At 52.1% G+C, this 115,343-nt stretch carries 103 protein-coding genes (2 of these 103 only partly in view); 62 read left to right on the forward strand and 41 right to left on the reverse strand.

Features of this window, described 5'->3' with window-relative positions:
• Nucleotides 1-244: the 3' portion of a zinc-dependent alcohol dehydrogenase family protein gene (locus AC2FNE_RS00820; RefSeq protein WP_174823137.1), read on the forward strand. Its footprint begins 731 nt before the window's first position; only the last 244 of its 975 coding nucleotides appear in the window; its start codon lies beyond the left edge, outside the window; it ends in the stop codon at nt 242-244.
• A gap of 157 nt (nt 245-401) precedes the next feature.
• On the opposite strand, the gene AC2FNE_RS00825 is transcribed toward AC2FNE_RS00820, so the two are convergent.
• Nucleotides 402-3,545, reverse strand: a complete 3,144-nt coding sequence (locus tag AC2FNE_RS00825; RefSeq protein ID WP_496804592.1) for an efflux RND transporter permease subunit — start codon at nt 3,543-3,545, stop codon at nt 402-404.
• A gap of 12 nt (nt 3,546-3,557) precedes the next feature.
• Complete coding sequence (locus AC2FNE_RS00830; RefSeq protein WP_496804593.1) at nt 3,558-4,718, reverse strand: efflux RND transporter periplasmic adaptor subunit; 1,161 nt, start codon at nt 4,716-4,718, stop codon at nt 3,558-3,560.
• An 84-nt stretch (nt 4,719-4,802) separates the two neighbouring features.
• Here AC2FNE_RS00830 and AC2FNE_RS00835 point away from each other — a divergent pair, with 84 nt between their 5' ends.
• Nucleotides 4,803-5,444, forward strand: coding sequence for a TetR/AcrR family transcriptional regulator (locus tag AC2FNE_RS00835; RefSeq protein ID WP_254442447.1), 642 nt, complete (start codon nt 4,803-4,805; stop codon nt 5,442-5,444).
• Between the two features lie 189 nt (nt 5,445-5,633).
• On the opposite strand, the gene AC2FNE_RS00840 is transcribed toward AC2FNE_RS00835, so the two are convergent.
• From AC2FNE_RS00840 to AC2FNE_RS00855, 4 genes are all read right to left on the reverse strand, one after another.
• Complete coding sequence (locus AC2FNE_RS00840) at nt 5,634-6,521, reverse strand: sulfotransferase domain-containing protein (protein WP_496804656.1); 888 nt, start codon at nt 6,519-6,521, stop codon at nt 5,634-5,636.
• A 73-nt stretch (nt 6,522-6,594) separates the two neighbouring features.
• Nucleotides 6,595-7,014: a secondary thiamine-phosphate synthase enzyme YjbQ gene (locus AC2FNE_RS00845; RefSeq protein ID WP_170604036.1), complete on the reverse strand. Its 420-nt coding sequence runs from the start codon at nt 7,012-7,014 to the stop codon at nt 6,595-6,597.
• A 12-nt stretch (nt 7,015-7,026) separates the two neighbouring features.
• A complete protein-coding gene (locus AC2FNE_RS00850) occupies nt 7,027-7,338 on the reverse strand; it encodes a cupin domain-containing protein (RefSeq protein ID WP_170604034.1) in 312 nt (103 codons plus the stop codon).
• 37 nt (nt 7,339-7,375) lie between these two features.
• Entirely contained in the window at nt 7,376-8,056 is a 681-nt protein-coding gene (locus AC2FNE_RS00855) for a GntR family transcriptional regulator (RefSeq protein WP_170476247.1), read from the reverse strand.
• A 263-nt stretch (nt 8,057-8,319) separates the two neighbouring features.
• On the opposite strand from AC2FNE_RS00855, the gene AC2FNE_RS00860 reads away from it, so the two are divergent.
• The 4 genes from AC2FNE_RS00860 (at nt 8,320) to AC2FNE_RS00875 (ending at nt 12,033) form a co-directional block, all read left to right on the forward strand.
• On the forward strand, nt 8,320-9,105 hold the full coding sequence (locus tag AC2FNE_RS00860) for an SDR family NAD(P)-dependent oxidoreductase (RefSeq protein WP_170604032.1): 786 nt from the start codon (nt 8,320-8,322) through the stop codon (nt 9,103-9,105).
• A gap of 58 nt (nt 9,106-9,163) precedes the next feature.
• Nucleotides 9,164-10,141, forward strand: coding sequence for a TRAP transporter substrate-binding protein (locus AC2FNE_RS00865; protein WP_170604322.1), 978 nt, complete (start codon nt 9,164-9,166; stop codon nt 10,139-10,141).
• Nucleotides 10,142-10,215: 74 nt separating this feature from the next.
• A complete protein-coding gene (locus tag AC2FNE_RS00870) occupies nt 10,216-10,743 on the forward strand; it encodes a TRAP transporter small permease (RefSeq protein WP_496804594.1) in 528 nt (175 codons plus the stop codon).
• Nucleotides 10,744-10,752: 9 nt separating this feature from the next.
• Nucleotides 10,753-12,033, forward strand: coding sequence for a TRAP transporter large permease (locus AC2FNE_RS00875; RefSeq protein ID WP_496772345.1), 1,281 nt, complete (start codon nt 10,753-10,755; stop codon nt 12,031-12,033).
• 63 nt (nt 12,034-12,096) lie between these two features.
• Here AC2FNE_RS00875 and AC2FNE_RS00880 read toward each other — a convergent pair whose 3' ends face one another.
• The 6 genes from AC2FNE_RS00880 to AC2FNE_RS00905 form a co-directional block, all read right to left on the reverse strand.
• The gene (locus AC2FNE_RS00880) at nt 12,097-12,960 is read right to left on the reverse strand and encodes a sugar phosphate isomerase/epimerase family protein (RefSeq protein WP_170604026.1); all 864 of its coding nucleotides are present in this window, start codon (nt 12,958-12,960) and stop codon (nt 12,097-12,099) included.
• 17 nt (nt 12,961-12,977) lie between these two features.
• Nucleotides 12,978-13,868, reverse strand: a complete 891-nt coding sequence (locus AC2FNE_RS00885; protein ID WP_170604024.1) for an NAD(P)-dependent oxidoreductase — start codon at nt 13,866-13,868, stop codon at nt 12,978-12,980.
• A gap of 225 nt (nt 13,869-14,093) precedes the next feature.
• The gene (gene uxuA / locus AC2FNE_RS00890; protein WP_496804595.1) at nt 14,094-15,275 is read right to left on the reverse strand and encodes a mannonate dehydratase; all 1,182 of its coding nucleotides are present in this window, start codon (nt 15,273-15,275) and stop codon (nt 14,094-14,096) included.
• Complete coding sequence (locus AC2FNE_RS00895) at nt 15,272-16,324, reverse strand: Gfo/Idh/MocA family protein (protein WP_170604020.1); 1,053 nt, start codon at nt 16,322-16,324, stop codon at nt 15,272-15,274. The genes uxuA and AC2FNE_RS00895 overlap by 4 nt, the downstream gene beginning before the upstream one ends.
• Nucleotides 16,321-17,322 carry a Gfo/Idh/MocA family protein gene (locus AC2FNE_RS00900; RefSeq protein ID WP_170604018.1) on the reverse strand — a complete coding sequence of 334 codons (1,002 nt, stop codon included), beginning with the start codon at nt 17,320-17,322 and terminating at the stop codon, nt 16,321-16,323. Before AC2FNE_RS00900 ends, AC2FNE_RS00895 begins: the two co-directional genes overlap by 4 nt.
• A complete protein-coding gene (locus AC2FNE_RS00905; RefSeq protein WP_496804596.1) occupies nt 17,319-18,335 on the reverse strand; it encodes a Gfo/Idh/MocA family protein in 1,017 nt (338 codons plus the stop codon). The genes AC2FNE_RS00900 and AC2FNE_RS00905 overlap by 4 nt, the downstream gene beginning before the upstream one ends.
• Nucleotides 18,336-18,459: 124 nt before the next feature.
• On the opposite strand from AC2FNE_RS00905, the gene uxaC reads away from it, so the two are divergent.
• Both uxaC and AC2FNE_RS00915 read left to right on the forward strand, forming a co-directional pair.
• Nucleotides 18,460-19,803 (forward strand): glucuronate isomerase, encoded by a 1,344-nt coding sequence (gene uxaC, locus AC2FNE_RS00910; protein ID WP_496804657.1) that lies wholly within the window; start codon nt 18,460-18,462, stop codon nt 19,801-19,803.
• On the forward strand, nt 19,804-21,000 hold the full coding sequence (locus AC2FNE_RS00915; protein WP_496804597.1) for a mannitol dehydrogenase family protein: 1,197 nt from the start codon (nt 19,804-19,806) through the stop codon (nt 20,998-21,000).
• Here AC2FNE_RS00915 and AC2FNE_RS00920 read toward each other — a convergent pair.
• The 10 genes from AC2FNE_RS00920 to AC2FNE_RS00965 all read right to left on the reverse strand — a co-directional run bounded on the left by AC2FNE_RS00920 (nt 20,987) and on the right by AC2FNE_RS00965 (nt 32,199).
• The gene (locus AC2FNE_RS00920; protein ID WP_170604012.1) at nt 20,987-21,850 is read right to left on the reverse strand and encodes a sugar kinase; all 864 of its coding nucleotides are present in this window, start codon (nt 21,848-21,850) and stop codon (nt 20,987-20,989) included. The two genes, AC2FNE_RS00915 and AC2FNE_RS00920, sit on opposite strands and share 14 nt — an antisense overlap.
• The gene (locus AC2FNE_RS00925) at nt 21,847-22,728 is read right to left on the reverse strand and encodes a DMT family transporter (RefSeq protein WP_170604010.1); all 882 of its coding nucleotides are present in this window, start codon (nt 22,726-22,728) and stop codon (nt 21,847-21,849) included. Before AC2FNE_RS00925 ends, AC2FNE_RS00920 begins: the two co-directional genes overlap by 4 nt.
• A 3-nt stretch (nt 22,729-22,731) precedes the next feature.
• The gene (locus AC2FNE_RS00930) at nt 22,732-23,619 is read right to left on the reverse strand and encodes an NAD(P)-dependent oxidoreductase (RefSeq protein ID WP_170604008.1); all 888 of its coding nucleotides are present in this window, start codon (nt 23,617-23,619) and stop codon (nt 22,732-22,734) included.
• 152 nt (nt 23,620-23,771) lie between these two features.
• The gene (locus AC2FNE_RS00935; RefSeq protein ID WP_170604007.1) at nt 23,772-24,776 is read right to left on the reverse strand and encodes a Gfo/Idh/MocA family protein; all 1,005 of its coding nucleotides are present in this window, start codon (nt 24,774-24,776) and stop codon (nt 23,772-23,774) included.
• A complete protein-coding gene (locus AC2FNE_RS00940) occupies nt 24,773-26,284 on the reverse strand; it encodes a UxaA family hydrolase (protein WP_170476222.1) in 1,512 nt (503 codons plus the stop codon). The genes AC2FNE_RS00935 and AC2FNE_RS00940 overlap by 4 nt, the downstream gene beginning before the upstream one ends.
• A gap of 3 nt (nt 26,285-26,287) precedes the next feature.
• The gene (locus AC2FNE_RS00945) at nt 26,288-27,235 is read right to left on the reverse strand and encodes a phytanoyl-CoA dioxygenase family protein (protein ID WP_170604005.1); all 948 of its coding nucleotides are present in this window, start codon (nt 27,233-27,235) and stop codon (nt 26,288-26,290) included.
• Nucleotides 27,236-27,247: 12 nt separating this feature from the next.
• Nucleotides 27,248-29,077 (reverse strand): TRAP transporter large permease, encoded by a 1,830-nt coding sequence (locus AC2FNE_RS00950; RefSeq protein WP_170604003.1) that lies wholly within the window; start codon nt 29,075-29,077, stop codon nt 27,248-27,250.
• Nucleotides 29,077-29,931, reverse strand: a complete 855-nt coding sequence (locus AC2FNE_RS00955; protein ID WP_170604001.1) for a TRAP transporter small permease subunit — start codon at nt 29,929-29,931, stop codon at nt 29,077-29,079. The genes AC2FNE_RS00950 and AC2FNE_RS00955 overlap by 1 nt, the downstream gene beginning before the upstream one ends.
• A 12-nt stretch (nt 29,932-29,943) precedes the next feature.
• On the reverse strand, nt 29,944-31,110 hold the full coding sequence (locus tag AC2FNE_RS00960; protein ID WP_170603998.1) for a mandelate racemase/muconate lactonizing enzyme family protein: 1,167 nt from the start codon (nt 31,108-31,110) through the stop codon (nt 29,944-29,946).
• Nucleotides 31,111-31,185: 75 nt separating this feature from the next.
• Nucleotides 31,186-32,199: a TRAP transporter substrate-binding protein gene (locus AC2FNE_RS00965; protein WP_170476213.1), complete on the reverse strand. Its 1,014-nt coding sequence runs from the start codon at nt 32,197-32,199 to the stop codon at nt 31,186-31,188.
• A 197-nt stretch (nt 32,200-32,396) separates the two neighbouring features.
• On the opposite strand from AC2FNE_RS00965, the gene AC2FNE_RS00970 reads away from it, so the two are divergent.
• Nucleotides 32,397-33,047 carry a GntR family transcriptional regulator gene (locus AC2FNE_RS00970; protein ID WP_170603996.1) on the forward strand — a complete coding sequence of 217 codons (651 nt, stop codon included), beginning with the start codon at nt 32,397-32,399 and terminating at the stop codon, nt 33,045-33,047.
• On the opposite strand, the gene denD is transcribed toward AC2FNE_RS00970, so the two are convergent.
• Together denD and AC2FNE_RS00980 are read right to left on the reverse strand one after the other, a co-directional pair.
• Nucleotides 33,044-34,012, reverse strand: a complete 969-nt coding sequence (denD, locus tag AC2FNE_RS00975; RefSeq protein WP_170603994.1) for a D-erythronate dehydrogenase — start codon at nt 34,010-34,012, stop codon at nt 33,044-33,046. The genes AC2FNE_RS00970 and denD overlap by 4 nt on opposite strands.
• Nucleotides 34,009-34,893: an NAD(P)-dependent oxidoreductase gene (locus AC2FNE_RS00980; RefSeq protein ID WP_170603992.1), complete on the reverse strand. Its 885-nt coding sequence runs from the start codon at nt 34,891-34,893 to the stop codon at nt 34,009-34,011. The genes denD and AC2FNE_RS00980 overlap by 4 nt, the downstream gene beginning before the upstream one ends.
• 189 nt (nt 34,894-35,082) lie before the next feature.
• On the opposite strand from AC2FNE_RS00980, the gene AC2FNE_RS00985 reads away from it, so the two are divergent.
• From AC2FNE_RS00985 to AC2FNE_RS01005, 5 genes are read left to right on the forward strand one after another with little or no spacing between them, the layout of a single operon-like run.
• Nucleotides 35,083-35,841, forward strand: coding sequence for an SDR family oxidoreductase (locus AC2FNE_RS00985; RefSeq protein WP_170603990.1), 759 nt, complete (start codon nt 35,083-35,085; stop codon nt 35,839-35,841).
• Nucleotides 35,838-37,637, forward strand: a complete 1,800-nt coding sequence (locus AC2FNE_RS00990; RefSeq protein WP_170603988.1) for an IlvD/Edd family dehydratase — start codon at nt 35,838-35,840, stop codon at nt 37,635-37,637. The genes AC2FNE_RS00985 and AC2FNE_RS00990 overlap by 4 nt, the downstream gene beginning before the upstream one ends.
• Nucleotides 37,638-37,648: 11 nt before the next feature.
• Nucleotides 37,649-38,497, forward strand: coding sequence for a fumarylacetoacetate hydrolase family protein (locus AC2FNE_RS00995; RefSeq protein WP_170603986.1), 849 nt, complete (start codon nt 37,649-37,651; stop codon nt 38,495-38,497).
• Nucleotides 38,490-39,413, forward strand: a complete 924-nt coding sequence (locus tag AC2FNE_RS01000; RefSeq protein WP_170603984.1) for a 2-hydroxyacid dehydrogenase — start codon at nt 38,490-38,492, stop codon at nt 39,411-39,413. The genes AC2FNE_RS00995 and AC2FNE_RS01000 overlap by 8 nt, the downstream gene beginning before the upstream one ends.
• Before the next feature lie 16 nt (nt 39,414-39,429).
• Entirely contained in the window at nt 39,430-40,020 is a 591-nt protein-coding gene (locus AC2FNE_RS01005) for a LysE family translocator (protein WP_170476198.1), read from the forward strand.
• Nucleotides 40,021-40,072: 52 nt separating this feature from the next.
• Here AC2FNE_RS01005 and AC2FNE_RS01010 read toward each other — a convergent pair whose 3' ends face one another.
• Nucleotides 40,073-40,840, reverse strand: a complete 768-nt coding sequence (locus tag AC2FNE_RS01010; protein ID WP_170603982.1) for an SDR family oxidoreductase — start codon at nt 40,838-40,840, stop codon at nt 40,073-40,075.
• 80 nt (nt 40,841-40,920) lie between these two features.
• Between AC2FNE_RS01010 and AC2FNE_RS01015 the strand changes: the two genes are divergently transcribed.
• Nucleotides 40,921-41,820 (forward strand): phytanoyl-CoA dioxygenase family protein, encoded by a 900-nt coding sequence (locus tag AC2FNE_RS01015; RefSeq protein ID WP_496804598.1) that lies wholly within the window; start codon nt 40,921-40,923, stop codon nt 41,818-41,820.
• Nucleotides 41,821-41,906: 86 nt separating this feature from the next.
• A complete protein-coding gene (locus AC2FNE_RS01020; protein WP_170603980.1) occupies nt 41,907-42,416 on the forward strand; it encodes a redoxin domain-containing protein in 510 nt (169 codons plus the stop codon).
• A gap of 115 nt (nt 42,417-42,531) precedes the next feature.
• Here the strand turns inward: AC2FNE_RS01020 and AC2FNE_RS01025 are convergent, their stop codons facing one another.
• Nucleotides 42,532-43,311 (reverse strand): MOSC domain-containing protein, encoded by a 780-nt coding sequence (locus tag AC2FNE_RS01025; RefSeq protein WP_496804599.1) that lies wholly within the window; start codon nt 43,309-43,311, stop codon nt 42,532-42,534.
• A 256-nt stretch (nt 43,312-43,567) separates the two neighbouring features.
• Between AC2FNE_RS01025 and AC2FNE_RS01030 the strand changes: the two genes are divergently transcribed.
• The 5 genes from AC2FNE_RS01030 (at nt 43,568) to AC2FNE_RS01050 (ending at nt 52,037) form a co-directional block, all read left to right on the forward strand.
• Nucleotides 43,568-44,623, forward strand: a complete 1,056-nt coding sequence (locus tag AC2FNE_RS01030; protein WP_496804600.1) for a sugar phosphate isomerase/epimerase family protein — start codon at nt 43,568-43,570, stop codon at nt 44,621-44,623.
• A complete protein-coding gene (locus tag AC2FNE_RS01035; protein ID WP_496804601.1) occupies nt 44,623-45,777 on the forward strand; it encodes a Gfo/Idh/MocA family protein in 1,155 nt (384 codons plus the stop codon). Before AC2FNE_RS01030 ends, AC2FNE_RS01035 begins: the two co-directional genes overlap by 1 nt.
• An 851-nt stretch (nt 45,778-46,628) precedes the next feature.
• Nucleotides 46,629-50,216: an adenylate/guanylate cyclase domain-containing protein gene (locus AC2FNE_RS01040; protein ID WP_496804602.1), complete on the forward strand. Its 3,588-nt coding sequence runs from the start codon at nt 46,629-46,631 to the stop codon at nt 50,214-50,216.
• A 27-nt stretch (nt 50,217-50,243) separates the two neighbouring features.
• Nucleotides 50,244-50,501, forward strand: coding sequence for a DUF4242 domain-containing protein (locus tag AC2FNE_RS01045; RefSeq protein ID WP_170476190.1), 258 nt, complete (start codon nt 50,244-50,246; stop codon nt 50,499-50,501).
• Between the two features lie 120 nt (nt 50,502-50,621).
• The gene (locus AC2FNE_RS01050) at nt 50,622-52,037 is read left to right on the forward strand and encodes an FAD-binding oxidoreductase (protein WP_170603970.1); all 1,416 of its coding nucleotides are present in this window, start codon (nt 50,622-50,624) and stop codon (nt 52,035-52,037) included.
• Between the two features lie 151 nt (nt 52,038-52,188).
• On the opposite strand, the gene AC2FNE_RS01055 is transcribed toward AC2FNE_RS01050, so the two are convergent.
• From AC2FNE_RS01055 to AC2FNE_RS01070, 4 genes are all read right to left on the reverse strand, one after another.
• Complete coding sequence (locus tag AC2FNE_RS01055) at nt 52,189-53,199, reverse strand: DUF2955 domain-containing protein (protein WP_496804603.1); 1,011 nt, start codon at nt 53,197-53,199, stop codon at nt 52,189-52,191.
• Nucleotides 53,189-54,253 carry an HlyD family secretion protein gene (locus AC2FNE_RS01060; RefSeq protein WP_496804604.1) on the reverse strand — a complete coding sequence of 355 codons (1,065 nt, stop codon included), beginning with the start codon at nt 54,251-54,253 and terminating at the stop codon, nt 53,189-53,191. The genes AC2FNE_RS01055 and AC2FNE_RS01060 overlap by 11 nt, the downstream gene beginning before the upstream one ends.
• On the reverse strand, nt 54,250-55,329 hold the full coding sequence (locus AC2FNE_RS01065) for an AI-2E family transporter (protein WP_170476186.1): 1,080 nt from the start codon (nt 55,327-55,329) through the stop codon (nt 54,250-54,252). Before AC2FNE_RS01065 ends, AC2FNE_RS01060 begins: the two co-directional genes overlap by 4 nt.
• Nucleotides 55,330-55,509: 180 nt before the next feature.
• On the reverse strand, nt 55,510-55,998 hold the full coding sequence (locus AC2FNE_RS01070) for a potassium channel family protein (RefSeq protein WP_254442445.1): 489 nt from the start codon (nt 55,996-55,998) through the stop codon (nt 55,510-55,512).
• A 199-nt stretch (nt 55,999-56,197) separates the two neighbouring features.
• Here AC2FNE_RS01070 and AC2FNE_RS01075 point away from each other — a divergent pair, with 199 nt between their 5' ends.
• Together AC2FNE_RS01075 and AC2FNE_RS01080 are read left to right on the forward strand one after the other, a co-directional pair.
• Complete coding sequence (locus tag AC2FNE_RS01075; protein ID WP_496804605.1) at nt 56,198-57,520, forward strand: mechanosensitive ion channel family protein; 1,323 nt, start codon at nt 56,198-56,200, stop codon at nt 57,518-57,520.
• The gene (locus tag AC2FNE_RS01080) at nt 57,517-59,130 is read left to right on the forward strand and encodes a mechanosensitive ion channel family protein (RefSeq protein ID WP_496804606.1); all 1,614 of its coding nucleotides are present in this window, start codon (nt 57,517-57,519) and stop codon (nt 59,128-59,130) included. The genes AC2FNE_RS01075 and AC2FNE_RS01080 overlap by 4 nt, the downstream gene beginning before the upstream one ends.
• Nucleotides 59,131-59,520: 390 nt before the next feature.
• On the opposite strand, the gene AC2FNE_RS01085 is transcribed toward AC2FNE_RS01080, so the two are convergent.
• The gene (locus AC2FNE_RS01085; RefSeq protein ID WP_496804607.1) at nt 59,521-61,116 is read right to left on the reverse strand and encodes a GMC family oxidoreductase; all 1,596 of its coding nucleotides are present in this window, start codon (nt 61,114-61,116) and stop codon (nt 59,521-59,523) included.
• A gap of 108 nt (nt 61,117-61,224) precedes the next feature.
• Here AC2FNE_RS01085 and AC2FNE_RS01090 point away from each other — a divergent pair, with 108 nt between their 5' ends.
• From AC2FNE_RS01090 to AC2FNE_RS01105, 4 genes are all read left to right on the forward strand, one after another.
• Nucleotides 61,225-62,457, forward strand: a complete 1,233-nt coding sequence (locus AC2FNE_RS01090; protein WP_170476182.1) for a TRAP transporter substrate-binding protein — start codon at nt 61,225-61,227, stop codon at nt 62,455-62,457.
• Nucleotides 62,458-62,548: 91 nt separating this feature from the next.
• A complete protein-coding gene (locus tag AC2FNE_RS01095; protein ID WP_170476181.1) occupies nt 62,549-63,217 on the forward strand; it encodes a TRAP transporter small permease in 669 nt (222 codons plus the stop codon).
• The gene (locus AC2FNE_RS01100) at nt 63,217-64,575 is read left to right on the forward strand and encodes a TRAP transporter large permease (RefSeq protein ID WP_170476180.1); all 1,359 of its coding nucleotides are present in this window, start codon (nt 63,217-63,219) and stop codon (nt 64,573-64,575) included. The genes AC2FNE_RS01095 and AC2FNE_RS01100 overlap by 1 nt, the downstream gene beginning before the upstream one ends.
• Nucleotides 64,576-64,666: 91 nt before the next feature.
• Nucleotides 64,667-65,446: an IclR family transcriptional regulator gene (locus AC2FNE_RS01105; protein WP_170476179.1), complete on the forward strand. Its 780-nt coding sequence runs from the start codon at nt 64,667-64,669 to the stop codon at nt 65,444-65,446.
• Nucleotides 65,447-65,539: 93 nt separating this feature from the next.
• Here the strand turns inward: AC2FNE_RS01105 and AC2FNE_RS01110 are convergent, their stop codons facing one another.
• Entirely contained in the window at nt 65,540-66,814 is a 1,275-nt protein-coding gene (locus AC2FNE_RS01110) for a TAXI family TRAP transporter solute-binding subunit (RefSeq protein ID WP_170603960.1), read from the reverse strand.
• Nucleotides 66,815-67,080: 266 nt separating this feature from the next.
• On the opposite strand from AC2FNE_RS01110, the gene iolG reads away from it, so the two are divergent.
• From iolG to AC2FNE_RS01155, 9 genes are all read left to right on the forward strand, one after another.
• The gene (gene iolG / locus AC2FNE_RS01115; protein ID WP_496804608.1) at nt 67,081-68,094 is read left to right on the forward strand and encodes an inositol 2-dehydrogenase; all 1,014 of its coding nucleotides are present in this window, start codon (nt 67,081-67,083) and stop codon (nt 68,092-68,094) included.
• A 119-nt stretch (nt 68,095-68,213) separates the two neighbouring features.
• Nucleotides 68,214-69,134, forward strand: coding sequence for a sugar ABC transporter substrate-binding protein (locus AC2FNE_RS01120; protein WP_170476174.1), 921 nt, complete (start codon nt 68,214-68,216; stop codon nt 69,132-69,134).
• A gap of 64 nt (nt 69,135-69,198) precedes the next feature.
• On the forward strand, nt 69,199-70,305 hold the full coding sequence (locus tag AC2FNE_RS01125) for an ABC transporter permease (protein ID WP_170476172.1): 1,107 nt from the start codon (nt 69,199-69,201) through the stop codon (nt 70,303-70,305).
• Between the two features lies 1 nt (nt 70,306).
• Nucleotides 70,307-71,128 (forward strand): ATP-binding cassette domain-containing protein, encoded by an 822-nt coding sequence (locus AC2FNE_RS01130; protein ID WP_170476170.1) that lies wholly within the window; start codon nt 70,307-70,309, stop codon nt 71,126-71,128.
• A gap of 168 nt (nt 71,129-71,296) precedes the next feature.
• Nucleotides 71,297-73,129 (forward strand): 3D-(3,5/4)-trihydroxycyclohexane-1,2-dione acylhydrolase (decyclizing), encoded by a 1,833-nt coding sequence (gene iolD, locus AC2FNE_RS01135; RefSeq protein WP_170603954.1) that lies wholly within the window; start codon nt 71,297-71,299, stop codon nt 73,127-73,129.
• A complete protein-coding gene (gene iolE, locus AC2FNE_RS01140; protein WP_496804609.1) occupies nt 73,126-74,025 on the forward strand; it encodes a myo-inosose-2 dehydratase in 900 nt (299 codons plus the stop codon). The genes iolD and iolE overlap by 4 nt, the downstream gene beginning before the upstream one ends.
• Before the next feature lie 49 nt (nt 74,026-74,074).
• Nucleotides 74,075-75,256 carry a phytanoyl-CoA dioxygenase family protein gene (locus tag AC2FNE_RS01145; protein WP_170604317.1) on the forward strand — a complete coding sequence of 394 codons (1,182 nt, stop codon included), beginning with the start codon at nt 74,075-74,077 and terminating at the stop codon, nt 75,254-75,256.
• Nucleotides 75,257-75,306: 50 nt separating this feature from the next.
• A complete protein-coding gene (gene iolB / locus AC2FNE_RS01150) occupies nt 75,307-76,113 on the forward strand; it encodes a 5-deoxy-glucuronate isomerase (RefSeq protein ID WP_496804610.1) in 807 nt (268 codons plus the stop codon).
• Between the two features lie 127 nt (nt 76,114-76,240).
• A complete protein-coding gene (locus AC2FNE_RS01155; protein WP_496804611.1) occupies nt 76,241-77,020 on the forward strand; it encodes a TIM barrel protein in 780 nt (259 codons plus the stop codon).
• A 14-nt stretch (nt 77,021-77,034) separates the two neighbouring features.
• Here AC2FNE_RS01155 and AC2FNE_RS01160 read toward each other — a convergent pair whose 3' ends face one another.
• From AC2FNE_RS01160 to iolC, 3 genes are read right to left on the reverse strand one after another with little or no spacing between them, the layout of a single operon-like run.
• Nucleotides 77,035-77,874 (reverse strand): class II fructose-bisphosphate aldolase, encoded by an 840-nt coding sequence (locus AC2FNE_RS01160; protein ID WP_496804612.1) that lies wholly within the window; start codon nt 77,872-77,874, stop codon nt 77,035-77,037.
• On the reverse strand, nt 77,871-78,707 hold the full coding sequence (locus tag AC2FNE_RS01165) for a 5-deoxy-glucuronate isomerase (protein WP_170603945.1): 837 nt from the start codon (nt 78,705-78,707) through the stop codon (nt 77,871-77,873). Before AC2FNE_RS01165 ends, AC2FNE_RS01160 begins: the two co-directional genes overlap by 4 nt.
• 9 nt (nt 78,708-78,716) lie before the next feature.
• Nucleotides 78,717-79,697 (reverse strand): 5-dehydro-2-deoxygluconokinase, encoded by a 981-nt coding sequence (gene iolC, locus AC2FNE_RS01170; RefSeq protein ID WP_496804613.1) that lies wholly within the window; start codon nt 79,695-79,697, stop codon nt 78,717-78,719.
• A 114-nt stretch (nt 79,698-79,811) separates the two neighbouring features.
• Between iolC and AC2FNE_RS01175 the strand changes: the two genes are divergently transcribed.
• A complete protein-coding gene (locus AC2FNE_RS01175) occupies nt 79,812-80,915 on the forward strand; it encodes a Gfo/Idh/MocA family protein (RefSeq protein WP_170603942.1) in 1,104 nt (367 codons plus the stop codon).
• 41 nt (nt 80,916-80,956) lie between these two features.
• A complete protein-coding gene (locus AC2FNE_RS01180) occupies nt 80,957-82,090 on the forward strand; it encodes a Gfo/Idh/MocA family protein (protein WP_170603941.1) in 1,134 nt (377 codons plus the stop codon).
• On the opposite strand, the gene AC2FNE_RS01185 is transcribed toward AC2FNE_RS01180, so the two are convergent.
• Nucleotides 82,091-83,089 (reverse strand): LacI family DNA-binding transcriptional regulator, encoded by a 999-nt coding sequence (locus AC2FNE_RS01185; RefSeq protein WP_496804614.1) that lies wholly within the window; start codon nt 83,087-83,089, stop codon nt 82,091-82,093.
• A 377-nt stretch (nt 83,090-83,466) separates the two neighbouring features.
• Between AC2FNE_RS01185 and AC2FNE_RS01190 the strand changes: the two genes are divergently transcribed.
• From AC2FNE_RS01190 to AC2FNE_RS01255, 14 genes are all read left to right on the forward strand, one after another.
• Entirely contained in the window at nt 83,467-84,468 is a 1,002-nt protein-coding gene (locus tag AC2FNE_RS01190; RefSeq protein WP_496772198.1) for a Gfo/Idh/MocA family protein, read from the forward strand.
• The gene (locus AC2FNE_RS01195; protein WP_170603938.1) at nt 84,468-86,039 is read left to right on the forward strand and encodes an acyl CoA:acetate/3-ketoacid CoA transferase; all 1,572 of its coding nucleotides are present in this window, start codon (nt 84,468-84,470) and stop codon (nt 86,037-86,039) included. The genes AC2FNE_RS01190 and AC2FNE_RS01195 overlap by 1 nt, the downstream gene beginning before the upstream one ends.
• Entirely contained in the window at nt 86,036-86,803 is a 768-nt protein-coding gene (locus AC2FNE_RS01200) for an enoyl-CoA hydratase/isomerase family protein (protein ID WP_170603937.1), read from the forward strand. Before AC2FNE_RS01195 ends, AC2FNE_RS01200 begins: the two co-directional genes overlap by 4 nt.
• 4 nt (nt 86,804-86,807) lie before the next feature.
• Nucleotides 86,808-88,331, forward strand: coding sequence for an aldehyde dehydrogenase family protein (locus tag AC2FNE_RS01205; protein ID WP_170603936.1), 1,524 nt, complete (start codon nt 86,808-86,810; stop codon nt 88,329-88,331).
• A 58-nt stretch (nt 88,332-88,389) separates the two neighbouring features.
• Nucleotides 88,390-89,640 (forward strand): ABC transporter substrate-binding protein, encoded by a 1,251-nt coding sequence (locus AC2FNE_RS01210; RefSeq protein WP_496804615.1) that lies wholly within the window; start codon nt 88,390-88,392, stop codon nt 89,638-89,640.
• A 101-nt stretch (nt 89,641-89,741) separates the two neighbouring features.
• Nucleotides 89,742-90,635, forward strand: coding sequence for a carbohydrate ABC transporter permease (locus AC2FNE_RS01215; protein WP_170376146.1), 894 nt, complete (start codon nt 89,742-89,744; stop codon nt 90,633-90,635).
• Nucleotides 90,635-91,516: a carbohydrate ABC transporter permease gene (locus tag AC2FNE_RS01220; RefSeq protein ID WP_170422333.1), complete on the forward strand. Its 882-nt coding sequence runs from the start codon at nt 90,635-90,637 to the stop codon at nt 91,514-91,516. Before AC2FNE_RS01215 ends, AC2FNE_RS01220 begins: the two co-directional genes overlap by 1 nt.
• Nucleotides 91,517-91,522: 6 nt before the next feature.
• Nucleotides 91,523-92,635, forward strand: coding sequence for an ABC transporter ATP-binding protein (locus AC2FNE_RS01225; RefSeq protein WP_170476136.1), 1,113 nt, complete (start codon nt 91,523-91,525; stop codon nt 92,633-92,635).
• Entirely contained in the window at nt 92,632-94,122 is a 1,491-nt protein-coding gene (locus tag AC2FNE_RS01230; RefSeq protein WP_170603934.1) for a GMC oxidoreductase, read from the forward strand. Before AC2FNE_RS01225 ends, AC2FNE_RS01230 begins: the two co-directional genes overlap by 4 nt.
• Complete coding sequence (locus tag AC2FNE_RS01235) at nt 94,119-94,877, forward strand: 3-ketoacyl-ACP reductase (protein WP_496804616.1); 759 nt, start codon at nt 94,119-94,121, stop codon at nt 94,875-94,877. The genes AC2FNE_RS01230 and AC2FNE_RS01235 overlap by 4 nt, the downstream gene beginning before the upstream one ends.
• A 27-nt stretch (nt 94,878-94,904) precedes the next feature.
• Entirely contained in the window at nt 94,905-96,494 is a 1,590-nt protein-coding gene (locus AC2FNE_RS01240; RefSeq protein WP_496804617.1) for a GMC family oxidoreductase, read from the forward strand.
• Nucleotides 96,494-96,802, forward strand: coding sequence for a Dabb family protein (locus tag AC2FNE_RS01245; protein ID WP_496804618.1), 309 nt, complete (start codon nt 96,494-96,496; stop codon nt 96,800-96,802). Before AC2FNE_RS01240 ends, AC2FNE_RS01245 begins: the two co-directional genes overlap by 1 nt.
• 3 nt (nt 96,803-96,805) lie before the next feature.
• Nucleotides 96,806-97,975, forward strand: coding sequence for a dihydrodipicolinate synthase family protein (locus tag AC2FNE_RS01250; RefSeq protein ID WP_170603930.1), 1,170 nt, complete (start codon nt 96,806-96,808; stop codon nt 97,973-97,975).
• 5 nt (nt 97,976-97,980) lie between these two features.
• Nucleotides 97,981-98,988, forward strand: coding sequence for a LacI family DNA-binding transcriptional regulator (locus AC2FNE_RS01255; RefSeq protein WP_170603929.1), 1,008 nt, complete (start codon nt 97,981-97,983; stop codon nt 98,986-98,988).
• 105 nt (nt 98,989-99,093) lie between these two features.
• Here the strand turns inward: AC2FNE_RS01255 and AC2FNE_RS01260 are convergent, their stop codons facing one another.
• Both AC2FNE_RS01260 and AC2FNE_RS01265 read right to left on the reverse strand, forming a co-directional pair.
• Nucleotides 99,094-99,816, reverse strand: a complete 723-nt coding sequence (locus tag AC2FNE_RS01260; protein WP_170603928.1) for an aspartate/glutamate racemase family protein — start codon at nt 99,814-99,816, stop codon at nt 99,094-99,096.
• Nucleotides 99,817-99,819: 3 nt separating this feature from the next.
• Nucleotides 99,820-100,518, reverse strand: a complete 699-nt coding sequence (locus tag AC2FNE_RS01265) for a GntR family transcriptional regulator (protein WP_170603927.1) — start codon at nt 100,516-100,518, stop codon at nt 99,820-99,822.
• Nucleotides 100,519-100,629: 111 nt separating this feature from the next.
• Between AC2FNE_RS01265 and AC2FNE_RS01270 the strand changes: the two genes are divergently transcribed.
• Nucleotides 100,630-102,324: a thiamine pyrophosphate-binding protein gene (locus AC2FNE_RS01270; protein ID WP_496804619.1), complete on the forward strand. Its 1,695-nt coding sequence runs from the start codon at nt 100,630-100,632 to the stop codon at nt 102,322-102,324.
• Here the strand turns inward: AC2FNE_RS01270 and AC2FNE_RS01275 are convergent.
• On the reverse strand, nt 102,276-103,205 hold the full coding sequence (locus AC2FNE_RS01275) for a LysR family transcriptional regulator (protein WP_170603925.1): 930 nt from the start codon (nt 103,203-103,205) through the stop codon (nt 102,276-102,278). The two genes, AC2FNE_RS01270 and AC2FNE_RS01275, sit on opposite strands and share 49 nt — an antisense overlap.
• 97 nt (nt 103,206-103,302) lie before the next feature.
• On the opposite strand from AC2FNE_RS01275, the gene AC2FNE_RS01280 reads away from it, so the two are divergent.
• The 6 genes from AC2FNE_RS01280 to AC2FNE_RS01305 all read left to right on the forward strand — a co-directional run bounded on the left by AC2FNE_RS01280 (nt 103,303) and on the right by AC2FNE_RS01305 (nt 109,570).
• Nucleotides 103,303-104,436, forward strand: coding sequence for an enolase C-terminal domain-like protein (locus AC2FNE_RS01280; RefSeq protein WP_170603924.1), 1,134 nt, complete (start codon nt 103,303-103,305; stop codon nt 104,434-104,436).
• On the forward strand, nt 104,433-105,683 hold the full coding sequence (locus AC2FNE_RS01285) for an NAD(P)/FAD-dependent oxidoreductase (protein WP_170476113.1): 1,251 nt from the start codon (nt 104,433-104,435) through the stop codon (nt 105,681-105,683). Before AC2FNE_RS01280 ends, AC2FNE_RS01285 begins: the two co-directional genes overlap by 4 nt.
• 49 nt (nt 105,684-105,732) lie before the next feature.
• Nucleotides 105,733-106,710 carry a TRAP transporter substrate-binding protein gene (locus AC2FNE_RS01290; RefSeq protein ID WP_170603923.1) on the forward strand — a complete coding sequence of 326 codons (978 nt, stop codon included), beginning with the start codon at nt 105,733-105,735 and terminating at the stop codon, nt 106,708-106,710.
• A 69-nt stretch (nt 106,711-106,779) separates the two neighbouring features.
• Complete coding sequence (locus tag AC2FNE_RS01295) at nt 106,780-107,313, forward strand: TRAP transporter small permease (RefSeq protein ID WP_170476109.1); 534 nt, start codon at nt 106,780-106,782, stop codon at nt 107,311-107,313.
• 4 nt (nt 107,314-107,317) lie between these two features.
• The gene (locus AC2FNE_RS01300; protein WP_170476107.1) at nt 107,318-108,631 is read left to right on the forward strand and encodes a TRAP transporter large permease; all 1,314 of its coding nucleotides are present in this window, start codon (nt 107,318-107,320) and stop codon (nt 108,629-108,631) included.
• 6 nt (nt 108,632-108,637) lie between these two features.
• Nucleotides 108,638-109,570, forward strand: a complete 933-nt coding sequence (locus AC2FNE_RS01305) for a hypothetical protein (protein ID WP_496804620.1) — start codon at nt 108,638-108,640, stop codon at nt 109,568-109,570.
• A 16-nt stretch (nt 109,571-109,586) separates the two neighbouring features.
• Here the strand turns inward: AC2FNE_RS01305 and AC2FNE_RS01310 are convergent, their stop codons facing one another.
• Together AC2FNE_RS01310 and AC2FNE_RS01315 are read right to left on the reverse strand one after the other, a co-directional pair.
• A complete protein-coding gene (locus AC2FNE_RS01310) occupies nt 109,587-110,825 on the reverse strand; it encodes a Tm-1-like ATP-binding domain-containing protein (RefSeq protein ID WP_496804621.1) in 1,239 nt (412 codons plus the stop codon).
• Nucleotides 110,826-110,838: 13 nt separating this feature from the next.
• Nucleotides 110,839-112,323: an aldehyde dehydrogenase gene (locus AC2FNE_RS01315; RefSeq protein WP_496804622.1), complete on the reverse strand. Its 1,485-nt coding sequence runs from the start codon at nt 112,321-112,323 to the stop codon at nt 110,839-110,841.
• 173 nt (nt 112,324-112,496) lie between these two features.
• Between AC2FNE_RS01315 and AC2FNE_RS01320 the strand changes: the two genes are divergently transcribed.
• The 3 genes in view from AC2FNE_RS01320 to AC2FNE_RS01330 are tightly spaced (at most 58 nt apart) and all read left to right on the forward strand, a layout consistent with a single transcriptional unit that may run on beyond the window.
• The gene (locus AC2FNE_RS01320) at nt 112,497-113,435 is read left to right on the forward strand and encodes a tripartite tricarboxylate transporter substrate-binding protein (protein WP_496804623.1); all 939 of its coding nucleotides are present in this window, start codon (nt 112,497-112,499) and stop codon (nt 113,433-113,435) included.
• 58 nt (nt 113,436-113,493) lie between these two features.
• Nucleotides 113,494-114,027 (forward strand): tripartite tricarboxylate transporter TctB family protein, encoded by a 534-nt coding sequence (locus AC2FNE_RS01325; RefSeq protein WP_170603919.1) that lies wholly within the window; start codon nt 113,494-113,496, stop codon nt 114,025-114,027.
• Nucleotides 114,027-115,343, forward strand: partial view of a tripartite tricarboxylate transporter permease gene (locus AC2FNE_RS01330; RefSeq protein WP_496804624.1) — the 5' portion only. The gene runs 288 nt beyond the window's last position; only the first 1,317 of its 1,605 coding nucleotides appear in the window; the start codon lies at nt 114,027-114,029; the stop codon falls past the right edge of the window. Before AC2FNE_RS01325 ends, AC2FNE_RS01330 begins: the two co-directional genes overlap by 1 nt.

The raw sequence follows: 115,343 nt of genomic DNA on the forward strand, positions 1-115,343 counted from the left end.
TATTGTTTGCGGCGGTATTCACATGAGTGATATACCGTCGTTTCCATATTCAGACCTGTGGGAGGAACGCTCTATTTGTTCCGTCGCCAATCTGACAAGGAAAGACGGTGATGAGTTTTTTGAATTGGTTTCGGAAATACCTATAGAAACCCGTGTATTAACTTATCCGCTGGAATGCGCGAATGATGCCCTTGACGACTTGCGATCCGGACGATTGCAAGGCGCAGCGGTTCTCTGTGTTTAGTTCCGACCCGTCTGGCTGCGCATACTCTACGACTTGTTTGCCAATTCTGCAGCCTTTTTCTAAAACCACACTTTTTCTCCAGGTCTGACATCTGGAAATGAGGTTGAAACTGCGCTTTTGTTCTTACCAGAGTGTGCATCGTCGAGACAGGTGATCCTCACTCTGCCGCTAATGAGATAACCGCCTTGTCTGAAATGGATTGATGTTTCTCGGAAATACGTAATTTTCTGAAACGCCCTTGGTAAACCAATGCAAAAACAGGTGGTGTGAAGAAAAATGACACAACGGTCGACAGCAACACGCCGCCTGCTATTGCCACCGCAAACGGGGGCCAGAATGCACCGCCACCTACTATCAGGGGGAGAAACCCGCCAAACGTCGTAACTGTGGTCGAGATGATGTGCCGGCTGGAACCGGTGACAACGCGCGCCATTGCGTTTCGGTCACCGCGACTTGCCCGCGGATCTTGTTGCAAGCCGGTGAGTATTATTATGGCCGCGTTTATCGAAACGCCGATGGAGCCAATCACGCCAATGATCGCCTGAATGCCGAACGGATATTGCATGATTGCAAGTGACAGCATAGAAAGACCAGCCGACAGGACACAAACCGCCAACGTCACCAAGGTTAACCTGAAAGAGTTGAATGTCAGGACGATTGTCGCGATGGACAGTGTCACGATCAACCCCACCGAAGCCATCAGATTGCCGACTGTGCTGGAACGTGCATCACTGTCTCCGCCCAAGGTCATTGTATATCCCTGCGGTAGCTCAAATCCCGAAACATCCAAGGCTTCCAGCACATCCTGCAGAGCTTCTTCAGGTAGTACACCAGGCACGATGAATGCCTGAATTGTGTTTTCACGGACGCCATCGGTCCGAGTAATTACGCTTTCAGCGGGTTCGACTATGGGTTTGGCAAGCTCGGACAAAGGAACCGCAGGAAACACACCAGTAGCGGAGATTGCAGCAGCGTCCGGCAGAAGTATAGGCATGCTGACTATAGTGCTCAGATCAGAGCGAATTTCGTCACCAAAACGCACCCGAACGGGTAGTTGCTCGGTGCCTTCTATCAATGAACCTCCGGTCACTCCCACCAACGCGGCGTCCAGCTGACCTGCTATGTCCGCAACATCCAAGCCAAGCAGGCGGGCATTTATCTCGTCAATCTCGAACCGGATTTGGGGGTTGCCGCCATTAACGCTTGCTCGGGCTTGTGTCACCAAATCGAGGTTGGCCATGACCGATCGAATCTCGTCACCCAGCTCGCGAAGAATTGTAATGTCTTGTCCCTGTATTTTTACCTCTATAGGCGCGGCAACTGGGGGGCCTTGAACAAGGTTGCGCACAATTATTTGTGCTTCGGTGAAATCTGTGTCCAGGCGACCCTGCAAATCTCCGACCAGGCGGGCGGCATCTTCCGCAGTTTTCGTTGTGATCATTGCCTGCGCAAATCCGGGCTCACGCGAGCGATTGCCAACTATGTTGTAATAGAAGGCTGGACCTGACTCTCCCACCGTCCAGTAGACGCTTTGCACGCCGGCATCAGCCAAAAGCATTTCGTCGATCAGCCGTGCTGTTGCCGTTGTGCCGGAAATCGAAGTACCCCCTGGCATATCAATTTCGATGTAGAATTGGTTTCTATCTACGCCCGGAAAGAATTGAGCAGTCAGAGTGGGAAATGCTGCAAATCCAAGAACGGGTAATACCAACGCCAGCGCGATGGACCGCACTGGGTTTGCGACCGAAATACGTATTGATGCCTCAAACAGACGGGCAAGTGCTGGGATACTGATGCCTTGAGCAAGTATTCCAGCGTCTTTTCTGTCAGATAAAACCCAGCCTGCAATTGCAGGCGTGACCGTCAAAGCAACCAATAAAGACCACACCAACATAAGTACAACGGCGATGGCTATGGCGCCTACAAAGTCACCAGCAGGCCCGGGCAGAAGGATCATGGGCATGAAAGCTAGCGCGGTGGTGATGGTGGAAGCCAACAGCGGAGCCGCCAATCGGCGTACCGCGTCGCGCACTGCAGTGATACGATCCATCCCGTCTTGCAAACGTCGCCGGATTTCGTCTGTCATCACGATTGCGGCGTCTACCAGCAAGCCTAAGGCCACAATCAGTCCGGTGACGGACATCTGGTGAATTGGCAGTCCAATCATGTTCATTGTTGCGAGCGTGGCAAGCGAAACGACCGGCAGAACAAGTGCGACGATTGCAGCGGCTCGAACACCAAGCGTTATGAACAGAACCGCAACCACGAGCGCGACACCGATTGCCATGTTAATCCCGACTTCGGTCAGGCGGTCTGTTGTGTATTTACTTTGGTCAAAGAGTAGTAACTCCTGAATACCCACAGGGACTGACGCAGAACCTTCTTCAAGTTCCTTTCGCACAAATCCAGTCCACCGGTCGATCTGAACCCCGTCTTGAGCAAGAACGCCCACAAGAACGGCTGGCATGCCGTTGGCAAATGCGATCGCAGACTCAGGCATTCGGGGGCCGCGATCCACTGTGGCGATGTCACCCAGTAGTACAACTGCGCCCTCGGCATTTTCGCGCAGAACAATGCTTCTGATGCGGTCAATTGTTTCGATTTCCCCACTGATATTTATGGTTAAATCCACATCGGACTGTAAGCGGCCTGATTGGACTTTTCCATCAGCTTCGGTTATCCGCTGCGAAATTTCAGTGGCACTCAGGCCTAATGCTGCGGCTTTATCCATATCAACGCTGACAAGGACTTCCTCTTCCGGCTGCCCAAAGTAATCAACGGCACGAGTGGCCGGGATCGTCCGCAATCTGTCGCCCAAGGATTCCGCATGGCGCGATAGCAGCGTTATTGGGAAATTCGGGCTGTCAGCCGCCACTGCGATCACCGCAGAATAGGCGGAAATGCCTTCTGCGTCGAAATCTGGTGGCAGAACACCAGTGGGAAAATTCTGACTGGCGTCATCGATCGCATCCCTTGCTTCGGCCCAAACTTGTTCGATGGTGGCTTCATCCAGCGTTTCAAGCAATTCAACGGAAACTACTGAAATCCCAGATCTGGAAACCGAACTTATCTCGTCTACTTCAGAAATTTTCCGCAACTCTTCCTCGATCTCAGCGGTTACCAGCGCTTCGACCCGCTCCGGGTCCGCACCCGGAAACTGAGTCGTCACAGTTGCAAACAGATTGGTGATTGTTGGATCTTCCTGCCGCCCCAACGAAAGAAAAGATGACAGCCCAGCGGATACCAACACTAAGATTATTAGAGCGACAAGCCTGGGGTGACGAAATGTAAGGGTTTCCATTTGTATCCTCCGTCACTCGTTGCCGCCAAATGCGACTCGCTGACCAACCGTCACACGCTGTGGCCCCCGATCAATCAAGACAGTGCCGTTGGGAAACATACCTCTGACAAAAACGCGGTCATCTTCGGCATGGATTACCTCTACGGTCGCAATGCGAACCGTTTTCTCAGCGTCCGCAACCAAAAGCGTCCATTGACCACGCGCCGCTTCTTTTAGTGATGTTGTAGGAACCCAAGTGCCGGTACTTTCGACCGGGTCACTGATGTGAACACGTGCGGTCTGTCCAAACGCGACGTTGGGACCGTCTTTCAGGTCAAAAAGTGCTGTACGCGTCCGGGTTAGTGGATCGACATCTGGACGCAAAGTAGCCAGCTTCGCTTGATACTGGTTGTCGGCAATTTCGACTTCAACATCGGCCAAAAGTGAAGGCTCCACATCAAGTGGAATACCTATTCGCACCTGCGGTGACACGATTTCGACCATTCCCAAAACAAGCTCTCCAGATAGTAGCGTTTCACCGCCGTCGACATGCCGGGAGGTAATTTGACCTGCGAAGGGAGCTTTAATACTGGATTTGTCGATCCGAACGGTCACGTCGCGTAAAGCTGCGTCTAGCTCTCCCATTCTGGAAAGCAGTTCATCTTGCTGAGCTATTGCCTCGTCCAGACGAGCCTGACTGGTAAATCCTTGCTCGATAAGTTTTGTACTGCGTTCAACGGTTTTTTGGGCAAAGGAAAGCAGCGCCGCTATAGCTTTGCGAGATGCGGACAGGCGATCACGTTCAACTTCCAGCAACGCGATATCCAGCGTAGCAAGCAGTTGACCTTTCGAAACCTCATCTCCCTCGTCGACCAGTATTTTTGCGAGGGTTCCGTTCAACTCAAAGGAAATATCTGCAGACCGTTGTGGCTCGACCTGACCGATGAAAACCCGATCAACTAAGTAATGACTTTCTTGACTAATAGGCGTTACTGAAACGGGCGTCACCGAGGCGGCGTCAGGAGCGGGAACAGCGTTCGCTCGGCGCGAAAGCTCAGAAGCTCCTAAGTGGACCGCTGCAGCAGCGACGAGGATGACGCCTACGGTCAAACTAAGCTGTGTTATGCGGTGAAGGACGCGTGAAAAAGGGCTTCGCTTAGCAGGAGCAGAAGCGGAAATCTCTGGATTCGGCATTTTGACCTCATCAAGTTAGTCTCTCTAACATATGTTAGAACTTCTCACTTTGACAAGGGATACGTGATCTGCAAACCTTGGATCATGACAGACACCAAAATAATCAAGAACTCTGGCGGCAACGCGGAAAGCCGAATGGCGGAAAAAAAAGCCTACCATCATGGTGATCTACGAGCGGCTTTGATAGAGGCGACGCGGCAGTTGGTTGAGGAAAAAGGCCCGGACAGTTTTTCAGTTTCGGACGCATGCAGGTTGGCAGGTGTGTCCACGGCAGCACCTTACAAACACTTCAAAGACAAGAACGAAATGCTTGTTGCCGTTGTTCTTGAGGGAATGGCCAGGCATCGTGCAAATATGCTTTCCGCTTTGCAAGAATTCCCGGAAGGATCGCCAGAACGTATAACGGCCATTGGTATGGAGTATGTTGCGTTTGCCATGAACGAGCCGGGTATTTTCCGGCTCAAGTTTGGGGGATTCACCGATCGCATTGCTGACCCCCGGCTCGAGGAGGGTGGGCAACAAAGCTTTGGAATTCTGCTTTCCGAGGTCGCAAAATGCCTAGGCGAATCCAGAATCACCGAAGAGGTTCGCCGTCGCGGATTCCTGCTTTGGAGTTTTGTTCACGGACTGTCTTTTATTTTGCGTGACCGAGGCCTGGCCGACAAAGGTGAGGAGTTCGATCTGCATGATCTGCTGAAAGACGTGTCAGAAAGAATGTTGAAATAGGCCAAGACATGCAAAGTCACGACACCGGATTGTGAGGCAGACCTGTATTAACGGATCTCTAGTGACTTTTCGAAATTTTTTGAGAGCGAGATTTTATTAAATGTCGGGATTCATGCATTTAAACGTTTCGGAATCTTAGCGTGGTGGTTGAACAAAGAATGCCAGACAAGCGCGTCAAACTCAGCGAACTCAAAACTGATAGCCATTTTCCAACCAAGTAACTTCTTCGGCAGGTAAAAGGCTCCGAATTCGTCGGCTATAAGTTTCCATTTCCTCCGGTGAAATGCGCCCCTCCCACTTGTTTGATGTGCCAGAAGAAAAGAAATCCGCGAGGTCGTGGAAAGGCGTGTCTTTATGAAAACGGCGCTCACTACTTTCAACGGCTTTTCGCATTTGTTTAAAACTAGTTGCCTCAGTGATTTCATCCCTGAGTGATTGCGGTAGAGGCACTTTCATTATTCGCGCAATCTTTTCGACCTGACCGGATAAATCCCGGGACATATCGGCGTAATGAAAAAAATGCACGTTGCCATTGTCTTTGCGCTCTTTTGCCTGTTGGTAGTGATGAACAAATGAGGCAAGCGTTAAATCGTCGGTCCCAGCATCGGTGGCCGGCGCATTAACAAAACGCTGAAACCCCTCGCTCTCGCTTTCTGGAAACATATAATCGAGCCAGTCCTCCTTCATATTTCCCGCATGAGTTCGCAATGAAAAGTGAGCGTCAACTGGATGTCTGTATACAACGATGTAGGTCGGTTCGCGCCCGTAGGCGATCCCGTCCATTGGGGTGTGGCTTTTAATACATCTGCGACTGTCCAAGCTGTTCAAAAATTCCGCGATTTCCTTTCGATCACGAAAACCACAGTCAAGCCATGGGGCATCTTTTGAGTTTCCGGCATCCGGAACGACGCGTTGGTATATGAGCATCATTACGATGTTCAGCATCCATGTGGTTCCGCATTTAGGGGGTGTGGTCACAATTACGTCGTCCGGACGCAATTCGAAGCCGTTCCAAATTTCAGTGTTGGTTACGGTGCCGCAATAATCTCTAAGCCGCTCTGTCGTTAACATTTCCATCTCCAACTCGGACCTGAATTCAAAAATACCAGATTTCGAGAAGCCGACGACCAATTTTGTCAAATGCTATCGCTCAAGTACCCAGGTAATGGATGTTCAGGCGTCGGATTTTTGGGGCTTCCCGATGTTCAAACAAGTAAAGACTTTGGACTTTGCCCAATGGAAGAAGTCCGTCATTTATCGGTATAGATAACTGGGTCTGGGTAAGAAGCGCCCGCAGGTGAGACGGAGCATTGTCGTCTTGTTCAGGTTTATGACGGTACGCTCCCGCAGACTTGGGTACGAGTTTCTCAAAATAATCCAAGATATCCTGCTGCACGTCCGGATCCGCATTTGCTTGGACCAACAATGAAGCACCAGTGTGAGCGCACCAGATTGTAAGCAAACCGGAAAGGAAACTGCGGCTGGTGATTTCGTGCTGTATCAATTCGCTTATATCTGTCAGTGACTTTCCGGGTGTGGAAACTGAAACTTCAAAAAACTCTTGTTTCATATAGTTTTAACTCTACACGAAGTCATCTCTGCGAGGCGTGAAGCAGTCAATTAATTCTCCTTCTTCTTGGCATATACAGCCGTGTTTTTGATTCGACGGGATAATAATACTGTCGCCTGGCCCAAGCACCTCTTTCACATCGCCAACAGTGAATTCAAAGCGACCGGATTTGACAAATGTTGCCTGAACATGCGGGTGCTGATGGAGTAACCCCTCGGCACCTTCATCAAAGCGAAACGAAACCATCATTAGGTTAGGATGATCCGCCAAGACCTGACGCGTCACGCCTGGGTCGGTGGGCACGATAGGATTAAGCAATACCATTACTGGGTCGTCCTTTTGAAATGTCTAATTTTCCAACTTACTCAAAGTAGTCAGCGTGTTTAGCGTGTATTTCTTCGATTGTGTTATCGATCCTGCTCAAGTGGCGACGGACAACATTTGTTGCCGCATCTACGTTTTTGTCGGAAAGCGCTTTGGCAAGGTCAAAGTGGTCTTCGTATAGAGTTTTGGCTTCGCTTTGGCGGCCGAGGCTCAAAACGCAAAGCCGGTCAATTTTTCTTTTGCATTCTTGAATGGTTTCAAATGCCAGGGGTTTTCCGCTCAGTTCGCAGATTAGCCTGTGGAACTCATAGTCCAGTTGGTGAAATCTTTCCGTTTCGTTTTTTTCTATAACGCTCAGTTGCTCAGCCAGATTCTCCTTAAGGGCCAGAGCGTGCTCGGGTCGCCAGACGCTGCAAGCCGCGCGCACAACTTCCAGTTCAACTGCCAAACGAACGAAACGGGCATGTTCTATGCGCTCCATTGAAAAGCTACGCACCTGAGTGGCTTTCTGTGGTCGTATCAAAAGAAGGTCTTGCGATTCTAGTTTGGTGAAAGCGTCGCGAACCGGTTGTCGGGAAACATCAAACCTTTTGGCAATGTCTGCCTCTGACAACTTGGTTCCAGGCAGCAATTCCAGTGTGACGATAGCTTCGTACAGATAATCATACACGATATCTGCGGTCGTGCGCCGAGCAAGTTTTTCCTTAAGACTTTGCATTTGTTTCCTTTTTCGCCATCTCAAATAGTTTGGGAAAGCGCCAGTTAATTCAAAGTGTCTGCGCCAAGTTAGCTTTCTGCGCGACTGCTGCCAACGTTCTTGAACCCTGCTGATTTCTTGTTCGCACAATATGGCCAGAAATATTCAGTTGACAATACTAGTATCCTAGTCGACTAAATAATACAATCTCGTTGAGGCGGTGCGGTTGTCAGGACGCTGGATGGAACCCGTCAAAGAGAACCCGCAATCAGAAAGGACCAAAAATGACAGGATCAATCGCAGAGAAATTTGGCGCCCGTCAAAACCTCGAAGGAAAAGTCGCGATTGTTACTGGTGGTGGTCGAGACATTGGGCGCGCCTGCGCAATGCGGCTTGCAAAAGCAGGAGCATCGGTCTCGATCAATTTTCACAGTTCTTCTGAAGGGGCGGATTCTGCTGTCTCGGAAATCCGGAAAAACGGAGGAAACGCAATTTCGCTTCAAGGCGACATGACATCAGACGATGATGTCAAAGCACTTGTTTCAGAAACTCTTTCTGCTTTTGGCGGGTCTATTGATGTCCTGGTGCATGTGACTGGAGGGTTAGTGGCGCGTAAGACGATCGCGGAAATGGATATAGCCCACTGGCAAGACGTGATGGAATTGAATGCCACGTCATTCTTGCGCGTCGTTAAGGCGGCTCTACCACACATGAACGTCGGCGGAGCGATCGTTGGTTTTGCCAGCCAAGCTGGCAGAGATGGGGGCGGCCCGGGTGCGGTTGCCTACGCCGCATCGAAAGGCGCAATTATGACAATGACACGCGGGCTGGCTAAGGAACTGGGGCCAGACATCCGCGTGAACTCGGTTTGTCCTGGGATGATCGACACCGATTTTCACAACATTTTCACAAAAAATGAGGTGAGAACCAACGTGGCTGAGGCAACGCCGCTCAAACGCGAAGGTTCTTCGGAAGACGTCGCGAACCTGGTGGCTTACCTGGCATCGGATGAAGCTGCTTTCGTCACTGGCGCAAACATCGACATCAACGGGGGTCTGCTTTTTTCATAACCGGTTTTGACCGGACAATAGCTCAAGAAACCAATTTTCTAGGGAGGAAGAAATGACGATGAAACAATCCAAAGCACTATTTGGCGCCGCGACCGTGGTAGCCGTGTTGAGCAACTCAGCTTTTGCAGCAGATTGGCGCGGTTGGAATATTCACGTGGACGGTTATCCCAACACGATAGCCATGGATAAATTTGCCGAACTCGTAACCGAAAAGACGGACGGCGAAATAAACGTCCAGATGTTCCACGGAGGTACTTTGGGTAGCCAACCTGACGCTGTCGAGCAGGTACGGGCAGGCGCGTTGGAAGTTGGAAACTTTAACCTCGGCCCAATCGGTCCGATCGTTGCGGAAGCCAACGTTGTTTCACTGCCTTTCATTTTTAAGGACGTGCCACACATGTTCCGGGTTCTGGAAAGTGAGGGCGGCGAAGCAATTGCCGCTGGGATGGCTGAAAAGGGTTTAACACCGCTGGCTTGGTACGATGCTGGCGCTCGCTCGTTCTACAACGGCACAAAAGCGATCAATACGCCTGCTGACGTCGAAGGCATGAAAGTGCGTGTCATGAACAACGACCTGTTTACGGGAATGATAGCCGAGCTTGGAGGAAACCCTTCACCAATGGCATTTGCCGAAGTTTATCAGGCCTTGAAAACGGGTGTCGTCGACGGGGCAGAGAACAATTGGCCATCGTACGAGTCGACCGGTCACTTTGAAGTAGCTGGCTATTACTCTCTTTCACAGCATCTGATCATTCCTGAATGCATCTGTATAAACACTGATACATTCAGTGCCCTTTCACCTGAAATGCAATCGGCCGTCCGCGAAGCGGCGGAGGAGTCGGCCGAATTGCAGCGCCAACTTTGGGCTGAGCGCGAGGCGGCAAGCCGTACAGCGGTTGAAGCAGCCGGAGTAGTTGTGAACGAAGTTGCAGACAAAGCACCGTTTCAGGCTGCAATGGGGCCGGTTTACGAAGCCTACTTTTCGACCAACCCGAATCTACGCCCGTTGGTCGAGACCATCCAGGCAACAGATTGAGACAGAAAGCTCTAGCCTGAAAATTCCCGACCACGGTGATGCGTGGTCGGGTGCTTAACGCAGGAAATGATCTTATGAAAGTAGCTTCCGATCTGCCTGTATCGATACGCAATATGGTTCTTATTCTTGATTGGATCGCGTATGTTTGCCGGGTTTTAACGGGTATTGCGCTGGTGGTGATCACCGTAATCTTCGGTTGGCTTGTATTTGGTCGGTACGTCCTGAACGCCACACCAACTTGGGTCGAACAGGTCGCTTTGTTGCTTGTGATGACAATCGCATTTCTTGGAGCTGCGGTTGGAGTGCACGACAATTCCCATTTGTCTGTTTCGCTTTTACGGTCTGCCGTTCCCCCTTGGATCAGAAGAGTATTGGTTGTCTCTACTGATGTCCTGATGGCTGGCTTCGGTGGGTTGATGCTGTGGTTTGGTGCTCGACTTACAATTTTCAAATGGGGATCACTCATTCCGCTGATCCAAGTGCCTGAGGGTTTGCGTTCATTGCCGCTGACAATTGGTGGGGGGCTTATTCTTGTGTTCTCCATCGGTCATCTGATCCGTGTGTTTGTCGGTGGCGATGAACGTAGCGACAGCATTGAATAGAGGCGTTTGATGGGAATTCTTTTTCTGCTGGCAGTATTTGCACTCTGCGTTCTGATTGGAACGCCTGTGGCCTTTGCATTGGGTATTGCAGCAATTTCGGCCTTTTGGTTTGAAGGGTTGCCGTTGATGATTGGCTTTCAAAGGATCGTCTCCGGCATCAACGTCTTCTCGCTGATGGCCATTCCATTTTTTATTTTTGCTGGCGAGTTGATGTTTCACGGCGGCATCGCGATGCGCCTCGTCAGGTTCGCGTCTGCTGCGGTCGGTGCCGTTAGAGGCGGACTTGGGATAGTTAACGTTTTTTCGTCGATGCTATTCGGTGGAATCTCCGGCTCGGCAATAGCCGATATCTCGGCCCTTGGGTCCATTCTTGTGCCAGTGATGAAGGAAAAAGGGTATGATGCCGACTACGCTGTCAATGTGACTGTAACCTCATCAATTGCCGGGATTATCATTCCACCCAGTCACAACATGATTATTTTTGCTATTGCGGCTGGGGGCGGTGTCTCCATCTCAAAGTTGTTTCTGGCAGGTGTTTTTCCGGGAGTATTGATGTGCATCTGCTTAGCCGTAGCAGCGTATTTAGTGGCCGTCAGGCGAGGATATCAGGCGGAAAAATTTCCCGGTTGGCGTGCGCTTCTCCTAAGTTTCGTTAGTGCGATTCCAGGCTTGCTGACGGCTGTAATAATCGTTGGGGGCGTATTGTCAGGCATCTTCACAGTAACGGAGTCAGGTGCTTTCGGCGCGATATACGCTTTCGTCGTTACTTTAATTGTTTACCGCAGCATTACCTGGGAAAACTTCTGCATCGCCGTGTCTTCGGCTGTGCGCACAACAGCAATGGTCATGATCTTGATCGCGTGCGCAGGTGCATTTGCTTACATGCTGACCTTCTACCGAGTGCCAGACAAAACGGTCGAACTGCTTACGGGGTTGACCGAAAACCCCATTATGATCTTGTTGATGATAAACGTGGTCTTGCTGGTCCTGGGAATGATAATGGATATGGCTGCACTGATCTTGATTTGCACGCCAATTTTCCTGCCGGTCGCAAACAGCTTGGGGATCGATCCATTGCAATTCGGTATGATCTTACTGGTCAATCTGGGATTGGGCTTGTGCACTCCGCCTGTCGGGTCGTGCCTATTTGTTGGATGCGCGGTAGGCAAACTGCCAATGGAGAAAGCCGTGCGGACGATTTGGCCCTTTTATTTGGCCATTCTTGTCGCACTAATGCTGATAACGTTTGTTCCGGCCATCTCAATGACTCTTCCAAATCTAATAGGTTGAGGGGCAAACCTTGCCCTCAATCCGCGTTCAGAAACCTAGGTTTTGTCAGTCACATGGTATTTATCAGCCAAACTGTTGCTTGAACCTATCCACACACAATCGGAAACCGTCTTCGAAATTTCCATTGCCGGGGTGGTAAACGCTTTCGAATGAAATAACGCCGTCATAACCATCAGATCTAAGCGCGTCGGCAATGGGTTGAAACAGATCCGCCAACTGGCCTTCACCCATTCGGCGGACTTCCAGTGTGGCTCTCGGAGTGTCGACTTTTACATCCTTTATGTGGATATGGCCCAAATAACCGCCCCGCAATTCATTGTAACCATCCGGATATGCAAGCTCGTGGCACCAGCAGTTATTCCCTGGGTCCCAAAGCACTTTCAAAGTGTCTTTGGCGTCCAAGTCGTCAATCAATTTACGGGCCGTGTAGTTAGAATTGACCAGGGTGCCGTTCCCGGTTTCCACCACAAGTCTTATACCTTCTGACTTCGCCAATTCGACGGCCGGTGCAATCAATGGCGGCATCGTGTCCCAGACGCCATGGGCTACATTCCACTTTTCGGCCCCGTTTTTACCCCAGAGAATCTGTTCTTTCCTTTGGGTCATAATGCGCACTAACGGCGAACCAACGGTGTGTGCCATGTCGATGACACGCTTTAAAGCGTCCATGTGCTTTGTGTGCAGCTCATCACCGGGTTTGTTTGCCGCAGTCATGCCCGCAAAAATATGTCGTGACAGACAGGACACCGGTTTACCTCGATCACGTAACAGCGCGTTGATTTCGGCAATTTCCTGAGCAGTATGATCGCCGACCTCTGTATCGCCGACAAACTGAAGCTCTGCGTACTCCAGATCGAATTCGTCCATCACATCTACGGCGTGAGTTAGGTCACGACTGATTCCATCGCAAATTACACCAAGTTTCATTGGAAAACTCCCAGTCTTCAGCGGTGCAGTTCCGCGCCCACGATTTCTTCGATCACGCGCGTGCAGATCCAGTTGTCACCGTCAGGGTATTTGGTTTTTCCGGCGTGAAACACTTGCATGGCTGACGATGCGGTCTGCATAGGGACCCCAAGTTCACTGGCCAGTGCAAGCGATATCGTCAAATCTTTGTGCATGGTCGCTATATGACTGCCTGTTGCGACAAATTTGCGGTCAATGATGTTTTCAAGCGCAGTGTTAACAACACCGCATCCCGCACTGGAAGATGAGAACACGTCGAGCAGAGCCTGGCCGCTGACCCCTGCCTTAGCGGCAAGAGCCGCAGCTTCGAACGTGGCCGAAAAGATCGACCCGATCAAAGATTGGAGGCACGCCTTGACTGTCTGGCCGTCGCCGGGATTGGCGCCGACCCGGTGGATGGTTCCCGACACTGCCTGCATTGCCTCTGCGTTTCGGTCCAGAACATCCGGTGCTCCGGCAGCCATCATCGTTAGTGTGCCATTCTGAGCGCCCGGAAACCCACCAGATACAGGAGTGTCGATCAGATTGATACCCGAGCCTTCCATGTCTCGGCCAATTGCACGAGCTTCCGCGGGCTTTACGGTTGCCGAAAGGATGACCGTCCCGCCCTTGACCATGTTTGTGACCAGGCCATCTTCACCCAGAATGACTTCTCTGGCCTGATCTCCATTCATTACCATGACAAAAACACAGTCTGCGTGGGCACCGACCTCGCCGGCAGAATCTTTTGCTTTGCCACCCATCTCAGCAAAAGCACTCATGCGGGTGTTGCTCAAATCGAAACCAGATGTTTCGAAACCATTTTTAATAAGGTTCTTGGCCAGGCCGCTGCCCATATCGCCAAGACCGATTACGCCTGCGGTTTTCATATAGAAACCTCCCGTTTTTCAGCCGTTCGAATACAGGCTGACGTTTCGAAAATGATGCTGCAAGGCATCGGTTTTCGCGGGGATTTCACGCGCCTTGTCCAGACGCCGGGCGAGTCCGGAAGACACCCCGCTGCCCGTTTAGGTGACACCAGTAAACGAAGAAAGCGGATTGCAGGCAAGCAAAGAAGTGTCACCGCCAAAAAGAAATTTGAATGGCGGTTTCACTTACGTGAACGCCGCCATCACCCCGCGCAATTCAGCCAAACCCCGCAACCGACCGATCAAGGGGTAACCCGGAGTGCTGTGGCCGCCCAGATCGCCCAATAACTCCTGTCCGTGATCGGGGCGCATAGGGATTTGCCAGTCTTGCCGCCCGTCAGTTTGGCGACGTTTTTCTTCGGCCATCAGCTCCCGAACGGTACCAACCATATCTGTGTCGCCTTCAAGATGTGCCGCTTCAAAGAAGTCGGGTTTGCTGTCGTCGGATTGGGCGATGCGTTTCGTGTTGCGAAGGTGCGCAAAGTGTATCCGATCGCCATGTCTTCGTACAAATTCTGGTCCATCGAAATCGGAGCTCACCCCGAGGGAGCCAGTGCATAATGTGGCACCGCTGGACGGTAGATCGACCGCGTCCAAGACCGCGCTATAGTCATCCGAGCTGGACACTACACGCGGCAGACCAAGCAGTGAAAATGGTGGGTCATCGGGGTGACAGCACAATCGTAACCCCAGCTGTTGTGCGATCGGGGCCACTTCAGAGAGAAAATCAATCAAGTTCCCACGCAGTTTGTCGCGATCAATCCCGGAGTAAGTTCCCAGTAACGTACGTACGTCTTCGACGCTCCACTGATCGTTGGCACCTGGCAATCCTGCGGTGACGTTGTTTTGCAGTTGAACTTTGGCCTGGTCCGACATGCCCAAGAATCTGGTTTTAGCGGCGTGTCGCATCTTTTCAGAGTATTCGTCTTCGGCACCAATACGCCTTAAGATGTGTATATCAAATACTGCGAAATCTGTCAGATCGAACAGCATAGCCGTTCCACCGTGCGGCTGCGGTGCACGTAAGGAGGTGCGCGTCCAATCCAAGATTGGCATGAAGTTGTAGCATACGGTTTCAATCCCGCGCGCGGCCAGCGCCTTTAAACTGGATTTATAAGCTGACACATGTTCTGCCATATCCGCAGATTGCGTTTTTATCGCCTCTGAAACCGGCAGGCTTTCAACCACATCCCAACCAAAACCACTGGAGGAAAGTAACGACTGGCGATCGGATATTGATTGTTCATCCCATGGCTGTCCTGGAGGGATATGATGTAGAGCTGTTACAATACCCTCAACACCAACCTGATGCAGGTCATCCAATTCTATCGGGTCTTTTGGGCCGAACCAGCGCCAACATTGTTTCATGGCATCCATCCTGAGTATAGTGGGTGGTCAGGTCTAATAGGTAGGCTTACCCGTTCGCCAGTGCGCGCAGCATGATAAATCGCCGTAACAAGACCGACAGAGGCCGCACCGTCCCTTAGTGTAACTGCCGAATTCGGCTCCGAACGCAAAGCCTTGCCTACTTCGGTGAAAAACCCCTCGAACCCAGTTGGTTCCCCGGGCGCCCGCGCAATTGCGTCATCTATGGTTCTCTGCATGGAAGGATCCCGCGCGACGAAATTCCACGGGGGTTGACCCGGCGCGTAGGGTTCCAGACCGGAGGTCGCGGTCAAATTCTCAAACACAATTCGCAATCGAGTTTCGTCCTTTGCGGCGCCCAAAGTGATATTGCTGGTGCATAGAGCTCCAGAGTTCATGCAAAATGAAATAGCCGCGCAGTCTTCAGTCTCGATTGGGTTTACCCGAGTTGTCGTCATTGCAGACACGGTGGCTATTTCACCGGCCAAGTGCATTAAAAGATCATGGTTGTGAATAGCGTGCCCCAAAACTGCCCCACCTTGTTCACCTGCCCAGGTTCCACGCCATGGAACCGAGTAATAGTCAGGTCCGCGGGACCAATGTGTCTCCAACGCCGCTGTTTGAACCTCGCCGGTCAGGCCTTCTCGTTGTAAATGCCTTAGCTGCGCAAGCGACGGGCCCCATCGATATTGAAAGACGGGAAATACTTGTTTCCCAGCACGAAGAGCCGCTTCAATTATCCTGTCCACGTCTTGCATCGAAGTGGCCAGAGGTTTTTCACAAATGACGTGTTTTCCAGCCGCCAGCGCATCGAGCGTGACCGAAACGTGAAGATGTGGGGGCAGGCAAACGTCGATTACGTCGATCTCGGGATCATCAAGAGCCTCTTGGGTATCGGTCATCGCGATGAAGTCGTTATCGCCCCGAATTTCTTCTATGCGGGCGGCATCTTTGTCGGCAACGGCTGACACATGAAACTCTTCGTCCAACTTTTTGAATGCGGTGAGATGTTGGCGACCAATGCCAGCACCCAGAATTGCAACATTGATCATTCTACTTCCGCCATTTCCTGCGCGCGTAGGGCCAACTCCATGACCGTAAAGCAATGGGTCTGCGTCATCGCAGTCTCAGTTCGATGTTCAATGTCACTCGCCAGACGCGAGAAATACGGAAGACCAGCGTCAGACGCGTCAATCTTTTCGCAGATTTCAGAATTCACTATGATCATGTGATCGGTTCCAGGTGCGCCGCCCACATCCACGTATTTCCTGAGCTCAATGTAGCCTTCTGTACCAAGAATTGTCAGTCGTCCGTCGCCCCAGTTTGGCAATGCGTCCGGTGTGTACCAGTCCACGCGGATGTATCCGGTCGCACGTTCGCTACGTAGATTGATTTCGCCGAAGTCCTGCAATTCAGGATCGGTTGGGTTGGCATAGTTGGCAACAAAGGCATTCGTAATTTCGGCAGAGGCTGAACTGGTGTAATGCAGAAACTGGTCGATCTGATGAGACGCAATATCGGTCAAAATTCCACCAAATCGGTCTCGTCTAAAAAACCAGTCAGGCCGAGTTGGTCTGTTCAATCTGTGTGGACCCAATCCGATCGTCTGAACAACTTGTCCAATTGCTCCGGCTTCAACAAGCTCTGTCGCGCGGGTGCTAACCGCAGTTTCGAACCGTTCGGAAAAGTTGACTGACCAAATACGCCCTGTTTCTGAAACCGCTCTTTTTATCCGTCCCAACTGTTCCAACGTCGTGCAGCCGGGCTTGTCGCTCATCACGTCCATCCCATTTTGCATGGCCCAGATGGCCAAATCCGCGCGATCTGCGGGGATTGACGAAATCAAGGCCAGATCAGCGCCGCTGCCAAGGGCGTCCTCCAGTCGATCCAAACGCGGCACATCGGGAAACCGTTTGATAAAACCGGGCAGTGTTTCGGGCTCCCCTTGCGTCCAGTAGCCGACGCATTTCACGCCAGCTTTTTGCAAGTTTTCGGTCATACCGTAGATGTGACGGTGGTCCAGCCCGAGGGCTACACAGGTTAGCGTCATTGAGAAACTCGTGTGGTTTGGCCAGTTCGATTTGCGGCCTGCATTGCATCAATGACGGCATGGGTTAACAATGCGGTACGCCCAGTGGACATAGGCTGCGTTCCGAACCTGATCGAGTTTGCAAAATCTTCGATAACTGACTGATGCCATTCGTGCGTAAAAGCCATCGGATCAGCGCCACCCCCAGTTGAAGCTGTCTCCCCGATCACTGTTTCTTTGCCGTCCAGATAAGTTAGTGTCAGAACACCCGACCCCAAATGGGCTTTGGCCTTGGTGCCTTGTATCGTAATAGTTTCAGCTGCGCCTGGAAATTCGGCAGTGGTCGCCGTCATCGTGCCAATGGCACCGTTTTCCATCTCAAAAATTGCTCCGGCCCAGTCCTCGGCCTCCAATTCATGCAATGGTGTCTTCCTCATCATCGCCTGAATGGTCGAAATTGGCCCCAATAACCACATTGCGAGGTCCAGCGTGTGTATTGCCTGAGAGATCATGACCCCTCCACCATCCCGCGCATAAGTGCCTCGCCCAGGTGCATCGTAATAGCTTTGATCGCGCCACCACGGCACACGAATATCGACAGTCGCGATCTTTCCCAGATCGCCGGAATTCAAGGCTGACTTTAAGGCTTTGGAGGCCTCACGTGCACGATGCTGAAAAACAATGCCCAACGGAATCTTGTTTGCGTCGCAAAGTTCGACGATCTCTGTGGCGGCACTCATTGTTCTTTCGATTGGCTTTTCCATCAAGACCGGTTTGCTTGCTGCCGCCAGGGTCTTTATCAGTTCCAAGCGTTGGTCAGGGGGCGTCGCGACGATAGCAAAATCCACGCTGGGATCATTCGCAACTTCTTCGATTGAGTTGAACGCCTTGGTGTCGTGGTTGTCAGCAAAACTGGCTGTCTTTCGAGGGTCACGTCCCAACACCCCGGCTAGGTTGAGATCTTGATCTGACGCGTTTATCGCAGCCACATGGGTGCCTGCGACCATACCCAAGCCAATCAACGCTATATTCATTTATCCCCCCAACATACGGTGCCACTCTGAGACTTTGTACGTGAAAGATGCAAGCCGTAAAAAATATGTTAACAAGTGCGCAGACTAATGGCGGAGGCAGAAATTGACAGGCATTTTGAAGGGGATGGCAGAAGAGCTTTACCTTGGGGTCAAGGACTTGCCTATTGTATCCCCACACGGGCATTGCGACCCAAGTTGGTTCGCAAATGATGATCCATTTCCGAACCCGGCTGAGCTATTGGTTGTTCCGGATCACTATGTTTTCAGAATGCTCTATTCGCAGGGTGTTCCGTTGCACCAACTTGGTGTAGGCAAAGAGGGGCGCAAAACCGACCCACGCAAAATTTTTGCCACTTTTGTCGAACATTGGGATCTTTTTCTGGGAACGCCGTCACGCGTTTGGATCAGCTACGTGCTGCGCGAAACACTGGGAATTTCAGAAGATTTGTCTCCACAAACTGCCAACGAAATTTATGATCAGATTTCAGAGCGGCTGGCGCGGGACGAATATAAACCACGGGCATTATTCAATAAATTCGACATAGAAGTTCTGGCGACAACAGATTCGGCATTGGACGATCTCTCTCATCACAAGGCAATCCATGAAAGCGGATGGGGTGGTCGCGTGGTGCCGACTTTTCGTCCGGACGGGGTGTTGGACGCGACCGACCCAAGCTTTACTCAGAATCTGGAAAAGCTTGAGGTTTTGACAGGCACAGATGTCGGTGGCTTTGCGGGTTTCTTGGAAGCTTTGAGACAGCGCCGGGCTTTTTTCATTGAAATGGGCTGCACGGCAACCGACCACGGAATCCAAGTTGCACAAACCGAATGGTTGGATGATCCGGATGCACTGTACCAACGATTGAAGAAACAGAAAGGGTCAGTGCAGGATGCAAACCGCTTCTATGGGCATATGCTGATTGAAATGGCTCAGATGTCAGTCGAAGACGGGCTGACAATGCAGATTCATGCTGGCAGCAAGCGCAACACGAACCAAGTAATAATGAAAAAGTTCGGCCGGGACAAAGGGGCTGATATTCCGGTTTCAATGGATTGGGTAAATGGGTTGGACGCCCTTTTGAACAGGGTTGGGAACAATGCAGAATTAAGGATCGTGCTGTTTACTTTGGACGAGGCAACGTACGCCCGCGAACTTGCACCTATGGCAGGGCATTGGCCGTGCCTTCGTATTGGTCCACCTTGGTGGTTTCACGATAGCCAGGCTGGTATTGCGCGGTATTTCGATCAAGTTGTTGAGACTGCTGGATATTTTAACTTGGCTGGCTTCAACGACGATACACGCGCCTTCCTTTCGATTCCCGCGCGTCATGATCTGTGGCGCCGGGGTGTAGCCGTGCATTTGGCGGATCAAGTGGCCAACGGGCAATTTGGACGGGAGAGCGCTGAAAGACTGGCAAAGCTGCTTACAACGGACCTCGCTCGGCAGGTTTATGGGTTGGAAAACTAGATGGGCACAATTCTACATTTCGGACTTGGAAATTTCGCTCGTGCACATCTTTTGGATTATACGCAACAAGCCGGTGATTGGGACGTGGTCGGTGTAAGCCTTCGCTCGTCTTCGGTCAGGGATGGACTGGCTAAACAAGGCTATCGCTACGATTTATGCGTGCAAGGGCAGGGCGTGAAGCGGGTCGATATCTTGCGCAATGTTCTCGTTGTTCCGGAAGATCGAGACGCGATTATCAAAGCCGTGGAGAATGTGGAGATCATATCGGCGACTGTAACCGAGAAAGGCTATCATCTGGACGCGAAAGGGCAGTTGAACTTTGCCGACCCGGCAGTCGCGGCTGACCTTGCAGGGCAGGGACCTTCGACACTTATTGGTTTTCTTGCATTCGGGTTGGTCGGACGAACTAGTCCTGTGACGGTGCTGAGTTGTGACAACCAAGTCGGAAACGGTACGGCGTTGAAAGGTGCAGTTGTCGAATTCGCGGCCGCCGCAGAATTGGAAATAGACTGGAGTGCCATTCGCCTCCCAAATTCGATGGTGGACCGGATCACTCCGGCCACAACAGATACCGTCCGCGCTATAAGCGGCGATCCGATGGCTGTTCCAACCGAAGCGTTTTCGGAATGGGTGATTGAAGACGATTTTGCGGGGCCACGACCAGATTGGCCGGGTGTTCAGATTGTTCAAGACGTAGCGCCGTACGAAATGCGAAAGCTTCGCATGTTGAATGGCGCACATTCATTCTTGGCGTATGCCGGGCTCGCGAGGGGTTTGGAATATGTGCATGAGGCTGTTCAAGACCCAGTTTTGCGCACACTTGTAATTCAGTTGATGAAAGATGCCGCTTCAACTTTGCCGTCTCAAATTCAGGATCAGGTTTCAGCTTATTTGGATGCGCTGATGAGAAGGTTCGAAAACCCGGAGTTGGCTCATCGTTTGGACCAAATAGCAATGGATGGGAGTCAAAAGCTGCCTTACCGGTTTGTTCCTACGTTGCGGGAAACGGGATCGAATGCGGTTGTTGAAGGAATGCGAGCGTGGATATCGTATTGTCTTACGGAGACAGCTAATGGCAGGCTTGTAAACGATCCCAAAGCTGTCGAGATCGCTCGAATAGCTAAACAATCTGAACCCGAAATCGGATTATTGAAACTCATAGGGGCCGAGGATTTAGCGCAGCTTATTCAGGAATAATAGCGCCCCTAAACTGCACAACCTTGGATGCCATCGCATGACCAGCCAGCAATGCCTCGGCCTGCGATTTTCCGGACAACAAAGCGGCCAAGTATCCTCCATTAAAACTGTCGCCGGCGGCAGTTGTATCCACAACGTTTTCCGCTGGCAAATAGGTTTGATGTACCTCTTCACCGATTGAAAGGGGACCTTGTGCGCCACGTTTTAAGGCACCAAGGCCGGGGTGTTTGGCGAACCGATCGGCGACTTGTTCGGCGCTTTCACCAAACAAGGCCATCTCGTCGTCGATCGATGGCAAGGCCACGTCTGCACGGTGCCAAAGCCGTTCATTAATTTGCCGGGCGTGATCAGCACTTTCCCAGAGGCGTGGTCGATAATTGCTGTCGTAGATAAACTTGGCTGGGTTTCGATCGAGCCAATTCAGCAAAGCAATCCTGACTTCGTGCGGGAGGATGGCCACTGAAATTCCGGACAAGTACAATGCGTCGTAAATTTCCAGTCCACTAAAATCGAGGTCGGAAAACAGTTGCCGCGCAGCGGACTCACTTCGCCAATAAGTAAAGCTGCGTTCACCACTGTGAGATGTTGTAATTGCGTAAAGACCAGGAGATGCACCGGCAATGGTATGGATCTCTGCTGTTCCAATACCATGGCCGGAAATAAACTCGGATATTCGATTTGAAAACGGATCATCCCCAATGCAGGTAACGTAATCCACTTGCAAATCAGGTGCTTGACGGTGCAGGTAGATTGCGGTGTTCAGAGTATCGCCAGCAACGCCCACTATTGCGCCATCATCCAATATGGACAATTCAATCATTGCTTCGCCGATGCAGGCTATTCGAGTCATTTTTTTTCCCGTTTCCAGATAATCAGCCCCGCAGTCATTATCAGTGCAGCACCTGCGAGCGTACTGCCGTCAGGTACTGTTCCAAAAAACAGATAGCCCCAAATCGCCACATAAATCAGGAACGAATAAGTGAAAGGCATCAACTGGTTGGCCGTACCAAATCGATGAGCATTGGTGAGCAGTTGATGTCCGCCCCAACCAAACACGCCTAACCCGATTAGAACAATCAAACCCCAAGCGTTCTCAGGTTGAATCCAGAACCACAAAGCAAATGGCAGCAATACGACTGTTCCGACTAACCCCAGATAAAATTGCATTGTATCGACAGCAACGATTCCGGAAAGTTTTCGGGTCATAATTGAATAGAGCGCTAGCGCCGTCGAATTGTAGATGATAAGGAGCATTGTCGGATGAAATGAGGCTCCAAATGGTCGAACGACAACAAGGACGCCCACAAATCCCAGCAAGATGGCAGCCCAACGCCAAGGGCCAACAGATTCATTCAGCACAAAAACTGAAAGAAAACACACGATGACAGGGCTTGAAAACATTATGGCCGACACCACCGTCAACGGAAGGAATTGCAGCGCGTAGAAATTTAAAACAGTCGCGGATATCAGAAGAAGCGCCCTGCTGATGACCTGCCAAGGATGATCGGTTTTAAACCGGCTTGGATCCACTCCGCCTTTCGCGATCACACCTAGTGAGATCACAAAGTGCCCAGCATACCTCATAAAGGCCAATTGAAACGCCGGAATTCCGGCCACGGCCAGCCACTTTGCGCCCAAATCAACAAAAGAAAACAGCAGCCATGCCGACAGCATCAACAAGATGCCAAGACGCGGTAGGTCCGCGGTTGAGCTGGCGGTGACGGCCATCAATCAGGTCTTGAAGCGATTTACATAATAGTCGACCATTTGGCTGACCATGTCATCTGCCTGACCGTTATCTCGCGCATCGTTTAATGCAGCAAGCGTTCCCTGCGACATTACGCTTGTCACTCCTGCATCTCGCGCCATTTGGTCATAATACCCAAGATCCTTTGCAGCGTTCTTGATCGCAAAAGCCAACTGATTTGGATCTTTCTCAACACCGTACGCTTTCACGAAGTCCATCATGCCCGAGTGCAAAGGCCCGGCGGCCATTACGTCATACACCTGTTTCCGGTTTACTCCTGCGACGTCAGCCATCGCAAACGCTTCGGCCATTGCGTTTGCGACGGTCATTCCAAAGAAATTGTTGATCAGTTTTATCGTATGCCCCGATCCAACTGCACCGAGATAGAATACGTTTTCTCCCAAGTCCTTCAAAACGGGTTCTGCTCTGTCAAAAGCCGTTTTATCCCCTGAGGTCATGATATTCAGCTTCCCCTCCAGCGCATGTGAAGGTGTCCGGCCAAGAGGGGCGTCCAAGAAGCTGCCGCCTGCGTCAGCAACTTCTTGAGCCAAAGCTCTGGTGCTGCCAGGAAGCGAAGTGCCAAAATCAACAACAATAGCCCCATTATTCAGTCCGGAAATGACGCCGTTATCCCCGCGCATGCGGTTTTCGACCTGTTCAGATGTCCCCATACAAAGCATCACTATGTCGCTTGATTTTGCCAGCTGTTTAGCGTTTTCAGCTTCGCGCGCGCCACGGACGATTGCCGCATCCAAATAAGTTCGATCGCGATTGCCAAGTACTGTAATTGAATACCCCAAGTCCTGCAGGCGGTTAACCATGGCTCCGCCCATTAGTCCCAGGCCGATGAACCCAATAGATGGTTTGCTCATTGGTTTTCCTTTCAATCTGTAAAGTCGGTTTCATCAACGCATCTGAAGCCGAGGTTTCTGTTTTTTAAGCCCGACAACGCCCTGAAATCGATCCTCATTCTTTTTGACCTGGGCCAGGTAGACTGCCCATTCGGGATAATCGCAATTAGATTTCAAGCCCTAGCTTGAATGTGAGTTACTTGCTCTTTGAGCGCGGCTTCTATCGTAGTTGCGACGGCTAGAGTTCGCGCTGCATCGGAAACGTCGATAAGCGGAGGCGCACCATCGATCACTTCTAGGAAATGATCTAACTGAGCCTCAAGCGGAGTTCGTTTTTGAACTGGTTTTGGCAGCTGCTCTTTTTGCGCTGCCGTACCCCAATCACGACCGTTCCACAGGTTCAGCGACGGGAAACTAATTGCACCTTCGGTACCCGTGATCCACATCATGTCTTGATGAGTTGTGCCAATATTTGGGTTTTCGCCAATACCAGCCTCAAAACCCCATGGGCTGGGAGTAGTATCGGCAAAGCTGATTGTTCCAGTCGCGCCATTATCAAACGCAATCGCTACCGCTCCGCTTTCTATTCGGTTCGCTCCACGGACCGAAGCCCCGCGTAAGGCAACAACTTCGGAGATTTCGCCGATTGCGAAGCGTAGTACGTCTATATCGTGGACTAAATTTATCATGACGGGGCTTCCGCCAGAGGTGCGCCAGTTTCCCTCAAAATAACTGTCTGGCTTGCGCATTGCCCAAATCAACGAAACGTTTACGACCTTACCGATTGCGCCTTGTTCAATGTGGCTTTTCAATCTTTGCAAGGTCTGATGATAACGCCGGTGGTGGCCGACAAGGGTGTGTATGCCTGCATTTGAAACAGCATTTTTTAGTGTTTCGGCTTCTTCCAAACTTTCTGCGACCGGCTTTTCGATCAACATATGCCATCCCCTCGATGCAGCAGAAACGCCGTGCGTCGCGTGAAGATGCGTTGGTGTGGCGATGATAACACCATCAACCTCTTCGTTGACGTCGTCCATAGAAACAAAGCGCTTTGCGTCTATCTCAATCGATGTATCGGGATCTGCTAGGCCAACCAACGTGCAGTTGGGGTTTTGTTTTACTGCGTGAACGTGCCGAATACCAATGAGTCCGCCCCCAACGACCAGCAACCGCTTCACATTACCGCTCCGATTTGCCAAGGTACGAACTCGTAATCACCAAGTCCCTGAGCTTCTGATTTGCTCGCCTCGCCAGAGGCAACGCGCAGGAATAGCTTATAGATCTCTCGGCCCTTATCCTCGACTGACACGCCATCGGTCAGAATGGTGCCTGCATCCACGTCCATATCCTCAACCATGCGTTTGGCCATAGTCGAGTTTGTCGCAACTTTGATGGTCGGGCTGGGCTTTGATCCAAAGGCCGACCCGCGCCCAGTTGTAAAGCACACGAGGTTGCAGCCAGCGGCAATCTGACCTGTGACAGATGCAGGGTCATACCCGGGGCTGTCCATGAAAACGAAACCGTTCGCAGTGACGGGTTCAGCGTATTTGAAAACGCCGTTTAACGGAGAGGTCCCTCCCTTGGCGGCGGCCCCGAGGGATTTTTCAAGGATCGTGGTCAAACCGCCTGCCTTGTTTCCGGGCGACGGGTTGTTGTCCATCGAGCCCTTGTTGCGCTCGGTATAGTCTTCCCACCAGCGCACCAGACCGACCAACCGCTCGCCGGTATCTCTGTCAACGGCGCGGCGGGTCAGCAAGTGTTCGGCCCCATAGATTTCGGGGGTTTCAGCCAGCACGCCGGTACCGCCCTGTGCTACCAGCAGATCGCAGGCATAGCCCAACGCTGGATTGGCAGTAATCCCGGACCAAGCGTCTGAGCCGCCGCATTGCAAGGCGACCATCAGTTCAGAGGCGGGGCACGGCTCGCGCTGTGCTTCATTGGCGATGGGCAACATAGCCGAGACCTTTTCGATCCCCAGTTCCACCGTCTTGCGCAACCCGGCGACAGACTGAATGTTCATTACTTGAAAACAGGGTCCCTGACGCAGGCCGTAAGCTTCCAGCAGCCAGTCGATTTGGTTCATTTCGCACCCCAGTCCGACCATGAGAACTCCGGCGTGGTTGGGGTGGCGTGCGTATCCCCACATTACGCGCTGCAGTGCTTCGAACCCTTCTCCGTCGCCTCCGATACCGCAGCCGGTTCCATGCACAAAAGCGACGACGCCGTCGACATTCGGGTACTTTTCCATAATGTCGGGCGTGAAGTGGTTGGCAATCATGCGCGCGGCGGTGGCCGAGCAGTTTACCGAAGTGACAATCGCGATGTAGTTACGTGTTCCGACACGACCATTGGCACGACGGTACCCCATGAAAGTGTCTCGATCAGCCTCGGACACCGGTGTCACCGGACGCAGGTCCGTTGCGTATTCGTAAGCGGTATCGGTATTGCGAAAGTCCACATTCTGAGTGTGCACGTGATCGCCCGGTTCTATGTCCTCGGCAGCGTAGCCGATCAGTTGAGCGTACTTGCGGATTTCAGCGCCCTTGGCGATGGGGGCAATGGCGATCTTGTGGCCTGAAGGAATAAGCGCACGCGTGGCGCATGCTCCGATTTGCGTTCCTGCTTCGAGAGCGCGGGTCGCGGTGACGACATTGTCGGACGGATCAAGACGGACGTAATGTTTCATGAGTCAGGCGCAATATGGTCCGGAGGTGGGCCACCGATGTTGTTCAATATGAGGGCTGTTGGCGACACGCAGGCGCGTATCCTCCCAAAGGCCGCGCCATTTGCGCCAGTCCCGCAATTCGGTTTCCGGCTTTGCGCGCGACCTTGCGACAAAGCTGGGAAAATGGTCGCGCCCGGTGCTTTGGCCGGTCACATTATAGCGCAGATCAAATGACCAGCGGTATCCGTCTGAGCGGTTCGACAGACTTGCGTGCGGAGTGAGCGGATGAAAGATTACGGCACCGCCGGCTTTCACGGGGCACGGAACAGCCTCTTGCTGTGGCAGATAGCGTTCGCGGATGCCGGTTTGTTTGAGCGAGCAGTGCGGCAGCAATTCCGTTCCGCGACCTGGTTTGACTTGGAGGCAACCGTTCTCGACCGTGGCGTCCGTTATGGCGAGCCAAACGGTGATCATCTCGGTCTTATCGGCGCTTTCCAAAGTCACTCCCTGATCCTGATGCCAGTCGGTCGATACGATGTGCGCCCGGATCTCGTCCTTTGCGACATTTCTTTCGGGTGGCTTTATCCGGACGTGCTGTATGGGGTTTGACGTAAGTTCAGGTCCGATGAGGCTCTCGACAATGTCGAGAATACGCGGATGCGTTGCCATGTCGAATACCGCCGGCCCAAAATGCATGGGCGTTTCTTCGGTGATGTCAGCGTGGGGCAGGGAAATATCGAGCGGTTGATACCAGTCGAAACCGGATTTGTAAGCCACATCCAGTTTGTCCCAAAATCCCATATCCGACGTGGCGGCCTGCACTTTGCCCTCGGCGTGCCAGCGGTGGTAAAGCTTGTCCATCAAAGCCGCGTACTCATCGACCACAGCCTGACGAGTGGCTTCGTCAATGACGTTTTCCAATACAAGATAGCCGTCGCGCTCAAACTGCGACTTTTGTTCTTGCGTCAGCATGGTGTTACCTCCTTACAAAAGGATCTCGACGATGGGCGGCCAGATCAACAGCACAGACAAAGCAAGCAGCTGTATGCAAATGAACGGCAGGAACCCGCGGAAGATATCTGTCAGCGATATGTGAGGAGGCGCAACCGATTTCAGGTAAAAGGCCGCCGGACCAAAGGGTGGTGACAGAAAGCTTACCTGCATATTCATACAAAACAGAACCCCGAACCACACAGAAAGGTGTTTGGGATCCAGCTGGCCAATGAAACCGATTTCTTCAATCGGGAGCTTGCGCACGATAGGCAGGAATACCGGGATGATCAGCAATACGATGCCGACCCAGTCCATGAATGCGCCCATGAATAAGAGGATGACCATCATGCTAAGCAGGACCAGCATGGTCGGCATCTCAGAGCCGACGATCATATTGGCGATAAATGTGGGGCCTCCTGCAAGGGTATAGGCACCTGCCAGCGCCGCAGCACCAATTGTAACCCAGATGATTGTCCCGGTAGACCGCAACGTGCGCATCAGACCGTCCCAGACCAATGGCACTTTGCCTGGTGCCCGCATACACCAGTAAAAGAACACTACGATGTAGGTCATGGATATCCAGATCGCTTTTTGCTCGCCGCCGATAAAGGTTCCAAGGCCAAAGGCGACGATTGTCGTGGCGATCAGGATGGCGATCACCTTGATCATGTTGTCTTTGAATAGCGCCTTCCAGTCCGGCCAGCTGCGGTCCATGATGATCGAAATCAGAAAGACTGCGAGCGCGCCCATTCCAGCAGCTTCGGTAATGCCCGTGATCCCTCCGTAGATGGAGCCGAGAACGACGCCGATGATGGTAAAGGGCGCAACAAGACCCTTGCCGTATTTCCACCCAAGTGCGCTGCGCTTGCGTCCAAATACAAACAGCGCCAGCACCAGAAAACCGCCCAGCCACGCTGCGATATAAGGAATGTGATAGGGCATCCCCAGCGAGATCGGATCTTCGCCTTCCTCAAGGATATACTGTCCGCTAACAAGGAAAAACAACGCGCGCAATAAGAGTACGGAAGCGCCCGCTGCGCCCATGATCGACAGGAATGCTCCGAAAAGTGCTCCTTTGTGCATCCCGTCCGTTTCATGGGGTTTTCGCTCCGGCAGCGGGGCCTGACTTGGGTCCAGATTAACGCGCACCAGAATGTAGATGATGATGAATGAGGCCAGCATGAAGCCGGGAATGAAAGCACCGGTAAATAGGTTCTTAATCGATGTCTCGGTGATGAGACCATAAATGATCAGAACGATTGAGGGCGGGATCATGGTGCCCAAAGATCCTGAGGCACAGATCGTGCCGATTGCAAGATTCTGGTTGTATCCGAGCCTCAGCATCTGCGGCAAGGCGATCAGACCCAGCAGAACAACTTCGCCTCCAATGATGCCGGACATCGCTGCCATGATGACAGCCATCAGGGAGGTTACAACGGCGATGCCGCCACGCACGTTCGACAGCCAATAGTCCAATGCGTCATACATGCCTTTGGCGATCCCCGATCTTTCCAGCAGGGCCGCCATGAAGATGAACAATGGAACCGACAACAGAACATATTCGGTCATAAGATCGAATATCTTCTGTAAGAGAATGTAAAGTGCCCCGGTTCCCGGTCGTGCCGTCAGCATGCCGGGGATGTTCAGATCCGGACACGTTGCCCAGAGATAGCACTGCGGGTCCGTCAGCAGCGTCGGTTCGAACTTCAGCACAAGTACAACAAGCGCCAGAGCACCCGAGGCGAGACCAAGCGGCATCCCGATGGCCAGCAGAACAATTAGGCCGCAAACGACGACAAGCGAGATCGTTCCAATATCCATTACTTGTCTCCTACTGCGCGTTTGATGGCTTCAAGCTCTTCTTCATCAATGTCGTCGGCGGCGGTGTGTTTTTCAGGTTCGAGATTCCAGTCACAGATTAAGTTTATCACCGCCTGTATTGCCACAAGGCAGATGATGATCAGAACAGCGGGCTGAACCGTTGCCGGGATAGGTGGGTCAAAGGCCGTGCCGAAAAGCTCCCAATTGTGGAACTTGGTGATGAACACCTGCTTGTAGCTGCCAAAAACCAGACCGGCGGCGAAGATCACGAAAACAAGCGTCCAGATTGTGTCGAAAATCTTTTGCAGCCAGCGCGGGCACACATCGTAGAGGATAAAGATCCGGATGTGGCTGCGCTGTTGCATCCCGTATAGACCCGAGCACAAAAAGACGAACCCGCCAATCCAGAGTGTCAGCTCATTTGCCCAGAGTGTAGGGGCCTCAAGGGCGTAGCGCAGGAAAACCTCATATAGCATGACGCTGGTCATGAGCAGGATCAGCATCATCGTTACCCGTCCAAAGAACAGCGCAAACCGATCTATGGGCCTGTAATGCTGAAACTCCATCGAGGCCACGCGAACGCCGCGCATACCCAAGATCAGAAAGACTGGAAGCAGAAACAGCGCGGTGTAGTCGATGATGTCCGCAAATCCGCCAAAAAGGCCGGGAAGATTGGGCGCAATATCCGACCCTTCCAGCACAGCTGTAATTTGTGCCAGCTTCGATTCGTTTTCATGCGGAGCCCAGGTCAGGATATATGCAGGTATGTGCCAGATCGCCCAACTTGCGCAGAGCACGAAACACATAGGGATCACCCATTCCCAAAAGGTACCCGTTTCTTCTTCCACGATCATTCCTCCCCCTCGTCAGCAAATTTTATAATGTTCGATTACTTCGCGGTCTGGTGTGACGCCCAGTCCCGGCCCATCAGGTATCGCCACGCGACCCGCATTGGTTTTGACCTGGTTTTGAATGTTTAACGGCACGCTCAGTAACTCGTCGCGGAACCGGTTTTCTGTCGTATCGAATTCCAGCCAAGGCTCGCGCGGAAACAGCCCGCCGGGCAAAGGCGGCATGGCTGCGAGCAGTTGCAAGTTGGCCGCAACGGCAATGGCAGAGCCCCAGACGTGGTTCACAACTGGCGTGAAATGGGCATGGCACAGGCTCAGAACGCGCTGGTATTCCGTTATGCCACCAAGCGCGCAAACCTCGGGTTGCGCAATGTCGAGCCCTCTGCTCTCCAACAGCGCCTTCCAGCCCCATCGGTTGAATTCAGCTTCGCCGCCGGCAATGTTGATCTTCAGACTGCGGCGCAGTTCGGAATAACCAGCGTGATCTTCGGGGGCCACAGGTTCTTCAAACCAGTACGCGCCTAATTCATCGAGCGCCCGCCCCACATAGAATGCATCTGAAGTTGTGTAGGCGTGGTTGGCATCCGCCATAAAGTCGAAGTCTTCACCCACACCTTTGCGAACGGCTGCTGCAAGTTTGGCGTCCTCACGGGGGCCCAGTCCGATTTTCATCTTGGTGGCGGCAAATCCCGCTTCTCGGATTTCCGCAGCCTCATCCACAAAGCGCGCAGCCAGTTCGGTCACTGATTCGGGCCGCAGCATCATGCCGTACCCATAGACCCCAACACTGTTGCGATGCGCGCCGCCCAGCAGGTTATAGATCGGCTGCCCGGTGATCTTTCCTGCAATGTCCCACAACGCGATATCAACACCAGACAATGCCTGAAGCGGCATGCCCTTTTGTCCATGATCCCGCAGAAGGTTATAGACCTTGTGCCAGATCGCATCGCGATTCATTGGATTGTCCCCGGCAATCAAAGGTTGGATCACCTTTTCGACGATGCTCTTGTTGGCCAGAGCGACATTTCCCGGCCCAAAGCATTCACCCCAGCCAGTTACGCCTTCGTTGGTTTCCACCTCGACCAGATGCGCGCTGCGTTTCGCGTAGTATTGCTGCGAATATCCCAAAAGCTCGGGCATGTCGCACGACAATACGTGGCTGGTGATGCGCGTTATCTTCATGTCTGCGTTCCGGTGACAAAAGGCGGCAGGACCATCCAGCCCTGCCGCCTTTGTTCAATCAACCCACAGGGCTGATTATTGCATAGCGCCAATGCCAATCAGGAAGTCTACGTGGCTTTGCAGCAGTTCCTGGGCTTCGGGTGTGGTTGCGAACTCTTCCCAGCCAGCTTTAACCGCTGTCCGGAATTTGCCCAACTCTTCAGGCGACCATTCATAGAGGTTGACGCCTTTGGCTTTCAGTTCGACCGCGTTCTGCGCGTTTTTCACCTCGTTTATGGTCGCATTGTGCAGCGCGAGGCTGTCCATGGCGACCTCCATGATCTTGCGGTGATGTGCTGGCATGGCTTCCCAGACATCGGTGCGGCATGCAAGGTGGTCCGCCGGCATGGAGTGGAAGCCGGGGTAGTTGGTGTGCTTGGCTATGTCGTAAAGACCAAGGCCGATGTTGTTGGTAAGGTTTGCCGCGTCAGCACCGTCAATGATGCCGGTCTCCAGCGCTGTGAAGATCTCGTTAAAGTCCATCACGATCGGAGATGCGCCAAGGTTTGCAAAGACTTTAGTTGCCAGACCCGGAGGCGAACGGAATTTCCAGTCTTTGAAGTCTTCAACGCCGCGGATCGGACGCGTGGAGCTCAACGATTCAGGACCCGGAATCCACCAGCCCACAAAGCTCATGTTGTGCTGTTTATAAAGCTTGTCGATCGCCGCGCGACCGTCACCATGCAAGAGCCACGCCATCTGTTGATAAGGGTTGGAGTAGCCACCCATGAGATCGCCAGTGAACTGGAACGCTGGGTTTTTACCGGTTTGGTAAGCACCGCCCGTCATGTCGCAGTCAAGAATTCCCGTTGCGGCTGCGTCGAAAGTCTCTGCCGATTTCACAACCGAGGACGCATAGAACATCTCGACCTCGATTTCGCCATTCGACATTTCCTGAATGTCGTTGATGTACTTTTCAGCAAGCTGACCTGACAGGGTTTCCTGGCTGAAGTGTGTTTGAATACGAAGCTTGGTCGTTTGAGCCATCGCGAAACCGGCGGCCATTGTCGTAGCTACGGCCGCTATGGCCGCTGTTTTGACTATTTTCATATTGTCCTCCCAGACGTTTAGCGTTGCGCGGATTGAAGATCCTGCTGCCTCCATTGCAATCACGCTGCTTGACGTTAAGCCGACGAATCAAATGCAACAAGAAAAATTTGAAATTCCTGAAAATTTCGAGATTCTTGCAATAATTCAAAATTATCTCTACGACCATTAGTGTATGAGAGCCGAAGGCACCTGATCAAATGAATCAAGAAGTCGATATTTATCAAGACCTTAAGATGCGCCTCATCTCGAATGGATTCGAGCACGGATCGAAGGTGCGGGCGGAGGAATTGCGGAAGGAATACGGTTGTTCGGCGAGTACCGTTCGAGAAATACTTTTCCGACTTGCCTCGGTTGGGCTGACGGACTTCCAAGAACAAAGAGGGTTTCGAGTACCCGAGCGGTCGCCGCAAAAACTAATTGAACTTACCCATTTGCGCATTTTGTTGGAGGGAGAGGGAACCTCTATGTCGATCCGCAATGGCGGTGTTGACTGGGAGGCGCGGTTGACCGCGGCGCATCATAAACTCAGTCACATTGAAAAACGCATACACGGCACGAATGATCCAAGCGATCTGGTTGCGATATGGTTTGCGTCAGAAAAAGAATTCCATGAAACGCTGATTTCTGCTTGTGGATCAGAAATACTTAAGAAAATGCATGGAAGAATTTATGCACAATTTCGTCAGCAATTGATGGTGGCGGATCGGAAGTTTGGCTTTATCTCAGAAAACATTGATCATCACGCAAACATTCTGGAAGCAGCGTTGTCAGGGGATGAACACCTGACGCGGATGAAAATACATGATCATCTCAAGCGGCATTTGACCGGTAGAACGATGGGCGACTAATGTTGGAAATCGTCTTCCAAGTACACCCTAATGATTTCTTCGAAATTGGTTTCTGCCTTAAACCCAAGGCCTAATGCGCGATCTGGTTGAAAGTCACGCGGCCACCCTTTGACAATCTCATCGACTGCGGGATTGGGGACGCTTTTGATTAGGTTGACCGCTTCTTGCCCGGCAACATTTCGTAACGCTTCGATTTGTTCAGCCACGGTGCAGCTTACCCCCGGCATGTTTAAAGCGCGTCGACCGTTTAGCAATTGGGTATCCAGATTTGCAGCGTGAGTGAGAAACGCGGCAGCCGCGCGAGGACTGGCATGCCAATGCCGAACCGTATCAACAACAGGCAACTCGGCTTCTTTCCCGTTCAGCGGCTCACGAATTATTCCTGAGAAGAAAGAAGAAGCTGCAGCATTCGCCTTTCCCGGCCGAACACACAAAGTAGGCAACCTAAGCGAAATTCCATCAATATATCCTTTGCGGCTGAAATCCGAGACCATCAGCTCGGAGGCAGCTTTTTGTGACCCGTAGCTTGTCAAAGGGGCACACAGGAAGTCATCGCCAATTTTGTCGGGGAAGGGTGCTCCGAAAACTGCGATTGACGACGCGAATACCATCTTCGGCCGATAGGTGCCTTTGGATGCGTCGTGCTCGGCCTTAAGTGCATTCAGCAACTCCCACGTCGCCATGAGGTTGACGTCCCAACCCAAGGGAAAGTCGATTTCTGCATGACCCGAGACGATTGCAGCAAGATGAAAGATCACGTCGTAGCGCTGGGCGGCCAACTCTTTCGCCTTGTCTGAGTGTGAAATATCCCCGTGCACCCTAGTCGCGTCGATGCCATTGTCGGGGAAATACAGATCGAAAAGCGTGATTTGCGCATCATGGCCAAGTTCCATTTCGGTCTCAATCCGGTGCGCCAGTTTTTGCCCCAACATTCCACCGCCGCCGATTACAAGTACTTTCTTCACGTCAGTCCATTCCGTCTTTTGAGTTCCAGATAGAGCGCCGAGTGATCAAGCTCGGCGCCATTCATTTCTTCAATCAGATACTCGAAACGATCGCGCACTGACCGGGTCGTAGGCAACTCTAGTTTCAGAGAGTTTGCTTCATCCAATGTATTGTTGAGATCTTTTAATTGAAACTTGGATAACCCTCCAGGGACAAAGTTACCTTCGGACATACGCTCGCCATGCTGTTGTAGGATTACGCTGTCTGCAAATCCGCCCCTTAGTGCGGCACGCAACGCAGCCGGATCGGCGCCGCCCTTTTCAGCCAACAGTGTTGCCTCTGCGACAGCGGATATTGTGACGGCAACAATTGCTTGGTTAGCAAGCTTGCAAAGCTGTCCCGCACCGCTTGGGCCGACGTGAACAGGTCGACCCATTGCGGAAAGGACTGTGCCAACTTTCTCCATAACCGATTTTTCGCCACCGACCATTATTGCCAAGGTTCCGGCCTGCGCACCTTTGGTTCCGCCAGAGACGGGAGCATCCAGATGAGCAATCTCCTTTGCGGCTAGTTTTTTGGATTGTGCACGTGCGTGTTCAGGCTTGGCACTGGACATGTCGATCCAGATCATTCCGGGGTCTAGCGAATCGAAAAATGAGGGGTCTGATAAAAGGGCGCCTGTCGCGTGTCCGTCAGATAACATCGTTATTATTATGTCCGCTCCCGCAATGGCCTCGGCTGCTGTCGTGGTCGTCCTTGCACCTTCCCTGACAAGCGGCTTCACCTTTTCCGGGCTACGGTTCCATACGGTAAGTGGGTAACCCGCCTTCATCAGGTTTTGCGCCATGGGCGCACCCATCAAGCCGGTGCCGATCAGTGTCACGTTTTGCAGATCGCTCATATCGCCAGTCCTTCCAAAGTGGTTCCGAGCTTGGTTATGGTCAAACCGGTTTACCTGTCATACGCTAACGCATTGAGGGTCATGCACCAGAAGTCGTTGAAAAACCATCGTTGGTTTTTTGCTTTTGGATTGGGTAAGTGTACGAAGTCCCGCTTGTTCGAAACATGTTCAGAAGGTTAAATTTTCCATATGGCAGAAAGACTTAAGGGAAAGCGTGTCTTGGTTACGGCCGCTGGTCAGGGGATTGGGCGTGCTAGCGCCATCGCTATGGCAAAAGAGGGCGCACAGGTTTTCGCAACAGATATTAACCTTGAAGGCCTATCTTCGATTCGCGACGGGAATCTCGAAAATATCGAAATTTTCGAGATGGATGTGCTGAGCGACGACAGTGTGCGCGAGGGTGTAAAAAGAGCGGACCCGAACGTTTTGTTCAACTGCGCGGGATTCGTACATCACGGCACTATTCTGGATTCGACGGATGACGAGTTGGAATTCGCATCGAACCTGAATGTCCGTTCGATGGTCCGGACAATCAAGGCTTCCTTGCCAGCTATGCTAGAGCGCGGTGAAGGCTCGATTATTAATATGTCTTCTGCCTTGGGTTCTATAATCGGCGCGCCGAACCGTTTTATTTATGGGACGACAAAGGCCGCCGTTGTCGGACTGACAAAGTCGGTTGCAGTGGACTTTATTACGCAGGGTATCCGGTGCAATTGCATTTGCCCCGGCACAGTCGATAGTCCTAGCTGGAGGAATAGGGTTGATGCACTGGGCGAGCAGTTGGGCAGCCGGGAAAAGGCACTTGCCCAGTTCGTTGCCCGGCAACCTATGGGGCGAGTAGCCAAAGCAGAAGAAATAGCGGCTCTGGTTGTTTATCTGGCAAGCGACGAGAGCGCGTTTACAACGGGACATACGCACATAATTGATGGGGGTTGGTCAGGCCAATGACAAAGAAAATTTCGATTGACGACTTGCGCTCACGCAAGTGGTTTATGAACTCTGAAAATCTCGAAATGACCGCTCTTTATCTCGAGAGGTATCTAAACTACGGGCTGACCCGGGAGGAGCTGCAATCCGGCAAGCCGATTATCGGTATTGCCCAAACGGGTAGTGATCTGAGCCCGTGCAATCGTCACCATATCGAGTTGTCCAAGCGTGTTCGTGACGGAATTATAGCGGCTGGTGGGACGTGCATTGAAATCCCGGTGCACCCGATTCAGGAAACTGGCAAACGGCCCACAGCCTCACTTGATCGAAACCTTGCATATTTGTCATTGGTGGAAAGTTTGTTTGGATACCCTTTGGATGGGGTGGTTCTGAACATCGGCTGCGACAAGACGACTCCGGCACTTTTGATGGCAGCCGCCACGGTCAATATTCCTGCTATCGCCCTTTCAGTCGGTCCTATGTTGAACGGTTGGTGGAAAGGCGAACGGGCCGGGTCAGGGACAGTTATTTGGAAGGCGCGAGAAGATCTTGCAGCTGGTGAAATTGACACGGATGAATTCATGGAAATCGCCGCTGCGTCAGCGCCCTCAGTTGGTTACTGCAACACCATGGGCACAGCCACGACCATGAACTCATTGGCAGAAGCTCTTGGGATGCAATTGCCAGGATCCGCTGCAATTCCAGCACCTTACCGAGAGCGCGGGCAAATCAGTTATGAAACCGGAAAACGCATCGTCGAGATGGTTTGGGAAGATCTTCGCCCCAGCGGAGTGATGACGCGAGAGGCATTTGAAAACGCGATTGTAATTAACTCAGCGATTGGCGGCTCAACGAATGCGCCAATTCATTTAAACGCGATCGCCAGACACTTGGGTGTGCCACTCAATAATGATGATTGGCAGAACTTCGGTCACGATATCCCATTGTTAGTAAATATGCAGCCGGCAGGAAAATATCTTGGTGAAGACTACCAACAAGCTGGAGGTGTTCCTGCAGTAGTAGGTGAATTGATAGCGGGGGGATTGCTGCCAAATCCAGGCGCACTGACTGTGAACGGCAAGTCGATGGGCGAGAATTCGTCATCACGGCGATCATTGAACGATGACGTGATCAAACAGGCGAGCAACCCTGTCAAAAGTCAGGCTGGATTTATCAACTTATCCGGCAACCTTTTCGAAAGTGCGATCATGAAGACTTCTGTGATCTCGCCAGCCTTTCGCCAAGCTTACCTTTCCAACCCAGAAGATCCCGATGCGTTTGAAGGGCGGGCCGTCGTCTTTGATGGACCCGAAGACTTTCATCACCGGATAGATGACCCAGCGGAAAATATCGACGCCGATTGTATCCTAATCATGCGAGGCGCCGGTCCTAAAGGTTATCCGGGGGCGGCCGAAGTGGTGAATATGCGACCACCATCATATCTGCTGAAACAGGGCGTCGAAGCACTTCCATGTATTGGCGATGGTCGGCAATCTGGTACATCAGGAAGTCCTTCCATTCTCAACGCTTCTCCTGAGGCTGCCGAAGGTGGCGGGCTTGCCCTTGTGAGAAACGGAGATCGGCTGCGAATCGATCTGGCAAAGGGCACCGCTGATATGCTTGTTCCATTGGACGTACTAAACGAGCGAGCCCGAGAACTGGAGGCAAGTGGCGGTTATTCGATGCCACCTAACCAATCGCCATGGCAGGAGATTTTCCGCGAAAAAATCGATCGACTGGATCGAGGAATGACGCTGAAAGGGGCGGACAAGTACAAAGACATCGCGCGCCAGTTCATGCCACGCGATAATCACTAAAAGGAACTGAAATGAAACTCGTTCGTTACGGAGCCGCAGGATCAGAAAAACCTGCGTTGTTAGACGATGCCGGTCAGTTGCGCGATTTGTCCGCGCATGTTGACGATATCACAGGTGATGTTTTGGATGACGCCAATCTTGCGCGCCTACGTGAGCTTGATCCGGACAGCCTTCCGATCGTCACTGGTGAGCATCGTATTGGAGCATGTGTGGGGAAAATAGGAAAATTCCTCTGCATAGGACTCAACTATTCGGACCATGCGGCAGAAACCGGCGCGGCCATACCTGAACACCCGATTCTGTTTTTCAAAGCAAATTCGGCCATTGTGGGGGCCAACGATGATGTAGTCATGCCACGCGGGTCGACCCATACGGATTGGGAGTGTGAGTTGGGCGTCGTCATAGGAAAGACTGCAAAATATGTTTCTAAAGACAAAGCACTGGAACATGTCGCGGGCTACTGCATCGTTAACGATGTGTCTGAAAGGCATTTTCAAACGCAATTGACGGGTCAATGGACAAAAGGAAAGTCCTGCGACACCTTCGGCCCAACAGGTCCGTGGTTGGTTACTCGGGATGAGGTCCCGGATCCACAGAAGCTGGGCATGACGCTCGATGTGAATGGAAAGCGCATGCAGACCGGTAATACGGCGACCATGATCTTTACCGTCGCTGAGATTATCGAGCACCTTAGCCATCTGTTCACCCTGCATCCCGGCGACGTGATCTCTACAGGGACGCCGCCCGGTGTCGGGATGGGGATCAAACCGGAACCTGTATATCTTAAGAAAGGCGATGTCATGGAGTTGCGCATCGATGGTCTTGGTGTACAGCGCCAACAGGTTGATCAAGATGCCTGACTTATTACAGATCGGTGGCATAACTGAACGGATGAGATCGCGTTTATCCGAAGCGTTCGATATCCACCAGTTGGACAGTTTTGACGCAGAAAGTATAACCCACATTGTCACAAATGGTCATGACGGAGTGGCGCCAGACCTTTTGGCGTCTTTACCAAATCTAAAAATGATCAGCGTCTATGGTGTCGGTTACGATGCAGTTGACGCAGGCGCTGCGGCGCAGCGTGGCGTGGTAGTGACCCATACTCCGGATGTTTTGAACAACGAAGTCGCCACAACAGCGGTTTTACTAATGTTGTCCTGCTACAGAGAACTCTTGCGCGATGACGCCTATGTTCGATCCGGTCAGTGGGAGGAAGAAGGAAATGCGCCACTAACACGTTCGGCGGATAACCAAAAGGTTGGAATTTTGGGTCTTGGACGAATAGGTCAGGCGATTGCAGACAAGCTGAAGCCGTGGGCGCCTGAAATATCATACCATTCGCGCAATCCGAAAGACGTCCCTTTCAGATACTTCGATAACCTGCAGGAAATGGCAAGGCACGTGGACGTTCTGATCTGCATAACTCCGGGTGGGCCATCGACGAACAAGATGGTCAATGCGGATGTGCTGAATGCTTTGGGTTCAAGCGGCACATTGATTAATGTCAGCCGTGGCTCGGTCGTAGATGAAGAGGCGCTCATTGAAGCTCTGCAAAACGGCAGCCTTGGTTGGGCCGGGTTGGATGTTTTTGAGAAGGAACCACATGTTCCCAAAGCTTTACGCGAATTGTCTAATGTTGTGCTATTGCCTCATGCAGGCAGCGCCACAACAGAAACGCGTGCGGCTATGGGTGACCTGACGGTCGACAATCTGTTGCGACACATACACGACGGGTCGGTGATCACGGCGGTTCCGGAATGCAGGCATTTGTGAAAGACCGCACTGACAAATGCTAGAATTTGTCGTCGCGGTATTCTTTCTACTCATCACCCCGGGACCCGGCGTTCTTACAACGGCCGGAATTGGGGCTGCGTTTGGATTTCGCGCCGGTCTTGCATTCATAACCGGGTTGATGCTGGGTGGGTTCATCAACATGATGTTGGTTGTGTCTGGCGTGGCGGCTGCGGCATTGGCTGCACCGCTTCTAAGGACGTTATTGCTTTTTGCGTCAGTCAGTTACCTGGTCTATTTAGCTTGGCGAATTGCCAGCGCCGGTTCAAAGATTGGGTTTTCTCCGGCCAACTCGCCGCTTGGTTTTTTCAACGGCTTGGCGCTGCAATTTATTAACCCGAAAGCCTATGTGGTCAGCACAGCCTTATTTTCTGGCTTTGCATTTATGCCTGATGCACCAATCTGGGAAGTCGTGACCAAAATTGTGGTTTTCAACCTGATTTGGGTGCCAGTGCATCTAATTTGGCTTGGTGCCGGTGTAAAGCTTGGGAGTCTGGATCTCAGTCAACGGGCGCACAAGCGTATTAATATTGCCATGGCAGTCGCGCTTTTGGCTGTTGTGGCCATGGCCTTGATTTCAAGCTATTGATATCGCGTCTTCATTAAGGCGCTGTTTTCCTATCCCTGTCGGGATATTTCCATCAAAGCGATGCTGTTATCCCGCCATCAACATAGAGTGTATGCCCATTGACAAAACTGGACGCGGTTGACGCGAGAAAGATTGCTGCTCCGACCAATTCTTCAACGTTTCCCCATCGGCCAGCTGGGGTTCTTTTTTCAAGCCAGGCGCTAAATTCCGGGTCGGCAACTAATGCGGCGTTCAACGGTGTGTCGAAATAGCCTGGCGCTATCGCGTTGCAGTTTAGCCCATATCGCGCCCAATCTGTCGCCATTCCTTTGGTCAGGTTGGCCACAGCCCCTTTTGTCGCCGTGTAAGGCGCGATACCCGGGCGGGCAAGTGCGGACTGAACCGAAGCAATGTTGATTATCTTGCCGGTTCTTCTTTGAATCATATGACGCGCGACCGCCTGTCCAACGTGAAAAACGGACGCAATATTCGTTTGCAAAAGATTTTCGAACTCGTCGGCAGGGAAATCTTGCAACTCGCATCTATGCTGCATTCCTGCATTGTTGAACAATATATCGATTGGTCCAGTAGTTGCTTCAAACCTGTCTATCGCAACTTTGACTTCTTCATGTTTGGTCACGTCAAATGCTAACTCATGCACGGTCGCTCCCGCACTTGTCAGTTCGGTTGCTGCTGCGGTCAACTTTGCCGTATTGCGCCCATTCAAAACGATCTCTGCTCCGGCTCCCGCGAGCCCTTGCGCTAGAGCAAACCCAATTCCCTGACTCGATCCGGTAATTAACGCCCTTGCGCCATTCAAGTTGAAGATTTCCAGCGTCATACAAAATTCCCTTGGTTGTGGGCGTCGACTATTCGTATCCTCAATTGATCTGCAGGTGACACAGTCTTTAGCCGTTGCCAATGCAAATGCCGCTTGGAAAGTTGAGTACAACCGCGGTCATAAAACAGATGTTCAACTGGTTTACCGATGAGGAGACGATGAATAGTCGAGTATCAGAAATATTTGAGACTTACGACACGGATGGTTTCGTGGCTCCGTTAGACATCCTCACCGAGGAAGAGGCAAAAGAGTTGCGCGATGATTTCGAAAGAGCAGAGCAAGCCTTAAAAGATGATCCAGACAGGCTTAAGCTCCTATACTCTTATCCTGACAGACTTTTGCCGTCCTTCGACGCACTCATACGTCATCCAAAATTGATTGAGGCCGCATCAGCGGTACTCGGACCTGATCTCATGGTTTGGAGTGGCGCTTTGTTTGTAAAGGAGGCGCACTCTCCCAAGATCGTTTCGTGGCACCAAGATTTGACTTACTGGGGGCTGGACGATGCTGAGGAAGTAACGTGCTGGGTCGCCATTTCTGAAGCTTCTGAAAAAAGCGGATGTATGAAATTTGTCCCCGGCAGCCACAAAAGCCGAATTGTCCCACATGTTGATACGTTCAGCGAAAACAACCTTTTGTCGCGCGGCCAAGAGATCGCGGTTGAGGTTAATGAATGCGACGCCGTTGCCGCCGCTTTACGCGCAGGTCAGGCATCAATGCATCATGGGCACCTTTTCCACGCGTCTGGGCCGAATGAAACTGGCGACCGAAGGATAGGTGCAGCGCTGCGTTTCATCAAACCCTCTATGAAACAAGAAAATGGCGCCAAAACTCTGGTGGCATTGGTGGCAGGACGCGACAATTACGGTCACTTTGAAATAGCGAACGCCCCCCGAGGTTTCCTGCATGAAGATGACTTTTCAATTTGCCAACAGGATGCAGATCGAAAGAGGGAAATACTTTTCGATGGTGTCGGATAATTTTCAGTTTGGGCTCATTTTAAATGCCAAAGAAAACTGCCGGGAAGCGGCCAAATAAATGTTCCCCGAAACGGAGATAGATTAGAATGTCAAAACCTAAAGTGGGCTCTACCGTAGCCCCGATCAGTTTTCTTAGCGTGGACGGAGGTTATCGTGAGATCGGTCGGCAGAGTGAGCGTTGGACCATGCTGTTTGTTTATCGCGGTCGGCATTGCCCTAGGTGCAAACGGTTTTTGCAAAAGCTCAATGGTCAACTGACCAAATGGACTGATAGAATGGATGTCATTGTGGTTTCTGCTGACAGCAAAAGTAAAGCGCTGGCAGACCGCGATGAATTTGGTTGGAGTTTTAACCTGTGTTACGGATTAACCGTACCTCAGATGCGCTCGCTTGGATTATATGTTTCTGAGCCGCTATCCGAAGCGGAAACATCTGATCTTTTTGCTGAACCCGGAGCGTTTGCAATACGTCCCGACGGTACGTTGATGTTGGTCGACATATCGAATGGTCCGGCGGCACGCCCTGATCTGGACGAGCTTTTAGACGGGATGATCTTCAATATTGAAAACGATCGGCCCACGCGTGGAACTGCTTGAATTCAGCTTGCTGCCGTTAAGCCGTTGATTTTTTTGTCGCCCGTCTACAGACTGGGTCACAGTGCGCACTTTCAATATAGGATGGTTCGAATAGGGCAAAAGGCACATTGAGGCATCAGATTTCCAATCTACCGGATTGTCCCACGAAAACCGTGCCATTCGTCGTTACTTCGGCGTATACGCCCATGTCCGTGTGACCCAGGTGTTTCTTTAAAAGGTAGGGCAGCCTCAGATCACGCTCGGCGGTTTCCGGGTTTACTTCGGTTGCCGCGCACCTTTTCGTTCTTGAAAGAATACGCATCCTGACATCGCCAAAAACCAGCGTATGTCCCACGAACTCCAACTCGGAAAACGGTGAGAGGCCGTCAATTTCGACGTTCGCGCGAAATCGGGCGGGGTGAACGTCTCTGTTCAATTGCTGACTAAGAGCCTTGACAGAGGCAATATTCAAAACAGACACAGCAATCATCATGACCGGCGACACTACTGATACATCAGTAAAGCGATGTGGTTCCGAGGAAACAAAGGTGGGGGGTTCCGGATCAGCCGAGCCCAAGACTTGGTGAATAAACTTGGCCGCATCAGAACGCTCCTGGCCTGATTGCATTAAGAATTTTCGCGATTTACCGCTCTCTCGGATTTCTAATACTTGCGATTGAGCATCAAATCGGGTGTGCAGACCTGCCAGAGCCGCTTCTTTCAAAAGCACGACAAAGCGATCCTTGGGAATAGGTTTTGGGTTTTGTGGGTCGAAGCCCGAGTTGTGCCGAGCAAAGCCGTAAATTCGGTCACCCGGAAAACCTTCGGCTACGCTCATCGTGACAGAAGTCAGTGGCTCCGCGCTTAAACCCTTAACCGGAAACCGGCTTAACTGTTTCACTGTAAATTCTGTCATTGGCGTTTTCCCCAATACAGTTGTCGGTATGATTTTGTCTTGATTACGGCCGCGTTTCAAATTGAATAAATCTTGAAATATCAGTTGGCGTTTAGATGCACCGAAGTGCCTCGTCCGAGGTAAAAGCTGGGTTGAACTGCGGCAATATCGAATTCAAAGAGGAACTTGGCTCAGCAAAGTTGTTTGCGTTCGAATTGACATATATCTTAAAGAAAATTTGCCGCCGTAAAGGCCCATGTATTGGGGAGGAACCACTATGAAGACAATAAAAGGACCGGCTTTGTTTCTGGCACAATTTGCTGGCGACGAGGCACCATTTAATTCATGGGACGAAATTACGAAATGGGCTGCCCAGTGCGGGTACAAGGGTGTTCAAGTCCCAAGCTGGGATGGGCGGTTGTTCGATTTGGATGCAGCGGCATCCAGCGCGGATTATTGTGATGAATTCACAGGTAAGGCGAGAGAAAACGGCGTCGAAGTTACCGAACTGTCTACCCACCTGCAAGGACAGCTGGTTGCGGTCCATCCAGCATACGACACTGCATTCGACGGGTTCGCGGCAGAAAGCTTTCGGGGAAATCCGAAGGCGCGGCAAGAATGGGCCGTTGACCAAGTTAAGAAAGCTCTATCGGCGTCCCGGAATATGGGTATTTCTGCCCACGCTACATTCTCAGGAGCACTGGCCTGGCCTTACGTTTACCCTTGGCCTCAAAGACCCGTCGGATTGATTGAAACGGCGTTTGACGAATTAGCAAAGCGTTGGTTGCCGATTTTGAATCACGCCGAAGAGTGCGGCGTGGATGTTTGTTATGAAATTCACCCGGGTGAAGACCTGCATGACGGCATAACGTATGAGATGTTTTTGGAGCGTACTGGCAACCATGCACGTGCGTGTATGCTGTACGACCCCTCGCACTATGTGCTGCAGTGTCTCGACTACTTAGACAACATCGACATCTACAAAGATCGAATCCGGATGTTCCACGTTAAAGATGCGGAATTCAATCCGACCGGTCGCCAAGGCGTGTATTCGGGATACCAAGGCTGGGTTGATCGCGCTGGGCGGTTCCGCTCGCTTGGTGATGGGCAAGTCGATTTCGGAGCAGTCTTTTCAAAAATGGCGGCAAATGACTTTGACGGCTGGGCCGTCGTAGAATGGGAATGTTGCCTGAAACATCCTGAAGATGGAGCGCGGGAAGGAGCACAATTCGTTTCGGATCACATCATTCGTGTGACGGAAAAAGCTTTTGACGATTTCGCGGATGGCGGAACCGACGAAGCAGCCAACCGGAAAATGTTAGGGATAGACTGATGGTTACAGGACGCAGCGAAGAAGTATCTGGTCGTATTCGTCTAGGCATGGTTGGCGGCGGAAATGATGCATTCATAGGTGGCGTGCATCGTATCGCGGCGCGTCTGGACGATAAGTTTGAACTTGTTGCCGGTGCGCTGTCATCTACCCCCGAGAAGTCAAGAGAAAGTGGTGAGGCGCTGGGTCTCGCGCGCGTTTACGATGACTTTAAGCAGATGGCCATACGTGAAGCACGTCTGAAGTCCGGTATTGAAGCGGTTTCGATCGTTACGCCAAACCATGTTCACTACGCTGCTGCGCGTGAGTTCCTTAAACGCGGTATTCATGTCATTTGTGACAAACCACTTACGTCGACGCTCAGCGATGCAAAAAAACTAGTGAAAGCGGCGGAGAGTTCCGACGCTTTGTTTATCCTTACGCACAACTACACCGGCTATCCAATGGTTCGTCAGGCTCGGGAGATGGTGGCCAACGGAGAGATCGGGAAAATCCGCGTGGTACAAGTCGAATATCCACAGGATTGGTTGACAGAGCAGCAGGATTTCAAACAAGCAGAATGGCGGACTGATCCCGAAAGGTCTGGCGCTGGTGGATCAACCGGAGACATCGGCACTCACGCTTATAACCTTGCATGTTTTGTAACTGGCCTTACGGCTGAAAGCCTTGCCGCGGATTTGCAAGCCTTTGTTCCGGGGCGCAAGGTTGATGACAATGCACATGTATTGATGCGTTTCGAAGGCGGAGCAAGAGGAATGTTGTGGTCATCGCAGGTCGCACCAGGAAACGAAAATGCGCTTCGCTTGCGTGTTTACGGAGAAAAAGGTGGCCTCGAATGGTCGCAGGAGGATCCCAACTATCTGTGGTTCACCCCTTATGGTCAACCAAAGCGGCTGATTACCAGAAATGGGTCAGGGGCAGGCGATGCGGCAAACCGACTAAGCCGCGTTCCTCCGGGCCATCCAGAGGGTTATTTAGAAGGGTTCGCGAATATTTACAGTGAAGCCGCTGATGCAATTCAGGCATTCAGAAATGGTGCGTCACCCGACGCTTCAGTTGTCTTCCCAACCGTCCAAGATGGGCTCAGCGGTGTTAAGTTCGTCGCGGCATGCGTGCAAAGTTCGGCACGAAATGCGGCGTGGGTCAAACTCGATTAGTGTGTTCGCATAAGCAGGGCGCTTTCAATGAATTCAAAGCGCTTTGCTGCCGATTTAACCGAGCCGCACAAGCCAGCTTCAAGTGATGTTTGCAAGTTTCGGACGGGTTTGGACTGGTACTCTTTTGTGTGATTGGTTGTTCGCTCGCTAATAATTTACTTGGCGCAGGCTGTCCGCGCGACGGTGTCCGAAATACAGTCGTTTTTGCGCATGCAGTCCCCCTCGGAGTTTCGACCGGACTCATAAATGCACTTTGTTGCAGTTTCCGACCACTCAAGCCCTGTTGTACACAGATCTTTGCCTGTGCATTGTGAACCGCCACATGTTTTTGGTTGCCACTGCTTCAAGGATCGATATGTGCTCCATCCGCTAGGGCAGGCGTTCCCAGAAAATGAACAAACTGTTACTCCGTTTATATCTACTGGAATCCCCCCGGCACCAGCGCAACCGGCTGCAGATGCTGCCATGCTGTCGCTTGGCAGCGTCGTCAACAATAATGCGAACATAACTAACTTTGAGTGCGCAGGTCTGGAAAACACACTATTCTCCGATTTTTTCTTCATGACATTCGACAGTGGTTGGGCAACTAAGTTTTACGTTTAGCCGACAGATGTTTGTCGGTGACGGCATCATACGCTTTTCCCACGTAAAACCACTAAAAGTTACTAATATCCGCCTTCTTAACTGATCTTGCCTCGGATATCCGCAGTATCCTGCCAAGCCGTTGTTCAACTGGCAAAGGTTTGACGTTAAACGCAACGTTCAAATTGAATGGACGTAAACATCGTTCAACTGCCTGTATCCTTGATTAGTAATCGACAAGTCATCATGATCTATCCATGGAGACTGAGATGGAAAAGTGGCTGAACGATCTCGGGCTGGGGCAATACGTTGACGTTTTCTCGGAAAATGACGTCGACGCTAGGGTTCTTCCGTTACTGACAAACGAAGATCTCAAAGAGCTTGGCGTCAGTCTTGGCCATAGGAAGATTATTCTCGCAGCGGTTCAAAAGCCGGGTACCGAAGAGACTTCTCCGCAACCATCTGAAGCGACCGACGCGCAATCTGTGGACTTCAAACAGGCGGTCGGTCCGGAAGAGACCAAAGCAGACACAGCGGCGGTAGGCAAACATTCACGCAACGCGCTTGCTGAGCGACGCCACCTAACTGTCTTGTTTGCAGATTTGGTTGGCTCGACGGAAATGACCAACAGCCTTGATCCCGAAGACATGCGGGACCTATTGCAACGCTACCAAGATGCAGTGGCCGGAGCCATTAGCCGTTTCGGTGGCTACGTAGCAAAGTATTTAGGCGACGGACTCCTTGTGTTTTTTGGATGGCCAACGGCTTACGAAGATCACGCGATACGGGCCGTAAAGGCTGGCCTGGAAGCTATCAACCGGGTCAAGGAACTCCGAACCCCTGATGGAGAACACTTGGCGGTTAGACTTGGCATTGCCAGCGGCGATGTGGTGGTCGGCGACACAATAGGTAAAAACACCTATGAAGAAGGCGCCATGACCGGACCAATCGTCAACCTGGCGTCTCGAATTCAAGAACAAGCAAAGCCCAACACTGTTGTTTTGCCTGCCGAGGAAACCGAAGCTGCATTGCATAAGATTTTCGAGTTTTCGTCGCTCGGAACAACAGAGCTCAAAGGTTTCAAAGAACCTCGAACCCTTTTGCAAGTGGTTTCAGAGCGGAGTGCCGAAAGCAGATTTCGCGCATCACACGGTGACGACAGCAGCACCAAAATGATCGGCAGGGACTATGAAAAAGGCATCCTGCTGCAATCGTGGCAACGTGCACAAGATGGGCTGGGAGAAGTCGTGTTGCTTACCGGTGAAGCCGGGATCGGCAAGTCACGCCTGACAGAGGAGTTTCTTGTTGAGAGCGCCTCAGAAGGCCGTGCAGACGTCATACGGTTAAATTGCTCGCCTTACCTTACCAGCAGCCCCTTTCATCCCGTTACACAAAGGATTTCCCAGGATGCAGGTGTTGAACCTGGATTTGACGACGACCAGATACTGGGTCAGGTGCGCAAAATGCTGGAAGCCAGGCCTGGTCTGGATTGGGAACAAGTACTTCCGGTATTTGCTGCTTTAGTAGCGCCACAGAGTGCCCTCGCCAAAGAGGTGCTGGAAATGTCACCGCAGGAACAACGTGACATAACCATTCAAACTTTGATCAACACGGTGAAAATTCGTTCGAAAGTGCGTCCTGTCATTTTGTGTGTGGAAGACGCGCACTGGATCGATCCATCTACGCATGCATTGCTTGAACGCTTCAAAGCAATTTGCGCTGATTTGCCGTTGATGATCTTGATCACCCACAGACCTGGATGGGAACTGGCGCGCGATGACGGTGACGCGCACGTCCAGACACTGCAACTTCGTAGGTTCGATACAGATCATGTTGCCAACCTGATGCGTGCAATTTCTGGGAAGACGCCAAATGACGAGCTGATAGCCGCGATCATAGAGAAAACCGACGGCGTTCCCCTCTTTGTGGAAGAGCTGACCCGCGCGATGGTAGATAAAGGTGAGAATGGTCAATTTTCCATTCCATCTTCGTTGAAAGGCACATTGATGGCACGCCTTGACGCGGTTTCACCAGACGCCAAACAGGTTGCGTTAACAGGTTCTGTAATAGGACGCGAATTTGAACCTAGTTTGCTGAGTGCTGCGATGAAGCTGTCAAACGACGAAGTTCAAGATCGCCTGGTGGAACTTTCGCGGACAGGATTGATATTTGAAAGCGGACATAACCGAGGGCACTACGTTTTTCGCCACGCTCTAATCCGGGATACAGCTTACCAATCAATGCTTGGATCAACGCGTAGGAAACAACATGCGGACGTAGCGCGAGCGCTTTTGCAATTGCGGTCTGCGGAAATTGAGCGTCGTCCTGAATTGGTTGCCCGCCACCTTTCCGAAGCTGAAGATTGGAGCGCGGCCTTCGACCGTTGGCGCAGAGCCACTGAAATGGCTTTGTCGAGGTCAGCGAGCCAAGAGGCAATGGCAAATGCCAAAGAAACACTCAAGGCCGCAGAACAGCTTGGAGAAGACGCGGGAGTAGAGAGGGTCATTAGCAAAATTCTTGTTGGGCGAAGCCACGATAGCTTGGGCCAACTGCCTGAAGGGATTGCAACGTTAAAAGAAGCCTCGGACGCGGCAAGGCACATTCGCCATGTAGAACTCGCGGCCGACGCCGCGCACCACTTTGCGGACTCTTGTATGATGTCAAGCGAACGCCACGACCAGGCCATTCAACTTTGCTTGGATGCACTTGGGGACTTGGCGGACCATGACGAAGTTCGGCGGTGCAGTTTGATGAGCCAGCTTGCGCGCGCGTACATGTTTATCGGTCAGTTCGCCGAAGGTGCACGTTACGGTCAACAGTCAATGGAACTGGCTGCGCAGCTTGGTGATCACAAATCTCAGTTCTCCGTAATGATGATGCATTTTGGAGCACCGTTTGTTGCGAGGAAAGAGAACGATGCGCGGAATTGGCGCGAAAACCTGGAAGCGATGCACCGGGTTGCCGAAAAGCTCGGAAGTATTGATCAGGGAAGGGACCGAACTCTTAGCATTTTCGTAGGGGCAGAAATGGCTGACCGTGAAGTGATGGATCACGCGCTTGAACTGCTGACAGAGATATCGAAGAAGGACAATCACCTACAGCTCTATTGGGTTCAGAAGCATGCTCGCGCTATGGTTGCGATTATGGCCGGAGAATTCGAGCAGGCGGAAAAACACGCTACTGAAGCCGTGAAAATCGGCAGGAAAACGCATGGCGAGCATGTGGAAGGAGTTTTTGGTGTTCAAATGTTCACGATCCGAAGAGAGCAGAGTCGCCTGCACGAGGTTGCTCCTGTTATCAAGCGGTTGATGAGTGAAAGCCCCGAGGACGTTGCCTGGAAACCTGGTTTCGGTCTTATTGCGGCAGAACTGGGATATCGAGAACCCGCTGAACGAATACTGAACGAAATCGCGGAAAATGGTTTCGTTTTGCCAGCAGATGCTATGTATTCCACGACTTTGTCATATCTGAGTGACATTTGCGTTGAAATCCAGCATTTCCAGCATGCTGAAACTGTCTACAAGTTATTGGAACCGTATGAAAATTTGACCATTACAGCCGGAGCGACCACGGTTTGCACGGGTGCGGCTGCGCGGCGCTTGGGCAGTTTGGCAGCCCTGTTAAAGGATTGGGAAACAGCCGAGCGAATGTTTCAAAAGGCGATCGAAATTGACACTCGAATGAAATCGCCGCCGTGGATTGCGCACAGCAAGGCTGCTTATGCGTCTGCCTTAAGGCGTCGGGGGACGAACGCCGACGTGAAGGCGGCGTTTCAACTAGAAGCGGAAGCGTTGGCAATTGCGCAGAAACTGAGTATGGTTTCCCTAAGGTCAAAACTCGAAGGAAAAGCAAGCTAACGTCCTAAAATTGCCGAGGGGGAGAATATGCCTAGGTATATTATTGAGAGAAATTTTGCCGAACAGTTGAATGTCGGCGACGATGACAAAATCAAAATCAAAGAAATTAACGACGAAGTGGGTGTTGAATGGATTTTTTCGTTCCTGAGTGCCGATAAACGCAAAACATACTGTCTGTATGAAGCCCCTGACGAAGAAAGTCTGAGAAAGGCGGCTGAGCGGCTCAACATTCCAGCGGACGTGATAACGCCAGTTGATCGTATTGATCCGGGGATATTTGCCTGAACTAAACCATTTTCTTGAAATGAAATTCACTCTCGTCACAGGGAACAGGTGAGCAGAGGAATTTCATGATAGCCGAGGCAGTATCGCAGGAAGCCTGACCTAATTAAGGAAGGCCAACTCATGTACGACCTGATGGCATTGGATGGAACTAAGTCAACGGTGGATCAAGCTGCATTAGATGCATTGGATGCATCTCTGCGCGGGGCAGTTCACCATAAAGGCAGTCGGGAATATGACGAAGCCCGCATTACATGGAACAGCATGTTCGAACGCTTCCCCGGGTTTGTGGTTCGAGCTTTGGGTGCGAGCGATGTTCAAAATGCGGTAAACTTCGTAAGGGACGCCGGTCTGGCTATGTCCGTTAGGTCGGGTGGTCACCAAATTGCAGGTCACGCTGTGGCTGACGACACGGTTATGTTGGATTTGTCGCACATGCGTTCTGTTCACGTGGATCCGGTTTCTAAAACGGCGCGTGTGGCCCCAGGGGCAGTTCTGGGTGATGTGGATCGGGAAACACAGACACATGAGCTTATAGTTCCCACCGGTATAAATTCAACCACGGGCATCGCCGGGCTTACGCTTGGCGGCGGATTTGGTTGGACGACACGCAAATTCGGAATGACGATCGATAACCTTCTGTCGGCTGAGGTGGTGACAGCGGATGGAGCAATCGTCACGGCATCGCCCAACAGTCATCCAGATCTATTCTGGGCCATCCGTGGTGGAGGCGGAAATTTCGGCGTGGTGACTTCCTTTGAGTTCCAGTTACATGACCTTGGACCAGAAGTTTTGTCAGGGCTTATCGTCCACCCGATCGAAAAGGCGCCCGAATTAATGGTCGAATATGCGAAAATTGCTGATACATCTCCAGATGAGCTTACCGTTTGGAGCGTGATGCGAAAGGCGCCGCCGTTACCCTTCTTGCCCGAAGAGTGGCATGGCCGAGAAGTATTGATCTTCGCAGCCTGCTACAGCGGTGGCATCGAAGAAGGTGAAAAAGCTGTTGCAGCCCTGAGGGCTCTGGGCGACCCGATCGCCGATGTGATCTCGCCGCACAGGTTCACAGACTGGCAGTCCGCGTTTGATCCACTGTTGACGCCGGGGGCAAGAAATTATTGGAAAAGCCATGACTTCGATTCACTATCGCCCGAAGCAATCGAAGGTCTTCTCTCCGGTATTTCACAGCTTCCTGACCCAGCTTGCGAAGTCTTCATTGCCCACGTGGGTGGCGCGATGGCGCGAGTGGGGGCCGATTCAACTGCGTATCCACAAAGATCCGCCCATTTTATCATGAATGTTCATACGAGATGGGAGGACCCTCAGAAAGATACAGAATGCATCCAATGGGCGCGAGATCTTTATGACCGGATGCAACCACACTCGACCGGCAGTGCATACGTGAATTTCATGCCCGAAGACGAGGCCGATCACATGGCTGGCGCATATGGTCACAACGGTGAGAGATTGGCGAAGGTCAAAGCGAAATATGACCCTAGAAATTTGTTCAGGATCAACCATAATATTTTGCCCGCTTAAGAACTCTATTGCTGGTTTGTTCTGCGGCAATCTGGGCTAAGAGCAGTGGCAAGCTCGCCACTGCGACCAAATAGAGGTTCCTTCTGCATGGGGATGGGGTACTTTGAGGTGTCTGCACTGCGGTAGCAGCTCGGATTGGAGTTAGCGAAATTCAGTTGGCAATTCGCTTGTTTCGCTCTGGCCAGAATTCATCTACCACAACGTAAGCGATGATAACAAAAAATGCTGCGCCAGCGACTTGTAGAACGCGTGTGATACTCTTGACGTCGGCCTCGTCGGAAAAGGGTGCGATTGAGCCGCCGTATACAATCAAGGCCGTTGTAATTGCGGACCCAGCGGCGGCGGCCAAAGGAATTTGCGATTTTCCGAGAATGCCTAGCGTCAGACAGAACAAAAAGCACAAAAGTACTGGCGTAAGGAAAATCGGCGCGATCACGTTGATTTCGTAACAGATAATCGAGACCGCCGCACCAAGGAGGTTTGCTGTCAACATTGCTTTGGCGACAGTGGTACCGGCGGAAGGCATAGCCGCAAGCTGCTGGCTGAGCAATGCGACAAAAAATAATACGAGTAACGCTGAAGCGCCGGATATAAAAAATACCAACGCGAACGGTACAGTAACCAAGGACATCCTGACAATTCGTCTATGTGGGTCGAAATCCTGCTGAACAGCATTTTTTGTCTGCGCTTCGCTTGGAGGTTCGGCTGGGATGAGAACAAACATTAACGTTGAAGCAAATCCTGCAAAAAATAAATTCATAGGAATCCAGAAAACCAGAACCAAAGCTAAATCTTGCGATTGCAACGCAAGGTTTGGGATCATTAAGGCGCCCATCAATGCGATTACACCAGGTAAAACACCGGCTCCTGACACCGACCAAACAAAAGAAAGAATAATTCCGATTGCTACAAAGATAAGAAATACCAAGGGGTAGGGCGAAAATATCGATGAAAGCAAAAATGAAATGAACATAAGCCCAATCGAAAACACGAATAGTTTGCCAAACGCCGCCAATGGCAAAGGTGCGGGCGCCTGAAGAAAGAGGGCAGCGAATACTGCTCCGACCACGGCAAGCGGCCAGCCTAAAAACAGACCAAGCGAGAATACTCCGGTCACGCCGAATGCGAGCCGAAGAATTGAGCGGCGATCTTCAATACGCATAGGAAAAAATGGAAACTACGTAAATGTACGCACGCCCCACAAGGTTCAACAGAGAGTTATCACTTAGGTACATAATGACATCTGCCTGTCCATTTAACTGAAAACGAAGATCATCTTCGGCATTTCCAGCTTCATATCCGGGCAATACTATTCGTACTGGGAAACGCTCTGGTTCACGTAAAAACCCTTTGGTGCTTGGAGGGCTTGCCAATTGACCTGGCTCATCGCCACCACTTAGCGATACGGCGGCGCTGAAACTTTCGATGACCCCGGGAACAATCTGTCCGGGATGCATATCCAAAACCACGTCTACAGGTGAACCTACTTCAGCTCTACCGATATTATTCTCGGTAAAATATGCTTCAATCCAAACATCTGTGGCATCAAGGAAAGTCAAAAGATCTTGTCCAGAACGCGCGTAAGTCCCGGGTGCTATCAGCAGGTTCGAAATCACACCTGTTGCCGGGGCTCGCAACTCCGTCCATTCAAGATTGAGTTCAGCATCGGCCAAGGCTGCCAGAGCTCTTTGAATTTTTGGGTTTTCCAACCCTTCGTCGCCCAATCTCTGCTTTGCCTTTTCCAGGTCCGCCAGCGCGTTTTCCAGATTTGCTTCTGATTCAGCTAATTGTCCACGGGCATCGTCCGCCCGTGTAACGGCTATCAATCCTTTCTTTTCCAAGGCGAAAACACGTTCCGTCTGAAGACGCATCGTATCCAGATCGCTCTGCGCGCGTGCCAGCTTAGCTTGAGCAGCGCTTACTTCCGCCGAGGAAGCCCCCACCTCTTGAGTGGCGGCTTCTAGGTCGGCTTCTGCCTTGGAGCGTTCTATCTCGTATGGCCTTCGGTCAATCCGCACCAATACGTCGCCCGCGGATACGACCTGACCATTTTCCACAAGTACTTCGGTAACGGTCCCGGTCACTTGCGGAACAATTTGCGTGGCGACGGCTTTGACCCGAGCGTTTCCGGTAAACGGTGTTTTGCGATCTGCGACCAAATACCAAACCAGAAAGAATAGAACTATCGCCAGTGTGGTCCAAATCGTCTTTCTCATTCTGCTGCTCCTTCAGCAGCGTCTGCGCCTTCAGGCGGCGCGTCGATCCAAACTTTGAACAACTCATAGAAAACCGCAAACAGCACCGGCCCCATGAATATACCGATCAAGCCATAGGCCATCATGCCGCCCAAAACGCCGATTAGGATAACGAGCATAGGTGTTTCCAACCCTTTAGAGATGAATACCGGGCGAAGGAAACTGTCCATAATTGTCACTGGAATGGCAAGGATGGTAAAAATCAGCGCCGACCCGCCAGACATGGTACTCCAAGCGTAAATTATGACCGGAAGCAGAACCAAACCGGGACCAATTTGGATAATCGATAAAATGAGACAGACAAATGCCAGTGTTGCCGCCGACGATATTCCAAATACTGTCAATAACACCCAAACAACAACAGCCTGAATTGCTGCAACGCCGATCACACCTTTGGTGACATTGCGGATTGTGGCACCTGCCAGAGTTATGAATTCTCCTCCCCGAGGGGCAAAGACACGATTTGCAAATCTTTGCAGGCCTTCAACCAGCTGTGGGCCAGGGCTGAAAAGGACACCCATAATGATAACAGACAAAGCAAGCCCTAGCAGGCCAATGCCAATGCCCAAAACCTTTCCAAAGAGCGACTTGGTTATCTCCAGAATTTGAGCGCCGTACTTGGCAAGGGCACCATCAAGGTTCCGCTCAAACATCGTCCAGACGTCCGCGACTTTGCCTCCGACTAGCGGCAATTCTTTTATGCCTTCCGGTGCAGGTGGAATTTTCAACTCTCCGCGATCTGCTTGTTCGGCAAATTCTGAGCCAAGCTCAGCCGCGCCCGATACAGCAGTCGCAATTGGTCCTAACGTCAGCAAAAGCCCCAACAAGACCAAGATAGTGGCTGACAATGACTTGCGCCCGCCCAGTTTGCTTTGAAGCCAATCGAAAATCGGGTACAGCGCCACGCAAAGAATTGTCGCCCAAATAACCACGCTTGCAAGTGGGGCGACCATTATCAGTGCACTGTAAAGGAATAGTCCAAGGAAAAGTAATCGTATTGCGAGATCGACTATTTTTGCGTCTTGAGTCTTTTCCATTCCATCCCTCCGAAGTTTAATAAGGAAAATGTTACACTCAAAAATTGAGATATGTACAATTTTTTTGCTGAGATGACGTCTATCAGGTTGTAGTTCAGCGAAAATTCCAAACGCGCTGAACTACAAATGCAACGAACAAATTGCCGGACTTAGCTTTTTGAACGGCACAAGGGACGTTTTTCACTTGTCGGCATCGTCGTCATCTTGGGATAGAATTGAGTCAGCGACGGTCGTGGCTGCTGTTACAAAAACGCCCAGCCCGACAATAATATAAAGCATCGTAAATATTTTACCTGCTGCTGTTTCAGGTGAAAAATCACCAAACCCAACGGTAGAAATGGTCACAACCGAAAAATAGGCAGAGTCCAACCAGCCCCAGCCTTCAACATAATGATAAAACACAGATGCCCAAAAAATCATGCCTACGGTAAAGGCAAGAATTCCTTTAACTCTCCCGTCCTTAAACGCGATACCTATTCCTCGGGTTATTCTGGCTAACGAATTCATTGGACCTCCATAGTTTGCTGGAGGCTTTAATATCAGGCTTTCGCAAAATTCAAAAATTGGTTGGAAGGAGTTAGTGGTAGCCAACGGAAAGACGTAGCCAAATTTGAGGATGCTCTCCGCATCTTCCGTCCGCAAGTTGCTAAAATCGGCAATTTGATCCAACCGAATTGCAACCACGTACTAAAAGTGTTCCCCAACACGGAAGACTTTTTCTGTGTTACCTTTGCCCCGCATTATGCGGGGCTTTTTTTGCGGTTATCGAACTTCAATATTCTACAAACTTCTACTATTTCGAATAAAATAATGGATTTCTCAGCGCTGTTTATGATTTCGTAATTCCCTAACAGGGGGAGGGACAAAAATGGCGCGCTTCGATTGCCCAGCAGTACTTTGGATACTTGCCGGGATTATATTTGTTTCGAGCACTTTCCTTTTAAACGCTCAGGAAACTGAGGTGGAACAAGAGCCCGTTGAGGTTGAGCAAGATGACTTGTTTTTGCAAGTCATGGATAAGAGTATTTCGAGCGGCGAACTGGAGATATTGCTAGTCCCACTTACCGTTGACGAACTGTCTGAGTCAGCTGGAATTTGGCAGGATCATGTTCGTGAATTGCTTGAAGACGTTGCAAGGATCAACGTGAACCTACAATCGGCAAGTGGATCTCAGGAAGATAATCTGAGGTCTCAGCTTAATGTTATGAATGATACAGGTGCGGGAGTCTTAAATAATTACACGCTTGTCTTAGAAGAATGGGCTTTGAAAGGAGCTGCCGAGGAAGACCTGAAGCCGCACACTGATTACATTCTGGCGCTGAAAACGGGTGTTTTAAAAACAACCGATTTGCAAACACTATTCCAAAACGCAGTACAATGGCTGGTGTCATGGGATGGTGGAGTTGGCCTGCTAATGGCGGGCCTTGGTGTATTGGTCGCCGTTTGGGTCATGATGTTTATTGCTCGGCTTGTGCGCAGAGTCACAGAACGCGGTTTAAACAAAATACCGACCATATCCAGGATGCTAAAAAGATTCATAGCGACGTCGGTTTATTGGGCCGTTTTTGTACTTGGGATTTTGGTTGTCTTGGCGTTGTTTGGCGTCAACGTGACACCACTTTTCGCGGTTCTGGGTGGTCTGTCTTTTATTTTAGGTTTCGCGCTTCAGGAAACGCTGGGAAACCTTGCGAGCGGACTGATGATAATGGTTTTGAAGCCATTCGATACCGGCGACTATATTCAGGTCGGCGGTTCCTCTGGCTTTGTCGATGAAATGTCTGTGGTTTCGACGAAAATCCGCACCTTCGATAACCAGATTATCATTGTGCCAAACAGTAAGATTTGGGGCGACGTAATTACCAACGTAAGCGCATCAGAAGAGCGCCGTGTCGATATGGTATTTGGCATCGCGTATTCCGACAACGCCGCTCATGCAATCGATGTTTTGAAAGAATTGGTCTCGCAGCACGATTTGTGCCTTCGTTCGCCGGAACCAGAAGTCTTTGTCGGAGAATTGGGCGATAACTCCGTTAATATTTTTTGCCGGCCATGGTCCAAGTCAGACGACTATTGGACGGTGTATTGGGACATAACAGGTCAGGCAAAGGAACGGTTTGACGAAGAAGGGATATCGATTCCGTTCCCGCAGCGCGATGTTCATCTGATCCCGGCAGAAGGATTGAAGTCATGAGAGCGCTTTTAGTTTGTTTCACGCTGCTTCTGTTTGCCAGCAACGTTGTGCTGGCCCAAACCGAAGAAATTCTGCAACCGCAACCAGAACGCGACGATCCCGAATTTATAGCACCGGTAACTGTGGACGGGGAAGAACTGTTTGTTGTGCGCGGATCTAGTGCGTTGCCGGCCACTGAGCGTGCCGAGAAAATTGAGGAAAGGATCACTCAGGTCGCGGAAAAATCAGAAAGCGCGACGGTCAATATCCAAGTTTCAGAAGCTGAATTTGGACAACTCATTCGTGCCGACGGTCAGATGGTCACCATCACCACTCAAGCGGATGCCGACCATGAGCAGATGGATATTGAGGTTCTGGCTGGATTGCAGGCGGAAGCCATCGAAGTCGCTATTTTACAGTACCGTGATGCTCGATCCAGTGAAGGACGAGTTGACAGCGCTTTGGCTGCGGTCGCGTGGACAGCAATATTCGGGCTTGTGTCATATTTCTTTTTTACAAAACGAAAGAAGTTTCTGAGTTACATCCGCAAACAGCTGGAAAAAAGGGTGGAAACTGTAGAAGAGGCAACCAAATCCCTTCTGCGAAGCCGGGCTATCGCCTCAATCATAGTGTATGCAATCCAAACGGTAATGTGGGTGCTTTTTCTGTTCTTTTTCTATTATTACCTGTCCCTGGTCCTGTTGTCGTTCGCGGAAACGCAGGCCATTGCGCAAGTTTTGCTTAAATATGTGAGCGAACCGCTGATTGGAATTGTGCTGGCTGTGGTGGGCTACTTACCCAATCTTATTATGCTGGCGATAATTGCAGCGGTAACTAGGTTTGTTATCCGCGGCCTTGATCTGTTCTTTGAAAACTTGGAAAACGGTGCGTTCCAAATAAAGGACTTTGAAGCGCACTGGATCGCTCCAACGAACATGCTTTGCCGGGCTTTGGTTATCGTTATCGCGGTTGTGTTTGCTTACCCATATATCCCCGGCTCGGATTCCCGGGCTTTTCAGGGCCTGACTATTCTCGCTGGAATAATGGTTTCTTTAGGGTCCAATACTGTTGTTTCCAACATGATGGCCGGATTGTTTGTCATTTATCGTCGAAGCACCAATATCGGTGACCGAATTCGGGTAGGGGACAAAGTGGGGGATGTAACCGAAATCAAACTTATGGAAACGCTTATCAAGTCGATAAAGAACGAAATGATCAGTATTCCAAATGCTCAGTTGTTGAACTCCGAAGTTGTAAACTATTCGCGCAAAGTCGACGGTCGAGGAATCCTTGTTCATACGACGGTAGGGATCGGGTACGAAGAACCGCCAAAAAAAATTCAAGCAATGTTGATAGAAGCTGCCCGTCGCACCCAAGGATTGCGAAAAACACCGGAACCTTTTGTGCTTTGGACCCAGTTGGCCGACTATGCCATCAACTACGAAATCAATGCCTATACGTCACGTGGATCAAGTCTTCCTAAAATTCTGTCGGATTTGCACGAGAATATTGTCAATGTCTTCAACGAGAACAGTACACAAATAATGACACCTTCGTATATTGCGGATCCCCCTGAGCCCAAGATTTCCACTGAAGAATGGGATGGCAAATTAGCGCGGAATACCACCTGAGCTTGCAGCTAAGATCTTGGCAAGGTTCGGACTTGCAGCAGAGACGCATCATGGTTGCGGCGTCTTTGTTTGAATAAGCGTGAAGCACTATGAAATTTGCGGGGAGTGGGGCAAGGGCAATGTCTTTGAGCGCAAAAAGGTTCGAGCTGTTATCTATCAGTTGTTAAAACTCAACATTGCGTTGTGTGTTTTTGGGTTATTGCCTTGGTCTGCGCGGTTTAGTTTGTGATTTTTTTCAGGTGGTTGTTTCTCAGGATTTTTTAGTCACAGCGATTGCGGCAGAAAAAGCGGTCGTGGCAATTCGACGAGGCCTCACAATCGGTTTTTTGAGGAGCTAAATCTTCTTAGTATCAAATTAAAACGCTGTTTATTCTGTGCAAGCTGCAGGGATCACGCGTCTACGCGCAAAATCTCGCTAGCTTTTTCACCGATCATTATTGCTGGGGCATTTGTATTTCCGCTGACAATCTCGGGCATTATTGAACAATCAGCCACCCTAAGATTTCCAATCCCGTTTACTTTGAGTGTTGGGTCAACCACGGAGTTTTTCGATGTGCCCATCGCGCATGTTCCGGTGGGGTGGTATATTGAAACTGAATTTGATCGGGCCCAATCCAGAGTTCCCTTGTAATCATCACTTGACAACTCTGAGCTTGGCCTGAACTCTTCAGAAATTTTTGAGGCCAGTGGGTTATGTCGCGCGATGTTCCGCGCGATATTCACTCCGTCAACAATAGTTCTGCAATCTGTTTCAGTAGATAAGTAATTCGGGTGTATTTTTACGTATTGAGAAGGGTCGGGACCATCCAGACGCAACTCGCCACGGCTTTCAGGTCGAAGCTGGCATACGGACATCGTGAAAGCAGAGAATGGATGCACGCCTTCTCCGGGGCTGTCAGCAGACCAAGGTTGAACGTGGAATTGAATGTCAGGTGTATCAAGCTCTGTTCGGGTTTTAAGGAACCCAGTTGCCAGGCTAGCCGCCATCGTCATTGGACCGGCGCGAAACAGCGCGTATTTCATTGCAATTCTTGCTTGGTTGAACAGGCTGCGAACCTCGTCGTTCAACGTAGGCTCGTTGCACTTGAAAACAAGTCGCGCCTGCAAATGGTCTTGAAGGCCTTTTCCCACACTGGGCAGCGCATGGAGAGGCTCAATTCCGTTTTCTTTCAAATGATCGGGATCCCCGATACCTGATAGCATCAGAATTTGCGGAGAGTTTATCGCGCCTCCGGACAAAATGATTTCGCGGCGAACCTTGATCGTTTTCTGTTCACCTGAGCGGTCTCTGTAAATTAAGCCCGTTGCTTGCTTTCCGTCCAGTTGGACGCGCGTCACCAATGCGTGTGTGATTATCTTTAGGTTTTGCCGATTTCGAATTGGCTTGAGGTAGGCGACAGCAGCGCTACACCGACGACCATTCCGCGTTGTCAATTGGAAATAACCGACGCCTTCTTGATTGGCCCCATTGTAATCAGGATTGAATGGGTACCCAGCGGATTGAGCAGCCGCCACCCATGCGTCACAGATCGGTCGCTGTATGCGCATGTTAGATACGGACAAGGGTCCGCCGACGCCATGGTAGTCGTCTTCACCGCGCTCTTGGTCTTCGCTGCGTTTAAATAGAGGAAGTACGTCGTCCCATCCCCAGCCAACATTTCCCATTTGTCGCCAGCGGTCATAATCCTCTTTCTGACCGCGTACATAAAGAAGACCATTCAGAGATGATGAACCGCCCAGAACTTTTCCTCTAGGCCAGTCAATTGACCGACCATTCAGGCCGGGGTCGGGTTCGGTACGATAGCACCAATCCACGGATGGGTTGTGCATCGTCTTGAAATACCCGACGGGAATGTGAATCCATGGGTTTGTGTCTGGTCCTCCAGCCTCCAACAAGGCGACGGTTGTGTTGGGGTCAGCACTCAGGCGATTCGCAACGACGCAGCCCGAAGAGCCCGCTCCGACGACTGCATAATCCACCTTCATAACCGTCTCCTCCCAAGGTCGTTGAAAAAAACTCTAGGCAAATTGCCGGAACTATACTAGCCTTTTTTGATACAATACGTCTCAATAATTGGGAAATGGGAGGAACCAATGGGAATATTTGACCGTGTGAAAGGGGTCTCGCGTCGAGATTTCTTCAAGATTGCAGGTACCTATGGCATGAGTTCAACACTCTTGGCTGCAGGTACTTTGGGCGGCGCAATGACGGCCGCCAACCTGGCGCAAGCAGCTGAATCGCAGTACAATCGCCGGTATTCGAAAGAACCCAAGTTTAATCTGAAGTTTGGCGCGGCAGGCTTCAATCAAGACAACCTTCTTATTGAACGAGCCGGCTGTCTTGAGTTTGTGCGCGACCTGGAAGAACGCACCGATGGCGAGATCCGTGTCGAATTCATCGGCAACAACCAGATTTGCGGTCAGCTTTCCTGTGTCGAAAAAACACAGCAAGGGATCGTCGATATCTACGCGGCATCGACACAAAACTCGGCAGGAGGCGCACCCTATCTGAACGTGCTTGACTATGCCTATATGTTCCGTTCGCGTGCCGATCAGTATCACTTCATGTATTCGCCTGCCTCGCAGACCATCCTGCGCGATCCTTTTGAGAAGATGCACGGGCTGAAGTTCCTCTTCACCCACGCGGAACTCCGCGGCATCCAGCTTGGCCTTGCGTGGGAAGACAAAGACACTGTGACCTCCGTCGAGCAGTTAGCTGGCACCAAGAACCGCGTCACCGGTACTCAGCTTGGTCGCATCGCGATGCAGGCACTGGACTTGAACCCTGTTCCGGTCGCTTGGGAAGAAACCCTTGACGGTTTGAAACAAGGGCTAATCGACGGCGCAGAGACATGGGCATCGGCTGTGGCCTACGCCAATATGTCGCCAGTGGTTTCGCAATGTGTCGATCTGCGCTTTTTCTGCGGTACTGAGCATACTGCTATGTCGGCATCGACATTCGACAGTCTTGGTGGCGAATTGCAGGACGCTGTGATGGAGTCTTCTTATCTGACGCAGGTGCACGTGCAAGCAGCAAATGAGGCAGCTCTGGTCAACACCGTTGGCTTCTCGCACCCGCATCAAGGCCCCGACACGATCTTCGCCAAGAATAACGTGCGCGTCGCCGCATTGTCTGATGCCGAGATCAAAAAGGCGGAAGAAATGTGTTCCCCCGAGTTCCAGCCACAGCTATGGGAAGAGTGGCGTGAACGGATCAACAGTTGGGCCGGCGGCATCGATACCTATCAGGAAATCTATGACGAGGTACGAACCAACCCGCATACTCTCGCGGAAAATGTCGAGCCGCGTCGTTGGTGGAAAGGTTAAGATTGTTAGTCTAGCATCGAGCCAGCCCTTTCAAAGGGCTGGCTTTTTTGCCGCGAGTGGCTGAAGGGCCGAGACTGACGGGAGGGTATACATGTCAATTCTTGCTGACATTGGCGCGATTTTTTCGGCCTTACTTGCAGGCGATGCCTTTGGCATTCGAAATGCTCTGAAAAGCGATGCAACCTGGATACTCGGGTTCATCGTAGCAATCGGCGGAGGTTGGGCCATAGCGATGATTTATAAGCGCGTGCCACTTCTGGACCGCCATTTGGAACGTAGTTTCATGGTGATCAGCTATCTTGCCATTGCGTTAATAATTTTCTGGGGCGTGGTTGACCGGTTCATCTTTTCCAATCAGCAGCCTTGGTCGACGACGATCCCACCATTGTTGTTCATGGTCATGGCTTGGTTTGGTGCAACCTATAATGTGCGTCTTCGCTCTCACCTCAGTTTTTCAGAGTTCCGCAGTCGGATGAGCCGCAAGGGTCAACTCCTTTGTCTCTGCCTCGACAACGTTTTGTGGATGACTTTTGCAATTATTGTGATTGTGACGACGGCTCGGGCTGTGGCGCTTTCGGCGTCAAATTTCCAAATCGTTCTTGGCACCGACAATACAATGCAATGGTGGTTCCTAATAACGGCACCTCTCGCTTTTGTGCTGATGGCTGGCCGCGTGGTTGAAAACTTTCTGGAAGATCTTGAGAACTACCGTGAAGGTAACGAACTTATCAAGCAATCCGTTATCGGAGGAGGTGATTAATGACCGACGGAACAATAATCACCCTGATCTCGGTCGGCGTCACCTTTCTTTTTATGTTGGGTGTACCGGTTTTTTTGGTCATCGCGTCCTGGATTGTAGGCTGTTCTTTCGTTCTAGGCCTGACGCTCGACAATATGGGAGCCGAGCTTCTAAACGTATTTAACAAGGGCTTTGCCTTGCTCGCGATGCCATTGTTCATTCTTACAGGCGACTTGATCAACAAGTCGGGTATTGCGCGAAGGCTATCAGATTACGCATACGCTTGCCTTGGATGGGTGCGTGGCGGGCTTGCCATGGCTTCGCTGGGTGCATGCGGCCTTTTCGCCGCGATTTCGGGTTCGAACTCAGCCACTACGGCAACCATCGGTTCAATGCTGCACCCCGAGATGGTTAAAGGTGGGTACGACGAACGCTTTTCTGCCGCAACAGCGGCGGCCGGCGGCACGGTTGGGATCATCATCCCTCCGTCGATTATCTTTATCGTTTATGGCTTCCTTCTGAACCTTCCGATCTCGGACCTTTTTGTGGCTGGTATCCTGCCCGGCGCGCTAATGGTGATCGGTATGCAGGTTGCCTGCTGGCTTGTTTGCCGTGCTAATGGCTGGGGCCACCTGATCCAATTGCAACTGAACCGGGTTTTGAAAACAGCGTTCGGTGCATGGCTTGGTTTCTTTGCTATTGGGCTTGTGCTTTGGGGTATTTACACGGGCAAGTTTTCACCGACCGAAGCAGCCGGAGTAACCGTCGGTTTCTGTATCATTGCCGGACTCCTAAGCTGGATCGCAAGTCGCGTGTTGAAGTTGAATATGAACAAGGATTGGTCCGAGAAATCCTATGCCGAGATGTTGGTCGTGGAGGGATTCACCCTTAGAGAAATTCCCAGCATCACCATGCGTTCAGCCCAAATTACCGGGGTTTTGGCACCGCTTATTGCGATTTCGGTTGTGATGCAGCAGATACTTTCGTTGTTGGGGGCGCAGGCGGTAATAACAGACTTCCTGACGTCGATGGGCGGATACTATCCTGTTCTGTTCGCAGCCATGGCTATCGTCTTTGTTTCTGGCATGGTACTGGAGTCCCTGCCGGTTACGATCATCCTAGCACCAATTCTCGCGCCGATTGCAGCAAGCGTTGGTGTCGATCCAATCCACTTCGCGGTAATATTTCTTGTTGGCGCTTCAATCGGCTTCATAACGCCGCCGTATGGCCTTAACTTGTACGTTGCCTCAGGCGTGACCGGAGTGCCCTATTTCCGGCTATTGAGATACACGTTCTACTACTTGATCGCATTGATCTCGGTGTGGCTCCTTGTAGCTCTGACACCGGATATCGCCCTTCTACTTTTGCCCAATCGATAATATAAGCCATGGGTAAATATGCGAAATTTCTGTTTGAGGCGGATCCTGTAGAGAATAGATTGAACCGCCAAAAAAACCAGACTGTAGGCTGATGACTGAGACGACTACGCTTCAGAAGGAAACCCAGATACCGACCAACCTGCGTTTGTTACTTATCTTGGAAGAGGTCGCAAAGCGTGGGGTCGCAGTCAAACCGTCAGACCTGATTGAAACACTGGGTCTGGCGAAGCCAACAGTGCATCGATTGTTGCAAACAGCCGAGGCAGAAGGCTTTTTGCAGCGAGATCTGGATGGCCGCACATATGGTCCGGGACCTAGACTGCGCCAGCTCTCGGTAAATACGGTCTCATCAGAGCATTTGCGAACAGCGCGGCTCGCAATACTGCGAGGGATAGCGGACGAAATCGGAGAGACGTGCAACCTCGCCATACCTGATCGCGAGGGCATGATTTATCTTGATCGAGTCGAAACCAAGTGGCCGTTGCGTATTCAACTGCCTATTGGGTCTCGGGTTCCGTTCCACTGCACTGCCAGCGGAAAGATGTATTTATCCACCCTACGCCAGCGGACACTTAACGGTTACCTGTCCGCGCGCAAGTTGCAGCAGTTGACCATCAAGACTCTGACAGATCCAAATGCTCTTCGTAAAGAAATAAGTAATATCTCGGATAGAAAGTATTCAACTGACGAAGAAGAATTCATGCAGGGAATGGCGGCCGTCGCCGTCCCAGTTCTTGAGGGAAATGAAAGGCTTGTCGCCACTTTGTCTGTTCACGCGCCCACCCAGCGGCATGATTTGAACAGCTTGAAGCAATTTTTGCCCGTCTTACAAGACGGAGCAAAACAGTTATCAAATTTGCTCTCACCATAGTATCATTTTGCTTGCTTTAGGCAAAAGCTCAGTTCGATTTTGCAGCGCCAGAGGCAGGTTCAACCTCCGTAGATCTGCTATCAAACAATTGCGCTATTGAGCTTGGACCTGCACTGCTCTACGACGCAGAATTTCCTGCCGAATTAAGTCAATATGCAATCGTGCATCATAGGCACCCTGACGATAGGCCAGCGGCAGTTTCAAAGTCGCGAGGTTCATGTCCAACTCTTCGATGTTGTTGGCAACAGCATTGACTTCCTCCGCTGTAGTGGCCTCGCTAAGCTCTTGTTCGAGCGCCGCGATCCGCTGATAAAATCGCCAAACACGTCTCTTTTGAAACCAAACATAGCCTGACGGAATGACCCGCAAAAGTGGTGCCAGAAACAACAGTGGCAAGAGCAAAAGCAATACCCTGCCAAACTGAGCCGCGATCCAATAAGGCAGGTAGTTGTGCAAAACGTTTGACCCTGACGTGATAAGCTCGCTGGCCACCTTATTCAGCGGCACGGGTGGAGAATCTGTGTTTGGATACTCTCGTGGATCTTGCAGTATGCTGCGCTCACCATGGATTTTTAGCGCAGCATTTGCCAGTCTATCAGCCGCCGCAGGATGCAGGTCGGCCGTTGCAATCATTGACGCTGTTAACGTAAGAATTTTTACGTCCTCAGGCGGGCGCGGGGGATCCAAAGTAATCGAACCCGCAGGCACTGTCACCGAGCGTGCACCCGGAAATTTCAGCGCAATAGCGTCTACGAGGGCCATTGGAACGAAGATCACTTCTGGGTCGAATATTGCTTCCATAAGGTAAGGAGAGTCCAATGGTGTAACAAATAACGCTGCGTCTGCGAGGTTGTTGTATAAAGCGTTCAATGCCGCAGTTCCGCTTGCATCGATCAACTTTATTCCAACATTCTGCAGTCCAGCTGCCTTGATAAGTGCAATCGCTGCAGCACGGGTTCCCGACTCTTCGGACCCGGCGGCTAACCGGAGTTCCGACCACTCTCCTGGGTTGGACCCAATCACGCCAAACTTGCTTTTGAAGATTACCAATGGCTCTGGGAACATGGCGCCGACTGACTGCAAACCGACATCCTGCGGAATATCGATGCCACCCTGGACAAATGCTATGTCTGCACCGCCGGATACCAGTTTGCTGATGTTCTCAAGAGAACCCTCTGTCTGTATTACCTCAACTTCAATCCCATCGCGAGCGAGTTCGGCCTTGTAAAGTTGAGCGATCTGCCAGTACCCCCCGCCATCTATTCCTGCGGCCAGGCGAATGCTGGTGGGTGGTTTGAGACCAAGAATAAGAAACGCAATCAGGACCACAAAGAGAGCTGGAACTAGAAAGAACAGGAAAAGGCGCATAAATTCCTACATTCTGATTTTCGAAACTCTCGACATAATCTCGCGCGTGTAAGGTCCTCTCGTCAATTAGAATTCAGTCACTCAAACAGTTCTTGAAAAGATCTTTTTAGAAATCACCGTGCTGAATAACGTCGCGATCTACCTTGGAGCCGGGACAAAAGGTTCGGAGGTGGACGGAAATCCCCAGGGGCCAAAGTTGAAATTTTTCTTGCAACCGGTTGCAATTTTGATCATGTTCGCGATCAAAGTAGGTGCGGGAGGTGGCAATGCTCAGAATCGGACTTCTTGGCGCAGGTCGGATTGGAAAGGTCCACGCAAGTGCCATTTCGGCTCATACGAAAAGTGAATTGTGTTCTGTATCAGACGCTTATCCAAAGAGTGCCCAAAACTTGGCGGAAGAATTCAATGCCAAAGTTCAAAGTTCCGAAGAAATTATTGAGGACCCGTCGATTGATGCCGTTCTGATCGCGACGCCTACGGATACACATTCAGATTTAATCGAAGCGGCCACGGCAGCGGGAAAAGCCGTATTATGCGAAAAGCCAGTTGATCTGAGCTTGACCCGCGCGCAGCAATGCCAAGCAGCCGCCGCCCGCAACGCGGTGCCAGTGATGATTGGCTTTAACCGCCGGTTTGACCAGAATTTTGCTGCGTTGAAGGCGGCGTCTGACGCGGGCGAAATTGGTGCTTCGGAAATGCTGTCGATTACATCCTTCGATCCTGCCCCACCGCCCGTGAGTTACATAAAAGTCTCTGGTGGGTTGTTTCGTGACATGATGATCCACGACTTCGATATGGCAAACTATATCATGGGCGGTTTACCAACTTCTATTTCCGCAGTCGGGACATCCGTTGTAGATAGCGAGATTGCTGCGGCCGGTGATGTCGACACTGCAATCGTCACAATGACTTACGCGGACGGCCGGATAGCGGTTATTAGAAACTCTCGAAGGGCGGTTTATGGCTATGACCAGCGGGTCGAGCTTTTGGGCGCAAAAGGTCTTTTGCAAGCTCAAAACATGTTGGAAAACACTGTGATTAAGTCGACTGAGTACGGAGTGACAGGAGCGAAGCCGACCTATTTTTTCCTCGAACGTTACATGCAGGCTTATGCCGCCGAATGGGAGGCATTTGTCGACGCGCTCCTCGCTGGATCGGAGGTTCCTGTTACTATGGAGGATGGGGTGGCTGCGCTTGCTATGGCCGAGGCCGCGACCTTGTCGAATGAGAAAAGAATGCCAGTTGAAATGAAAGAAATTTTGAAACCGGTTGCAAAATAGTTTGAATTACGGAAACTGATGTTGTGCCGACACATGTCGGCGTTTGAGATTCGGCCTGGCCGAATGCATGGGGTTGAAGCCCTAAACGAAGATGACTTGTCCCAATGGGAGGAAACCAAATGAACAAGTTTGTTAAAGGTGCGTTAGCTGCAGGTGCCTTGGCGCTCGCAACGCCGGCCTTCGCGCAGGAAATCGTGGTCGTATCGCACGGCCAGGCCAACGACGCGTTCTGGAATGTTGTGAAAAACGGTGTGGAGCAGGCCGGCAAAGACGTTGGTGTAAACGTTGAATATCGCGCACCAGAAACGTTTGATATGGTTGCCATGTCGCAGCTCATCGATGCCGCTGTTAACCAAGAGCCGGATGGGCTGATCGTTTCGATCCCGGACGCAGACGCGCTTGGTCCGTCGATCGAACGCGCCGTAGCTGCAGGAATTCCGGTAATTTCGATCAACTCTGGTTCGGACGTCTCAAAAGAACTGGGTGCATTGCTGCACGTGGGCCAGGACGAATTTGACGCGGGTAAAGCCGCGGGTGAAAAGCTGGCCTCTATGGGCGGCTCGACCGCCATCTGTGTGAACCACGAAGTCGGCAACGTTGCATTGGATTTGCGTTGCGCAGGGTTTGCCGAGGGCTTTGGCGGCAACGTCGAAGTGCTGCCAACTTCGAATGATCCGTCGGAAATCGAGTCAAAAGTGTCTGCTGCGCTGGCCGCAAACGAAGCAGTTGATACGGTCATGGCTTTGGGAGCTAGCTCGGCCGGTGAACCAACAGTTGCAGCGGTAAAAGCTTCGGGCCGGGACGTGAACGTGGCATCATTCGACCTGTCGGCGAACTTTCTTCAGTCTATCGCGGATGGTGACGCTGCTTTCGCCATTGACCAGCAGCAATACCTGCAAGGCTACCTGTCGGTTAACTTCATGGGTCTTCACGCTAAATACGGCTTGATGCCGGGTGGAAATGTTCCCTCTGGCCCGAACCTTGTGACACAGGAAAAGGCCGCCCAGGTCATCGATCTGTCTGCGCAGGGCATCCGTTAAAACGAGGACAAAAAGCACTGAAACGGCGCTGCTTGCGCCGTTTCATTTGGATTGGGAGGAAAACATGAGCCAGTCAGCGCAAGTTGTAGCCGACGAAAGAGTCAAGAAAGAGCCGTTCTTGACCAAGCTAATGAAGCGCCCTGAACTCGGTGCCATGGCCGGCGTTGTTCTGGTCTTCATCTTTTTCGCTATTACAGCGGATGAATCCATGTTCACTTTGGCCGGGGTCATGAACTTTATGACACCTGCGGCGCAACTGGGCATTCTTGCCATCGGCGCGGCGTTGTTGATGATCGGAGGCGAGTTCGACCTGTCGATCGGATCGATGGTAGCGTTTTCCGGCCTGTTCTTTGGGGTCTGCGTAGTAACCTGGCAGCTGCCGCTTATCGCAGCGATCCCAATGACTTTCGTGTTTGCCGCTTTGGTCGGGGCAGTTAACGGCAACATCGTGATACGGTCAGGTTTGCCCTCATTTATCGTGACGTTGGCGTTTCTTTTTATACTACGTGGATTGTCCCTTGTCGGTCTCAAAATGGCGACCGGAGGTTCAACTCAGTTGCGCGGCGTTCGTGATACAGTTGAAAACGATTGGCTAGCACCATTCTTCTCGGGCGAGGCCTTTGGCAGCCTTTTCACTTGGCTGGCTGAGAGCGGAATAATCGATACATTCAAAAGCGGTGCGCCCAAAGTGCCGGGTATTCCGGTCGAAATCCTATGGTTCATTGCTCTTGCACTGGCGGCGACCTACGTGTTGCTGCGCACTCCGGCCGGCAACTGGATTTTCGCCTCGGGCGGTGACAAAACTGCTGCATCAAATTCAGGTGTGCCCGTGAACCGCGTCAAGGTTTCACTTTTCATGCTGACGGCGTGTTGCGCTGCACTCGTTGCTATTATCACCGTTATGGATGCGGGGTCGACCGACGCTCGTCGTGGTTTCCAGAAAGAGTTCGAAGCGATCATCGCTGCAGTTATCGGTGGATGCTTGTTGACTGGTGGCTATGGCTCGGCGATCGGAGCATTCTTTGGCTCGATCATTTTCGGCATGGTTGTCATCGGCCTGACCTACACCGACTTCGACCAGGACTGGTTCCAGGTTTTCCTGGGGGCAATGTTGCTGATCGCGGTTCTGTTCAACAATGCGATCCGTAAGCGCGTAACGGGAGAGCGCTGATATGACCGAAGATTCCAAGTTCCATCATGGCGACGCAGCGGTGGATGTCGCTCCGATCGTGGAAATGAAAAACATCGAAAAGCATTTTGGCAATATCATCGCTCTTGCTGGTGTCAGTTTTGACGTCAAACCGGGCGAGTGTCATTGTCTGCTTGGTGACAATGGCGCGGGCAAGTCAACTTTCATCAAGACAATGTCCGGGGTGCACAAGCCAACCAAAGGCGAGATTTTTTTCGAAGGTAAACCGCTGCATTTCGACACTCCTCGGGATGCAATGGAGGCGGGCATAGCGACTGTTTTCCAGGACCTTGCGATGATCCCACTGATGAGCGTAACTCGCAATTTCTTCATGGGTCGCGAACCTACCAAAGGGAAGGGATTGCTTAAAAGGTTCGATGTAGATCACGCGAACGATGTTTGCATGGAAGAAATGCGCAAGATGGGTATCAACCTGCGTGGCCCGGATCAAGCGGTGGGCACGCTGTCCGGCGGTGAGCGTCAAACCGTTGCCATCGCCCGCGCAGTGTATTTCGGTGCGAAGATTCTGATCTTGGACGAACCAACCTCAGCACTCGGGGTGCGGCAAACTTCGAATGTACTGGCAACCATCGACAAGGTGCGTAGTCAGGGCGTTGGGGTCGTTTTCATCAGCCACAACGTACGGCATGCTTTGGCTGTGGGAGACCGTTTCACCGTGCTGAACCGAGGAAAAACTCTTGGTACTGCAAGGCGCGGCGAGATTACGCCGGAAGAGCTGCAGGACTTAATGGCTGGCGGTCAGGAAATGGCCGAGCTTGAAGGGTCTTTGGGCGGTACTGTCTAAAAGTTTGAAATCAAGGTGGCCTGCTTGATTGGGTAGGCCACCTTATAGAAAAAACCTTGGTGTGCGATGCCGCCAAACCTGATCGGGCCTAACTACTGGGCCTGAAACCTTCGAAAAACTTGGGATCAACGGATTGCCCAAAGCGGCCATGTGTTGAAAGGGATCATGATGAGCAAGACAATCCGACTGACTGCGGCGCAAGCTCTGGTGCGTTATCTGGGCGCACAGATGAACGAAGCTAGCGAGCCGTTCATTGCTGGTGTGTGGGCAATTTTTGGCCATGGAAACGTAGCTGGGTTGGGCGAAGCGTTGCATGCTGTCAAAGACACCTTGCCGACCTATCGCGGTCACAACGAACAAACCATGGCGCATTCAGCCATAGCATATTCAAAGCAGATGGGGCGCAGACGCGCGATGGCTGTAACATCGTCCATCGGACCAGGCGCAACCAATATGGTAACCGCCGCGGCACTTGCTCACGTGAACCGATTGCCTGTCCTTTTACTTCCCGGCGACGTGTTCGCGACGCGCGGCCCGGATCCGGTCTTGCAGCAGACGGAAGATTTCACTGACGGCACGGTAAGTGCAAATGACTGTTTTAGGCCTGTCAGTCGCTATTTTGATCGGATCAGCCGCCCCGAGCACCTATTGACAGCATTGCCTCGTGCTTTTCGTACAATGACGGACCCAGCAGATTGTGGGCCCGTAACGCTGGCTTTCTGTCAGGACGTTCAAGCCGAGGCTTACGACTATCCACTAAGCTTCTTCGAGCCGCGTGTGTGGTATCAGCGTCGCGTCCGTCCAGACGAAAACGAGCTGGCCCGTGCCGCTTCCGCGATTAAGTCTGCCGCAAAACCTGTAATAGTTGCTGGAGGCGGCATACACTATTCAGGTGCGACCGAAGCCCTTCAACGATTTGCTGAGGCTCACAACATACCGGTTGCGGAAACACAGGCAGGCAAGTCATCGCTGGCGTGGGATCACCCTTTGAACTTGGGGCCTGTCGGAGTGACGGGAGGAGAACCAGCAAACACTGTCTGTGCTGAGGCGGATTTAGTTCTCGGCGTCGGCACACGCTTGCAGGATTTCACGACCGGATCTTGGGGATTGTTTTCGAACCCTGAAAGAACAATGGTTTGTCTGAACACCGCCGCCTATGATGCAGAAAAGCATGGGGCCATGCCACTTTTGTCTGATGCGCGTGTTGGATTGGATGAGCTTGGCGTAGCGCTGAGCGGTTATTCTGCCAAGCCAGTTGCCGACACATTGAAATCGGACTGGTTCAAAAAAGTAGATGCGTTGACGGACGCCCCATCTGACAGCAATGCCCTGCCGACGGATATGCAGGTGGTTGGCGCGGTTCAGCGCGCCTCGCACGAAGACACTGTGGTGATGTGTGCGGCGGGAACAATGCCGGGAGAATTACACAAGCTGTGGAAGGCACCACGCCCCGGAGCCTATCACATGGAGTACGGCTTTAGCTGCATGGGTTACGAAATTGCGGGGGCCATGGGCATTAAATTGGCGCAGCCCGACCGCGACGTGATCTGTTTTACCGGCGACGGAACCTACATGATGGCCAACTCGGAAATGGCCACGGCTGCCATGATGGGCGTATCCTTTACAGTCGTCATTACCGACAATCGCGGGTTTGGTTGCATCAATCGCCTGCAGATGGGCACCGGTGGGGCTGAGTTCAACAACCTGTTGGATCACGCTGTACATGAGAAGCCATCTGCAATCGACTTTGCCGCACATGCGGCGTCGATGGGGGCGACATCGGTCAAAGTAAGTTCGATTGCCGAGCTTGAGGACGCGTTGGCCAAACGCGGGGGCGTCACAGGTCCTTACGTAGTAGTTATCGACACCGATCCTTATCCATCTACAGAGTATGGCGGCACTTGGTGGGAAGTAGCAGTTCCCGAAGTAAGCGTCCGCCCCGAGGTCAACGAAAAACGAGCGGCCTACGAGATCGCAATAAAAGAAAGAAACACAAAATGAGCGTAAATATCGGTATTTCTCCGATCGCTTGGCAAAATGATGATCTGCCTGACTTGACGGCATCTTTTACCATGGAACAGGCGCTGAGAGAGGCGCGTGAGATCGGATATACGGGCGTTGAACGTGGTCAACGTATGCCGAGCGATACGGAAAGCTTGCGCTCCTATCTGGATGCCAACAACATCGCGCTGTGCGGCGGATGGTGCTCTGGTGCGTCGCTGGTCAATGATTTTGCGACCGAACGAGAGGCGGTACGCGAACAGGTTGAACAGTTCGTGGCGTTGGCCAGCCCATGCATCGTCTATGCCGAGTGTTCTAACACCGTTCAGGGCCAGATTGGCACTCCTGTCAACGACAGGCCAAAACTCTCCAAAGATGACATAATGGCATACGGAGCAAAGATTACCGAACTTGCGAAATGGATGACCGATCAGGGTATGCCCATGGCCTATCACCACCACATGGGAACCATCATCGAAAGCGAGGATGATGTGAACTGGCTGATGGAAGGATCGGGACACGAGGTCAAACTGTGTTTTGACACTGGGCATTTGTTGTTTGGCGGCGGGGACGTTATGGCAACTCTAAAACGCTGGGGCGACCGGGTTCATCATGTTCATTTCAAAGACATCCGCCCGTCAGTGATTCAGAATACACGAGAAAAAAATCTCAGCTTTTTAGATGCCGTGATTGCGGGTGCATTCACCGTTCCGGGAGACGGTTGTATTGATTTTCAGGCCGTCACCAATGCGCTTAAGGCCATGAATTATGATGGGTGGATTGTGGTTGAGGCGGAACAGGACCCGGCCAAGGCTCCTCCTTACGAATACTCAAAAAAGGGATACGAGCACATCGTCGAAGTCTGCGAACGCGCCGGGTTAGAGATAGCTAGTTAAAGGGAACACGCGCTTGCGCAACACCTAAGCCATGAGAAAGGAGATTGTCATGGTAGATCAAGAACTTGGTTTTGTCGGCTATTTTGACCGGGAATCCTGTGATCTGGATGAATTCAAGGTGTTGACCTCGCAAAGTCTGACGGCCGCTGATGCTCCACTAGCTGCAGCCATCGAAAAGAATGTTCCAATCTATGACATGGGTTCTTTGCGCTCTGATCTTGATGACGCCGTTCAAAGGCGCAGATTGCTGGCGGAATGGGGCCGTATTCTGCAGAAATCTGCTGGCGTTATAGCCTTGAAAGGCGCCTATTCGGACACATCGGTGATTGATCGTGCGACTGGTGTTTTTCGAGAGATCATCGAAGAAGAACGCCGAAGTGGTGCAGGCGAAGGCGATCACTTTGCCGCTTCGGGTGCAAATGACCGAATATGGAACGCATTGCAAAAGCAATGCCTTCGCGATCCCGAAGGTTTCGCGCTGTATTTTGGTAATACAGCAGTCGCTGCCGCGTGCGAGGCTTGGTTAGGCCCCAACTATCAGGTTACTGCACAAATCAACCAGGTGCGTCCCGGAGGTAAGGCCCAGCAGGCGCATAGGGATTATCATCTTGGCTTTCAGAGCGCCGACAATGCCGCGCGATATCCTGCGCATGCTCACTTGGTTACCGCGTCTCTGACTTTACAGGGTGCGGTTGCCCATTGTGACATGCCAGTTGAAAGCGGACCAACAAAACTGCTGCCGTTTTCACAGTTGTATCCGGCGGGGTACGTGGCGTTTCATGATGAAGCACATCGCGCTGTTTTCGAAGAGAGTTATGTCCAACTTCCGTTGGAAAAGGGCGACGCGATATTTTTTAACCCAGCACTTTTTCACGCAGCTGGAGAAAACCGCAGCGCTGACATTCACAGGATGGCGAACTTGTTGCAAATCTCTTCTGCCTTCGGTCGAGCAATGGAGGCCGTTGATCGGCGATCAATGTCGGAAACGGTTTTTCCATTCCTTTTATCGCTGAAGAAACGTGGTGATCTAGGTCCCGCAGAGGTGAATGCGGCTATTGCCGCTACTGCCGAGGGTTATCCTTTTCCAACCAATTTGGACACGGATCCGCCAATCGGTGGCAACGCACCTGAAAGTCAGGCGGAGATTTTGCTCCGTGCAGTAGAAGAAGGTTGGACCGAAAACGAATTGGTCGCGACCCTGTCCGCTTTGCAAAGCAGACAAGCAGCCTGAACCAGAAAACAGGGCGGGCCATTGTGCCCGCCCACTAAGGAGAGACGAACATGCCGAACCTGCTCAGGAAACCGTTTGGAACCCGGGGAAAAGTGCATGATATCACTCCAGAAAACGCTGGCTGGCGATACGTTGGTTTCGGACTGTACCACCTCAGGGCAGGTGATCAGGCGGCTGAGGCTACTCGCGACCGAGAAGTCATTCTGGTTGTAGTCGAAGGCAAGGCCAGAATTTCCGGCGGCGGCAAGAACTGGGGCGTGCTTGGTGATCGGATGGATGTTTTTGAAAAAACACCACCGCATTGTTTGTATCTGCCTAATGGAACTGAATGGGAAGCCGTTGCTGAAACAGATTGCGTGATTGCCGTATGCTCTGCACCTGGCAAAGGTGGCCACGAAGCCCGGCGGATAGGACCCGATGGTATAACTTTGACTGAGCGCGGCAAGGGCGTGAATACCCGCTTTATCAACAACATAGCCATGGAAGCAGAGGATTATGCCGATAGTCTTCTTGTGACCGAGGTTTTCACGCCCAACGGACATTGGTCCTCTTATCCTAGCCATCGTCATGACGAAGACGATTATCCGAGGATCACATATCTGGAAGAGACATATTACCACCGTCTAAATCCTTCCGATGGGTTTGGCATTCAGCGGGTTTATACAGATGATGGGCAACTAGATGAAACTATGGCGGTTTCTGACGGCGACGTTGTCACCGTCCCGCGCGGCCATCACCCTTGCGGGGCTCCTTATGGGTTCGAGATGTATTATCTGAACGTTATGGCCGGTCCTCTGCGTAAGTGGCGCTTTGTTGCCGCCCCAGAGGTCGAGTGGATTATGGAACGAGATAGTTGAAGTGAGAGGCGGTCTAGTGCTGCGAACACATTTGATGCTTGTGACTGTGACAAGCAACTCAGACGATTTGGTCGCTGACACTAAGAACGTCTGAAACCATTGCCCTGCCAAATTCAGGAGATCTGGCATGTCTCAACCGTTCCAACTCGCGGCATGTGCCGAAATGCTCTGGCTGGACCGGCCCATGGATTGGCGTGCAGCCCGATTAACTGAAATGGGATTTGGTGTTGGGCTTTGGAACTGGCCGGAATTGGATATTGAAAAGCTTGGGGGCATCGGTGCCAACTATACCATCATGAATGGTTATCTTGAGGGACGTTTGGCGGATGATGAGGGTGCTGACTTGCTGCTTAATTCAGCCAAGGAAGCAGTCAAGGTCGGCAAGAGGCTGGATGCGGATCGCTTTAACCTGCATGGCACTGGGCTAGGTGACGGAGGTATTCCCATCTGGCAACATGAAGTCGTGACAGGTGAAATGTGGCTCAAGGCGCGCGATACATTGAACCGTATCTGTGATCTGGCAGAAAAAGAAGACGTGATATTTACCCTGGAAAACCTCAATCATTTAGATCACCCCGGGTGCCCGTTTGGATCTACGGCAGACGTGTTGGCGCTCGTGTCTTCGGTCGACCGCGCCCAATTACGGATCAATCTCGACCTCTATCACACCCAGATTGGAGAGGGCGATTTGATCCGTTGGTGTGAAAAATGTTTGCCTTGGATTGGGGAAATTCAGGTGGCAGACAACCCGGGTCGTTGTGAACCAGAGTCGGGCGAGGTCAATTACAAAGCAATCGCAAAGGCGCTATTTGATCTTGATTACCGTGGTACGGTGGCAATGGAAGCTTTCGCATCCAGTGCCCCGGAAGCGGCACTTGAATCATTCCGTGCCGCCTTCACCATTTGAACGTTATCGGATATTTAATTCTGAGTTGGAGCGCCAAATGCTCTGATCACAGCTCGGGCTGCGGCTTCGACAGGGTCGTGGGTTTCTTTGAGGATTGCGACACGGTCGAATCTGTCAGGGTCACGGTTTACGGCCTCGCGCAGGGCGGCACCGAAGGCCATTCGAAGTTCGGTCCCAATGTTGAACTTGCAAATGGACGTTTCGCGGGCCAGTCGAGCGCGTTGCTCAACCGGAACGCCCGAACCACCGTGAATAACCAATGGCACGTTTGTGATGGCGTCGATTTGGGCAATTCGCTCTTCGTCCAAGCCGCCCTCTTTGTTTTCTTGCAGATGAACGTTACCAACAGAGATCGCCATTGCGTCGACGCCGCTTTCACGGGCAAACTGTGCGGCCTCTTCGGGGTCCGTTCCATTAGAGCCTTCGCCACCAGAGTAGCCGACAAAGCCGATCTCACCTTCGCACGAAATCCCGGCGGCGTGGGCCATCTCGGCAATTGCCGCGGTTTCATCGATATTCTGAAGCAGCGGTTTACGCGACCCGTCGAACATCAACGATGTAAAACCGCTCTCCAGCGCGATCTGGCATTCCTCAAACGTGTAACCGTGATCGAGGTGAGCAACTACAGGAACTGACGCGTTTTCCGCCAGATGCGTGAACATTTTTCCCAAAACAGGCAGCGGAGTGTGCTCTCGGCAACTGGGGCCAGCCTGCAGAATCACCGGTGCATTCTCAGCCTCTGCAGCGGCGACGTAAGCGCGCATATCTTCCCAGCCTAGAGTTACCAGCCCGCCAACGGCATAGCCTTGATCGTAAGCCGGGATTAGGACGTCTTTTAGCGTGACAAGGGTCATTTGAACTTGGCTATCATGTCTTTTATGCCGGGGATCGTTTCGATCTGATAGGCATGGGTGGGTTGGAAATACTGAACCAATGAGCGTTGTGTTAGCCCACCGAGAATGGTGAAATAGTACATTTCGTAACCCGGCAAGACGCAGCAGGGATGATAACCCTTGTCGATGCAGATCGTCGATCCGTCGACGATGTGGTAAGCATCACCCGGTTCATTGTCTTCGCGTTGCAACATCTGCAGGCCCGACCCCCAATTGGGTTTAAATCGGAAATTATACGTTTCATCGTGGCGCGTTTCGTCTGGCAAGCGGTTTGTGTCGTGCTTGTGACTTGGAAAACCTGACCAACCGCCTTGGCCCACGGTGAACAGTTCGCTCACTAAAAGCCGGCCGACTTTGTCGTGTTGTTTTTGGCCGAGGATGTGTTTGATTTTACGATGGGTTTTGGTGTCATCGCTGCCGTATTGCACCAAATCGTGCTGACGCACATCAAATGGTTCAAGCACCTTGTCGAACTTTGCCCCGGCAATGAATACCTCGGTTTCATCTGATACGCATACCAGCTGCGCCTTGGCGCCAACCGGGACATATACGCCTTCGGGTTCTCCGTCCCAGACGTCTTCCCCTCGGTTGCCTAACCGGGCAAATTTGACACCTTCAATGTCCACATCCACGCTGCCTGTCGCGGGTACAATGCAGGTTTCATAACCTGGCACCTGGTATTCGAATGCCTCGCCTTTTTTCAGTTTGACGATGTTGAAATAGTTCAACGGCACGGTTGGATCGTCGGTATCCACTATGGGAATGTTCTTGTTGTCAAAAGGGGCGATGTGCATGAAATTCTCCTACGTCGAAGGCCCTGGATGAGAGGCCAAAAATGCATTCAGTGTTTGAGTAGTCGGCATGGCAGGAGCGCAACCGGGTTGCGATACCACGATCGAGGCGCAGGCCGATCCGCGCATCACTGAATCTTTCAGGGAATGGCCCGCAGCGACAGAGGCCAAAAGACCTGCCATGAAACTGTCACCTGCTCCATTTGGCTTTACGGCCTCTACTGGGTAAATTCCCGTATGAATCTCCTGACCGTCCACCAAGGTTACTGCACCTTTTTCACCCATTTTATAGATTACCATCCGACCGGGTTTCGCAGCGAGTTCCTTGGCCTTTTCAAATCCTTTGTCGATACCACCTGCCATGAAGCCAAATTCTTCGTCATTTCCAACGATCAGATCGCTTTCCTCTCCGGCGCGCGACAGAACTTCTGCGGCCACTTCCGGTGACGGCCAGCTGTAAGGGCGGTAATCGATGTCGAAGATGATTGGCAGTCCAGCTTGGCGCGCATTTTCGATGGCTTTGAACGTGGCGCTGCGCGATGGTTCGGCTGCAAACACGGTGCCGGCAGAGATCACTGCAGAAAACGCGCCGAATTCCACTTTGTCCATATCGTCTTCGGTAACCTGAAAATCGACGGCGCCGTTTCGATATATAACGTTCTGAAAGTTCTCGATCCGGCTTTCATAAACCGCCAAAGACATTCGATATTCGCCTCCGACAATTTGGATATAGGTCGTGTCGACGCCATAATGTTTCAGGCGATTAGTGCAGAATCGTCCAACTGCGTCATCCGACACCGAAGTGATCAACGAGGCCTGACTACCCAACTTGACAAGACCAACACAAATGTTTGCAGACGATCCGCCCAGATCAGCGCGGAACAATTCTGCATCTTCGCTTTTGACACCGACAGGGTCAGCAAACATATCCATACCTGCCCGTCCCAATACGGCGAACCGGTTTCCTTTGATACCGTCTATCAAAGTGCTCAAGTCATTTCCTCCGGAAAAAGGGGTTTGCGCAAAGGGTTGGACCTTGCGTCGACGCGATTCACACGATACTGATTTTGCAACCGGTTGCAAATAGTATGTTTAGGGCCGTGACAGATGTCTGAAATTGGAATTGGAATTGTCGGTGGCGGCTACATGGGCAAGGCACATTCTGTCGCCATGTCGGCGGTAGGTGCAGTGTTCAATACGGCACTACGGCCAAGACTTGAGATGATCTGTGCCTCAAGTAAAGAAAGTGCCGAGCGTTACCGCCAAGCCTATGGGTTTAGAAGGGCAACAGATGATTGGCGTGAACTTGTAAAAGATCCAGCGGTTGAAGCTATCATCATCGCCTCGCCACAGTCCACGCATCGGCAAATTGCAGAGGCCGCCCTTGAATTAGGCAAACCAGTTCTCTGCGAAAAACCGCTGGGTGCTTCCATGGAAGACGGGCGGGCGATGGTAGCGGCGGCTGAGGCGTCCGGCTTAACCAACATGGTTGGTTTCAACTACGTCCGAACACCGGCGACCCAATATGCTCGTCAGCTTATTGCCAACGGCGAGATAGGCGAAATCACATGGTTTCGTGGGGAACACACCGAAGATTTTTACGCCGATCCTCAGGCTCCTGCGACATGGCGTACCACCGGAATGGCCAACGGAACAATAGGTGATCTTGCCCCCCATATAGTCAACGGCGCCCTGGCTTTAAATGGCCCCATTGCCGAGGTCATGGCTGAAGTAGAAACGGTTCATCATACACGCCCTGGTGGAACCGTGACAAACGACGACCACGCCCAAATAATGTGCCGGTTCAAGAACGGAACTATGGGAAACATTTATGTTAGTCGTATCGCAACGGGCAGAAAAATGGGCTACGCCTACGAAGTTTCCGGCACAAAAGGGGCCATCCGGTTCGACCAGGAGGATCAAAATGCTTTGTGGTTATACCGTCACGATGGACCGGAAGCGACGCGTGGCTTTACCAAGATACTGACTGGCCCGGCCCATCCGGATTACGAACCTTTTTGCCAAGGGCCCGGTCATGGAACGGGATATCAAGATCAGATAATCATTGAGGCAAAGGATTTCCTGCAGGCCATTCACAGCGGACAGGATATCTGGCCAACTTTCCGTGACGGCCACGAAGTCAACCGCGTGCTGGCAGCGTCACTAGCGTCTTCGGAACGTCGTCAGTGGACAAAGGTTGACGATTTTTGATCGTTTAACGGCAACGAGACTTTTTAAGAAAGACTAAAACCATGACAAAGCTGAAATGGGGCATGATCGGTGGAGGTGAAGGCAGTCAGATTGGGCCAGCCCATCGACTGGGGGCGCTGGCGGATGGCTTGTTCGAATTTTCCGCGGGAGCGTTGGACCACCGGCCCGAAGTTGGCCGCGAATATGCGCAACGGTTGGGTATCGCTGCCGATCGTGCCTACGGTGATTGGCAAGAGATGTTGGCTGGCGAGCGTGGGCGCACGGACCGGATCGATCTGGTGACAATTGCGACGCCCAATTCGACACATTTTGAGATTACCAAAGCGTTTCTCGAGGCTGGTTTTAACGTTCTTTGCGAGAAGCCAATGACCATGACCGTCGAGGAGGGCGAGGAAATAGTCCGGGTTGCCGAAACTTCGGGCAAGGTTTGCGCAGTAAACTACTGCTATTCGGCTTATCCAATGGTGCGCCAGGCCCGAGCAATGGTAAGGTCTGGTGATATCGGAAAAGTTCGCGTGGTTGTAACGAACTTCAGCCATGGGCATCACGGAGACGCAACAGATGCCGATAACCCGCGCGTGCGTTGGCGTTATGATCCCGAGATGGCGGGCGTTTCAGGTCAATTTGCTGATTGCGGCATCCATGCTTTGCATATGGCAAGTTTCATTTGTGATGATGAGGTAAGCACGCTTTCAGCCGACTTTGCGTCCACGATTTCCAGCCGCGTTCTGGAAGACGATGCGATGATCAATTTCCGTACTGAGCGTGGAACTGTTGGGCGACTTTGGACATCGTCGGTTGCCGTCGGCAGGCAGCATGGTTTCGACATTCAGGTTTTTGGCGAGACTGGCGGCCTGCGTTGGGCGTCTGAACAGCCTAATCAGTTGATCTATACTCCAGTTGGTGGTCGTACGCAGATTATTGAAAAAGGCGAGGGCGGATTGCACGGCGAGGCTCAGCGTCTGTCGCGCGTTGCCATAGCCCATCCCGAGGGCTTTCCGCTTGCTGTAGCCAACATCTATTGTGATCTGGCGGATGCAGTTCGTGGCGAAATCCGCGATGGCTTGCCAGGTGCATCCGACGGCGTTCGTTCAATTGCGGCGGTCCATGCGGCTGTTTCTTCCGGTAAGGAAAATGGCGCGTGGAAAGAGGCGCGCCCGCCGATGTTCAGATAATCAGGAGCGGGGTCTCAAAGTGCCCCGTTCGATCACGCGACACGGAAAAATGCGAGCTTCGGGATATCGCTGAGGCTCTTTCAACATTTCTTCGACCAAATCCACTGACGAAGTGATAATTTGTTTTATAGGTTGGTGGATTGTCGTCAGATTTACGCTTTCCCAACGAGACATTTCCATGTCATTCAGGCCGATGATCCCAATGTCTTTGCCGGGGATCAAGCCATGATCCGAAACTGCCGACAGCGCGCCGATTGACAGGATATCGTCGCCGCAAAAAAAGGCTTCTGGCGGCGAGCCCTTCAATTGGTTCAGCATTTCTGCGCGCCCCGCTTCGAATGAATAGGCATCAGCAAAGCTGTGCGTCACATCGATTTCCGGATAGTGGCCCAGCTCTTCTGTGAAACCCCGGAACCGGTCTTGGGCAGAGGTCGCATCCTTGGGGCCGCCTAGGTAACCAACTCTGCGATATTTTCGCGCCAAAAGCTCTCGCGCCGCCATGCGTCCACATTCCACGTTGTCAATTCCTACAACGTGGACTTCGGGTGAAGTAGCCGAGCGGCCGAATGTGTGGACAACCGGCACACCGGCATCATGAAACGCCTTTGCAAAACTAGGTGGCAGGGTCGAAGAGGCGACGATCGACGCATCAACCGAATACTGGCGCAACATTCGAACCGAGTTTGAGGGCTCGGTTTCGTCTGTCAGGTTGACTATTAATGGTCGCAATCCGCGTTCCTGCAGAGCGCGTGTGAACTGGTCAAAAACCTCAAGGAAGATAGGGTTGTGAAAGTTGTTTGAAATCAGCCCGATAAGTTTGGTTCGACCAGTGGTCAAGGACGAAGCCAACGCGTTGGGGCTGTATCCCAACTCCAACGCTGCCTTTTCAACCTTTCTGCGCGTTTTGGCCGAAACTGAAGCGCCTTCGGTAAACGTACGCGAAACAGCAGAACGGGAGACACCAGCAAGCGCCGCAACTTCTTTGAGGGTGACACTCACGTAGTTTGTACTCCTATTGCAAATACCCGTTTTGTGTTTCTCAAAATTACGTGGAAAGAAAATTTTTGCAATCGGTTGCAACAAAAAAGAGGTGTGCTTCGTCCGAACCATTACATGTAGAAGTTCGACCAACCCGTTGGGCCGAACGTGATAAGCACACAAATATCCTTCATTTGGCAATTCACTTAAAACGGATTGATGTGTCGATGCAGTGACGCGAAATTTGTTTAGAACATCGCCGAACGGGTCGGTATCTAGCTTGTTGAATTGAAGTCTGAACGAAAAGTATGGCTTCGTGAATTTGACTGTTGCAATCATTGGAACGTTCCATTATAGAATTGGAACGTTCCAAATAGACTTTAAGCGGGGGGTGGAAAGTGAACTGGGCTTTCGTGGGCGCAAGTACGATTGCTTCGCAGCATATGGTGAATGCGGTTCGTCAGCAGGCTGGAAACGAAGTTACTTGGATTGTTAGCAACTCACCTGATCGCGTTAAAGTTTGGGCCAAGGAGCACAATGTCGCAAATGCTACCACAAGCCTGGAAGACGCGATTTCCGATCCAGAGGTGGGCGCAGTTTATATCTCTTCAACCAACGAAAAGCACCACGCTCAGGCGATGGCGGCCATTGCCGCCAAAAAGCACGTTTTGTGCGAAAAGCCGTTAGGCATGACCTTGCAGGAAGCGACAGAAATGGTGCGCGCTGCAAATGCTGCAGGAGTTACCTTTGGTACGAACCACCACCTAAGGTGTTCTGGTAGCCATCGGGCCATTCGGAAACTCATTGCGCAGGGGCGCGTTGGCAAAGTCTTGTCCCTTCGAATTCATCATGCGGTTCATTTGCCTGACCATCTTCAGGGTTGGCGGATCAATTCCGCTGACAGCGGAGGTGGAGTTATCCCGGATATTGTTGTTCATGACGCAGATGTAACCCGGTTTCTGTTACAAGAAGATCCTGCAAACGTCGTGGCTCAAATGACCAGCTCTGGGATGGGTCAGGGAGTAGAAGACTCGTGCATGTCAGTTTGGACGATGCCGTCGGGTGCTATGGTTATGACACATGAAAGTTTTACTCACCCCTTCGCCGGGTCGAGTCTGGAAGTACATGGAACCCAAGGGTCAATATTCGCGAACGGCGTTATGACCCAACGCCCAGTTGGCGCGATAACTCTGGTCACCGAAGCTGGACGCGACGAAATCGCGTTCCCGGATCATTCTCTGTACGTGATGGGTGTGTCCGAGTTCGTTGCAGCAACAGAGGGCCATGGGCGCCCGGCAGCGGACGGACCGGATGGCGTGAAATCTCTGTCCGTAGCCTTGAGCGTTCGCGAGGCTGCAAAGACCGGTCAACGAGTCGAAGTGGATTATGGTGGTTTCTGATGACCAAGCTTGTTTCCGTTTCTCAGGCCGTATCAAGCATCCCCGATGATGCCGTGGTCACGGTCTCATCGTCTTCAGCCTTAGGATGTCCCGACCTGGTTTTGAAAGCTATAGGGCAGCGGTTTCGGGATGAAGGCCACCCACGAAATCTGACTTCACTACATCCGATCGCCGCTGGCGACATGTATGGCGTGAAGGGCATGGACTACCTTGCTCAAGATGGGTTGTTGACCCGAGTTTTGGCGGGATCATACCCATCGGGTCCTTCAAATCTTGAGATGCCAGAGATTTGGAAAATGATCGTAGAAGATCGAGTGGCCGCCTATAATGTGCCGTCCGGAATTTTGTTTGACATGCATCGAGAGGCTGCAGCGCACCGGCCCGGTGTTTTGACAAAGGTGGGATTGGAAACCTTTGTCGATCCTGTTCGCGAAGGTTGCGCAATGAATGCCAGAGGTGCGTCAGCGCCGATTGTCACAAGAGCCGAGTTCGGCGGCGAATCCTGGCTGCATTTTCCAAACATCAACCCAAATGTATGTATATTGCGAGCAACAACCGCAGATGAATTTGGGAACCTGACTTATGAGCATGAAGGAGCTTATTTGGGAGGGCTCGAACAAGCCATCTGCGTGCGCAATCACGGTGGTTTGGTTATCGCGCAGGTTCAGCGCGTCACCGCTGAGGGCAGCTTGCGCCCGCACGACGTTCGTGTGCCCGGACATTTGGTCGATATGATCGTCGAAGATCCCGACCAGAAGCAGACGACCGAAACGGTCTATGATCCCGCAATTTCTGGCCAGATCATGCGCCCGTGGGACAGCTTTTCACTTGCCGAGCACGGCGTTGAAAAGGTTATCGCACGCCGCGCTGCGATGGAACTGCGATCAGGGATGAGCGCAAATTTGGGATTTGGAATAAGCGCTATGGTGCCGCGTATTTTACTTGAAGAAGGGCACCCGCAAGCAGTGACATGGGCAATCGAACAAGGGGCCGTCGGTGGTGTTCCGTTGACGGGGTTTGCCTTTGGCTGCGCGTCGAACGCACATGCCTTTGTGCCGTCGCCGCAGCAATTCATCTATTTCCAAGGTGGTGGGTTTGACATGTCGTTCTTGTCTTTCCTCGAAGTTGATGTCGAGGGAAACGTGAATGTCTCGAAATTGGGTAAAAAACCTTACCTGACAGCTGGGTGCGGTGGCTTTGTCGACATAACCGCCCGGGCGAAAAAGATTGTGTTCTCTGGCTGGTTTGAGGCAGGCGCAAAAATAGAACTGAACGATAATGGTATTCACGTCGCCGCGCCAGGGAAGTTCACCAAGATGGTGGACAAGGTAGAACATGTCACGTTCTCGGGCCGCCGCGCGCGGGAAACAGGGCAGGAAGTGATTTATGTCACCGAGCGATGCGTAGTCCGTCTTGAACCCGATGGCTTGGTCGCAACCGAAGTAATGCCGGGTATAGACGCCCAACGCGATATAGTCGCAGCTTCGGATGGGCGGGTCAAAATTGCGGAAAACGCTTCGGTTATGCCCAATTCGTTGTTCGCTCAGGGGCCGATGGGGATCAGCCTATGAGCGGTGTCGGTTTTCATATCGTGGATGAAACGGCAGTTTTGACCCTGCAAAACGAGGCGAAGCTGAACGCTTTGACCTCTGAAATGCTTGAGGTATTGGAGCAACGGGTCCGAGATGTAGAACGGGATGGGTCGATCAGGGCATTGGTGCTGACCGGAGCAGGCAAAAAGGCTTTTTGCTGCGGTGCTGATATTTCCGCTTGGGGCACGCTGAGTCCGGCGGAGTTTGCACGACACTGGGTGCGAGACGGGCATCGAATTTTTGATCGGTTGACCCGGATTGGAAAGCCGACGATTGCTGCGATCAATGGGCACGCCTTTGGCGGTGGCTTGGAACTGGCCAGCTGTTGCGACCTGCGCCTTGTAGCACCGCGCGCAACCTTGGCACTTCCAGAGGCGAAAGTCGGAATCGTTCCGGGCTGGTCTGGTACGCAGCGGTTGACTCGGCTGTTTCCGGAAGGTGCCGTCAAGGAAATGGCATTGTTTGGTCGCCGTATTAATGCAGAACGCGCAGTAACCTTGGGCTACGCTGTTGAAGTTGCCGATGACGTTTTGTCCCGGGCTTTGGAAATCGCAGCCGAACAGCAGGGGCTGTCTCCTCGGGCAACGGAAATTGCGAAGCAAATGATTCACGCAGCAGTTGATGAAGATAAGCACGCCGCCGTCGAAGCGTTAGGAAGCGCGGCGGTTGCGGCATCAGCTGATCGAGATGAGGGCGTCGCTGCCTTCATGGATAAACGAAACCCAAATTTTTCAGGCATATGACGCGATGAAAGACTTTACGATCAATCATGCCATCTCTGTCGAGCTACCATCGCTTTTTGAAGGTCGCCATCTAATTAATGGCAATTGGTGCAAAAGTGAGTCAGGTGACACTTTCGAACGTCGCTCGCCGTCGCATGGACATATTGTCAGCCGTTCTTCGCGGGGCGGAGAGGCAGAGGCAAACGCCGCGATCCTAGCTGCCAGAACTGCCTTTGACAGCGGTGTCTGGAGCCGGGTTTCGGGCAAAGAGCGCTCTGCTGTTTTGCTTAAGGTTGCAGACCTTATTGAACAAAACGTTGACCGGATCGCAATGATCGAAACATTGGAAAGTGGCAAACCCATAAGCCAGTCCCGCGGCGAAATAGAGGGGGCTGCAGACTTGTGGCGTTATGCAGCGTCTTTGGCGCGCAGTGTTCATGGTGATAGCCATAACTCACTGGGTGCGGAAATAATGGGCGTCGTTCTGAAGGAGCCGATTGGTGTTGTTTCGATTATCACTCCGTGGAATTTCCCATTTTGGATTCTTAGTCAGAAACTGCCGTTTGCGCTGGCCGCAGGCTGTACCGTCGTTGTTAAACCGTCTGAGATGACACCATCTACGACCGTGATGCTCGGCGAGCTTCTGATCGAAGCTGGCATACCCGCGGGCGTTTGCAATATTGTATTGGGCTTTGGAGTTCCCGTCGGGAGTGTGATGTCCAGCCACGCTGAGGTGGACATGATCAGCTTCACCGGTTCGACTGCAGTGGGTAAGACCATCAGCGCCGCGGCCTCGGATACGCTCAAGAAAGTCGCTTTGGAACTGGGAGGCAAGAATCCCCAGGTGATCTTTCCCGATGCAAATCTGGAAGCTGCTTCGGATGCTGTGGTGTTCGGGGTTTATTTCAATGTCGGTCAGTGTTGCAATTCCAGCAGTCGCATCATCGTACACGAGGACATAGCCGAGAAATTTTGCGACCGAGTTGTGGCCTTGTCGCAGAGAGTCAGGTTCGGCGATCCCTTGGACGAAACGACCCAAGTTGGTGCCATTGTTACGCCGGAACACAACACCAAGATCGACACCTATGTGAAACAAGCGCAATCTGATGGCGCTCGGATCGCTTTGGGTGGAGAACGATTGAGCGTCAACGGGCTTGGCGACCAATTTTACCAACCAACGGTAATCACACACGTGGCACCCGACATGCCGATCGCCAAGGACGAAGTATTTGGACCGGTTTTGTCAGTTCTGACCTTCAAAACACTGGACGAAGCCATCGCGCTGACCAATGATAGCTCTTACGGTCTGTCTGCGGGTGTATGGAGCGAAAACGTTCACACCTGCCTTGAATTCGCCCGTCGTGCAGAAACGGGAACAGTTTGGACCAACACCTGGATGGACGGGTTCCCCGAAGTCGCCTTTGGAGGGGTCAAACAATCCGGGCAGGGGCGGGAAATCGGACGCTACGGGTTCGAGGAATTTTTCGAAGTGAAATCGGTGGTTATGCGTGTCGGGAACACCCGAACGCCGTGGGTTTCGCAAGATTGAAAACGGGCCTTTGGAAAGGGGTCAGGAAATGAAAATCGCATTTAGGGAGGAAACAAGAATGCGTAAATTTCTGAAAACAAAAACGCTGATCGTGGCCGGGTTGCTATGTTCAACCAGCCTCGCTCAGGCGGAAGAGGTCGAGGTACTGCACTGGTGGACATCCGGTGGTGAAGCTGCGGCTTTGAATGTTCTCAAAGACGACCTGTCCGGACAAGGTATCGGATGGACCGACATGCCAGTCGCTGGCGGAGGTGGTGAGCAGGCCATGACAGTGTTGCGCGCGCGCGTCACCGCGGGCAACGCGCCTACAGCTGTTCAGGCGCTAGGGTTTGATATTCTGGACTGGGCCGATCAAGGCGCCTTGGCTGATTTGAACGATGTTGCTGCCAATGAAGCTTGGGATGATGTTGTCCCAGACGCTTTGAAAGCGTTTGCAAAGCACGATGGCAAATGGGTTGCTGCGCCGGTGAACGTGCATTCGACCAACTGGGTTTGGGCGAACAAGGCTGTATTGGACGCAAATGGAATTGCTCAGCCAACAAACTGGGATGAGTTTGTTGCCGCTGTGGAGGCGCTCAAAGCTGCAGGTCTAACCCCAATCGCGCATGGCGGTCAGGCTTGGCAAGACGCGACTGTTTTCGATGCGGTGGCGATGTCTACGCTGGGGCCGGATGGCTATAAGGCTGCATTTATTGACCTCGATGAAGGTACGTTAGGTGGCGATGCCATGAAGGAAGCATTTGATCGCATGGCATTCATTCGCGATAACGTTGACGAGAACTTCTCAGGTCGCGATTGGAACCTAGCTACGGCGATGGTTATCAATGGCGAGGCCGGTTTCCAGATGATGGGCGACTGGGCAAAGGGTGAATTCCTGAATGCAGGCAAAGTGCCCGGTGAAGACTTCCTGTGCTTCCGCTTTCCGGGAACCCAGGATCAGGTCACATTTAACGCCGATCAGTTCATGATGTTCGACCAAGGCGGTTCGGTTTCTGCCGAGCAGGCTGCGTTGGCCAGTGCGATACTTTCGCCGTCCTTCCAGATCGCCTTTAACAAGGTTAAAGGGTCAGTTCCCGCGCGGACAGATGTCGACGGCAGCGATCTGGATGCATGCGGTCAGCAGGGAATGAAAGATCTGGCGGCTGCTGCATCGTCCGGTAACCTGTTCGGCTCGATGGCCCATGGCCACGCGGCGCCTGCGTCGGTGAAGAACGCGGTTTACGATGTCGTCACTGCTCACTTCAATGGCGAGTATGACAGCGAAACAGCTGTAACAGAACTGGTTGACGCTGTTTCAATCGCCAAGTGATCCGAAAGTGATCCTCCCGATGGGGCGGCAGGAAAGCCGCCCTGTCATTCCCCTGGCTTAAGGGCCAGGGAATACTGCAAAGCGAACGAGGAGAACGCGCCATGGCTGCTTCGGCCGACGCGGATTTCAAGACACGACTTCAGAATTGGATACCCAAGCTGGTCCTTTCGCCCTCTCTGGCGATGATGCTGGTATTTGTCTACGGTTTCATTCTGTTTTCAGTCTACCTGTCCTTTACCGACAGCCGTATCCTGCCAAGCTTTGGATGGGTCGGGTGGGAAAACTATGACAAACTCTGGCGGCTAAGTCATTGGGAAACCTCACTGATCAATATGGGCATCTTCGCGAGCCTCTATATTGTGATTTGCACATGTATCGGGCTGGGGCTGGCCATTTTCCTCGATCAGAAAATCCGTGGTGAGGGATTGTTGCGCCCGATTTATCTGTATCCTATGGCGCTGAGCTTCATTGTCACTGGTACCGCTTGGAAATGGTTTCTTGATCCCGGAATCGGCCTTGAAAATGTAATGCACACATGGGGTTGGACCAGTTTCGAGTTCGACTGGATCAAGAACCGTGACTACGCGATCTATACCGTTGTTCTGGCGGCGGTCTGGCAAACCAGCGGCTTCGTTATGGCGATGTTTCTGGCTGGCCTGCGCGGGATTGACAACGAAATCCTTCGCGCGGCGCAGATGGACGGGGCTTCGAACTGGAACCTCTACCGCCGGATCATCATCCCGCAGCTGCGGCCCGCGTTCCTGTCGGCTTTTGTGATCCTAAGTCATCTGGCGATCAAAACCTTTGACCTTGTGATCGCGTTGACCGGAGGAGGTCCGGGTCGAGCAACAGAATTGCCTGCGACCTTCATGTACTCCTACACATTCACTCGGAACCAGATGGGTATCGGTGCTGCCTCAGCCACGATCATGCTGATGACAATCGCCGCGATAATGATCCCGTACCTATACGCCGAATTGCGAGAGAAACGCTGATGTCACAAGCCACTCAGGATACCGCAATCCGCACTGGCCGCGTCACGCGCACGCTGATCTATCTGGTGCTGCTGTTGTTCGGGCTTTTCTACCTGCTGCCGCTTTACGTGATGCTGGTGAATTCTGTTAAGCCGCTGGAGGAGATCACCGGCGGTGGGATGATGAACCTGCCGCAAGTCTTCACGCTGGAGCCGTGGCTGAAAGCTTGGTCTTCGGCCCAGATCGGTGTCGATCCAACCGGTTTGAAGCCCTACTTCTGGAACTCGATCAAGATGGTTGTCCCGGCTGTGATCGTCTCGACAATTCTAGGCGCCTTGAATGGCTATGTGCTGACCAAGTGGCGGTTCAAGTACGATACTATCCTGTTCGGTCTGATGCTGTTTGCCTGTTTCATCCCGTTCCAGATCGTCTTGATCCCAATGGCGCGGATGCTTGGTATCATCGGGCTGGCGGGCACAACTTGGGGCTTGGCTTTGGTACATGTGGTCTATGGGATAGGCTTCACAACGCTATATTTCCGCAACTACTACGCCGTTTTTCCGACCGAACTGATCCGAGCGGCACAGATTGACGGGGCAGGTTTTTTCCAGATTTTCTGGCGTATCCTTCTGCCCAGCTCAGGACCGATCGCCGTGGTCTCTATCATCTGGCAGTTCACGAACATCTGGAATGACTTTCTGTTCGGTGCGTCCTTTGCCGACGCCAACAGCCAGCCAATGACCGTGGCGCTGAACAACCTCGTTCAGTCGTCAACCGGCGTAAAGGAATACAACGTTCATTTTGCAGGCGCCATATTGGCTGCCATGCCAACTCTGCTCGTCTACATCGTGGCCGGTCGATACTTTGTCCGCGGCCTGATGGCGGGTTCCGTGAAAGGATAAGGCCTGATGGGATTTCTGGACATAGACAACGCGACCAAATCCTATGGGTCAGTCGAAGTTTTGCATAAAGTCGATATATCGGTGCAAGAGGGCGAGTTCCTTGTGCTCGTCGGCCCATCAGGATGTGGCAAGTCCACTTTGCTGAACATGATTGCGGGGCTTGAGGATATTACCAGCGGTGAAATCCGGATCAAGGATCAGGTTATGAACGGTGTGCATCCGTCAAACCGCAACATCGCCATGGTGTTCCAGAGCTATGCGCTCTACCCCAACATGACAGTAGGGCAGAACATCACATTCGGGCTTGAGATGCACGGTGTGCCCAAGCCTGAGCGTGAAAAGGCGATGACCGAGGTCGCCAATTTGCTGCAAATTGAGCAGCTTCTCGACCGCAAGCCCGGGCAACTTTCTGGTGGTCAGCGCCAGCGTGTTGCTATGGGACGTGCGCTGGTGCGGGAACCGGACGTGTTCTTGTTTGACGAGCCTCTATCCAACCTCGACGCCAAGTTGCGCGTGGACATGCGGACTGAAATCAAGAAGCTGCACCAGAACCTCGGCACAACCATCGTTTATGTGACTCATGACCAGATTGAAGCGATGACTTTGTCCAGCCGCATCGCAGTCATGAACGGCGGCTATGTTCAGCAGCTTGGTACCCCTCAGGAAATTTATGACACGCCGGCAAATATCTTTGTGGCGACCTTTATGGGTTCACCTGCGATGAACGTGGTGCCCGCGAAAGTAGCCGTGTTAAATGGCCGCCCGCATGCCGAGGTCGCGCTGCATGATGGTTCCGTGGCGCAACTCCCATTTAGTCAGGACAACCTTTCAGCTTGGGATGGGCGCGAGATCCTGTTGGGCATCCGCCCTGAGACCATTACCGACATGGATGGTGCCGATCGCAAGTCCTCCAACATTGCCTCGATGACCAACCGCATCGTGGTGACGGAGCCTGCAGGCTCAGACACTTTTGTCTCCATGACACTCGGTGGGCAGGATGTAATTGCCCGAATGCGCTCGGACGCAGAGGTCGCACCAGGTCAGGATTTCCCATTTGCCGTGAACATGGAAAAGGCCGTGGCTTTTGACCCAGAGAGCGAGATGCGGATCACTCCGTGACACGGGCAGACGTAATAATCATCGGTTCCGGGATGGGCGGGTCAACTCTGGCAGCGACCTTGGCGCCTTCTGGTCGCCGAATCTTAGTCGTGGAGCGCGGTGAACGTCTGGTTCCATCACCACAAGACAGGGACCCCAAGGCGATTTTTGGAGATGGATTTTTCCGTCCAGACGAGACATGGTTGGACGGCGACGATAAGTCATTTAATCCGGGTAACTACTACTGCGTTGGTGGGAATTCAAAGTTCTACGGAGCAGCGTTGATCCGGTACCGGCGTGAGGACTTCCAACCGCGCCCGCACATGAGTGGAAGTTCCCCTGGCTGGCCTATTTCTTATGATGAATTAGAGATCGACTACTGCGCTGCCGAGCACCTGTACGAAGTTCGCGGGACCGACAGCGAGGACCCGACGGAACCGCCGCACAGCATAAAATATCCGCACTTGCCAGTCGCGGATGAACCGGATGTTGCTGATTTGCGTAAGCGCCTTAACCAAGTCGGATTGACACCATCATCGGTGCCGCTTGGGGTTGATATCGATAGATGGCTGGCTGCGGGTCAAACCACTTGGGACGCGTTTCCAAACACCTGTGGTGGCAAAATGGATGCGGAAAACAGTGCTTTGGCCAAAGCTCTGCAGTATGAAAATGTTGAACTTCTGACCGGCGCGCAGGCGCGTAAACTGATCGCTGCCGAAGACGGCAGTCTAATGGGTGTCGAGGTTGAAGGCCATGGCATGTTGCAGGCGCCACTGATAGTTCTTTCGGCCGGAGCCGTTCAGTCTGCGGCGCTCTTGCTAAAGTCGGCAAATGAAACTTGCCCCATGGGACTGGCAAATCGTTCCGATCAAGTCGGACGAAATTTCATGAACCATAATTGCTCGGCTGTACTGGCCTTGCACCCTTTGCGCCGCAACAGATCGATTTATCAGAAAACTCTGATGTTCAACGACTATTACAACAGCGACGGTAACGGCGGACCGCCTTTGGGAAACATCCAGATGCTGGGTAAAATCACTGGTCCAATCCTTGCGTCTCAAACCAAATTGCCGGGTTGGATCGCCAAGCTAATCGCCGAGCGCAGTTTTGACTTCTACGCAATGTCCGAGGACCTGCCGAACCCGGAAAGCCGTGTAACAGTTGAAGGGGGGAAAATTCGCCTCGACTGGAAGCGCTCGAACTGGGAAGCGCACAAGGAACTTGTGGCGCGATTGAAGTCTCATGTTCGCCGGGCTGGCTTTCCTGTCGTATTGTCCCGCCCTTTTGACAGGCGCACTCCGTCGCATCAGTGTGGCACGGCACGCATGGGTAAAAATCCGACCAACAGCGTGGTGGATATCTTTTGCCGGAGCCATGACCACAGGAACTTGTTCGTTGTTGACGCGTCAGTCCTTCCGACTTCCGCCGCGGTCAATCCAGCGCTCACTATCGCGGCACTCGCGTTGCGAACCGGACGCCACATAATTGAAACGGAGTTTGCGGCATGACCGGAATCGCATTGGTCACTGGTGGACAACAGGGGATAGGCTTTGGAATTTCGCGTGCCTTGCTTGCCGCAGGATTCCAGGTTGCAATGGCTTCGCGCTCGGCACCAGAAGAACCTGCCGTAAAAAACGCGCTGGCAGCACTTGGGCCCAACGCGGTTTACGTACAACATGACGTTTCGGACATAGACAATGTGTCTTCCTGCCTTGATCAGGTAGAAGCGCAGCTGGGTCCGGTGACCGCGTTGGTAAGCAACGCTGGCGTTGGTGCTCCGGTTCGGGGTGACATGCTGGACCTACAGCCCGAGAGTTGGGACTTTGTGCAGAACATCAACTTGCGAGGGGCGTTCTTTCTGGCGCAAGAAGTTGCTCGGCGTATGCTTGCACAGCCACAAAACACGTACCGCTCGATCACATTTGTAACCTCTGTCAGCGCGACGATGGTATCCGTCGAGCGAGCAGAATATTGCGTGTCTAAAGCCGCAGCAGCGATGATGGCCCAGCTATTTGCCGTTCGATTGGCGCCGCATGGGATCGGAGTTTTCGAACTGCGCCCGGGCATTATTGCGACCGAAATGACCGAAGGTGTACGCGAAAAATACACCGACCGTATCGAAGGTGGCCTTGTACCTGCTGTGCGCTGGGGCGAAGCAAGGGACATTGGTTCAGTGATCGTGCCGATCGCGCAGGGAAAATTGGAATTCGCCACCGGTGCTGCGATTCCGGTGGATGGCGGTTTGTCTATCTCGCGTTTGTAAACAACAAGCTTCTGAGGACGAAAGAGAATGTCTGAAGGATATGATTTTATCGTAGTCGGCGGAGGCTCGGCTGGTTCTGTAATTGCTGGACGTTTGTCCGAAGAACCATCCGCTAAAGTCCTGCTGCTAGAGGCGGGAACCTCTGACAGAAACCCACTTTTCCACCTTCCTGCTGGATTTGCCAAAATGACCAAAGGCATCGGGAGTTGGGGGTGGTCAACGGTGCCTCAAAAACATATGCAAAACAAGGTGTTCAACTACACGCAAGCTAAGGTTATTGGCGGCGGGTCGTCGATCAACGCGCAAATTTACACGCGTGGTGCAGCGCAGGACTATGACGAATGGCGTCAAATGGGGTGCGAGGGATGGGGGTATGCCGATGTGCTACCCTACTTCAAAAAATCAGAAGATAATGACGTCTATGACGACGAGTTCCACGGCAAGGGTGGGCCATTGGGTGTTTCTATGCCTTCAGCACCACTGCCGATTTGTGATGCATACATTCAAGCAGCAGGGCAGTTGGGTATTCCGGAAACCCGCGACGTAAACGGAACAAGACAGGATGGCGCCGGCTATTATCAATTGACCCAACGCAACGCGCGTCGTTCTTCCGCTGCTATGGCCTTTGTCGCCCCTAACCGCAAGCGCCCAAATTTGACCGTGCGCACAGACACTCAAGTTCGGCGAATTTTGGTAGAGAAGGGGCGCGCAACTGGTGTGGAGATGATTAGCGGCGAAAAAATCTCCGCTGCCAAAGAGGTTGTTTTATCCTCGGGCGCGATTGGATCTCCGCGACTGTTGCAACTCTCTGGAATAGGGCCCGCGAAACAACTGGAAGGTATCGGAATCAAAGCGGTTTATGACCAGCCACAAGTTGGTGAGAACCTGCAGGACCATCTGGACTTATATTCAATATGCGAGGTTACTGGCCCACATACATATGACAGGTTTGCCAAGCTCCATCTTTCGGCAATAGCGGGATTACAATACCTTTTAACCCGAAGGGGGCCGGTCGCTTCAAGTCTCTTCGAAACCGGAGGGTTCTGGTATGCTGACCCCGAGGCAAGATCGCCGGATATTCAAATGCATTTGGGCTTGGGTACCGGGATCGAAGCCGGGGTCGAGGCGATGCCCAATGGCGGGGTGACCCTTAACGCGTGTTTTTTGCGCCCAAGGTCCCGGGGCACAGTTCGATTGCAGAGCGCTGACCCCTCAGCTATGCCGCTAATCGACCCGAACTATCTGGCTGACCCTTATGACCGGGAGATGTCGATCCGCGGTCTCAAATTGGTGCAGAAGATACTGGCTCAGGACGCGTTGAAACCTTACATTCTTGCCGAGCGTCTGCCAGGGCCGAAGGTTAGGACCGAGCAGGAGTATTTCGATTTTATCTGTGTGCACTCTAAAACCTCGCACCATTGCGCGGGTACTTGTCGAATGGGTAGCGATGCCGAAGCCGTTCTAGATCCACGTTTGCGATTCAACGGAGTCGACGGGCTGCGGGTCGCCGACGCGTCGATAATGCCGACAGTCAATTCTTCGAACACCAACGCTCCAACGATCATGATCGGGGAAAAAGTTTCCGACATGATTAAACAAGATCAGGGATTTATGTGATGATCCGCCATATTGTTCTGACAAAATTCAAAACCGACGTGACCGAAGAAACGATCGAGAATATTTATTCCGGTCTTTCCGAGTTGTCCGAGTCATTGACCGGTGCTGGCGGTTTCACAGGAGGGCGCAGCAATAGTCCGGAACAGATAGAGCGCGGCTACATGCACGGCTTTGTGATTGATTTCACCGATTGGTCTGCGCTGGAGCGTTATCAGTCCGACGAAACGCACAAAGCGTTGGGCGCCAAACTTGTTCAGAATGCCATCGGTGGAATTGACGGTATTCTGGTTCTGGATATCGAGGTCTAAGCGATGACGCTAATACTGCCAACCTACCAAGGCGAATTGGAAACATATGCACCGGCCGGTACGCCTTTGGTGCCGCGCGCACCTAAAGTGCCTCTGACGCGTACTGCATTTGCCGCAGCGCATGTGGTCTCGGACCCAATGTTGGATCACACACCGTGGGTTGGCAGACCCGCCGTCGATTGGGACGCAACGCTGCAATTTCGCGAAGGACTCTGGGACCAAGGATTGGGGCTGGCCGAAGCGATGGACACTGCACAACGCGGAATGGGCGTCGATTGGGACACTGCACTCGAACTGATCCAACGGACTATGGCGGCGGCACGTGTTCATTCGTTGTCTCCCAGAGTGGCTTGTGGGGCAGGGACAGATCACGCTGACCCAGAGTCGCTGCGGTCAGCAGATGATATTCTGGCGGCTTACGAACATCAGGCTCAAGCGATCGAGGAGGCCGGGGGGCAATTGATCTTGATGGCGTCGCGGGCGTTTACAGCAATAAATGCCGGTCCGGATGTGTATCACAATGTCTATCGAGCGCTGATCGATGGTTCTTCCGAGCCGGTAATCCTACATTGGTTAGGCGACATGTTCGATCCCGCATTGAAAGGCTATTGGGGCAGTAACGAAATTGAGACCGCCAGCGACTTTGTTCTGTCCCTAATCTCTGAGAACCCTGCCAAAGTAGATGGCATTAAAATCTCGCTGTTGGATCAGGCACACGAAGAGACTTTTCGCGCAAGGTTGCCTGAAGGGGTACGGCTCTATACGGGAGATGATTTCAATTATGCCGACTTGATAGCCGGCGATGGGAAGCATTATTCACATGCTTTGTTAGGAATATTTGCGGCTATCGCTCCCGCAGCCAGTCAAGCGCTTGAGGCTTTAGCCGAGAATGACATGGAAAAGTACCACGCACTACTTGCACCAACTGTTCCACTAAGCCGCGAAATTTTCAAAGCGCCTACACGCTTCTACAAAGCGGGGATAGCGTTTCTGGCCTGGTTAAACCAAGCACAGTCACATTTTGTGATGCCCGCAGGATTTCAATCAAGTCGGGGCGTTTGTCACTACGCGCAGGTTTTCAGGCTTGCTGATCAAGCTGGTTTACTCCTGTCGCCTGATGAGGCTACAGCGCGGATGAAGACACTGTTGAAGTTGTACGGTATCGAACAATAAACTGGATGCGCAGACCGACCATCATAGATGTTGCTGACAAGGCGGGCGTTTCAAAATCCACGGTCAGCTTGGTGCTCCAAGGGAGTGCTCAAGTAAAACCTGAAACACGACAATTAGTTCACGCCGCTATGAAAGAAATCGGTTACGTCTATAACCGGTCGGCGGCTAATCTTCGATCCTCCGGTACGGCGCTAATCGGTCTTGTAATTAACGATCTGACCAACCCCTTTTTCACTGAATTTGCGACTTCATTGCAGATGGCTCTTGGTTCTCGGGGCTATGCTGTGGTTGTGGCTAACACAAACGAAGACCCGGAAATTCAGGATCAGGTTGTGGCGGCCATGTTAGAACACGGCGTTTCGGCACTAATCCTGTCCCCTGCTTACGGGGACGTCTCAAGCACACTTGCTGCTGTGGAACGAGCCGGAATTCCGATGATGCAAGTTTTGCGCCGGGCGGATGGGTGTACTGCCAAGTTCCCATTCTTTGCCCCGGATTACGAAGATGGTGGTCGCGCGGCAACTCAATTTCTATTGGACTCCGGCGCGAGAGAAATTGCTTTTGTAGGTGGATTAGAGGGGCGGCAAGTTACAGAGGAAAGAGTTTCCGGGTACCTAAAGATTATGCATTCAAAGGGACTGAAACCGATTGTAAAGACTGGAAAATCCAGTCGAGCTTTTGGTCATGCCGCTGCTGCTGATCTGTTTCGGGAACATCCGGATTGTAATGCTGCATTGTGCTTCAACGATCTGGTCGCATTCGGGATGATAAACGCCTGTCACGAGGCCAATCTCAAAGTCGGCCAGGATTTTCAAATAATAGGTTTTGATGACATAAAAGAGGCGTCGGAATGCTGGCCTACGTTATCAACCGTGCATTGCGGAGTTGAAGAGTTCGGAGAACAGATTGCCGATACAATACTAGGCTGGCTGCAAGAAGGCACTGTGCCTTCCGAAACCAAGCGAACACCTGTTCGTCTGGTCCTGAGGCAGACGACAAAAAACGCAGACTAAAATGACCTTAGGGGTCGGCAAAAGCTGTACCGTTTTGCATGACCGCATGACAACGTGAGTTAAAAACCCTGCTAGCTGGCCAACGGTTCAAGGGGCCTGTATGTTTCAATGCGGGGTCTGATACCTTGGCGGCATGAGCCCTGACTGAAACCAGCTCACAAAAGTCACGATTGAAAATACAGGTAATCCAGTGGCTTGCTGGATGTCTGGCGCGTAGGGACACATGTTTGTACATTCTAAAACAATTGCCCCAAGGTCTGGATTGTTTGATTTCAGTTTCATTGCAGCCTCGACATTATCCAGTCGGGACTTGTTGACATCTAGCGTCGGCTCATTGCCAAGGATGGCGCGGGTAAATTCCTCGCCTCCCTCGGTCGTGCCAATTGGCGTCCCGTCTGGAACCTGAGCCTTTCTCAGGTGGTCGTCGGTGAGTGTGGACGCTGATATGGTTAGTATGCCGGCGCGTTTGCCTGCTGGCAAAACCCGGTTAACCATCCCGACCTGCATCAGAGAGGATGTTGCAACTGGTATCGGAACAGCTGCGGCCAATTCTTCTTGAAATAGGGATAGAAAGCCACAATTGGTGGTTATCCCGTCTACGCCGTCTTTGACCAACTCCTTTGCTGCGTCAACGAAGGCGTCTAACAATCCTTTTGCGCTTTTGCGGACAACTAGATCGGGGGTGGCTTCGCGGACTATTCGATAGTGTACGGGAAAAGGCCAAGTCAGCGCGTTCCCCATATCTCCGGGTATACGTGGAAACCGGGCATCCAGCATCAAAATGCCGACCGATGCCCCGTATAAAGATTTGCCGCCATTTGCGATCATCCCCTATGCCTCCTCGATGACGCGGGTCGAAATTTCCTGTGATCCTTCCATATAGATACTGGATATTCCGTTGCGTACGGCCTCTTGAATTTGATCCATACGCTTGGTGATGTGTTCGCCTAAATTCAAAGCTGCTTTATCCACGTCGCGCTCCAGCAGGGCCTGCATTATTCGTTTATGTTCGCCTTTTGACCGATGCACTCGGTCTAAGTTCATGGAAACCCAACGGATATAACGGATTCTCTCGTTGATCCTTTCCAGGGTTTGGAGAAGTTCCATGTTGCCCGACAAACGTGCGATGCCAAGATGGAATGCCTCGTCTCGCCTTACGGCCTCTTCCACGGTCAAACCCGTCACATCCAAACCAGTTGAGTGAAGTTCGTCATTAAGCGCCCGTAATTCTTGATCCGTTGCTCTTTCGCAGGCCGACCGCGCGGCAGCAACTTCGATTATCTGCCGCAGTTCGAATAAGTCAAAAACGCCTTGTGCGTCCAGCAGACGGCAGAAAAATCCTTGCCCGGGGCGAAAATCAAACAGACGTTCGGCCACCAACCGATTCAATGCCTCGCGTAACGGCGTGCGGCTTACGCCCAGTTCTTTTGACAACGCAACTTCGTTAAGACGATCTCCGGGGTGCAAGCGAAACGAAACGGCCATCGCTTTTACCTGTTCATAGATATCGTCAACACGCGGTCCAGTCATATCAAACGCCTCGTTATCAGTGACTCAGGGGTGCCACAGGTCGGTCTTGAATTCAATATACAAAACTGTATACAGTTCTGTGTGCAATTATCTGGCGAGGAGGAGCAACCAATGACGGGTACAAATCACCTGACCGGAGCAGAAGCCATGGTTCGTATGCTTCAGGCGCATGGCGTTAAGCACATGTTTGGCCTCTGCGGAGATACTACCTTGCCATTCTACGATGCCTTGGCGCGTATGGACCACGGAATTCAACACATCCTAACACGGGATGAACGTCACGCTGCGTATATGGCAGACGGTTACGCCCGCGTGACCGGCAAGCCCGGAGTTTGCGAAGGGCCATCAGGCGGAGGTGCCACATACATTTTGCCGGGCGTGGTAGAGGCTAACGAAAGTTCCGTGCCGATATTGGCCATTACATCTGATGTGGCGACGACCAGCCGCGGAAAATACCCTTTGACCGAGTTGGATCAACAGACCTTGTTTAAGCCGCTTGCGAAATGGAATGCGTCGCTTGATGACGCGGCAAGGTTGCCCGCAATGGTTCGGGCCGCGTTTCGTGCGATGACGACAGGAACCCCGGGCGCGGCGCATTTGGCCTTGCCATTTGATACCCAGAAAGCTCCAGTCGATGAGGCTGAAATTTGGGCCGACGCGCGGCATCGCAGCTTTCCGGCCGAACGTGCTGCCGCCGATCCAGATGCCGTCGAAGCAGCTGTCGATGTCTTAGCGCAGGCTAGATCGGCCGTCGTAGTATGCGGTGGCGGTCCTGTGCTTTCTGGGGCGGTTGATGAATTGCGCCGAGTGGCCGATCTTTTGGAGATGCCAATCGCGACAACAGTTTCGGGGCAGGGGGCCGTCGCTGAAACTGATCCGTTATCATTGGGCGTCGTCGGATCGAACGGAGGTGTTCCTGCAACTCGGGAAGTCGTGGATCAAGCTGATGTCGTTCTGTTTATCGGGTGCCGGGCAGGTTCCGTCACAACTGAACGTTGGCAGAGCCCAGGGCGGGATGCCAAAATCATCCACATCGATAGCGACCCCATGGTTATCGGCGCGAATTACCAAACAGAAGTCGCAATTTGCGCGGACGCCCGATTAGCATTGAATGCGCTAGCGGACGCTTTGCAGGCACGCAAAGATCTTCCAAGTCAAAACGGAAAGGCGCGGGCTAAATCGGCTTGGGATGCCAAATTAGCAGCATTTGCTCCCCTAGCCGCAAGCACTCAAACACCAATCCGACCCGAAGCTGTGATGGCCGCGCTTATAGATATCCTAGACGACGATGCAATTATTGTCGCCGATCCCGGTACGCCGTGTCCTTATTTCAGTGCGCACTATCGTTGGAAAACCGCCGGGCGTCATTTTATCACCAATCGGGCCCATGGCGCACTGGGTTATTCGCTTGGGGCTGCAATGGGTGCACATGTTGGCCGCCCGTCGGTCAAAACGCTTGCCGTAATGGGAGACGGGTCATTTGGGTTCACTTGCGGTGAGTTTGAAACCATGGTCAGGCATAAGATGCCGATAACCTCCATCGTATTCTCAAACTCAGTCTTTGGTTGGATCAAGGCTGGCCAAAATGCCGGCTTTGGACAGCGCTATTACAACGTGGATTTTACCAGGACGGATCATGCCGCTGTCGCGGCTGCATTTGGTGTACGGTCATGGACGGTGAAAGACCCGCAAGACCTGCGAAAAGTTTTGAAACAAGCGATGGAACACGATGGTCCTACGCTGGTTGATATCCACTCTCAGCCACTGCACGAAGCGGCTGCACCGGTGTCTGAATGGGTTGCATAAGTCGCAATCGACTGTGTCATCTGCGCCAGGAACTCTTGCGCAATTGATGATAGTGGTCGACCTTTTGCGGTTATCACGGCAAGGTCGAGCGTTACAGCGGGTGAAAAGGGGCGGGTCATGTAGCCGCTTTCGCGGTCGAACTTAACAGTGAATGGGTCGATCATCGCGACACCTAGGCCCTGTTTCACGAAGCTAAGAAGGTTCTCGGACAGATGCGTATGGATTTGGGTGCGCCACACCCGTCCAGCAGCCTGAAAAATATCGCGTGTGCGACGATGGGTCTGATGTTCTGGACCCATCACGATAAACGGTTCGTTTTCAAGCAGTTCGGGCGTCAGAATATCATAGGCAGCCAGCGGACTGTTTTCCGGAAAGGTGGCCAGTGTTTCGAACTGAAAGACCTGATAGTTCAGCGTGTCGTGCAATATAGGCATTTCAACCACCCCGATCTCAAACAGACCTGAGATGACCCATTCCTGGATCTTCGACGAATATTGCGATTGAAAACTGACCGACAAATTGGGACGTGATTGGGCAAATTTCGCAATCTCCTGCGGTATAAAACCAAAAGACAACATATGAGGTGCTGCGACTTGTAATTGGCCAGGATGTTTGTTCTGCAAATCCGAAACCGCTTGGGCTACATGATCCAACCCGCGTACCACGGTGTCGACCTCACGATACAATAATTCAGCCTCTGGCGTCGGAAGCAGACGGCCCTTGTTTCGTTCAAAAAGCGGTATGCGGGCTTCGCGCTCTAATTGCGAAAGAAGATTGCTGATCCCCGGTTGCGAAATTCCCAAAACCGACGCAGCGCCCGTCACCGTTCCTGTTTCCATGATTGCATGAAAGGCCTGCAATTGACGAAATCTCAGGGACATCTTCCGCCTCATCATTTTTTCTGATGGAGTTGTGAAAAGATAGTATTTGAAATGATGGGTGCGTCAAGGCAGTTTGGTTTTTGTTCTAGGAGGGCGAATGGGCGACCTGAAGCAAAAGATTATCGGGTATGACCTGTGGCACCTAGAGTTGCCAGTCACATCACGACGCGATCACGGCATTGGGTCCGTTGAGGGCGTATGCGAAGTCGTCATTTTACGCCTGACTTCTGAGGACGGAAGCGAAGGTTTTGGCGAAGCATCTCCGTGGTCTGTGTTTACCGGTACCCCAGAGGCGACGTACGCTGCATTGAACAGATACTTGCGGCCGCTGGTGACTGGCAAGCAAGTCAGTGACCGAGCTGCTATCATGGAAAGTGCCGCTTATGCGGTTGCGCATTGCACCGAAGCCAAAGCCGCCTTGGACAGCGCTTTGTTGGACTTAGCTGGTAGGATTGCAAAGGTACCTGTTTGGTCATTGCTGGGCGGTAAGTGCCGGGATACCATTCCGCTGAGCTGTTCCATCGCCAACCCGGATTTTTCACAAGATATCGATCTGTTGGCGCGATTGCGAGATGACGGCGTACGGATTGTCAAACTTAAAACCGGTTTCAAGGATCACGCGTTTGACATTATGCGATTGGAACAGCTTGCACAAAACTTCCCGGAATTTTCGGTTCGAGTGGATTACAACCAGGGTCTTTCTATTGAAGACGCGCCAAAACAAGTAAAAGATGTAGCGCAGTTCAAGCCTGATTTCATCGAACAACCAGTGCGCGCGCATCATTTCAAAGCAATGGCTAACCTAAAACAGATCATCGACGTGCCGCTTTTGGCGGATGAGAGCGTTTTTGGACCCGAGGACATGGAACGTGCAGCAAGAGAAGGGATTTGCGACGGTGTGTCCGTGAAGATTATGAAATCCGGCGGATTGTCCCGCGGTCAAACCGTCGCCCGCATTGCCGCAGCGCACGGCCTTAGCGCATACGGCGGAGACATGTTCGAAGCTGGTCTGGCGCATCTGGCAGGAACGCATATGATTGCTGCTACTCCAGAAATAACATTGGGCTGTGAGTTTTATCAGGCATCCTACTTTCTGGCAGAAGACATATTGGAAACTCCCTTCCCTGTTGCAGACGGCCAGGTTGTTGTTCCGCAGACGGCCGGGTTGGGTAGTAGGCCAGATGAGGGCAAACTGAACCACTATGCAGTGACCAAGGCGGTGGCGGCATGAGCTCTTCTAAAACCATTGCGATCATCGGGGCCGGCATTGTCGGGGTATCGACGGCAGTCTGGCTGCAAAGGGATGGTCACGATGTGATCCTGATTGACAAAGCCGGGCCGGGTGAGGGCACCTCGCACGGGAATGGTGGTGTATTGGCTTCCTGTTCGGTGGTTCCAGTGACTGTTCCGGGGTTGTTAGGCAAGGCGCCCAAAATGTTGCTCAGCCCTTCTCAGCCATTGTTCCTTAAATGGGCGTATTTGCCTCGGCTAATTCCTTGGCTGACGCGGTATCTGAAGCATGCAAATGACGCGGACGTGGACCGCATTGCCGCGGCTTTGACGCCAATTATTGGCGACAGTTTGAATGATCATAAGGCACTGGCTGCTGGGACCGGTGCAGAAAAGTGGATCGTACCTTCGGACTATCTATTTTTGTACAATGACCGTTCCCATTTCGATGGTGACGCGTTCGGATGGAACGTCCGGCGAAAAAACGGCTTTACTTGGGACGAATTAGAGGGTCAGGCGTTTCGAGCTTATGATCCTGTGTTCAGCAAGGATATCGGCTTCGCAATTAGGTTGGCGGATCATGGCCACATCACTGACCCTGGTCGGTACGTTAAAGACCTTGCGTCTTATGTCGAAGCCAAGGGTGGCAGAATTATCCGCGCCAATGTCGAGGATATGGTCCGTGAAAATGGTCGGGTTAGTGGGGTCAGAGCAGACGGTCAGATCATCGAATGCGACACGGCGATTGTGACCGCCGGTGTGTGGTCAGGGCCTCTCGCAAAACGGTTAGGAGTTTCTGTTCCTCTTGAAAGCGAACGCGGCTATCATCTTGAATTGATAGAGCCCTCTGCCATGCCGCGCAGTCCTGTGATGGTAGTGTCTGGAAAATTTGTGGCAACACCGATGGACGGTCGTATTCGGCTGGCAGGGATTGTAGAATTCGGGGGACTGGACGCTCCGCCATCTCGTGCGCCCTTCGAATTGATGCGCAAGAACGCCCGGCAGGTCTTTCCGGGTTTGACATGGAAGGAGGAAGTGGAATGGATGGGGCACAGGCCGGCGCCTGCGGACTCGATTCCAATAATCGGTGAGGTGCCAGGTGTGGAAGGAGCCTTCATGGGCTTTGGACACCATCATGTCGGTCTAACAGGAGGGCCGAAAACAGGTCGCCTTTTGGCGCAATTGATTTCGGGCAGAACTCCGAACACGGATTTAAGCGCTTATGCGCCTTCGCGTTTCGTAACGTAAAAAAGCCGGAAAAAACAACGGCAAGTCAATATTCAGTAGGGAGAAAACGATGAAAAAACTCACCAGCCTTTTAGCTGCAACCGCATTGACCGCCACCGCTGCCGCACCGGCAATGGCTGAAAAATGGGACATGCCGATGGCTTATTCGGCGTCGAATTTCCACTCGGCCACGGGTGCCGAATTTGCCAAGTGCGTGACGACGGGAACCGGTGGCGAGATTGAGATTGTTACGCATCCTTCTGGTTCGCTGTTCAAAGGTGCGGATATCAAGCGCGCGATCCAGACGGGTCAGGCCCCAATTGGCGAGCGTCTGTTGTCTGGTCATCAGAATGAAAACGCGCTGTTCGGGTTTGACTCTATCCCGTTCCTTGCGACTTCGTTCGATGACAGCGCAAAGCTTTGGGAAGCAGCCAAGCCTTCAATTGAAAGTCTGCTGGCAGAACAAAACCTGACGCTGCTGTATGCAGTGCCGTGGCCGCCGCAGGGTTTGTATTTCAAAAACGAAGTCAATTCGGTTGCCGACATGGAAGGCATCAAGTTCCGGTCTTACAACAACGCCACATCCCGTTTGGCCGAGTTGACTGGTATGTTGCCCGTGACCATCGAAGCTGCTGAAATCAGCCAGGCTTTTGCAACAGGTGTAGCCGACGCGATGGTATCTTCTGGTTCAACTGGATATGACCGCAAAGTTTGGGAAAGCCTGAATTATTTCTATGAAGTCGACGCCTGGTTGCCGCGCAACTATGTGATGGTAAATTCAGATGTTTGGTCGGGTGTTTCGGACGCCAATAAAAACGTTATCACAGCATGCGCTGAATTAGCCGAATATGCAGGCAACTGGCGCGCAAAGGAATACACTGGGTTCACTTTGCAAGGTCTACGCGATGGCGGTATGACCGTTGGTCCGGCATCCGACCAAATGGTTGGAGAATTGAAAGAAATCGGCGTGACCATGACAAACGAATGGTTGGAAGCCGCTGGTGACGAAGGCAAAGCTATCGTCGATGCGTTCCAGTCATCGCAGTAACAGCGCATTGGAGCGGCGGCACTGTCTGCCGCTCCGGAACCATCCAACAAAATCGAAAGCGGGGACGGTATGGCGCTATTGAAAGGGCTTCGAACAGTATTGGATTTCACGTATCTCGCAGCGGGCGTTTTGGCGGCGCTAAGCCTGATTGCCATACTTTTGCTGATCGTAGTGCAAATGCTTGCCCGCTGGACAGGTGAGGTCTTTCCGGGTGCACCCGATTACGCTGGATATGCCATGGCAGCGGCATCATTTCTTGCCTTTGCAAACGCGCTGAACCGGGGCAGCCACATTCGAGTATCGATACTTTTAAATGCAGTTCCACAAGGCGTTCGGCGCATTCTCGAGATCTGGTGCTTCGCAATCGGTGCGGCGGTAATGTGGTATTTCTGCTGGTACGCTTATCGCTTTGTTTATTGGAGCTGGAAGTTCAACGACATTAGCCAGGGACAGGACAAAACCGCGCTTTGGATACCTCAGTCGACCATGTTGATTGGTGCCGTCATTCTGGCCATCGCCTTGACGGATCATCTGCTCCACGTGTTGTTCCGCGGTGATCACCGCATCACGCGCGATCTCGCCGATCAAAGTCACGGAGAGTAAGAGCATGGAAAACCTTTCTGTTATCATACTCTTTCTCTTTGTTCTGTTTACGCTGCTTGGCACCGGCGTTTGGGTCGGTTTGGCTTTAATGGGTGTCGCATGGGTCGGGATGGAGCTATTTACCACCCGTCCGGTCGGCGACGTAATGATAACCACGATCTGGTCTGCGTCATCTTCCTGGACCCTCACCGCTCTGCCAATGTTCATCTGGATGGGCGAAATCTTATATCGAACGCGATTGTCTGAGGACATGTTCAAAGGGTTGTCCCCCTGGATGGCCCCGTTGCCCGGTGGGTTGGTTCACACCAATATTGTCGGTTGCACGGTTTTCGCCGCTGTGTCCGGTTCCTCGGCGGCCACTCTGACTACTGTCGGTAAGATGTCTATTCCAGAGCTGAGAAAACGCAACTATCCGGAACGTATGATCATTGGGACACTTACGGGTGCCGCGACGCTTGGCTTGATGATCCCGCCATCTTTGACGTTGATCGTTTACGGCGTCACCATCAATGAATCTATAACAAAGCTGTTCTTTGCGGGCATTCTTCCGGGGCTCGTGTTAGCGGCAATGTTTATGGGTTACGTCGCGGTGTATTCGAAGCTGGGCAAGGATTGGAACCCGAACAGCGAAGGCAAGCTTAGCTTTTCCGAGAAAGTCAGGAATTCTCGGTTTTTGCTGCCGGTAATCCTGTTGATCACTGTTGTGATTGGGTCAATGTATCTCGGCTATGCCACCGCGACCGAGGCGGCAGCCTTTGGCGTTATTGGCGGGCTGTTGTTGGCCGCGGGGCAGGGATCGCTGAATTGGAAGACATTTACTGAAAGCTTGATGGGCGCGACACGTACAAGCGCGATGATCGCGCTGATTTTGGCGGGGGCAGCGTTCCTTTCCTTATCCATGGGCTTTACTGGTCTTCCGCGTGGATTGGCAGATTTGATTGCCGGTTGGGAGCTAACCCGCTTCGAATTACTGATGGTGCTGCTTGTATTTTATATCATCCTGGGCTGTTTTCTGGACGGAATATCTTCGGTTGTTTTGACCATGGCTGTGGTCGAACCGATGATACGCGATGCTGGGATTGACCTGATCTGGTTTGGCATCTTCATTGTTGTAGTGGTCGAGATGGCGCAGATTACTCCGCCAATCGGGTTCAACCTGTTTGTAATGCAAGGAATGACCAACCATGAAATGAGCTATATCGCTCGCGCTGCGATCCCGATGTTCCTCATTATGGTTTTGATGGTGTTTGTCCTGATTTGGTTCCCAGAATTGGCCACTTGGTTGCCTGAAAACTTGCGGCAAAGTCCCGGCGGGTAGAATTAGGTGAACCCGCTGCGCCTATCGGCTCGTCATGGCCCGCTGGTGTTGGTGACGGGTTTGGTGGCTGGGCTGTTGCTGCCCGGACTGGCCGAACCCATGCGGCCCCTGTTGCCGCCACTGGTTGGGCTTTTGCTGTTTCTAACGGTCCTTAGGATGGAGCCCACAGCGATATTGGGATCGCTGGCCGATTTGAGCCAAGTATCAAAGACGGTCATGGGATTTCAGGTTGCTCTTCCTTTGTTCGTCGCAGCTATCGGGATCGGCGTTGGATGGACCGGCTCTCCGGTATTTTTGTCTTTGCTAATCATGGCAGCAGCCCCATCAATTTCAGGTAGCCCCAACATGTGCCTAATGCTGGGGTACACTGCGGAACATGCTTTGCGTTTGATGGTTGTGGGGACCGCGATTTTGCCGCTTACGGCATTTCCGATCTTCTGGATGATTCCTGAATTAGGGGATATCAGTTCTGTGCTAAAGGCGACTTTTCGACTGTTCCTGACTATTTCCTTAGCGACCCTTGCGGCGATGGTTATACGTTGGCGATTTCTGCGCGACCCGACGCGTCCAGTACTGGAAAACCTTGAAGGTCTTGCAACAATCACGCTTGCCGTATTTGTCGTCGGTTTGATGCCGTCAGTTAGTTCCACCGCGCTGATCGACCCGAAAATCGCTATTTTTTGGATTGGTTTCGCCTGCCTGTTGAATTTCGGGGCACAATTGGTCGTTTTTTATTTCACTCGCGGTAGGTTAAGTGCTGATAAAGCGACGGCTGTTTCTTTGATTGCAGGAAATCGAAACATAGCCATTTTCTTTGTCGCTCTCCCGCCTGAGGTCACGGCACCCATTTTGGTTTTCATTGGTGCCTATCAGATTCCGATGTATCTGACCCCGACGGTCATGCGTCGCGTTTATCGCAGTATCGCCGACATTGATTAATACAACTCAGGTTTGCTCAACTTCCGCTGTCAATGAAGCCTGCCTCTACCCAGTTGTCGAAGGTTTCAAGCGCGGCATCTGAAAAAGCCGTATCGTTTATGTGTGCGTCTAGTTCGATCAACGTCACATTTGCGGGGCAGTGATTGCGGATTTCTTCAACAAAGGCCGTCAATCCCTCAGGGTCACTGAGCGGTCCACCGGGCCGATCCCATTCGTTGCCGCCTTGAATCGGCAGAAGCAAGGTTGTCGGACCCTTCGCCTTGCTAAGCTTTGAACAGATTTCCCGCGCCATTTCTCGGCGTTGATCGGCGGTCATCATTACAGACGTCAAAAGTCTGTTGTGGGCATGGGTTTCCTGCCCGATAAGTTTCGCTGGGGTATCCTGCCAACCTACAAAATCTACCAAATCATAGCACCCGATCGATACCATCTGAGGCGTGCCAGATAATCCTGCGGCCGTCATTCTATCCGCCCCGGCTGAGATAGATGACCCCATTAGGTGATTGCCGACCTCCTGCGGCGCGAAGTCCATCACGGCAGCGAAACGACCTTCGGACGCGAGACTTTCAAATGCGCGTCCTCCCATTCCCGTCGCATGAAAAACAGCAACCTCAAATCCACGTTGTTCCAGGGCAGGTTTGAGGGTAACCATGTATTTTAGAACGGTTTTTCCGAAAGAAGTCATGCCGATCAGTGGCTTGTCACTGTCTGATCGTTCGACAGCGCGCGCAGCCCCTAAAACTGCACCAGCAGCTTGGCTAAGCGATGATTTGCAGACGGAATTCAAGCCATAAAGCCCACCGGCCCAAAGGATCATCTGCACGTCAGCTGGCAACCGCTCGGGCGGGATCAAAGGGGAAAAGGAAACGGTAGAAACGATGTACTTTGGCACCCCTACAGGAAGGGCCGAACAGATGTCCAATGCAAGATCAGTGCCCATTGTGCCGCCAAGAACCAACGCACCGTCAATTTTCCCATCCATTTGCAGACGTGCGGCAAGAATGGATCCACCCTTTGCCATTATTTGCATAGCCGTGTTTTCGTCGCCGCTGTTTATGGCCTCCTGAATGCTGTGACCACCTGCCTCGGCTACTTCATGCTTGGAAATGTCAGTGGGCTTCGACGGGTCGCCCAATACACTGACGTCCATGGTCAGAACCTTACCGCCCTGCGCCCGGATCGTCTCGGCCAAGTAGTTAAGCTCGTCATCTTTGGTGTCATAGGTCCCGACGAGCAGAATGGTCTTGTCGTTCATATCAACAGTTTCCTCAAAGCTTGATCCAAGCGGTTTTTAAGTCGAGATATTTGTCGAAGGCATGAAGCGATTTGTCATGCCCGTTACCGGATTGTTTAACGCCACCCAACGGTACTGTGACATCCGCACCGCCGTAAGTATTAACATGAACAACACCTGCCCGAATACGCGCGATCATTCGATGAGCACGGGACAAATCCGAAGTCCATACACCGGCCGCGAGGCCGAAATCGGAGTCGTTTGCAAGAGAGACGGCCTCATCTTCAGTTTCAAAAGACTGAACAGTCAGGACAGGGCCAAAAACTTCTTCTCTCACAATCCGGTCGCTTGCGTCGACACCGGTGACGATCGTGGGAGCCATGTAAGTTCCTCCGGTTTCCTGCAGGACGCGCATACCGCCGGTCGCTATATTTCGACCCGCGCGACGTGCCTCTTCGACAAAGGCCAGATTCTGTGCCAGCTGTCGCTCAGAGTTAATTGCGCCTGCGTTGGTTTTTGGATCAAGTGGATCGCCGACCCGCACTGCCTCTGCCTGCGCAACCAGTTTCTCGACAAAGGCATTATGAATGTCTTTTTGAACCAAGAGGCGGGACCCGGCGACGCAAACCTGCCCGGAATTTCGAAAGATGCCAGCAGCCGAAACTTTTGCTGCCTCATCCAAATCCGGCACGTCGGCGAAAACTATGTTGGGAGATTTTCCGCCCAGCTCCAAATAGACGCGCTTTAGATTAGAACGGGCCGAAGCCTCCATTAGTTTTCGTCCGGTGTTGCCTGAACCAGTAAAAACAAGAACGTCAACATCTTCAGACTCGGCTATAGCTGCGCCTACAACTGCTCCTTCTCCGGTCACTACATTCAGGACGCCGGGTGGAATACCAGCTTCCAGTGCCAGCTCTCCCAGCCGCACAAGAGTTAATGATGCCGTCTCTGCTGGTTTCATTACCACGGTGCATCCAGCCGCTAGGGCGGGTCCCAACTTCCAACTGCCGATCATTAATGGAAAGTTCCATGGAACGATCGCTCCGACGACACCGACAGGTCGTTTATGAATAAGCCCAAGTGCGCCGGGTGCAGTTGGAGCGATCTCACCGTAAATCTTGTCGATTGCCTCGGCGAAGTAGCGCAAAGTTCCCACGGCACTCAGCGGCTCTGCTTTATGGGCCATCCCAATCTCGGTGCCGTTGTCTCTTACACCTAGAACGGCCAGTTCCTGAGCTTGGGCTTCAATTAATTCGGCCCAATTAAGCATGACCTGTTTTCGCGCCGCTGGGCTTAGCCCCGACCACCGACCGTCATCGAATGCAGCTCTGGCAGACATGATGGCAGATTTAGCATCTTGTTCAGTTCCTTTCGGAATTGTTGTCAATTTGCGGCCATCGATGGGCGATATGACATCCATTGTTCCACGATCAGCCGCGTCAACGCGCTCACCATTAATGATGTGTTTTGCAGGTGCAATGACATGATCGCGGATTCGATCGATTTCAAATTTGTCCAATTCAAGCCTCTATGGTTTAATATTTGAACCGATGGTATTAAAAACCTTCGATCTTTTATGTCCCATTTGTCAATCATGATTTTTTTGTTGACAGAATATGAATCTAGATCAGAATAAATGATACTAAAGGTTCAAATAATAAACCAATAAATAGCGCATCACAGGGAGATGACATGTCCAAGAAAACCAAGGCCATTCTGGCCGCGCTTGCTGTCGGCCTAGCTGGTCCGGCCCTGGCAGAGTATCCTGAAAAGCCCGTAAGTTTTATTGTTCCTTGGCCTCCAGGCGATCTTGAGGACGTTCTGACGCGAATGATCGCTGAAGATTTCCAAGCGGAGTATGGCGTTCCTGCAGCGGTGGTTAATAAACCCGGCGGCGGCGGTGGCCCGTTCCCCGGTGCGGTAGAAGTGGCAAACGCACCAGCAGACGGTTATACGATAGGCTCGTTTGTACCTGCAGTGTCGCTTATCGGGCATGAAATCGATATTCCTGAACTCACACCCGAAAAATTCGATCCTATTGGTATTTTTCTTACTTATCCATTCGTAATCGCGACGTCCGGCAACGCCCCGTATTCGACGATGGATGAGCTAGCGGAATACGCAAAAGAAAACGACGTGTTTTTGGGCCATTTTGGCGACGTTCTAACGCCAACTCAGGTGACAAAGGCCTTGTCGTCGATAAAAGACTTCGAATGGGCAGGAGACGCGCCCTTTGATGCCTTGGACTGCAATACGCTGGCCTCTGGTGATGCAGATGTCATCAATACAACTTTGCAGTTGATCTTGCCGTGTTTGGACGATGTCAAAGTTTTGGTGTCGATTACTGGTGAACGGATTAGCAAAATCCCGGATACGCCTGCAATTGGTGAGGTCGAACCGACGCTGGATATCTCACTGTGGAATGGTTTGTTCGTGACCAAGGACACACCTGCTGATGTGCGTGAGAAAATTGCGGCGGTGGCTGAAAAGACTTCAAAAAGCGAGCGGGCACAGCAGCTTGCAGCCGAAACCGGAGCGCTTGTTTATTGGCTGAACGCAGACGAAAGCGCCGCAGTCATTGCCGAGGACAAGGCGACACTTGGCACAATAAGCAGCGCGTTGGGTAACTAAACTCGACCCATTGGAGGGCGGTTTGCCGCCCTCTCTCGGTTATCAAAGGCCTTCCCGGATGGATAATTCAGAGCTGTTAAAGGTAAAAACAAAGACTTCGGGGCAGGTTGTTTTTGTTGCGGCCGGTCTGGCGATTTCATTATTGCTGCTGTCGCAAATTGGCAATCAGACGGAATGGTCTGAAAATGCCCGTAACATCGGTGGTCAGCCAAGGTTGTGGCCTGCTATTGCGCTTGTCATTATGGTGCTCGGATTTGCCGCCCATTACTGGCTGATGCGGCGCAGACGGCCAAATGCTTTGGATTGGGTCGAAGCGCGGCGATGGGTCGAGCCGTTGGAATACCTGCTTTGGTTTTTAATTTACGTCGCGGTCGTGCCGCGGTTTGGTTTCATGCCGATGAGTATTTTGTTCGCATGCACATTGACTTATCGGTTGGGTTATCGAAGCCGTGCCGCACTTGGGTTGGCCGCAGCCTTTGGAATTGCGACAGTAGTGCTTTTCAAGGGCTTGCTGGGCGTAAACATTCCAGGAGCGCAGGTTTATGAATATCTGCCAGATTCCATACGCACATTCTTCCTGGTTTACCTCTGATGGACCTGATCTTTTCCGCCTTGGATGTCTTGGCCCGTTGGGATGTATTGCTGGCTTTACTGGTCGGCGCTATAGGCGGCGTGGCAATAGGCGCGATCCCTGGCGTTGGTCCGGCGGTTGCAATCGCGATCCTGCTACCAGCAACTTTTTCGATGGATCCAATTGTCGGGCTGACACTTTTATTGGGTATCTATGGTTCATCCATGTATGGCGGATCAATACCCGCAATCCTAATAAACACTCCTGGTACTGCCGTTAACGCGTTGACGACTTACGACGGATTCCCAATGACGCTAAGGGGCGAAGGTCGGCGCGCTTTATCTCTGGCCTATTCGGCCAGTTTTTTGGGTGGCATTTTTTCGGTTGTCTGCCTTATCCTTCTTTCTCCTGTGCTGGCAAAGATTGCACCTATGTTCGGTTCGCGAGAGATTTTTCTCGCTGCTCTGTTGGGTTTGGTGCTTGTTGTAGTCGCACACAAAGGACAAATGGCGATTGCCGCGGCTTTGGCCGGGTTCGGGATATTGATCGGCACCGTCGGCTTAGAGCCCGCCGCCTATACACGTCGTTTTACATTCGGCCAGAGCTGGCTAGCGGGCGGGTTCGACCTGATCGTCGTTGTGCTGGGGTTATTTGCGTTGTCCCAAGCGTTCCTGTTGCTGACCATGGATGACGAGAAAATCCGCCTTCCCAGGTCGCGCGGCTCTCTTTTCCAAGGCTTCCGTGAATTGGCGAAACATCCTCGGGTTGCGGGTATTGCTGCCAGTTTTGGCGTAGTCATGGGTATGATCCCAGGAGTAGGGGAGTTTACCGCCCAGTTCATGTCATACACCTCGGTCCGCAAGCTTTCCAAGAACCCAAAAGCGTTTGGGCATGGCTCTTCCGAGGGTTTGATCGCATCCGAGACCGCCAATAATGCAGTTCCTGCCGCGGCGATGATACCCTTGTTGGCGTTGGGTATCCCCGGCGAGGCGCTGACCGCCATGATGCTGTCAGTTTTTTATGTCCACAATGTCGTTCCGGGACCGGGCCTTTTTCAGAACGACATGGATTTCGTCGTCGCGTTGTACATTGCGCTTTTGGTTTTGAACGTAATTGTTGTCGGCTTCCTGTTGGTCTCAACTGGATGGCTCGTCCACCTTACGCGAATACCCAACCGGTTTCTGGGAATGTGTATTCTGCTGCTAAGTTTTGTGGGTGTTTACTCGATCCGCAATTCTGCAATGGACTGCATTATAGCGGCAGTGTTCGGGTTGCTGGGCTTTGTACTTAAGCGTCTGAACATGCCGATTGTCCCGATCATACTGGGCATGGTTCTT

The sequence above is a fragment of the Ruegeria sp. YKSD179 genome (genome assembly GCF_059612885.1).

Coding starts and splice junctions, on each gene's coding strand:
- AC2FNE_RS00855 (WP_170476247.1), bottom strand. CDS start 8,056: ATGCAAAGTCTTAAGGAAAAACTTGCTCGGCGCACGACCGCAGATATC.
- AC2FNE_RS01220 (WP_170422333.1), top strand. CDS start 90,635: ATGTCACAAGCCACTCAGGATACCGCAATCCGCACTGGCCGCGTCACG.
- AC2FNE_RS01125 (WP_170476172.1), top strand. CDS start 69,199: ATGAGCCAGTCAGCGCAAGTTGTAGCCGACGAAAGAGTCAAGAAAGAG.
- AC2FNE_RS01180 (WP_170603941.1), top strand. CDS start 80,957: ATGACAAAGCTGAAATGGGGCATGATCGGTGGAGGTGAAGGCAGTCAG.
- uxaC (WP_496804657.1), top strand. CDS start 18,460: ATGGCAGAAGAGCTTTACCTTGGGGTCAAGGACTTGCCTATTGTATCC.
- iolE (WP_496804609.1), top strand. CDS start 73,126: ATGAGCGTAAATATCGGTATTTCTCCGATCGCTTGGCAAAATGATGAT.
- AC2FNE_RS00835 (WP_254442447.1), top strand. CDS start 4,803: ATGACAGACACCAAAATAATCAAGAACTCTGGCGGCAACGCGGAAAGC.
- uxuA (WP_496804595.1), bottom strand. CDS start 15,275: ATGAAACAATGTTGGCGCTGGTTCGGCCCAAAAGACCCGATAGAATTG.
- AC2FNE_RS00870 (WP_496804594.1), top strand. CDS start 10,216: ATGAAAGTAGCTTCCGATCTGCCTGTATCGATACGCAATATGGTTCTT.
- AC2FNE_RS01055 (WP_496804603.1), bottom strand. CDS start 53,199: ATGCGTATTGAAGATCGCCGCTCAATTCTTCGGCTCGCATTCGGCGTG.
- AC2FNE_RS00960 (WP_170603998.1), bottom strand. CDS start 31,110: ATGAAGATAACGCGCATCACCAGCCACGTATTGTCGTGCGACATGCCC.
- AC2FNE_RS01050 (WP_170603970.1), top strand. CDS start 50,622: ATGTACGACCTGATGGCATTGGATGGAACTAAGTCAACGGTGGATCAA.
- AC2FNE_RS01075 (WP_496804605.1), top strand. CDS start 56,198: ATGGCGCGCTTCGATTGCCCAGCAGTACTTTGGATACTTGCCGGGATT.
- AC2FNE_RS01310 (WP_496804621.1), bottom strand. CDS start 110,825: ATGAACGACAAGACCATTCTGCTCGTCGGGACCTATGACACCAAAGAT.
- AC2FNE_RS01045 (WP_170476190.1), top strand. CDS start 50,244: ATGCCTAGGTATATTATTGAGAGAAATTTTGCCGAACAGTTGAATGTC.
- AC2FNE_RS01030 (WP_496804600.1), top strand. CDS start 43,568: ATGAAGACAATAAAAGGACCGGCTTTGTTTCTGGCACAATTTGCTGGC.
- AC2FNE_RS01275 (WP_170603925.1), bottom strand. CDS start 103,205: ATGTCCCTGAGATTTCGTCAATTGCAGGCCTTTCATGCAATCATGGAA.
- AC2FNE_RS01175 (WP_170603942.1), top strand. CDS start 79,812: ATGTCTGAAATTGGAATTGGAATTGTCGGTGGCGGCTACATGGGCAAG.
- AC2FNE_RS00985 (WP_170603990.1), top strand. CDS start 35,083: ATGGCAGAAAGACTTAAGGGAAAGCGTGTCTTGGTTACGGCCGCTGGT.
- AC2FNE_RS00885 (WP_170604024.1), bottom strand. CDS start 13,868: ATGAAAACCGCAGGCGTAATCGGTCTTGGCGATATGGGCAGCGGCCTG.
- AC2FNE_RS01015 (WP_496804598.1), top strand. CDS start 40,921: ATGCAAATGCCGCTTGGAAAGTTGAGTACAACCGCGGTCATAAAACAG.
- AC2FNE_RS01000 (WP_170603984.1), top strand. CDS start 38,490: ATGCCTGACTTATTACAGATCGGTGGCATAACTGAACGGATGAGATCG.
- AC2FNE_RS00865 (WP_170604322.1), top strand. CDS start 9,164: ATGAAACAATCCAAAGCACTATTTGGCGCCGCGACCGTGGTAGCCGTG.
- AC2FNE_RS00830 (WP_496804593.1), bottom strand. CDS start 4,718: ATGCCGAATCCAGAGATTTCCGCTTCTGCTCCTGCTAAGCGAAGCCCT.
- AC2FNE_RS01215 (WP_170376146.1), top strand. CDS start 89,742: ATGGCTGCTTCGGCCGACGCGGATTTCAAGACACGACTTCAGAATTGG.
- AC2FNE_RS00990 (WP_170603988.1), top strand. CDS start 35,838: ATGACAAAGAAAATTTCGATTGACGACTTGCGCTCACGCAAGTGGTTT.
- AC2FNE_RS00845 (WP_170604036.1), bottom strand. CDS start 7,014: ATGAAACAAGAGTTTTTTGAAGTTTCAGTTTCCACACCCGGAAAGTCA.
- AC2FNE_RS01165 (WP_170603945.1), bottom strand. CDS start 78,707: ATGCACATCGCCCCTTTTGACAACAAGAACATTCCCATAGTGGATACC.
- AC2FNE_RS01065 (WP_170476186.1), bottom strand. CDS start 55,329: ATGGAAAAGACTCAAGACGCAAAAATAGTCGATCTCGCAATACGATTA.
- AC2FNE_RS01130 (WP_170476170.1), top strand. CDS start 70,307: ATGACCGAAGATTCCAAGTTCCATCATGGCGACGCAGCGGTGGATGTC.
- AC2FNE_RS01080 (WP_496804606.1), top strand. CDS start 57,517: ATGAGAGCGCTTTTAGTTTGTTTCACGCTGCTTCTGTTTGCCAGCAAC.
- AC2FNE_RS00995 (WP_170603986.1), top strand. CDS start 37,649: ATGAAACTCGTTCGTTACGGAGCCGCAGGATCAGAAAAACCTGCGTTG.
- AC2FNE_RS01205 (WP_170603936.1), top strand. CDS start 86,808: ATGAAAGACTTTACGATCAATCATGCCATCTCTGTCGAGCTACCATCG.
- AC2FNE_RS01120 (WP_170476174.1), top strand. CDS start 68,214: ATGAACAAGTTTGTTAAAGGTGCGTTAGCTGCAGGTGCCTTGGCGCTC.
- AC2FNE_RS00860 (WP_170604032.1), top strand. CDS start 8,320: ATGACAGGATCAATCGCAGAGAAATTTGGCGCCCGTCAAAACCTCGAA.
- AC2FNE_RS00895 (WP_170604020.1), bottom strand. CDS start 16,324: ATGATCAATGTTGCAATTCTGGGTGCTGGCATTGGTCGCCAACATCTC.
- AC2FNE_RS01290 (WP_170603923.1), top strand. CDS start 105,733: ATGAAAAAACTCACCAGCCTTTTAGCTGCAACCGCATTGACCGCCACC.
- AC2FNE_RS00980 (WP_170603992.1), bottom strand. CDS start 34,893: ATGAGCGATCTGCAAAACGTGACACTGATCGGCACCGGCTTGATGGGT.
- AC2FNE_RS00850 (WP_170604034.1), bottom strand. CDS start 7,338: ATGGTATTGCTTAATCCTATCGTGCCCACCGACCCAGGCGTGACGCGT.
- AC2FNE_RS00875 (WP_496772345.1), top strand. CDS start 10,753: ATGGGAATTCTTTTTCTGCTGGCAGTATTTGCACTCTGCGTTCTGATT.
- AC2FNE_RS01235 (WP_496804616.1), top strand. CDS start 94,119: ATGACCGGAATCGCATTGGTCACTGGTGGACAACAGGGGATAGGCTTT.
- AC2FNE_RS00840 (WP_496804656.1), bottom strand. CDS start 6,521: ATGGAAATGTTAACGACAGAGCGGCTTAGAGATTATTGCGGCACCGTA.
- AC2FNE_RS01085 (WP_496804607.1), bottom strand. CDS start 61,116: ATGAAGGTGGATTATGCAGTCGTCGGAGCGGGCTCTTCGGGCTGCGTC.
- iolG (WP_496804608.1), top strand. CDS start 67,081: ATGCTCAGAATCGGACTTCTTGGCGCAGGTCGGATTGGAAAGGTCCAC.
- AC2FNE_RS00825 (WP_496804592.1), bottom strand. CDS start 3,545: ATGGAAACCCTTACATTTCGTCACCCCAGGCTTGTCGCTCTAATAATC.
- AC2FNE_RS00905 (WP_496804596.1), bottom strand. CDS start 18,335: ATGAATATAGCGTTGATTGGCTTGGGTATGGTCGCAGGCACCCATGTG.
- AC2FNE_RS00920 (WP_170604012.1), bottom strand. CDS start 21,850: ATGACTCGAATAGCCTGCATCGGCGAAGCAATGATTGAATTGTCCATA.
- AC2FNE_RS01020 (WP_170603980.1), top strand. CDS start 41,907: ATGTCAAAACCTAAAGTGGGCTCTACCGTAGCCCCGATCAGTTTTCTT.
- AC2FNE_RS01280 (WP_170603924.1), top strand. CDS start 103,303: ATGGGCGACCTGAAGCAAAAGATTATCGGGTATGACCTGTGGCACCTA.
- AC2FNE_RS00930 (WP_170604008.1), bottom strand. CDS start 23,619: ATGAGCAAACCATCTATTGGGTTCATCGGCCTGGGACTAATGGGCGGA.
- AC2FNE_RS01200 (WP_170603937.1), top strand. CDS start 86,036: ATGAGCGGTGTCGGTTTTCATATCGTGGATGAAACGGCAGTTTTGACC.
- AC2FNE_RS00925 (WP_170604010.1), bottom strand. CDS start 22,728: ATGGCCGTCACCGCCAGCTCAACCGCGGACCTACCGCGTCTTGGCATC.
- AC2FNE_RS01285 (WP_170476113.1), top strand. CDS start 104,433: ATGAGCTCTTCTAAAACCATTGCGATCATCGGGGCCGGCATTGTCGGG.
- AC2FNE_RS01010 (WP_170603982.1), bottom strand. CDS start 40,840: ATGACGCTGGAAATCTTCAACTTGAATGGCGCAAGGGCGTTAATTACC.
- AC2FNE_RS01160 (WP_496804612.1), bottom strand. CDS start 77,874: ATGACCCTTGTCACGCTAAAAGACGTCCTAATCCCGGCTTACGATCAA.
- AC2FNE_RS00950 (WP_170604003.1), bottom strand. CDS start 29,077: ATGGATATTGGAACGATCTCGCTTGTCGTCGTTTGCGGCCTAATTGTT.
- AC2FNE_RS01025 (WP_496804599.1), bottom strand. CDS start 43,311: ATGACAGAATTTACAGTGAAACAGTTAAGCCGGTTTCCGGTTAAGGGT.
- AC2FNE_RS00965 (WP_170476213.1), bottom strand. CDS start 32,199: ATGAAAATAGTCAAAACAGCGGCCATAGCGGCCGTAGCTACGACAATG.
- AC2FNE_RS01210 (WP_496804615.1), top strand. CDS start 88,390: ATGCGTAAATTTCTGAAAACAAAAACGCTGATCGTGGCCGGGTTGCTA.
- iolD (WP_170603954.1), top strand. CDS start 71,297: ATGAGCAAGACAATCCGACTGACTGCGGCGCAAGCTCTGGTGCGTTAT.
- AC2FNE_RS01040 (WP_496804602.1), top strand. CDS start 46,629: ATGGAAAAGTGGCTGAACGATCTCGGGCTGGGGCAATACGTTGACGTT.
- AC2FNE_RS01295 (WP_170476109.1), top strand. CDS start 106,780: ATGGCGCTATTGAAAGGGCTTCGAACAGTATTGGATTTCACGTATCTC.
- AC2FNE_RS01250 (WP_170603930.1), top strand. CDS start 96,806: ATGACGCTAATACTGCCAACCTACCAAGGCGAATTGGAAACATATGCA.
- iolB (WP_496804610.1), top strand. CDS start 75,307: ATGCCGAACCTGCTCAGGAAACCGTTTGGAACCCGGGGAAAAGTGCAT.
- AC2FNE_RS01060 (WP_496804604.1), bottom strand. CDS start 54,253: ATGAGAAAGACGATTTGGACCACACTGGCGATAGTTCTATTCTTTCTG.
- AC2FNE_RS01325 (WP_170603919.1), top strand. CDS start 113,494: ATGGATAATTCAGAGCTGTTAAAGGTAAAAACAAAGACTTCGGGGCAG.
- AC2FNE_RS00880 (WP_170604026.1), bottom strand. CDS start 12,960: ATGAAACTTGGTGTAATTTGCGATGGAATCAGTCGTGACCTAACTCAC.
- AC2FNE_RS00970 (WP_170603996.1), top strand. CDS start 32,397: ATGAATCAAGAAGTCGATATTTATCAAGACCTTAAGATGCGCCTCATC.
- AC2FNE_RS01005 (WP_170476198.1), top strand. CDS start 39,430: ATGCTAGAATTTGTCGTCGCGGTATTCTTTCTACTCATCACCCCGGGA.
- AC2FNE_RS01095 (WP_170476181.1), top strand. CDS start 62,549: ATGTCAATTCTTGCTGACATTGGCGCGATTTTTTCGGCCTTACTTGCA.
- AC2FNE_RS01100 (WP_170476180.1), top strand. CDS start 63,217: ATGACCGACGGAACAATAATCACCCTGATCTCGGTCGGCGTCACCTTT.
- AC2FNE_RS01320 (WP_496804623.1), top strand. CDS start 112,497: ATGTCCAAGAAAACCAAGGCCATTCTGGCCGCGCTTGCTGTCGGCCTA.
- AC2FNE_RS01245 (WP_496804618.1), top strand. CDS start 96,494: ATGATCCGCCATATTGTTCTGACAAAATTCAAAACCGACGTGACCGAA.
- AC2FNE_RS01225 (WP_170476136.1), top strand. CDS start 91,523: ATGGGATTTCTGGACATAGACAACGCGACCAAATCCTATGGGTCAGTC.
- AC2FNE_RS01110 (WP_170603960.1), bottom strand. CDS start 66,814: ATGCGCCTTTTCCTGTTCTTTCTAGTTCCAGCTCTCTTTGTGGTCCTG.
- AC2FNE_RS01105 (WP_170476179.1), top strand. CDS start 64,667: ATGACTGAGACGACTACGCTTCAGAAGGAAACCCAGATACCGACCAAC.
- AC2FNE_RS01270 (WP_496804619.1), top strand. CDS start 100,630: ATGACGGGTACAAATCACCTGACCGGAGCAGAAGCCATGGTTCGTATG.
- AC2FNE_RS01255 (WP_170603929.1), top strand. CDS start 97,981: ATGCGCAGACCGACCATCATAGATGTTGCTGACAAGGCGGGCGTTTCA.
- AC2FNE_RS01265 (WP_170603927.1), bottom strand. CDS start 100,518: ATGACTGGACCGCGTGTTGACGATATCTATGAACAGGTAAAAGCGATG.
- AC2FNE_RS00945 (WP_170604005.1), bottom strand. CDS start 27,235: ATGCTGACGCAAGAACAAAAGTCGCAGTTTGAGCGCGACGGCTATCTT.
- AC2FNE_RS01300 (WP_170476107.1), top strand. CDS start 107,318: ATGGAAAACCTTTCTGTTATCATACTCTTTCTCTTTGTTCTGTTTACG.
- AC2FNE_RS01195 (WP_170603938.1), top strand. CDS start 84,468: ATGACCAAGCTTGTTTCCGTTTCTCAGGCCGTATCAAGCATCCCCGAT.
- AC2FNE_RS00940 (WP_170476222.1), bottom strand. CDS start 26,284: ATGAAACATTACGTCCGTCTTGATCCGTCCGACAATGTCGTCACCGCG.
- AC2FNE_RS01035 (WP_496804601.1), top strand. CDS start 44,623: ATGGTTACAGGACGCAGCGAAGAAGTATCTGGTCGTATTCGTCTAGGC.
- AC2FNE_RS01145 (WP_170604317.1), top strand. CDS start 74,075: ATGGTAGATCAAGAACTTGGTTTTGTCGGCTATTTTGACCGGGAATCC.
- AC2FNE_RS01240 (WP_496804617.1), top strand. CDS start 94,905: ATGTCTGAAGGATATGATTTTATCGTAGTCGGCGGAGGCTCGGCTGGT.
- AC2FNE_RS00915 (WP_496804597.1), top strand. CDS start 19,804: ATGGGCACAATTCTACATTTCGGACTTGGAAATTTCGCTCGTGCACAT.
- AC2FNE_RS00900 (WP_170604018.1), bottom strand. CDS start 17,322: ATGACGCTAACCTGTGTAGCCCTCGGGCTGGACCACCGTCACATCTAC.
- AC2FNE_RS01260 (WP_170603928.1), bottom strand. CDS start 99,816: ATGATCGCAAATGGCGGCAAATCTTTATACGGGGCATCGGTCGGCATT.
- AC2FNE_RS00955 (WP_170604001.1), bottom strand. CDS start 29,931: ATGATCGTGGAAGAAGAAACGGGTACCTTTTGGGAATGGGTGATCCCT.
- AC2FNE_RS01155 (WP_496804611.1), top strand. CDS start 76,241: ATGTCTCAACCGTTCCAACTCGCGGCATGTGCCGAAATGCTCTGGCTG.
- AC2FNE_RS01090 (WP_170476182.1), top strand. CDS start 61,225: ATGGGAATATTTGACCGTGTGAAAGGGGTCTCGCGTCGAGATTTCTTC.